The organism is Micromonospora sp. LA-10 (assembly GCF_051853095.1).
In the GTDB taxonomy this organism is placed as follows: Bacteria; Actinomycetota; Actinomycetes; order Mycobacteriales; family Micromonosporaceae; genus Micromonospora; species Micromonospora echinospora_A.
In genome coordinates this window covers 6,317,499-6,432,841 of record NZ_CP195710.1, presented here as the reverse complement: position 1 = coordinate 6,432,841, position 115,343 = coordinate 6,317,499, and the positions used below count along the sequence as shown (strand labels likewise).

The following is a 115,343-nucleotide window of genomic DNA, read 5'->3' as shown; positions in this document are numbered from 1 at the left end:
GGACGGGCGCCCACGCTCGGCCGGTCCGCCGGAGGGCGACCCTGCCAGGGCCAGCGGCCGTCCAGCTCCACTTCGAGGGAGAAGCTGAGGAACGTGCGGACCAGCACGATCAGCGCCAGCACGCCGACGCTGGTGAACGTGGGCGACACCGCGACGGTCCGGATGATGTCGCCGCCGACCAGGAACTCCAGGCCGAGCAGGATGGCCCGGCCCACCCCCTGCCGGTACGCGCGGTAATGCGCCACCACCTGCCGGGTCCGGGCGCAGCGCACCGCGAACACCGCCGTGGCGACCGCGACCCCGACCGCGATCACCAGCACCCCGGCCAGGTCCAGCAGCGCCCCGACGTGCTGGACGATCTCCTTCGTCGGCACCCGGCACCCCCGCACCAGCCTCGCGTACGGCCGGTCCCGGGGACGGCGTTTCCGCGCTCCCGCCACCCGGAGGGCGGGAGCGCGGAGGCCTGCTCAGTCCTGCGCCTGCCAGCGGTAGAAGACGGTGGCCACCGAGTCCTGCGGGCCCTGCCACAGCTCCGGCCGGTACGGCTCGATGTACGGGCCGAGGTCCTGCATCACCTTGCCGAATGCGGGCTTGTCGCCGTGCCGGTCGCGGGTGGCCTCGGCCGCCGACGTCTCCTGTTCCAGCAGGTGCACGTAGACGTCGTCGATGGAGTAGAGCCAGCGCCCGGTGACTCCGAGGTCGGTCGGGAGCGACCCGGCGTCGGACTCGCCGAAGACCCGCGCCACGTCCGGCTCGGCGCCGGGCTTGATCCGCCCGACGATGACGGTGAGCGTGGTGTCGGCGGGTGGCTCGCCCTCGGGCGCCCAGTGGTAGAACTCCTTGGCCACCGAGTCCGACGGGTTCTTCCAGTAGCGCGGGTACGGGGTGACGTACGGGCCGATCTCCTCGGCGATCTTCTGGAAGGCGGGCAGGCCACGGGTCTGCCCGGAGATCCGCGGGTCCTGCTCCCGTTCGATCACGTGCAGGTAGAGGTCGTGGTGGGACAGCAGGTACCGGCCGATGACGCCCAGGTCCTGCGGCCGGGTGGCCTGGTCGTAGTGGCCGAACACGTCGCCGACGATCTGCTCGCTGCCGGGGACCATGTGACAGACGATCACGTTGCGGAAGACCATGACTGCTCCTTGGTGGGTGGGTCCGGACGGCGTCGCCGTCAGGCGGTGAAGGTGACCGGCAGTTCCAGCAGGCCGCGGAACGGCGAGGCGGCGGGCAGCCGGCGCACCTCGGCGAGCGGCACGCCCAGGCGCAGTCCGGGCAGCCGGCGCAGGAGCGCGCCGAGCGCCAGCTCGGCCTCCATCCGGGCCAGCGAGACGCCCAGGCAGTAGTGGACGCCGTGACCGAACCCGAGGTGCGGGCCCCGGACCCGGCGCAGGTCCAGCCGGTCCGGGTCGGCGAAGTGCGCCGGGTCGTGGTTGGCCGCGTTGATCGCCACTCCGACGATCGCGCCGCGCGGGATGCGTACGCCCTGGTAGTCGACGTCCTCGGTGGCGATGCGCGGGCTGGCCACGGGCAGCGGCCCGTCGAACCGGAGCAGCTCCTCGATCGCGGCCGGCAGCAGCCGCGGCGTGGCGCGCAGCAGTTCCAGCTGCTCGGGGTGGGTGAGCAGGGCCAGCACGGCGTTGCCGAGGAAGTCGGCGGTGGTCTGGTGCCCGGCGAACAGCAGCAGGAACGTGGTGGTGACCAGCTCCGCCTCGGACAGCGTCCCGTCCTGGTCGACGGCCTTGATGAGCGCGCCGATGATGTCGTCGGCCGGGTCGTCGCGCTTGGCGCGGACCAGTCCGGCCAGGTAGTGGTGCAGCCGCAGCTGGGCCTCCTGCACCGCCGCCCGCTCCTGTTCCGGCGGGCGGCTGGTGGAGCCGGAGGTGCGGATGACCTGGGTCCAGTCCAGCACCCGCCCGTGGTCGGCCGGCGGTACGCCGAGCAGCTCGCAGATGACTGTCATCGGCAGCGGGATGGCGAAGTCGTGCATCAGGTCCGCCTCGCCGTGCGGGGCCATCTTGTCGATGAGCTGGTCGACGATGGTGGCCACCCGGGGGCGCAGCGCCTCGATCCGCCGGGGCGCGAACGCCTGCGACACCACCCGGCGCAGGCGGGTGTGCTCCGGCGGGTCGGAGTTGAGCATGTTGCGGTTCAGGCCCTCGGAGTTCGGGCCGAAAATCTTCAGGTAGTGCTGCTCCGGGCCGTACAGGTCCTTGGACAGGCGCGGGTCGGTCAGCGCGGTGCGCGCGTCGTCGAAGCGGGTGATCAGCCAGGAGTCGAAGCGCGGCGAGCCGACCGGGCAGACCGGCCGTTCGGCGCGCAGCCGCGCCAGCGCGGGGTACGGGTCGGCCGCGAACGCGTCGGTGTACAGCTCGCTCGCCGGCATCACGTCGTCGCTCATCGCCCCTCCCCCGGCCCGCCGGCCACGCTGTGCAGCACCTGGTAGGTGTGCCGGTCGGCGGACTCGCGCAGCTCCCGGATGACGCGCAGCAGCCGGTCGCGGTGCGCGCTGCGGCCGAACGCGTCCAGCCGCTCGCGGTCGGCCCAGTCGCTGATGACCAGGTAGCTGCGCGGGTCGTCGGCATCGCGGACCAGGTCCTGGTGCAGGCAGCCGTCCAGCGTGCGGATCTCCTCGGCGGCGCTGAGCCACTCGGCCTCGAAACGCTCCTCGCAGCCCTCCCGGGTCCGCATCGCCAGCACGGTCCGGACCCGGCTCACCGCGCGCTCCCGAACACCAGGTGCAGGTGCTTGCGCAGCGCGTCCGGGTCGACCGGCGCGCCCCGGAACCCGATGTGCCCGTCCGGGCGGATCAGGTACAGGCCGGTGCCGGACAGGCCGTACCCGGCGCGGAAGCGGCGCTCGGCGTCGCGCACCACGGGCGGGTCGAGCAGTCGCGGCTCGTCGGCGTCCGGGTCGAGCAGCAGGTACGCGTCGAGTTCCCCGCCGGCGAGGCGGCGCGCGTCGGCGCACAGGCCGGTGAACGCGGCCAGCTCCGCGGCGTCGGCCGTGCCGTCGGCGTAGAGCAGCAGCGTGTGCCGGGTGCCCCGGGTCAGGTCGCGCAGCCGCAGCGGGTGGCCGACGCCGCGCCGGAGCAGCCCGTCGACGTCCGGCGCGCGGTCGCCGGGGCGGGGCGCGTCACCGAGCGCGGCCGGGTCGGCGACGGTCTCCCCGACCAGTGGGCTGCTCGCGTAACTGAGCAGCATGGACATCTCCTGGAGGAACTGCCGTTCCAGGTCGGCCCGGTCGACCTCCTCGGTGCCGGCCATCCGTACCGCCCGGCCGACGATCTCCTCGCCCTCCGGCCGCCGCTCGGTCTCGTAGCTGTCCAGCAGCCCGGGCGCGGCGAGCCCGCGTACCGCCAGCGCGAGTTTCCAGGCCAGGTTCCAGGCGTCCTGGATGCCGGTGTTCATGCCCTGGCCCCCGGCGGGCGGGTGCAGGTGGGCGGCGTCCCCGGCGACGAAGATCCGGCCGTCGCGGTAGCGGTCGACGATGCCGTGGCTGATCCGGAACACCGACGACCAGCGCAGGTTGCTCGCCCGGGTGCCGGGTGGCGCGAGGCGGTCCAGCGCGGCCTGCACGTCGGAGATGGTCGGCTCGTCGAGTTCCTCGCTGAACCCGGGCGGGGCGTCGCGCCCGCCGGTCTGGGCGAAGAACCGGGGCGGGGCGAGGGTGGCGATGCGGTAGCGGTGCTCGCCGCGCAGCGGCACGCAGACGAGCATCCCGTCCATCTGCCCGTCGGTCACGTGCAGGAACCGCAGCAGGTGCCCGTCCGGCATGTCCCAGTCGACGTCGACGTCCACCAGCATGAACAGCTGCGGGAAGCGGCCCAGCCCGCCGGTGAAGGTGAGCCCGAGCCGCTCCCGGACCCGGCTGTGCGCGCCGTCGGCGCCGACGACGTACCGGGCGCGTACCGTCTCGGTGCCGCCGTCGGCGGTGCGGACGGTGGCTGTGACGCCGTCGGCGTCCTGGGTGAGGTCGACCAGTTCGGCGCCGCGCCGCGGGCGCACCCCGAGGGTGGCCAGCCGGTCGGTGAGGATGCGCTCGGTCTCGTACTGCGGCAGGCCGAGGTGGGCGTACGGCAGGCTGGGCAGCTCCCAGCTCATCCGATGGGTCTGCGCGCCGTTGACGAAGACCATGTTGCCGGTGAGCCAGATGCCGGCGTCCATGGCCTCCCGGACGACGCCCTGCTCCTCCCAGATCTCCATGGTGCGGCAGTGCACGCCGATCGCCTTGTCGGCGTGCCCGGGCGGGGTGGCCTGCTTGTCGATCACCAGGCAGTCGATGCCCCGCCGGGCCAGCTCGACGGCGGCGGTCAGCCCGGTGGGCCCCGCCCCGACGACGAGTACGTCTGTTGTCCTGTGCACGTCGGCCTCCCAGCCCGTGGTGGGGTGACGGCGGCCGTCCGCGTCGGGCACGACGTGGAACAGGCGACGCCGGATGTCGAGAAGGAACGGGGCGATCGGCCCGGCCTGCGCGGAGGCGTGAGCCGGGTCGCCGATCCAGGCGAGGAACGGAGCGGCCCCGTCCCACTCGGCGAAGATGTGGTGGATGTCCGAGCCGGGTTCGCGCAGCAGCTGCTCGCGGCGGTAGCCGGGTATCGCGCTCATCCGCCGTACCACCTCGGGGTAGCCCCTGTGGAACTCGGCGAGCCGGTCGCGCGGCACTGTGAGCTCGACGTCCACGTAGACCGGGCCCTCGCCGTCCCCGGTCTCGCGCAGCGGCGGATAGCTCGGGCCGTCCGCCGGTTCGGTGAGCGGCTGGAGCAGACCGGCCAGGCGGGCCGCCACCGGCCCGCGCCGGTACGCGCGCAGCGCCGCCTCGTCGGCCCATTCGGTGACGACGACGAAGCCGCGCGGGTCCAGGGCGTCGCGGAGCAACTCGTGCCGGAGGTTGCCGGCCAGCGCGCCGAGCTGTCCCGCCACGGTTTCGAAGGCGGGCCCGACGGCGGGCTCACACCCCGGACGCGCGCGCAGCCGGAGCATCGTCCTGATCATGCAGCCCCCTCGAACCGTGCCGTCGTCGTGCCGCGACCCTGCCGCAGCCCGCGTCACCCGGTCGTCACCGTCGCCCGGCCGCACGTCCGGTCCCGGTGACGCCGCCGCGACGCTCGGCAGTTGTTGCAAAACTATGGCAACAAGCCTCGACAGGCGCCCCGCCGGTAACTATCGTCGGCGACATGACTCCTTACGACTTGGACGTACGCGCCTGGCAGGAGAGCTGGGACCGGCAGCAGGAGGCATTCATGCCGGACCGGGAGCACCGCTTCACCACGATGCTCGACGCCGTCGAGGCGGTCGCGGACGACCGGCCGCCGCGCGTGCTCGACCTGGCCGGCGGCACCGGCTCGATCAGCCTGCGGGCGCTGGCCCGCCGGCCCGACGCCGAGGTGACGGTGCTCGACCTCGACCCGGTGCTGCTCACCCTCGCCGAGGCGGCGCTTGCCGGACGGGCCACTGTGGTGACCGCCGACCTCAACAGCTCCGGCTGGGCCGCCGCGCTGCCGCACCGGGACTACGACGCCGTGCTCACCGCCACGGCCCTGCACTGGGTGGACGGCCCGCGCCTGGCGCAGCTCTACCGCGAGATCCGTGACGTGCTGCGTCCCGGCGGCGTGTTCGTCAACGCCGACCACATGCCCGACGACGCGATGCCGACGCTCACCGCGCGGCTCGGCGCACGGACGCGGGCACGCCGGGACGCCCGGTACGGCGCCGGCGCGGCGCTGTCCTGGCCGGACTGGTGGGCGCGGGCGGCAGAGGACCCGGTGCTCGGCCCGCTGGTGGAGAAGCGGCGGCAGATCTATCCGACCGGGCACAGCCCGGAGTGGAGCCCGCCCGCGGCGTGGCACCTGGACGCGCTGCGCGCGGCCGGCTTCGCCGAGGCCGGCGTGCTCTGGCGGGGCGGCCCGGACGCCGCGGTGGCCGCGCTGCGCTGAACCGGCGGCGCGCCCGGCAGGCGCCACGCGGGCGCGACGGTCAGGCCAGCAGGCGGGCCAGTTCGGTGCGGGAGCGCACGCCCAACCGGTGGAAGACGTTGCGCAGGTGATGGTCGACGGTCCGGGTGGACAGCGACATCCGGGTGGCGATCTCCCGGTTGGTCGCCCCCTGCGCGACCAGCCGGGCGATGTGCAGCTGCTGACCGGTCAGCAGCTGCTCCGCACCGTTCGGCACCGGCCCGACCGACTCCCCCGCCGCGCGCAGCTCCTCGCCCGCCCGGTCGGCCCAGACGGTCGCGCCGAGCAGCGTGAACGTCTCCCGCGCGCGGTGCAGGTGGGCCCGGGCGTCGCGGGGGCGGCGCCGGCGGCGCAGCTCGCGGCCGAACAGCAGCTCGGTGCGGGCGCGCTCGAACCGGTCGGTGTCGGCCGGATGCAGCCACAGCGCCATGTGGAACTCCCGCTCGGCCTCCGGGCCGCCCCGGGGCGCGAGCAGCGCGCGGCACCGCGCCGCCAGGGCGCGCCGCGACGGGCTCGCCGTGCTGCTGGCCCAGTGGTCGAACACGGCGAGCGCGGCGGCCGGGCGCCCGCCGTCCTGGGCGGCGGCCTCCACCAGGTACGGCGTGGCCATCACCTGCACCAGCACCTGCCCCCGGCCGGTGCCGGTGCGGGCCAGCCCGGACAGCCGGGCGACCGCGTCGGCGTACCGGCCGTCGATGAGGTCCAGCACGCCGAGCGCCCATCTGGCGTACGCGTCCGGCCGGCTCCCGGGCGCGGCGCCGTCGCCGATCTCGGCGATCCGGGCCAGCGCGCCGGCCCGGTCGGCGCGTACCGCGGCCAGCACCGCGAGGATGCCGAGGTGCACCTGGGCGCAGGCGTGCTGGCCGGTGTCGCGGGCGGCGCGCACGCCCTCGCGGGCGGTCTCCGCCGCCGCCTCGTGCCGGCCCAGCCAGTACTCGGCGACGGCCCGCAGCTCCAGCGCCCGGGGCAGCAGGGACAGCTCGCCGCGCGAGCGGGCGACGTCGACCGCCCGGCCGGCGAGCCGGTGCGCGGGGCCGTCCACCGCCACCAGCAACGCCGCCGCGGCGGCGCAGACCAGCGCGCCCGGAGTGAGCGCGGGCCCGGCCAGCCGGCCGCCGAGGACGACGACCCGGCGCAGCGCCGGACCGCCACGCGCGTGGTCGCCGCGCAGGGTCGCCCCGACGCCCGCCGCGAAGGTGGCCAGCAGGTCCAGATCGGGCGGGTCGCCGGGCCGCCGCAGCGCCTCGGCGCGGCGCGCCACCTCGGCGTAGCGGAACTGGTCACCGGTGACGCAGATGGCCTCGCCGGCGCGGACCAGCGCGAGCAGGGCGGAGCGGCGGTCGGCCGGCGCGACCGCGTCGGCGGCGGCCAGCAGCGTGGCGACCGCGTCGGCCGGCGCGTCGCACCGCAGCTGCATGTCGCCCCGCACCAGTTCGGCCGGGCCGTGCGCGGGGCCGCCGGTCAGGCGCCGCAGCAGCCCCCGGGCCTGTTCCGGGTCGCCGGCGGTCCAGGCGCAGCGGGCCGCCGCCACGGTCAGCTCGGCCGCCCGCCCGGGGTCGGCGGTCAGCTCGGCGGCGCGGCGCAGCGCGGTGGCCGCGGCGGCGCGGTCGGACGCCCCGTCCACAGCCGCCGCCAGCTCGGCGGCGAGCACGTCGGCCGGGCAGTCGGGGGCGGTGGCATGGCGCAGCGCGCGGCCCAGCGGCCCGCCGGCGAGCGTGCCGGCGAGCAGCAGGTGCGCCGCGCGCAGGTCGGCCAGCGGCGCGACGGCGGTGATCATCGTGCGGGCGAGTGGGTGCGAGAACGTCACCCCGCCGGGCCCGGTCCGCAGCAGCCCGGCCGCCTCGGCCGGGGCGAGCGCCTCCACAGTCAGGCCGGCGGACCAGGCGGCGCGCACCAGCGTGCCCGGGTCGTCGCCGTGGTCGAGCGCGGCGAGCAGCACCATCCGCCGGGTCGGCGCGGGCAACCGGTCGAGGCGGGCCCGGTACGCGGCGGCGAGCGCGCCGTCCACCGGCGGCGTGCCGGGCAATGGCACCTCGCCGCGCCACTGGGCCGGGGTGAGCGTGGCGGCCAGGTCGGCCAGCGCCGCCGGGCTGCCGCCGCTGAGCGCGGCCAGCGCGGCGGCCACCGGCGCGGATGGACGGTGGCCGCGGTCGGCGAGCATCGCGTGACACTCGTCGGCGTCCAGCGGGCGCAGCCGGTGCGCCGGCACCCCGTCGACTGTGGCCGGGGCGGTAGCGGTCAGCAGCACCGCCACCGGCAGCCGGCGCAGCCGGCGCGCCACCACGGCGAGCGTCCAGGCGCTCTGCCGGTCGCCGATGTCGAGGTCGTCCACCGTGCACAGCAGCGGCCGGTCCCCGGCCACGGCGGCGAGCATGGAGCGGACCGCCGCGGCGAGGGCCAGCCGCTGGTCGGCCGGGCAGCCGTCGCCGCCGAGCACGCGGCGCAGCAGCCGCCGCTGCCGCACCGGCAGCGCGGTGTCCGCGTCCAGCACTGGGTCGAGCAGGCGGTGCAGCCCGGCGTAGGGCAGCGTCGACTCGTCGGCCAGGCCGGCGCCGGTGAGCACCGTGCGGCCCGTCGCCCACCGACGGGCGTACGCCAGCAGGGCGCTGCGCCCGGCGCCGGGCGGCCCGTGGAACAGCAGCGCGCCGCCGGAGTCCCGGTCGAGGAGCCGGCGGATCGCGTCGCACTCGTCGTCCCGGCCCCGGAGGTCTATATGCACTGTCGATGCAGAAAGCATGCGTGCAGTGTCACAGATGGGCAACCCGTCGGAAAAGAGGCAGACATGCTGCCGGGGTGGTCGTCGCGACGACCACCCCGGCAGCGGACGGGCTCAGGCGCTCGGGCAGGTGTTGCGGTACTCCTGGATCGCCGACCCGCTCGGGCCGGGGCAGAGGAACTGCTCGTAGCGGGTGTCGTCGTCGACGAACCGCTTCAGCCAGGCCACCATCTGCTTCGCCGTCGGCGTGTTCGTCGTCTGCGGGAAGAAGTGGCTCGCGCCGTCCAGCTCCAGGTACGCCTTCTCCGACGACGACGGGATGCTGTTGTAGAACGGGATCGAGTGGGTCGCCACCGGCGCGACGCTGTCGGTCTCGCCGCCGATGATGAGCGTCGGCACCCGCACCTCGGACCAGGTCTTGTCCAGGTTCCACGGCGCCAGCGGGACGGCGGCCTGCAACGACGGCCTCGCCGCCGCCGCCTCCAGGCTGCCGCCGCCACCCATCGAGTGACCGGCCACCGCGAGCCGCGACGAGTCGATCCGGCCCCGCACCGAGCTGCGCTGCGTGAGGTAGTCCAGCGCGGCCAGGAGCTGACGGCCCCGGCTGTCCGGCTGGTCCAGTCGCGTGTTCGTCTCGATGCCGATCACCACGAAGCCGTGCGAGGCGATCCGCGGGCCGAGCCAGCTCAGGCTCGACCAGGAGGCGGTGTAACCGGGCGAGATGGCGACCGCGCCGAAGGTGCCCTCGGCGGTGCTGGTCGGGTAGTAGATGACGCCGCCGCCGAAGCCGGTGACGCTCAGCGAGGACACGTTGATCGACGAGGTGGCGAACGGGCCGCGGCTCGCCTCCAGGATGGCGCTCGTGGGCGCCGGGCCGCGCTCGTAAGGGCTGGCGGCGCTCGCCGAGACCGGGACGGCGAGAGCGCCGCCCGTGGCGAGCAGCGCCGCCACGGCGAATCGGGCCAGGGCACGGACGGGGGTACGGGAACGGATGGTGGTGGGCACGTCGGTCACTCCTTGCGCCGGGATTACATCGACATGCGTCAGCATCGATGCCTGCGGCGAGCCGCGCATCGGCGAAATCACCGGTCCACGTGGCGGTGGTGACCCGGTCGTGACATGCACGGCGGACGATGACCTCATGCAGCTGACCCGACGGCACCTGCTCGGCGCGACCGCGGCCGCCGGTGTCACCGGCCTGGCCACCGGCTGCGAGCCGGACCGCCCGGCGGCGCGGGACGGGACGGCGGACGACCCGCCCGCCCTGGATCCGGCCAGCTGGGACAGCGTCCGCGCCCAGTTCGCGCTCGACCGGTCCCGGGCGCACCTGGCCACCTTCGTCTTCGCGCCGCACCCGGCGCCGGTACGGGCCGCCGTGGCCACCCACCGCGACGGCCTCGACCGGGACGCCTCGGGCTACCTGCTCGCAAACGAGGAACGGCTGGACCGCGCGGTGCTCGACGCGGCCGCCGGGCACCTCGCCACGTTGCCGGACCAGATCGCGCTCACCGACTCCACCACAATGGGCCTCGGCCTCGTCTACAGCGCGATCCGGCTGCGGCCGGGCGACGAGGTGCTGACCACCGAGCACGACTTCTACGCCACGCACGAGTCGCTGCGACTGCGCGCCGAACGCGACGGCGTGACGGTGCGCCGGGCCCGCCTGTACCGGGACGCCGCCACCGCCGGCGTGGACGAGATGGTGGCCGGTCTCGCCGCGGCGCTCACCGCGCGCACCCGCGTGGTGGCGCTGACCTGGGTGCACTCCAGCACCGGCGTGAAGCTGCCGGTGCGCCGCCTGGCCGAGGTGGTACGCGAGCGCAGCCCGGAGGCGCTGCTCTGCCTCGACGCGGTGCACGGCTTCGGCGCGGACGCGTCCACACCGGAGCAGCTCGGCTGCGACGTGCTCGTCTCCGGCTGCCACAAGTGGCTGCTCGGGCCGCGCGGCACCGGCCTGGTGTGGGCCACCGAGCGGGCGTGGGCCCGGATGACCCCGGTGATCCCCAGCTTCGACGGACGCGTCATCGGAAGCTGGCTCGCCGGCGGCGGGCAGCCCGCGCCACCGGGACCGGCCCACACGCCCGGCGGCTACCACAGCTTCGAGCACCGCTGGGCGCTCGCCGACGCGTTCGGGTTTCACGCCCGGATCGGCCCCGCCCGGGTCGCCGAGCGCACCTGCGAGCTGGCCGACCGGCTCAAGGAGGGGCTCGCAGGCATCCGGGGCGTACGGCTGGTCACCCCGCGCGCCGCCGACCTGTCCGCCGGCGTGGTCTGCTGCGAGGTGCCGGGCGTGCCGGTACGCGAGGCGGTGGGCCGGCTCTGGTCGGCCGGGGTGGTCGCCAGCAGCACCCCGTACCGGCCGTCCTACCTGCGCTTCGGCGCGACGATCGCCAACAGCGAGCAGGACGTGGAGGCGGTACCGCGGGCGGTCCGCACGCTGGTGTGAGCCGGCCCGGTCGTCACTCGGTGAACTCGCAGAAGGACAGCGCCCTGTCGAACCGTCCGGCGGCGAGGTCGTCGTGGCGGATCAGGAACCGCGCGTTGACGAACTCCTCGTCCGGCACGCCGAACTGGGCCAGTGGCACCCACTCGCGCATCACCCGCTGCCGTTCCTCGTACAGGGCCACCATCTGCTCCGCGCGGGGCAGGGACCGCGCCTGGCGCTCCCGTTCCGGGTCCACCATGATCACCTCGGGCGGATCCTGCGCCGAGATGGTGTAGCCGCCGATGAAGACGTCCTGCGGCAGCCACCAGTTCCGCTCTGGCCAGAGCTGCTCGAGCAGCGCGCTCATCTGCTTGAGGTGCGGCATGTCGCGCACTAGCTGGATCTGGGTCGCGCTCAGCCAGTTCTCCGACCTGTCCAGCCAGTCCGGCAGTTCCGCCTGGACGGCGGCGTACATCTCGTGCTCGGGCGCGAGGGACAGCTCCGCGTCGGTCCCGGCGGGCGCGACGCACTCACCCTCCGTCGTCTCGGCGCCGGCCGGGACGTACACGACCCGCGCGTACTCCTGCTCGGCCTCGATACCGCAGGCGTCCATCGCGCTCTCCGGGTCGAGGAAGAACAGCAGCGTGCCGTCGGCCGGCAGGGCGAGGCCGGGAACCCGGGGCAGCGCCGCGCAGTCGAGCCGGAGCAGGAACGGCAACGGACAGCCTTCCGAGCACGTGGGCCACGGCGTGCCCACCGGCAGCCGCGGCCGCCCGCCCCGCCGCCCGACGTGCACGCCCTCCTCGCGCTGCCAGGCGTGGATCTGGAACCGGATCAGCTCCGCGAAGCGGGCCGCCTCGTCCTCGGGCACGCCCTGCCCGATCGCCGCCCGCCGGAATTGATCTCTCTCATTCATGATCGTGGAGAGTAGCCGGACCGTCCGACATGGACCGTCCCGGCGCAGGTCCGGGGTCAGGGGCCGGTACGGGTTCGCGCCGCCCGTGACCAGGTCACGTCGTAGCGCTCGCCGGCCACCGCCTCGGCGAACGCGCCCGCCGCGGCGGGCGCGCCGGCGATGCGCCAGTCCTGCTCCTTGTCCACCTCGAACCAGATCAGCCCGATCAGGTCCGGGTACCGGGGCAGCGAGCCGAACGTCTCCCGGATCCACCTCGCCTTGCGTCCGGCGGTGTCGGCCGCGCCGGTCTCGGTGACCACGAGCGGCTTGCGGGTGACCTTGCGGATCTCCGCGATCGTCGGGCCGAAGATCTGGTCGAACGACCAGTACGTCTTGGTGAACGCGCCGGTGCCGTAGTAGCCGGTGACACCGACCCAGTCGACGTAGTCGTCACCCGGGTAGAGCCCGGTCAGCCCGGCTGTCGTCTTGTCCCAGCGGGCGTTCGGGCTCCACACCCAGGTGACGTTCGTGGCCCCGGCCCGGGCGAACAGGTCGTGCACGTGCCGCCAGGCCCGCACGTAGTCGCCGGGGCGGTTGCCGTTGGCCCGTTCGCACCACGGATACCAGTCGCCGTTCATCTCGTGCGCGAAGCGGATCGCGACCGGGTAGCCGAGCGAGCGGACCCCCTCGGCCCAGGACCGCAGGTAGGCGTCGAAGTCGCCGCGCGCGATCCGGTCCAGCCGGTAGTCCGGCTGGGTGGCCCGGAGCCGGTCGATCTGCCGTACCGCCAGGCCGGTGCGCCGGGCCGCCAGGTCGACACCGTGGTCCCACGGCTCCCAGCCGAGCATGGGCATCATGCCCCGGTCGGCGATTCGGTCGAACAGGCTCCGGTCGAACTCGGCCGACGCCCAGTCGGCGCCGAAGAGCATCACCTGCGGTGACCGCCCGGCCGCCTCGACGAACCGGTCGACCGGCGCGAAGTCGTGCGGTCCCTTGTCGGTCATCACCCCGAAGAACGCCTGCCCGGCCGGGGGGAAGAGGCCGCCGACCGGCGCGCCGGCGCTCGCCTGCGGCGTCCCCGGGACGCGACCGTGCGCCGAGGCGCCCGTGCCCGGGTCGCGCCACGCGCCGGGCGCCACCACGAAGGCGTACGCGAGCAGCAGCAACCCGGTCAGCGCGAGGCCCACCCGGGGCGCGGTCGGCCTCAGCACGGGACACCGCCCTCAGCCGCCGCCCGCGCCGCCGCCGGCTGCGTTCGAGCCGCCTCCGCCGAGCGGTGCCGGCGGGCCCGCAGGCTCTCCGCCCAGGAGATCAGCGGCGGGGCGAGACCGGTCAGCAGCGTCAGCGCCGGCCAGACCCGCAGCAGCGGGTAGTCGTGGCCGAGCGCGAAGCTCACCGCGAGCAGCCCGGCCGCGGCGAGCGCCCAGCACAGGTGCAGCCGGAACGTGCGCAGGGACTCGACGGTGCGCAGCGCCCCCTTGGCGGTCACCACGAAGCCGAGCCGGCGGCGCAGCAGCGCGCCCGCCGCCGCGGCCACGTAGACCGGCCCGGCGAACAGGGCGAGCGCCATGCCGGCCATGCCCACCTCCTCGCGTTCGTGCGGGGCGATGTTGAAGCGGCGCAGCCAGAGCCAGAGCAGGAACCAGGTGCCGACGGTGGCGCCCCACAGCGTCGCCCACACCTGCGGGTCGAGCCGGCCCGCGTCCACGCCGGTCAGCAGGTAGAGCGCGGTGGCGGCGTTGCCGAGCAGCAGGCTCACCGCGACGCTCGGGTAGTAGAACTGGAGCAGGCGGTACTGCCAGCGACGGCGGCCCGGCAGCGTGCGCGGCGTACGCAGCTCGCGCCGGAGCAGGATCTCGCAGATGCCGGCGGCCCAGCGCTTCTGCTGGTTGAAGTAGTCGGCCCAGGAGGTCGGCCCCTCGCCGAGCGCCACCACGTCGGGGGTGTAGACGCCCTTCCAGCGGCGGCCGGTGGCCGGGTTGACGGCGGCGTGCACCCGGATGCTGGTGAGGTGGTCCTCGATGATCGAGTCCTGGTAGCCGCCGATGGTCCGCCAGGCCGCCGGGCGGTAGAGATGCCCGGTGCCGGTGAGCAGCGGCGCGTCCAGGCCGTTGCCGCCCCGGGCGATCAGGCCGTTGTAGAGGTACTGCTGCACCGAGGCGCCGTGGGCGACGAAGTTCTGGTGCATGTTGCCGTACACCTGGGGTGTCACCACGAACGCCACGTCCGGGTCGCGGAAGTAACCGAGCGTGCGTTCCAGGAAGTTCGGCAGCGGCACGTGGTCCGGGTCCACGTTCGCGACCACGTCGTAGCGGTGCTCGTGCTCGGCCCGCCAGGCGTTGTGGTTGCCGGACTTGGTCCGGGCCCGGAACTCGCCGCCGGGCTGGTTGTACTCGGGCCGGCCCTTGCGGGTGAAGTGGCGTACGCCCAGCCGGTCCGCCATCGCCCGCACCGCCGGGTCGTCGCCCTCGTCGAGGATCCACACGTCGACGTGCCCGCAGTAGACGATCTCCCGGAGCCGGCGCAGCGTGCGCTCCGCGACGTCCAGCGGCTCCTTGCTCGGCACGATGGTGGTGAGCAGCGCGACCCGCAGGCCGACCGGCGGGTCGACCGGCACCGGGTCCCGGGCGTGGAAGGCGAAGACCCACACCACCACGTTCTGCGCCAGGCGGATCAGCTCGACGCCGACGACGACGCAGAACGCGAGCCGGGCGGCGGCGGTCTGCCAGCCGCCGAGCCCGACGACGCCGGGGCCGGGCACGTGCTGCGGCAGCAGCAGCCAGCCGACGAAGACCAGCCCGGCGGCGCTGTTGACGAGCACGAGCAGCGTCAGCATCGCCCGCGCGGCCACCGAGGCGGTGGGGCGGAACTCGACAGCCGCGTCCGGTCCGCGGGGCGGGCGCAGCGGACCGGCGACGGCGCCGCACCGGGCGTACGCCAGGCGGGCGCTGACGTTGCGCTGCCGGCGGTCCGGATCGGCGGGCGCCCCGGGCGGGACGGGTACGGTCGGGCGGTCGCCCGGCGTCCCGGCCGTCGTGGCGCGGGACGGGCGTGTATCGGCGGCGACGGCCACGTTTCCCCCATGGTCTGCATCCGGCTCAGGAGCCGACCGAATGCTAAGCCGACAAACAACCGCAAAAGGGGCGAATCAGGCAGCTGTCGCCCGTTCGTCGACCGGTCACGACGGAAGCTGGACCGCCACGGAGAGCAGCACGACGAGCGCCAGCACGGGGACGGCCACGGCGGCCCGCGCCCGGGACAGGGCAACCCCGCCGAGCACCGCCCAGGCCGGCGCCGTGAACAGCAGGTTCACCGCCGACCAGGCCGGCACCGCCTGTGCCAGCGCCAGCAGCGCGAGCGCCGGCACCAGCGCCCAGGCGGTGCAGATCGCGGCGGCGTACCGCAGCGGGAGGCTGAACAGGGCCAGCCCGGCCAGCACGCCGCCGAGCGCGGCGACGCCGAACAGCTCTCCGGGCGTGGCCGCCAGCACGGCGGCGCCGGGTCGCACGCCGGACGCCAGGTGACCGCCGTCGCGCAGACCCGCGCCGAGCAGCGCGGCGACCGGGAGCAGCCCGAGGGCCACGGCGGCCAGCCACCGGACGGCGGCGCGGCGACGGAACGCCAGCACGACCCAGCCGTGCGCGGCGAGCAGCAGCAACGCCACCGGCTGGCACAGGCCGAGCAGCAGCACCGCGCCCGCGTAGGGCACGAGCCGCGGCGGGCCCGGCCGGTCGAGCGCGGGCACCAGCAGCCAGGTGGCGAGCACGGCGGCGAACACCGCCAGGGCGTACGGCTGCGCCTCCTGGGCGTACCGGGTCGAGGTCGGCAGCACCGCGAAGATCACGCCGGCCAGCAGGCCGGCGGCGGGCGTGGCGATCCGGGCGGCGAGCGCGCCGACGAGCGCCGCGGCCCCGACCATGGCCAGCAGCGACGGTACGCGCAGCGCGAGGTCCGCCGTGCCGAACAGCTCCGCCCAGCCGCGCAGGAGCAGGTGGTACGGCCCGAGCGCGACGTCGTCGCCGGTGAGCCCGATCCCCTGCCAGGGTGACGTGGCCGCGCGCCGGGCCGCCAGTTCTCCGGCGCTCGGCTCCGACGTCGTGATCCGGGCGGCGCCGAGCGCTGCCGTCAGGGCCGCCGGCAGCAGCCACGCCGCGATCCGCCACCGTGTCACGGCGGCGGTCGCGGCGCGGGCGGCAGGGCGGCGCGGACGGTCCTCGCCCCAGGGGTCCTCGATCGCGGCGTCCGCGATCCGGGGCAGGACCATGGTGTCCGCGTCCATCATCGTGACTCACGCATCCCTGTGGGTGCCGGCGACCGGGATCCAGCCAGGGCTGGATGACATCCTGGAGCCTACTGAGCCAAAACCGACATAACGCCAATATGAGATGAAAGGGTCCGCCGCCCGCCCCGTGGACGACCGGCGGACCCGGCTCAGCGCAGGTCGGTGGTCGTCCAGCGAGGTGCGGCGGCGGTGATCTCGACGGTGTCGCCGGTCAGCGTGGTCCGCGCCTGGACGTCCCGCCGGGCGCTCGTGCCCACCCAGACGTCGACCTCCCCGGGCTCCACCACGCGGGTGAGCGCCCGGTCGGTGAAGGCCAGCCGCGTCGTCGGCACGGTCAGGTCGACGGTGACCGAGGCGCCCGGCTCCAGACTCACCCGCCGGTAGCCGAGCAGCTGCGCCACCGGCCGGGTCACCGAGGCGACCAGGTCGCGGCCGTAGAGCTGCACCACGTCGTCACCGGCGACCGCGCCGGTGTTCGTCACGCGCACCGACACCCGCAGCGCCCCGTCGGCCGGCACCTCGGCCGGCACGGTCAGGTCGGTGTACGCGAACGTGGTGTAGGACAGCCCGTGACCGAACGGCGCCACCGGCGTCGCCGGCAGGTTGGTGCCGTTCATACCCTCCCCCAGCTCCGGGTGCAGGTACGAGTACGGCTGCGCGCCGGCCGAGCCGGGCAGGCTGACCGGCAGCCGGCCGGACGGGTTGACCCGCCCGGAGAGCACACCCGCGATCGCGCCGGCGCCCTCCTCACCCGGGAAGAACGTCTGCACCACCGCGGCGCAGCGGGACAGCGCCCAGCCCAGCGCGTACGGGCGGCCGGTGAGCAGCACCAGAACGACCGGGGTGCCGGTGTCCAGCACCGCCTCGACGAGCTGGCGCTGCACGCCGGGCAGCTCCAGGTCGTCCCGGTCGCAGCCCTCCCCGACCGTGCCGCGCCCGAACAGGCTGGCGTGGTCACCGACCACGAGCACCGCCACGTCGGCGGCGGACGCGGCGGCGACCGCCTCGTCGAAGCCGGACCGGTCCGCCGAGTCCACCTCGCAGCCGGCCGCGAAGGTGACCCGGTCGGCGCCGAACTCGGCGCGCACCGCCTCCAGGACGGTCGGCACCTCGAAACCGGTCTCCACGCCCGGGTGGTGGGCCAGCACGTGGTTGAGGAAGGAGTAGCAGCCGAACAGCGCGCCCTGCCGGTCGGCGTTCGGGCCGACCACAGCCACCCGGCGGCCCGCCGGCAGCGGGAGCACGCCCTCGTTGGCGACCAGGACGATCGACTCCTCGGCGAGCCGGCGCGCGATCGACCGGTGCTCCGGCGAGTCGAGGTCGATCGCGCCCGGCGGCTCGTCGTCGAACGTGGCGTCGAGCAGCCCGAGTTCCTGCTTCTGGCGCAGCACACGCAGCACCGCCCGGTCGACAAGCGCCTCGTCGACCTGGCCGGACCGCACCGTCTCGGTCAGCGTCAGGAAGGCGTCGCCGGTGGGCAGCTCGATGTCCAGGCCCGCGGCCAGCGCCTGCGCCGCCGCGTCCGCGTTGTCGGCCGCGACGTGGTGCAGCAGGTTGAGGAAGGCGACGCCGTAGTAGTCGGCCACCACCGTCCCGTCGAAGCCCCACCGCTCCCGCAGCAGGTCGGTGAGCATTGTCGGGTCGGCGGCGACCGGCACGCCGTCGATCTCGGCGTACGAGTGCATGACGCTGCGCGCGTCGCCGTCGCGGATCGCCATCTCGAACGGCGGCAGCAGCACGTCGGCAAGTTCCCGGGGACCGGCGTGCACCGGACCGAAGTTGCGCCCGGCCCGCGAGCCGGAGTAGCCGGCGAAGTGCTTCAGCGTCGCGAGCACGCCCTGCGACTGGAGTCCCCGCACGTACGAGGTGCCGATGGTGCCGACGAGGTACGGGTCCTCGGCGATGCACTCGTCGACCCGGCCCCAGCGCGGGTCCCGGATCACGTCGAGCACCGGGGACAGTCCCTGGTGGATGCCGAGCGCGCGCATCGAGGCCCCGATCGCCGCCGCCATCTCGGTGACGAGGTCGGGGTCGAACGCGGCGCCCCAGGCCAGCGGCGTCGGGAAGGTGGCCGCCTTCCACGCCGACAGGCCGGTCAGGCACTCCTCGTGCACGATGGCCGGGATGCCCATCCGGGTGCCGGTCACCAGCTCCCGCTGGAACTTCCACAGCCAGGCCGCACGGGCCGCGGCGTCGACCGGGCGGGTGCCGTAGGGGCGGGTGAGGTGACCCAGCCCGTGGCGGGAGAAGTCGTCGAGCCGGCCGGTGTCGGTGAACTCGCCCTGCAGGGGCGCGACCGCTTCACCGTCCTCCTTCTCCCAGAACCCGACGATCTGCGCGACCTTCTCCTCGATCGTCATGCGAGCGAGCAGTTCCCGTACGCGCGCCTCGGGGTCGTGCCCGTCCCCCCGGTCGTGGTCCGGACCCGCCTGAACCGGCGCCGGCCCGTCCACCACCGCATGGACCTCTGTCATGGTGTGCCTTTCCACTGGTTGTGCTGGTACCGCTGCCGCTCAGCCCTTGACCGCGCCCTGGAGGCCCCCGACGATCTGCTTCTCCGCCAGGGTGAAGAACAGCAGCGCCGGCAACATCGCCAGCGACGTGAAGGCGAGGACGCCGGCGGTGTCGGTGGTGTACTGGCTGGAGAAGTTCTGCACGCCCAGCGGCAGGGTGTGCAGGTTGACGTCCCCGAGGACGAGCAGCGGCAGGAGGAACGCGTTCCAGCTCGCCACGAACGCGAGGATGCCGACGGTGACGACCGCGGGCCGCGACAGCGGCAGCACGATCCGCCAGAGGAAGCCCAGCCGGCCGGCGCCGTCGATGGCGGCCGCGTCCTCCAGCTCCCGCGGGATGGCCGACAGGAACGGCCGCAGGATGACGATGGTGAGCGGCAGCGAGAACGCCACCTGCGGCAGGATCACCGCGTAGTAGGAGTTGATCAGGCTCAGGTCACGCAGCAGGAGGTAGAGCGGCAGGATCGCCGCCCCGGCCGGGAAGAGCAGGCCGAGCGTGAAGAAGGTGTACAGCCCTTCGCGGCCCCGGAACGAGTAACGGGCGAGCACGAACGCGGCGGCCATGCCGAGCACCACCACGCCGAGCGTGGTGCCGAGCGCGACCACGGCGCTGTTGAACGCCTGCCGCCAGAAGTCGCTCTGCGTCAGCACCCGGTAGTAGTTGTCCCAGACCCACGGGTCGGGCAGGCCGGCGGGATCGTTCACGATCTGCGGCGTGGTCCGGAAACCACCGACGACGACGTAGACGACCGGGGCGATCGACACGGCCGCGACCGCGAGCGCGATCGCGTACGTCAGCGGCGAGCTCCACTGCACCGGGCGGCGCCCGGCCGAGGGGGCGGGTACGGGGTTCACGGCCACTGTCACTTCCCCTTCCGGGTGATGGCGCCCTCGATGTCACGACGGAGCAGGAACCGCTGGAACAGCAGCGCCGCGACGAAGGAGATGACGAACAGGATCACGGCGACCGCGTTGCCGTAGCCCCAGAGCCGGGCGAAGAAGCCGTTGTCCACCATGTACGTGGCCATGGTGGCGGAGGCGCCGAGGGAGCGCACCGCGGGCACCGAGGTCACCCAGATCATGTCGAAGACCTGCAACGAGCCGATCATCGACAGGAACATCCAGATCCTGATGGTGGGGCCGAGCAGCGGCAACGTGACGTGACGCTGGATCTGCCACCAGCTCGCGCCGTCGATCTCGGCGGCCTCGTTCAGTTCGGGCGGCACGTTAGACAGGCCGGCGAGCAGCAGGATGATGGCGAAGCCGACGTACTTCCAGGTGAGGACGAACAGCAGCGTCCAGATGACCACGTCGAGGTCGGCCAGCCACGCCTGCACGAGGCCGCCCATCCCGATCGACTGCAGCAGCGCGTCCAGCGTGCCGTTCTCGGTCAGGATCAGCTTCCACATGATGCCGACGGTGACCTCGGCGAGCACGTAGGGCACGAAGACCAGGAGGCGGAACGCGGAGCGCCCGCGGAAGCGGCGGTTGAGCAGCAGGGCGATGCCGAGCGCGACGGGGCCCTGGATGAGCAGCGACCCGAAGACGATGATGGCGTTGTTGCGCAGCGCGTCGAGGAAGATCGGGTCCTGGAACGCGAGCGTGTAGTTGCGGAAGCCGACGTACTCGGTGGGCGGCCCGACCCCGCGCCAGCGGAACAGGCTGTAGTAGAACGCGAAGCCCATCGGTACCAGCACGAACAGCACGTAGACGAGGACGGCCGGCGTGGTCAGCCCGATGATCTCGTACCACTTGCGGCGGGTCTCGGCGCGGCGTGAGGCGGCTCGTGCGCCGGGCCGGAGGCCCGCCGGCGGCGCGAGAGCGCCGTCGGCGGGCGTACGGGTCTGCGATGCGGACGTCACTTGCTTGCGGCCGCCTTCATGGCCGAGACGACCTTCTCAGGTGTCCCGTTGCCGGCGAAGATCGCGACGATCGCGTCGTTCATCGCGGTGCCGACGGTGCTGCCGAAGGCCGTGTCCAGCCAGAGCTGCACGTAGGTGGCTGAGGAGGTGGCCTCCAGGATGGACTTCAGCGCCGGGTCGGTGACGCCGTCGGCAGCGCCCTTGGCGACCGGCAGGCCGGTGCCGGTGGCGGCGTAGCCCTTCTGCACCTCGGGGCTGACGATGTACTTGAGGAACTCGACGCACTCGGCCGGGGCGTTCTTGGCGCAGGAGAAGCCGTCGCCGCCGCCGAGGGCCGCCTTCGGGTCACCGGCGGAGCCGGAGATCGCCGGCACCGGGAACCAGCCGAGGAACTTGCCCAGGGCCGCCTTGTCCGTGGCGACGGTGTCCAGCGTGCCACGGTTCCAGTCGCCCATCAGCTCCATCGCGGCCTTGCCGTTGGCGAGCAGACCGTTGGCGCTGGTCGGGTCGTTCTGGCCCGGGGTGGCGATGAAGTTGTTCTGGAACGGCTTGGTGTCGATGAAGGCCTTCAGGTCCTGACCGGCCTTGACGAAACACGGGTCGTCGAAGGTCCGGTCCTTCGTTGCCTTCTTCAGCGTGTCGACCGAGCAGGCCCGCAGCGCGAAGTTGTACCACCAGTGCGCGGCCGGCCACTTGTCACCGGCGCCCAGGGCGATCGGGACGACGTTGATGGCCTTGAGCTTGGTGACCGCGGCGTTGAGTTCCTCGAAGGTGGTCGGCGGCGCCGAGATGCCCGCCCTCGCGAACATGTCCTTGTTGTACCAGATGCCCTCGATGCCCATCCGGAACGGCAGGCCGTACTGCTTGCCGTCCACCTGCCAGATCTCGGCGGCGCTGCCGATGTCGGCCACCTCGTTCTTCACCTGGTCGGTGACGTCCTTGAGGTAGTCGGCCTCGACCTGCTCGCGCATCTCGCCGCCGCCCCACGCCTGGAAGATGTCCGGCGGGTCGTTGCTCAGCAGCGCGGCGGGGAGCCGGGTGCGCTGGAGCTGGTTCGTCTCGATCGCCTCGATCTCGATCTTGACGGTCGGGTGGGCCGCGGAGAAGTCCTTGGCGACCTTCTCCCAGTACGTCTTGCCGGGGCCGTCCTGCGAGGCGTTGTGCCACCAGGTCAGCGTCACCGGGTTCTTGTACAGCTCGCTCTCGGCGGCCTTCTCGTCGTCGCCACCGCTGGTGCACGCGGAGGCCAGCAGAGCGCTTGTCACAAACAGTGCCAGGACGGCACCAGCACGGCGCTTCATCGCCATAGATGTCTCCTCGACCACTTAGCCGGGTTACCTGCCGGGGAGTTTTACAGGGCCGTAACGTGAAGTCAATCGGTATCGATAACGTTTTCGACATCGTCTTCGATCCACCCGGAAGGGCCCTCTATCATCGTCGGCGTGGTGTTCCCGCAGCGCGTCAAGATGTCGGACGTGGCACGTACGGCCGGCGTCTCGGTGGCAACTGTATCGAAGGTTGTCAATGGTCGGTACGGCGTCGCGCAGGCCACCGTCGAGCGCGTCCAGCAGGTGATCCACGAACTCGGCTACGAGGCCAGCCTGGGGGCGCAGAGCCTGCGCAGCCACCGCACGAACGTGCTGGGCATCCTGGTCGCCGAGTTCGAGCCGTTCTCCACCGAGCTGCTCAAGGGCGCGTCCCGCGAGGTCGCCGGCAGCGGCTACCAACTGCTCGCCTACTCCAGCGGCGACGGCGAGGGCGCGGCCATCGGCTGGGAGCGGCGCTCGCTGGCGCGGCTCTCCGGCACGCTGATCGACGGCGCGGTGATCGTGACGCCGACGGTGGTCGAGACCAAGCACGGCTTCCACGTGGTCGCGGTCGACCCGCACACCGGCCCGTCCGGCCTGCCCACTGTCGACTCCGACAACTTCGCCGGCGCCGTGCTGGCCACCGACTACCTGCTGTCGCTGGGCCACCGCCGGATCGCGCACATCAGCGGCCGCCCCGACCTGGAGTCGGCCCGCCTGCGTGAGGCCGGGTTCCGCAAGGCGATGGCCGACGCGGGCGCACCCGTGGACGAGCGGCTGGTCCGGGTGGGCGGCTTCCGCACCGAGACCGCCGCCGGCACGGCCGCCGAGCTGCTCGCGCTCCCCGACCGGCCGACCGCGATCTTCGCCGGCAACGACCTGTCGGCGATCTCCACGCTGGACGTCGCCCGCGGCCTCGGCCTGCGCGTACCGGACGACCTGTCGGTCATCGGCTTCGACAACATCCCCGAGTCGGCACTCGTCGACCCTCCACTCACCACGATCCGGCAACCGCTGCAACGCATGGGCGCCGAGTCCCTGCGGCTGCTGATCGACCTGATCGCCGGCGTCGAGCGGGACACCCACATCCAGCTCCCCACCGAGCTGGTCGTCCGGGCCTCCTGCCGGCCCCTGCGCTGACGCGCTCCACGTCCGGCCCGGCCGGGCGCTCCCTCCCGAACGGTGATTGACGGGCGGCTATCGAGGTCCGTAAGGTTTCGGGCTACTTCCGGAAGATTCTCCGGAAGTTTTCGGAAGCCGCACCGCCCGCCCGGGCACCCGCCGCTCCGTTCCACGCCGCGGCGGCCCCGGCACCGCCACCGCCGGCCCTCGGGCCGAGCGCACCTCCCGGAAGGAACGAGATGAAGCTGAGACGCTGGCTCGCCGCCGGCGCGGTCGCCGTCGTGACCGCCACCGCCCTCAACGTCGTCCCCGCGACGGCGGGACGCCCGTACGACCCGGCCGCGCAGAGCCTGCGCGAGCTGGCCAAGCGCCACGGCCTGTACGTGGGCACCGCGGTGGACATGGCGGCCCTCAACGACCCCGGCGAGCCGCGGTACCGCGAGCTGGCCGCGTCCGAGTTCTCCACCGTCACCGCCGAGAACGTGATGAAGTGGGAGAGCCTGGAGCCCACCCGGGGCACCTACAACTGGGGCCCGGCCGACGAGCTGATCGAGTTCGCCCGCAAGAACAACCAGCGGGTCCGCGGCCACGTGCTGGTCTGGCACAACCAGCTGCCGGCGTGGCTGACCAGCGGCGTCGCGGACGGCTCGATCAGCAAGGCCGAGCTGCGCCAGATCCTGCGCAACCACATCACCGCCGTGGTCACCCACTTCAAGGGCAAGATCTGGCAGTGGGACGTGGTGAACGAGGCGGTCAGCGACCCCTGGGACACCCCGTCCACCCTGCACTACAAGGGGTTCTGGGCGCAGAACCTCGGGCCCGGCTACCTCGCCGACGCGTTCCGCTGGGCCCGCGCCGCCGACCCGAAGGCGCTGCTGTTCTACAACGACTACAACATCGAGGCGTTCGGCTCCGGCAACCCGGCCGACGACAAGACGCAGTTCGTCTACAACATGGTCCGTGAGCTGCGGGCCAAGGGTGTGCCGATCGACGGCGTGGGCGCGCAGGGCCACCTGGGCACCCAGTACGGCAACTTCAGCACGCTCCAGGTGGCCGCGGCCCTGCGCAAGTTCGCCGGGCTGGGGCTGGCCACGGCCCTCACCGAGGTGGACGTGCGCAGCCAGATCACCGAGGGGGTGGAAGCCGGGGACTCCGCGGAGATCAACCCGCGCCTGCAGGCGTCCGCGGCGAACTTCAGCGTGCTGATGCAGGCCTGCCTGGCCGAGCGGCACTGCCTGTCGTTCACCCTCTGGGGCTTCACCGACAAGCACTCCTGGGTGCCCGGCGCGTTCTCCGACCCGCCGGAGGGCCTGGCCACCGTGTACGACGAGAACTACCAGCCGAAGCGCGCCTACCACGAGCTCAAGGCCGACCTGATCTTCTCCGGTCCGCCCTACGTGCTCCCGCGCATCCCCCAGCACCCGCGCCGTTAGGCGACGGGCGCACCACGGCGGGGCCGGTCCGTCGACCGGCCCCGCCGCCTGTGGTGGCGCGGCCGCGTCCGCGCTCACGCCGCGCGGCGGCGGCCCAGTTCCGACTCCAGCCGAGCGATGAGCGTCTTGCGGGCCTTGCCGCGCCGTTCCCGGCGCAGCGCCGCGTCGAGCTGGCGGGTGTCGAGGCCGCGGATCAGCTTGACCGCCTCGGTCACCGGCAACTCGCCGAGCTGCTCGGCGGCGGTGGCGTCCCGGCGGGCCCGCTTGGCCGGGCCGGGGTTCGGCACGTACTGGCGGCCGGATCGCGACGCGCGGCGCTTGCGGGTGTCGGTGTCGCGCCGCTCGGACTCCGACAGCTCCTCCCACGCCTGTTTGGGCAGGTAACGACGGGTCTCGCCGCCGTTGCGGGCGCGCGTGTCACCGCTGCGGGTCTGCCACTGTTCGCCACCCCAGCGTTGCAGGGAGCGCTGCCGCGCGTCCTTCGGGCCCTCGAATCCCCCGCCGGCCTTCTTGTACTCGTTCGTCAGCAGCTGCGACTTGCGGGCCGACCACTGCCCCGGCCGTCCGCCCTTGTCGGAGGCGCGGATCTCGGCCTTCAGGCGCTCCCGCAGCTCCGGCTCGGTGTACTTCGCCATGACGCAGCGTTACCCGGCCCGGCGGCGGCCATGCCGGTCAGCCGGACGCCGGCCGGTAGACCAGATCCATCGTGTCGGTGCGGCCCGACCACTCCAGCCGCAGCCGCCAGCACCCGGCGGCCGGCAGGTCGACGATGGACGGCCCGGGCCCGCCCGCCACCTCGCGGACGACCGGGGCGTCGGTCCCGTCCCGCGTCGCGGTGATGACCAGAGGCGTACGTGGCGCCGGTTCGGACCGGCCGGCCTCGGGGCGGGCCACCCAGAGGATCTTGTTGTTCGCGCCGTCGCCGCGGGCGTGCACGAGCGGGTACGCGAACAGGATCGCCACAATGTCGCCCCGCGCGCCGAAGACGTGCCGCATCCTCGTGTCGCCGGTGAACCCGGCGTCCGCCCAGTCCGGCAGCCGGCCGGTCTGCACCCGTTCGGCGCAGGCCGCCGGCACGGACGGGCCGGTGGCCGGAACCGTGGCTGGGGCGGTTGCCGGGGCGGCGGCCGGGACCGTGGCCGGGCCGGTGCAACCGGCCAGCAGCAGGACCGGCGCCAGCAGAACTCTTCTCGGAACGGACATCCGCCCTCCCCCGTCGACGACTCTCGTCATCTGCGACACCGCCCGGCGCGCCGAGGTTCCCGCCGCGCTCACTCCAGTGAGGACGCGACGTCCAGCGCCTGCTCGCGGGTCAGGTCGCCCTCCAGCCGGTAGCTCACCCCGGCCTGCTCCCAGATCAGCGTGGCGGCGGACAACCGCGCGGTGGCCACCCGTTCCGTCCCCGACCGGTCCACGTACGCCAGCGCGTGCGGCCCGCCCACCCAGACCGCGAACTCGCCGCCGACCTGGGTGAGCGTCACGTCCGCCCCGAGGGACCGCTTGTGGAACACGATGTCGAGCGAGCCGTCGAACGCGTCCAGCCGCACCGTTCCGCCCCGGTAGAGCAGGCTGACGACCCGGTGGCCACCGGTGCCGTCCGGGTCGGCCACCAGCACCCGTTCCGGCACGCCGAGGCGAGACGGCACCCGGATCGGGAAGCGGACCTGGCGTTGCGCCTCGGCCAGGGCGACGTGACGCTGCGCGGGCAGCGGCGAGGGCGTGCCGGGCAGCGGCGGGGCGGGCGCGGAGTCGACGACGACGCCGGAGAACCGCAGCAGCCCGGTGACCGCGTCGGCGAGCGCGGCCCGGCCCGGCGGCAGCGCCGCCACGAGCAGCGCGGCGAGCGCGGCGGCCAGCACGTACCGCCGGCGGCGGCGCGGCGCGGGCGCGTCCAGCCGGGCGCGGACCCGCGCGGTGACGTCCGGCGTGCGCGCCGGCTCCAGCCGGCCGGCCAGGTCACGCAGCTCCCGCTCCAGGTCATCCACGGCGCGCCACCTCCCGGTCCAGCAGGGCACGCAGCTTCGCCAGCGCCCGGTGGGTCCGCGACTTCACGGTGCCCCGGGGCAGGCCCAGCACCGTCACCGTCTCGTCCTCGCCGAGGTCCAGCAGGTAGCGGCAGACGATCACCTCACGGTCGCGTGCGGGCAGCCGCCGCAGCGCCCCCACCAGCTCGGCCCGGCGCTCGGCCGCCAGCACCGCGTCGAGCCCGTCGGCGCCGCCGGCCACGACCGGGTCCGCCGCCGCCGCGCGCAACACCAGGCCGTCGCGCCGGCTGCGCGTACGGTGCAGGTTCCGGGTCTCGTTGGCGACGATCGCGAGCAGCCAGGACCGGAACGACGCCTCGCGCCGGTACCGGGACAACTTCCGGTACGCCTTCACGAACGCTTCCTGCACCACGTCCTCGGCGTCCGGCCCGGCGCCCAGCAGCACGGCCGTCCGGTACGCGGACGCGGTGTGCCGGGCGACCAGGACGTCGTACGCCTCCCGGTCGCCGGCGCGTACGCGGGTGACGAGCTCGTCGTCGTCCAGGGCAGCCTCCGCCGTCGGTCCGCTTCCATGACACCGCCCGGGGCGGCCGGGTTCCATCGGGCGTTTGACCGGTGACCGTGCCGGAAAGAGTGGCGGGATGAGCTGGGCGAGAAGAGCCGTACCCGCAGCCGTCGCCGCCGTCGCCGCGCTGGCGGCGCGGGACCTGCTGCAACGCGACCACGCGCTGCGCCGCAACTTCCCGGTGCTGGGCCGGGCCCGGTACCTGATCGAGTCGATCGGCCCGGAGCTGCGGCAGTACATCGTGGCCGGCAACGACGAGGAGCGGCCGTTCACCCGCGACCAGCGGCGCTGGGTGTACGCCTCGGCCAAGCAGGAGAACAACTACTTCGGTTTCGGCACCGACAACGACATCGAGCACACCTCCGGCTATCCGATCATCAAGCACCGTACGTTCGGGCGGGCGGTGCCGCCGTCGGCGCCGACCGCCGGGCACGACGTGACGTTGCCCTGCGCCAAGGTGCTCGGCGCGGCGCGCGGCCGGGCGCGCGCGTTCCGCCCCCAGTCGGTGGTCAACATCTCCGGGATGAGCTTCGGCTCGCTGTCCGGCAACGCGGTGGAGGCGCTCAACCGGGGCGCCGCGCTGGCCGGATGCCTGCACAACACCGGCGAGGGCGGGCTGTCGCCGTACCACCGCAACGGCGGTGAGCTGGTCTTCCAGCTCGGCACCGCCTACTTCGGCTGCCGCGACGAGCAGGGCCGGTTCAGCCTGGAACGGCTCAAGGAGCTGGTGGCGTCGGCGCCGGTACGCGCGCTGGAGATCAAGCTCAGCCAGGGCGCGAAACCGAGCCTGGGCGGCCTGCTGCCGGCGGCGAAGGTCTCCGCCGAGATCGCCGCCACCCGGGGCATCCCGGCCGGACGCGACTGCGTCAGCCCGTCCCGGCACGCCGAGTTCTCCGACTGCGACAGCCTGCTGGACTGGGTGGAGCTGCTCGCCGCCGAGACCGGCCTGCCGGTCGGCATCAAGTCCGCGGTCGGCGACCTCGGGTTCTGGGAGGAGCTGACCACGCTGATGCGCGACACCGGCCGGGGCGTGGACTTCGTGACCGTCGACGGCGGCGAGGGCGGCACCGGCGCCGCGCCGCTGATCTTCAGCGACTCGGTGTCGCTGCCGTTCCAGCAGGGCTTCTCCCGCGTCTATCGCACCTTCGCCGAACGCGACCTGCACGAGAAGGTGGTGTTCGTCGGCGCCGGCAAGCTCGGCCTGCCGGACAACGCCGTGGTGGCGTTCGCGCTCGGCGCCGACATGGTCAACGTCGGGCGGGAGGCGATGCTGGCGATCGGCTGCATCCAGGCGCAGAAGTGCCACACCGACACCTGCCCGACCGGCGTCGCCACGCAGAACGCCTGGCTGGCCCGGGGCCTGGACCCGGCCCGCAAGTCGGTGCGGGCCGCGAACTACATCCGCACGCTGCGCCGCGACCTGGTCAAGGTGGCCGAGGCGTGCGGCGTCGAGCACCCCGGGCTGATCGGCACCGACTCCGTCGAGATCCTCGACGGCCGGACCTCGTCGATCCCGCTGGACCGGGCATTCGGCTACCGGCCGGAGTGGGGAATGCCGTCGGCCGCCGACCGGACGGAGATCGTGCGGCTGATGACGGCCGAGGCGCCGCAGGGCGGCAGCGCGCCGCCCTCCCCCACCGCCGTCGGCTGATCCAGACCGCGGGAAATCCGGTCGGCCGCCGCGCCGTCGCGGCGTACAGTCCGCCGCATGGCTGTGGACACCAGGCCGGCGGTGCGCGCCGGTCGCTTCCGGCTGCTCCCGCTGGGTGTGGTGTTCCTGACCGTCGGTCTGTCCACCGCCGTGGTGCTGCCGTTCCTGTCGCTGTTCCTCGACCGGGAGGTCCACGCCGGTCCGGTACGGGTGACCGTGTTCCTGGTCGTCGCCCCGCTGTCCGGGGTGGTCGCCTCCGCGCTGGTCGGCCGGCTGTCGGATCGCCTGCCGATCCGGCGCGCGCTGCTGGTCGGCGCCGCGCTGGCCGGCGTGGTGGGCGCGGGGACGACCGCGTTCGTCCGCGACTACTGGATCCTGCTGGGGCTGACCGCGACCGCCATGGCACTGGCGAACTCGCTGTTCCCGCAGTCGTTCGCGTACACCCGGGCGCTGTTCGACAGGGACGATCCGGCGCGGGCAGCGTTCGGCGTCAGCCTCATGCGTACCGTGTTCTCGCTGGCCTGGGTGGCCGGGCCGGCGCTGGCCGCGGTGCTGCTCGGCGTCGGCGGCTTCCGCCTGGTCTACGGCATGGCCGCCGTCATGTACGCGCTGGCCGCGCTGGTGGCCGCGTTCCGGCTGGAGGAGCTGCCGCTGCCGGCGCGGCCGGTAGCGGCCGATCCGGACGGCGCCGCGCCCGGCCCACCCGGCGCGTCCCGGCTGCGGCTGGCGCTGACGGCGCTCACGTTCGTCCTGCTCCAGTGCCCGCTGACGGTCGGCGTGCAGGCGATGCCGCTGTTCATCGACACCGAGCTGAACGACGACCCCTCCCGCGCCGGGCTGGTGCTGGGCCTGTGCGCGGCGCTGGAGATCCCGCTGATACTCGGGCTGGGCGCGCTGACCGCGCGGGTCCGGCTGCGGCCGCTGATCCTGGTCGGCGGCGCGTGCGGGGTCGTCTACTACGCGACCGCCGCGCTGGCGCCGAGCGTGCCGGTCCTGCTGTTCGCGCAGCCGGTGAACGCGCTGTTCATCGCCGCGGTGTCCGGCGTCGGCATCGCCTACGTGCAGGATCTGCTGCCGGGCGAGCCGGGCCGGGCCACCACGCTGTTCACCAACACGTTCCCGATCGGCGCCATGCTCTCCGGGCCGCTGCTCGGGCTCTCCGCGCAGATCGGCTACCGGTGGGCGTACGGCATGAGCACCGGGCTGTGCGCGGCCGGGCTGCTGGTGCTGCTGCTGACCCGGCCCTCCGCGCGGGCCTGACCGGTCAGCGGCGCCGCACCAGCACCACGTGGTCGATCAGCTCACCGGTCTGGCCGTCCGGGCCGGTGGCGGTGCGGCGCGCCGCGCCCAGCCGCTCGGTGTCCCAGCCGTCCGGGTCGAGGTCCATCGCAGCCAGGATCTCCTCCGGGCTGGCGAACCGGTGGTGGCCGGTGTCGGGCCCGGCCCAGGGCGGCGGCGCGCCGTGCTCGACGACGAGCAGCCGGCCGCCGGGCGCGACCGCCTCGGCCGCCGGGGGCAGCACCTTCTCCCGGGGCAGGACCAGCGGCGACTGGAAGAACTGCGCGGACACCAGGTCGTACCGGCCGGGCGGGAAGCCCTCGGTGAGGTCGTGCCGGACGGTGGTGATCCGGTCGGCCACGCCGGCCCGCTCAGCCTCCACGGTGAGCCGCTCCAGCGCGACGGACGAGATGTCCACGGCGGTGACCTGCCAGCCCCGCGACGCCAGCCACACCGCGTCGCCGCCCTCGCCGCTGCCCAGGTCGAGCACGGTGCCCGGGGGCAACGCTTCGGCTACCTCGGCCAGGACCGGGTTGACCCGGCCGCTCCAGATCCGGTCCCGTTGTCCGTACCGCTCGTCCCAGAACCGGGCCGGGTCGGTGTCCGCCGCCGGGTGCTCGTGGTGATGGTGCCCCGTCATGTTCGCCTCCTCGCCGCCGGGCGTCTGGCCGCCCGGGTCCCACCATCGTGCGCCGCCGGCCGCCCGGCAGCAAGGAACCTTGCCGTTCCGGCAAACGACAGCTAGGGGGTTGGCGTGCGGCGGATCCCGCGTTACCGTCGATGACAGATACCCCCGGGGGTATAATGATCCGGAAGGAGAACGCCCATGCGCGAGGTCGACCTCACCGCGTTCGCCACCGCCCACGCCGACGGGGCGACGGTCATCGACGTCCGGGAGACCGCCGAGTACCTCGGCGGACACGTCCCGGGTGCCCGGTGTGTGCCGCTGGGTCACCTGCCCGCCCAGATGCCGCAGGTGCCCCGCACCGGCCCCGTCTACGTGATCTGCGAGGCCGGCGGGCGCAGCCGGGTCGGCGCGGAGCTGCTCGAACGTGCCGGCGTCACCGCCCTGTCGGTGGCTGGCGGCACGTCGGCCTGGGTCCGCTCCGGTCGCCCGGTGACCGCCGGCAGCCGGCCGTGACCGGCCGGCCGGAGACGGCGCCCGCTCCGCGCGCCGGCTTCCTGCGCCGCCTGCTCGGGCCCCGCGTCGCCCGGGTCACCCCGGCGGAGGCGGCGGCGCTGTCCGGCGCGGGCGCGCTGCTGCTCGACGTCCGCGAGCCCGCCGAGTGGCGCGCCGGACACGCACCGGGCGCCCGGCACATCCCGCTCGGCCAGCTCGCCGACCGGCTGTCCGAGGTGCCGGCGAACCGGCCCGTGGTGACCCTCTGCCGCTCCGGCGCGCGGTCACGGCGGGCGGCCAAGCTGCTCGCCGCGGCGGGCCACGAGGTGCACGACCTGACCGGCGGCATGCGCGCGTGGGCGAGCGCCGGGCTGGCGGTACGAGCAAAGGGCGGCAGGCCGGGCAACGTGGCCTGAGCAGACCCCGCCACCACCCAGGAGAAGGAGTGCGTCCCATGCTGTTCACCCAGTACTACCTCGACTGCCTGTCCCAGGCCTCGTACCTGATCGCCGACGACCGCACCGGCCGCGCCGTGCTCGTCGACCCGCGCCGGGACATCGACGAGTACCTCACCGACGCGAAGGCGCACGGCCTGACGATCGAGGGCGTCGTCAACACCCACTTCCACGCCGACTTCCTCGCCGGGCACCTCGAGGTGGCCGCCGCGACCGGCGCGTGGATCGGCTACGGGCACCGGGCCGAGACCGAGTACCCGAGCCGCAAGCTCACCGACGGCGAACGGATCAGCCTCGGCGACGTGACCCTGGAGATCATGGAGACCCCGGGCCACACGCCGGAGTTGATCAGCATTCTGGTCTACGAGCGCGCCGACGACGCCGTCCCGTACGGGGTGCTGACCGGCGACGCGCTGTTCATCGGCGACGTGGGCCGCCCCGACCTGCTCGCCTCGTTCGGCGTGACCGCCGAGGAACTGGGCAGCATGCTCTACGACAGCGTGCAGCGCAAGCTGATGGGCCTGCCCGACGAGGTGCGTGTCTTCCCCGCCCACGGCGCCGGCTCGGCCTGCGGCAAGAACCTGTCCACCGAACGGCAGTCCACGATCGGCGAACAGCGCCGCACCAACTACGCCTGCGCGCCGATGAGCGAGGAGCGTTTCCTCGCCCTGGTCACCGGCGGGCAGCCGGCCGCGCCCGGCTACTTCGCCTTCGACGCGGTGCTCAACCGCAAGGCGCGCGAGCTTTTCGACCACGCCCGCCCGGCCCGATCGCTCACCCCGGCCGAGTTCCTGGCCGCCCGGGCCGACGGCGCCGTCGTGGTCGACGCCCGCGACCCGCAGGAGTACGCCACCGGGCACCTGCGTGGCGCGCTCAACGTCCCGGCCGACGGCCGGTTCGCCGAGACCGCCGGCAGCGTGGTCGCGCCCGACCGGCCGGTGCTCGTGGTGGCCCCGCAGGACCGGGAGGAGGAGATCGTCGTCCGCCTCGCCCGGATCGGCTTCGACCGGGTGATCGGCTACCTCCGGGAGCCGGAGACGGCCTTCCTGGAGATGGCCGCCGAGATGACCCGGGCCAGCCGGGTCACCGCCACGGAGCTGCGCGCGGCGCTGGAGCGTCCGGACGCGCCGGTGGTGCTGGACGTCCGCAACGCCGGTGAGCGGGAGCAGGGCGCGGTGGACGGCTCCCGGCACATCCCGCTGGCCGAGCTGACCCACCGTCTCGGCGAGGTGCCCGCCGGCCGGCCCGTCGTCGTGCACTGCGCCGGCGGCTACCGCTCCTCGGTCGCCGCCAGCCTGCTGCGCGCCGCCGGTCACGACGACGTGTCCGACCTGCTCGGCGGGTACGGCGCCTGGGAGGGCCTGCACGCCGCCGCCTGAGGCACAGGTCCGGGCCGCCAGGATTAGCACTCCCCTCGCATGGGCAGACATTTGTCATCAGTCACGCGACCGAGGGAGCTGACGGCATGGCGAAGGGCGACATCGACACCTACCAGCAGGACGGGCAGTGGAAGAACCGCCCGGAGGGCAACGAGCGCGCGAGCAGCCGCCACGACACCAAGGCGGAGGCGGAGGCGGCCGGCCGGGAGATGGCGGTCGAGCGCGGCACCGAGCACGTGATCAAGAAGCAGGACGGCACCATCGGCGAGAAGAACACGTACCCCCGCGAGCGCGACCCCCGGGACATCCCGGGCTGAGCCCGCACCGCACGCACGTCACGGCGCCGGACCCGCACGGGTCCGGCGCCGTAGCGCGTACCGGCGGGTAGTGAGTGGCTGGCTAAAAAGTTTTGTTCGGTTCCTACAACGGCTCCCGCTCAGGCTTCGGCCGTTACGACATGGCGCCGCCCGCGCACAGGCGGAAGGGTGAGGCAAGCCGGGGGCATCGCCGCGCCCGGCGCGCCACCGTGGGTCTACCGAAGGGGACGGTCACGTGTTCAGCCGTGTCGCCATCGTCAACCGTGGTGAGGCCGCGATGCGGCTCATCCACGCGGTCCGGGAACTGGCCGCGGAGACCGGCACCCGGATCGAGACCGTCGCGCTCTACACCGACGTCGACCGTACCGCCACCTTCGTCCGCGAGGCGGACGTCGCCTACGACCTGGGCCCCGCGTCCGCCCGCCCGTACCTCGATCTCAAGGCGCTGGAACGCGCGCTGGTGGAGACCGGCGCGGACGCCGCCTGGGTGGGCTGGGGTTTCGTGGCCGAGGACCCGGCGTTCGCCGAGCTGTGCGAGAAGATCGGCGTGACGTTCGTCGGGCCCAGCCCGGACGCCATGCGCAAGCTCGGCGACAAGATCGGCGCGAAGCTGATCGCCGAGGAGGTCGGCGTTCCGGTCGCGCCGTGGAGCCGCGGCGCGGTGGAGAGCCTGGAGGACGCGCTGCGCGCGGCGGCCTCGATCGGCTACCCGCTGATGCTCAAGGCCACAGCGGGTGGCGGCGGGCGCGGCATCCGGGTGATCCGCAGCGACGCCGAGCTGGCCGACGCCTACGAGCGCACCAGCCAGGAGGCGGCGCGGGCGTTCGGCAGCGGCGTGGTGTTCCTGGAGCGCCTGGTCACCGGTGCCCGGCACGTCGAGGTGCAGGTGATCGCCGACGGTCAGGGCACCGCCTGGGCGCTCGGGGTACGGGACTGCTCGGTCCAGCGGCGCAACCAGAAGGTGATCGAGGAGGCCGCGTCGCCGGTGCTCGCCCCGGAGCAGGTGGCGGAGCTGAAGGCATCGGCGGAGCGCCTGGCGGTGGCGGTCGGCTACCGGGGCGCGGCCACAGTCGAGTTCCTCTACCACCCGGGCGACCGGCTGTTCGCCTTCCTGGAGGTGAACACGCGCCTGCAGGTCGAGCACCCGATCACCGAGGCGACCACCGGGTTCGACCTGGTCAAGGCGCAGCTGCACGTGGCCGGTGGCGGCCGGCTCACCGGTGAGCCGCCGGTCGAGCGCGGGCACGCGATCGAGGCGCGGCTCAACGCCGAGGACCCGGACCGCGACTTCGCGCCCTCCCCCGGGCGGATCACCCGGCTGGACCTGCCCGCCGGGCCGGGCATCCGGGTGGACACCGGGGTCAGCGAGGGCGATACCATCCCGGCGGACTTCGACTCCATGATCGCCAAGATCATCGCGTACGGCCGGGACCGGGACGAGGCGCTGGGGCGCCTGCGCCGGGCGATGGCGAACACCACTGTGGTCATCGCCGGTGGCGCCACGAACAAGAGCTTCGTGCTCGACCTGCTCGACCAGCCCGAGGTGATCGACGCCAGCGCGGACACCGGCTGGATCGACCGGGTACGCGGCGAGGGCCGCCTCGTCGCGCACCGGCACTCCGCCGTCGCGCTTGCCGCCGCCGCGATCGAGGCGTACGAGGAGGACGAGACCGCCGAGCGGCAGCGGCTGCTGTCCACCGCGGCGGGTGGACGCCCGCAGGTGCAGCACCGCAGCGGCCGGCCGCTGGATCTGAAGCTGCGCGGCGTGACCTACCGGATGCGGGTGGCCCGGGTCGGCGCGCACCGGTTCCGCGTCGGCGTCGAGGTCGGCGGCGACGTGCGCACCGCCGACGTCGAGCTGGACCGCTTCGACCGGCACACCGGCCAGATCGCCGTCAACGGCGCCCGGTTCCGCCTGCTCCTCGACACCCACGGCCCGGTGCACCTGGTCGAGGTGGACGGCGTGACGCACCGGATCAGCCGCGACGAGGGCGGCGTGGTGCGCTCCCCCATGCCGGCGCTGGTGGTCGCCACGCCGCTTCAGGTCGGCGCGGAGGTCGAGGCCGGCGCGCCGGTGCTGGTGCTGGAGGCGATGAAGATGGAGACGGTGCTGCGCGCGCCGTTCCGGGCCCGCCTCAAGGAGTCGTCGGTGGCGGTCGGCACCCAGGTCGAGGCGGGCGCGCCGCTGCTGCGCCTGGAGCCGCTCGCGGAGGACGACGCCGAGGCGGCCGACGGCCCGGCCGGTCCCGCTGTCGAGCTGGACCTGCCCGTCGCCCCGGCGGACGTGCCGGCGCGGTCCCGGGCCGAGCGCGGCCAGGAGGACCTGTGCGCGCTGCTGCTCGGCTACGACGTCGACCCGCACGACGAGCGGCGGGTGCTCGACGACTACCTGGACGCGCGGCGCGCCGCCACCGAGGCGGGACACCGGCCGCTGGCCGAGGAACTGGAGCTGGCCGGCGTCTTCGCCGACCTGGCCGAGCTGAGCCGCAACCGCCCCGGCGACGACGGGCCGGCCGGGCACGTGCACAGCGCCCGCGAGTACTTCCACACCTACCTGCAGAGCCTCGACGTCGAGCGGGCCGGCTCCCCGGAGTCGTTCCGGGCCCGGCTGGCCAAGGCGCTCGCCCACTACGGCGTCACCGAGCTGGACCGCTCCCCCGAACTGGAGGCCGCGGTCTTCCGGATCTTCCTGGCCCAGCAGCGGGCCGCCGCGGACGCCACGGTGATCGCCGCGCTGCTGCGCTCGTGGCTGCGCGAGCCGCCGCCGGACGAGGCGCTGCGCGAGCCCGCCGGCCTCACCCTGGAGCGCCTCGTCGCGGCCACCCAGGTCCGCTTCCCGGTCGTCGCCGACCTGGCCCGGGGCGTGGTGTTCGCCTGGTTCGCCCAGCCGCTGCTGCGCCGCAACCGGGCCCGGGTCTACGCGCGGGTCCGCGCGAACCTGCGGCACCTCGACGCGCACCCGGACGCGCCGGACCGCGCCGAGCGGGTCGCCGAGATGGTACGCAGCACCGAGCCGCTGGTCCGGCTGCTCGGGCAGCGCCTGGTCCGCGACGACCTGGACAACGCGACGATGCTGGAGGTGCTGACCCGCCGGTACTACGGCAACAAGGCACTCACCGAGGTCAGCACCCGTGCCGCCGGTGGCTGCACGTTCGTGGTGGCCGGGCGGGACGGGTCGAGCGTGGTGTCCGCCGCGGTGCGGTTCGACGCGCTCGGCGACGCGCTGCGCGGGCTGGCCGAGGTGGCCGCCGACCGCGACGCCGTCGACGCGGACGTCTACCTGTCCTGGGAGAACCAGCCCGCGGACTTCGACGCCACCGCCGCCGCGCTGCTCGACGTGCTGAACGCGCACCCGCTGCCGGCGTCGGTGCGCCGGATCACCACCACCGTCGCCGGGCGCGCCGGCGCGGTGATGCACCACCACTTCACGTTCCGTCCCGGCGAGTCCGGGATGGCCGAGGAGCGCCTGATCCGCGGCCTGCACCCGTACATCGCGCAGCGGATGCAGCTGGAACGGCTGCGCGAGTTCGACCTGACCCGCCTGCCGTCGCTGGACGAGGAGGTCTACCTGTTCCAGGCGGTGGCCCGGCAGAACCCGTCCGACCAGCGGCTCGTCGCGTTCGCGCAGGTACGCGACCTGACCGGGCTGCGCGAGCAGGACGGCCGCCTGGTCTCGCTGCCCACCACCGAGGACACGGTGGCGGCCTGCATCGACTCGATCCGCCGGGCGCAGTCGCGGCGGCCGTCGAAGTCGCGGTTCCCGACCAACCGGATCGTCATCTACGTGTGGCCGCCGAGCGAGCTGACCCGCGAGGAGATGGAGCTGATCGCCGGGCGGGTCCGCCCCACCACTGTGGGCGCGGAGCTGGAGGAGATCCTGTTCATCGCGCGCCAGCGCGACCGCCGTACCGGCGAGCTGACCAAGGTCGGCGTGCGGATCACCTTCGACGTCACCGGGCACGCCCGGCTCGACATGGGTGAGCCGCCGAGCGAGCCGGTCGAGCCGCTGGACGAGTACCGGCTGAAGGTGCTGCGGGCGGCCAGCCGCAACACCGTCTACCCGTACGAGCTGACCGGGCTGCTGGGCGACTTCGTCGAGCACGACCTGGACGCCGACCACCAGCTGGTGCCGGTGGACCGGCCCAAGGGCCGCAACAGCGCGGCGATCGTGGCCGGCGTGGTCACCACCCCGACGCCCCGGCACCCGCAGGGCGTGACCCGGGTGGCGCTGCTCGGCGATCCCACCAAGTCGCTCGGCGCGCTGTCGGAGCCGGAGTGCCGGCGGGTGATCGCCGCGCTGGACCTGGCGCAGCGGATGGGCGTGCCGCTGGAGTGGTACGCGCTGAGCGCCGGCGCCCGCATCTCGATGACCTCCGGCACCGAGAACATGGACTGGGTGGCCGCGGCGCTCAAACGCATCGTCGAGTTCACCCAGGACGGCGGCGAGATCAACATCGTGGTCGCGGGCATCAACGTCGGCGCCCAGCCGTACTGGAACGCCGAGGCGACGATGCTCATGCACACCAAGGGCGTGCTGGTCATGACGCCCGACTCGGCCATGGTGCTCACCGGCAAGCAGTCGCTCGACTTCTCCGGCGGCGTGTCCGCCGAGGACAACTTCGGCATCGGCGGCTACGACCGGGTGATGGGCCCGAACGGGCAGGCGCAGTACTGGGCGCCGGACCTGCCGGGCGCGCGGGACGTGCTGATGGCGCACTACGACCACACGTACGTCGCGCCGGGCGAGCACGCGCCGCGGCGGGCCGTCACCATGGACCCGGTGGACCGGGACGTCTGCGGCTACCCTCACGCGGTGGCCGGCAGCGACTTCGCCACGGTCGGCGAGATCTTCTCCGCCACCGCGAACCCGGACCGCAAGAAGCCGTTCGACATCCGTACCGTGATGCGGGCCCTCGCGGACCAGGACCACCCGGTGCTGGAGCGGTGGGCCGGCATGGCCGACGCGGAGACCGCTGTGGTGCAGGACGTGCACCTCGGCGGCATCCCGGTGTGCCTGCTCGGCATCGAGTCCCGGTCGGTGCCCCGGCACGGTTTCCCGCCCACCGACGGCCCGGACACCTACACCGCGGGCACGCTGTTCCCGCGCTCGTCGAAGAAGGCCGCGCGGGCGATCAACGCGGCCAGCGGCAACCGGCCGCTGGTCGTGCTCGCGAACCTGTCCGGCTTCGACGGCTCACCCGAGTCGATGCGCAAGCTGCAACTGGAGTACGGCGCGGAGATCGGCCGGGCGATCGTCAACTTCCGCGGCCCGATCGTGTTCTGCGTGATCTCGCGCTATCACGGCGGCGCGTTCGTGGTCTTCTCCAAGGCGCTCAACCCGGACATGACCGTCCTGGCGATCGAGGGGTCGTTCGCCTCGGTGCTGGGCGGCGCGCCGGCCGCCGCCGTGGTGTTCGCCGGTGAGGTCGCCGCCCGCACCGCGGCCGATCCCCGGGTACGCGAGCTGGAGGGCCGGGTGGCGTCCGCCACCGGTACGGAGCGGGCCACGCTCAGCGCGGAGCTGGACGAGCTGCGCGGGTCGGTGCGGGCGGAGAAGCTGGGCGAGGTGGCCGCCGAGTTCGACCGGGTGCACAGCATCCAGCGGGCGGTCGAGGTCGGGTCGGTCGACGCGGTGATCCGCGCGGCCGAGCTACGGCCCCGGGTCATCGAGGCGATCGAGGCGCACCTGCGCTGACAGGTCGGGCGCTCGGACGGCGGGCGGGCCTTCGGGTCCGTCCGCCGTTTCGCGTGCGCCGGATGTCGACGGGGCCTACTCGGTAATGGAAACCGTGTTCGCTCGGCGCGGGGTCAGGCGGCGCAGCGGTCGCAGGTGCCGAAGATCTCCAGCGTGTGCCCGACGTCGGTGAAGCCGTGCTGGGCGGCGACCTGGTCTGCCCACCGCTCCACGGCCGGCCCGGCGACCTCCACCGCCCGGCCGCAGCCACGGCAGACCAGGTGGTGGTGATGGCGGCTCTGGCTGCACCGCCGGTACAGGTGCTCGCCGCCGGGCAGCCGCGCCGAGTCGATCTCGCCGTTCTCCACCAGCAGCTGCAACGTCCGGTAGACAGTCGTCAGGCCCACCTTCGCCTGCCGCTGCACGAGCATCTGGTGCAGCTGCTGCGCGCTGTGGAAGCCGTCCAGCTCCCGGAGCAGCGCCAGCACCTCGGCCCGCTGGCGGGTGTTGCGGGTCGCCCCGGTCGTCGCCTGGGTCACCGTCCGCCTCCCTCGTCCGGGCGCCCTCTCCGGCCACGGCCGCGTGCCCGGCGCGCCACGTGACACCCGGAACCATTATGCCTTCCGCGCGCTCCCCGGTCCCCGGCCGCCGGAAGCCCGGACGCATGTGACACGACCGACTCCCCCGGCCGGAACTATCCGCGGCGCCGCCCCGACCAACGGTACGAACACCGGATCTTCGAGGGGACGACCTCATGCCCAGCACCACCAGCCGCCGCTTGCCGCGCGTGGCGGCCCTGATCGGCGCCGCCCTGCTGGCCGCGTCCGTGGCGGCCTGCGGCTCCGCCGACGCCACGTCCACCGCCACACCGCCGGCGCCGGCGCCCTCCTCGGCCCCGGCCAGCGCGGCGGCGGACGTGCTCACGGTCCGCGACCCGTGGGTGAAGGCCGCCGACAAGGGCATGACCGCCGCGTTCGCCACGCTCGTCAACGACGGCGACGCCGACGTCACCATCACCGGGGTGAGCACCGACGTGTCCCGCGCCGAGATCCACGAGATGGCCATGACCGACGGAAAGATGGCGATGCGGCAGAAGCAGGGCGGCGTCGTGGTCGCCGCCCGGTCCCAGACCGCTCTGGAGCCCGGCGGCGACCACCTCATGCTGATGGACCTGACCCGCCCGGTGCGCCCCGGCGACCAGCTCGACGTCACGCTCACCTTCGCCGACGGCCGCACCCAGACGTTCACCGCCGTGGCGAAGCCGTTCACCGGCGCCCAGGAGACGTACGCGCCCGGACACGGCGCGAGCCCCGCCTCATGACCGGCGCCGGCGCACCCCTGCGCCGGGTCAGCCGGCGGGGCCTGCTCACCGGCGGCGCGGCGGCCGCCGGGGGCGCGCTGGCCGGCGCCGGCGCGCTCGCCGCCGCCCGGTCCGGCGATTCCGGGGTACGCGCGACCGACACCGTCGCGGTGGCCCGGATCGGCAACGCCGTCGAGCCCTTCCACGGCGCGCGCCAGTCCGGTGTCACCACCGAGCCGCAGGCGCACGCCGCGTTCGTCGCGTACACGCTGCGGCCGGGCACCGACCGGGCCGCGCTCGGGCGGATGCTGCGGCTGCTCTCCGACGACGCCGCCCGGCTCACCCAGGGTCGCCCGGCGCTCGCCGACACCGAGCCGGAACTGGGCCTGCTGCCGGCCCGGCTGACAGTCACGTTCGGCTTCGGCCCCGGGCTCTACACCGCCGCCGGGCTCGACGACCGCCGGCCCACGTCGGTGGCCGACCTGCCGGCGTTCCGGATCGACCGGTTGCAGCCGCGCTGGTCCGGCGGCGACCTGCTGCTGCAGATCTGCGCCGACGACCCGCTCACCGTCGCGCACGCCCAACGGGTCCTGACCAAGGACAGCCGCCCGTTCGCCACGGTCCGCTGGGTGCAGCAGGGCTTCCGCCGGGCCGCCGGCGCCGAGCCCGGGCGCACCCAGCGCAACCTGTTCGGCCAGCTCGACGGCACCGCGAACCCGATGCCCGGCGTACCGGCGGACACCGCCGTCTGGGTGACCGACGGGCCGGACTGGCTGCGCGACTCCACCACCCTGGTGGTACGCCGCATCAGCATGAACCTGGAGACGTGGGACCTGCTCGGCCGCGCCGACCGGGAACTGGCGGTGGGGCGGCGCCTCGACACCGGCGCGCCGCTGACCGGCGAGGCGGAGCACGACGAGCCCGACTTCGCCGTGCTCGGGCCGGACGGCCTCACCGTGATCCCCGACTTCTCGCACCTGACCCGGGCCCGTGTCACCGACGACCGGCAGAAGATCCTGCGCCGGCCCTACAACTACGACGGCGCGCCGACCGCCGACGGACACGCGGACAGCGGGCTCGTCTTCGCCACGTACCAGGCCGACATCGCCCGTCAGTTCCTGCCCATCCAGCGGCGGCTGGCCGAACGGGACCTGCTCAACGAGTGGACCACCCCGATCGGCTCCGCCGTGTTCGCCGTACCGCCCGGCTGCCCCGAGGGCGGCTGGATCGGCCAGCAGCTGCTCGGCTGATCACGACCAGGAAGGCGCGTCATGCGTACCCGTACCGTCTCCGCACTCCTCGCCGCGCTGTTCACCGCGGCGCTGCTGCTGGTCCCGGCCACGCCCGCGGCGGCGCACAACTCGCTGCAGGAGGCCACGCCGGCGCGCGACGCCCGGCTCACCACCGCGCCGACGCAGGTGACGCTGCGGTTCATGCAACGGCTCAACCCGGCCTTCACCACCATCACGCTGCGCGACGCCGCCGATCGTCAGGTGCCCGCAAGCGCGCCCGCCGTGGACGGCGCCACCGGCACGGTGACGATCGAGGAGCCGCTGGGCAACGGCACCTACACCGTCGCCTACCGGGTGGTCTCCCGCGACGGCCACCCGGTCCAGGGCTCGTACCGCTTCACCGTCGCCGACCCGGCCGCTCCCCCGGCGGCCGCCGCCCCGTCACCGGCCGCTCCCTCGCCGGCCGCCTCCGCAGACGTCTCGGCTGGTGCTTCGGCTTCGGCGGGCGCTTCGGCGGGTGCGGACGCTTCCCCGGCGAGCGCCGACGCTGCGGCGGGCGCCGACGACGACGGTCCGCCGGTGGGCCTCCTGGTAGGTGCGGCGGTCGCCGCGGTGGCGGTGGCCGGCGTGGCGGCGCTGCTGCTCCGCCGTCGCCGCGCCTCCTGACCCGTCACCGCCGACGCGGGTCCGCCCGGAGATCTTGGTACGAAACGGCCCCCATAGGGGCGCTTCCGCACCAAGATCGCCGGGCTTCCCGATAGGCGGAAGCCCAGGCCCGCTGTGTGAACGGTGCCTGCGGGCCGGGCACAGGCGCGCCGGCGAGCCTTCGCGTCTGTGAGACGGGGCGGCGGCGCGGTGCCGCGAGGCAGAACACGGGTCGTGGCGGGGGCGGGTCGTGGCGGGGTTAGGCTGCCGGCAGCGCTGGTTCACCCGGTCGGCGACGGCCGGGTGTCGTAAGAGGGAACCCGGTGAAAGTCCGGGACTGCCCCGCAGCGGTGAGTGGGAACGACCGCCGTCAACAGCACTGGGCCACCGGCCTGGGAAGCGACGGCCAGTAGGCGACCTCGTGTCGTGCCCGCGAGTCCGAAGACCTGCCCGCGTCGCGCGTACCACCGGTGCGCGCTGCCGTCGACCTCGCGGGTGGGTCCGGCGGGTGACACGCCGGGTGGGAGCCGTCGGCGTGCCTCGGCGTGCACACCCCGTCCGGTCGGCGGTCCGCTTCTGCGAGGACGGAACCGCACCGTGACCGATGCCATCACCCTCACCGGCCGACCACCGTCGGCGTCGCACCTGACCCTGTCGCAGATCATGGACCAGCACCACACCAATCTGATGGGTACGGTGCACGGCGGCCGGATCCTCAACCTGATCGACTCGGTCGCCGGGGTGGTCGCCGCCCGCCACTCCGACGGACCGGCCGTCACCGCCGCCATCGACGAGACGGCCTTCCTGCGCGCGGTCCGCGTCGGTGACGTCGTCCACGTGGACGCCCGGATCACCTGGGCCGGCCGTAGCTCGATGGAGGTGGCGGTGAAGGTCAGCGCGGACCGCTGGGACCGTGCGGTGCCGCCGGTGGACGTGGCGACCGCGCACCTGGTGATGGTGGCCGTGGACGACGACGGCCAGCCCCGGCCGGTGCCGCCGCTGCTGCCCGGCACCGACGGTGACCGGCGGCGCTACCGGGAGGCGCAGATCCGGCGCGAACACCGGCTGGCGCTGCGCCGCGCGCTGCTCGACGGCGCCGAGGAGGGCTGAGGCGTGCTCGGACTGTCGGCGGCCACGCTCGCGGGTTACCTGGCCGCGATCGTGGTGCTCATGCTCACCCCCGGGCCGGACATGATGTTCGTGCTCGCCAACGCCACCCGGTACGGCGCGCGGGCCGGGGCGGTGGCGGCGCTCGGGGTCGCCGCCGGGGAGGCGGTGCACGTCGCCGCCGTGGTGGCCGGGCTCGCCACCGTGATCGCCGCGTCGCCGGTGCTGTTCACCGCGATCCGGTGGGCCGGGGCGGCGTACCTGATCGTGCTCGGGGTGCGGGCGCTGCGCGGCGCGGGCCGGCCCGGCGCGACGGCAGGCGGGGCGGACGGCGGCGCCGGGCGGGCGTTCCGGCGCGGGCTGCTCACGAACCTGCTCAACCCGAAGATGATCCTGTTCAGCGTGGCGTTCCTGCCCCAGTTCGTCCGGCCCGACGCGGGCCCGGTGGCGGCGCAGCTGGTGCTGCTCGGCGCGCTGTTCGTCGCGGTGCAGCTCGCCGTGGACCTGGCTCTCGGCGTGGGCGCGGGGCGCTTCGCCCGCCGCTGGAGCGACAGCCGCTGGTCGCGGCGGGTCGACCGGCTCTGCGCTGTCGCCTTCGTCGCGCTCGGCGTCCGGCTGGCCGCCGGCTGAGGCACGCCGGGACCACCGACATCGACCCGTTCCCGGCTGAGGCACGCCGGGGCCACCGACATCGGCCCGTTCCCGGCCGAGCTGACGGTGGCGGAGCGCGGTGCGGGCGGTGGCGGAGCACGGTGCGGGCGTCGGCTGGTCGGGGTCGACAGCGCCGGGCGGTTGACGTGCCCGGCGCTTGATCATCACCAGTTCGCCGAAGTGGCGGCATCAGAAGCGCTTCGACCCCGCCACCTCGGCGAGCTGGTGAGGATCATGGGGCCGTGTCCCAGAGTGGGGAACGCCGGTCCCACATGGAGGGAAGGCTGGCGCTCTCCACCGACGCGTCGCTTGGCGGACCCGGGCGGTTGGTGTGGGTTGGGGTGAGTCTGGCGGGCGAACGCGGTCGACACGCCCCCACGCGGCCGGGCGCCGCACGGGTCACGCGACAGTGACCTGGGCAGGCGGGCGGGTCAGCGGGAGCGTGTGGCCGGCTCCAGCGGCGGCTCCGCCGGCGTGCCGGGCAGGGCGGGCCGCTCGCGGTCCAGGTGCAGGCGCAGCAGCACCCAGCCCAGCGACACGCCGCCGATGAACACGTAGGCGGGCTGCGTGCCGAACGTGTCCCAGCAGGTGTGCAGCGTGACGGCGGCGGCGAAGGTGAGCAGGAACGCCGCCAGCTTCCGGCCGCCGGGCGCGGCGGCGAACGCGAACAACGCGGCGGCGGTCAGCCCGGTCCAGGCCAGGTGCGCGGCGGGCGCGGTGAGCCCGCGTACCAGCAGGGTCCGCTCGACCGCCCCGAGGCTGCCCTGGGACCCGACGAACGCGGCGAACGCGTACCCCATGGTCTCCAGCGCGGCGAACCCGGCGCCGGAGGCCACCCCGATCACCAGGCCCTGCGCCGGTGACCGGTGCCGCCGCCAGAGCAGCAGGATGCCGGCCGGCACGATCAGCTTCGCGGTCTCCTCGGCCAGGCCGACGAACGCCATCGGCAGGACGCCGAGCCGGTGCAGCGTGCCGTACTCCAGCCAGCCTGCGGCGACGACGCCGATCACTCCACCGAGGAACGCGGCGACGCCGACGACCGGGCCGGGTACCCGGCGGTGGCCGGGGCGCCCCTGGGCGAAGGCCAGGAACGTGGCCGGGGCGACGGCCGCGCCGAGCACGATGAGCGTCGGTACGAACGTGACGGTCCCGGTGCCGGCCAGTGTCTCCAGCACCAGCAGGTGAAGCCCGACGCCGACGAGCAGGACCGCCACCCACGCCCAGCGGCGTCCGGTATTCCCCATACCGCCGAGTATCGCGCCCGCCGGGTCGCGCCGGAATCGGGGGTGGGCACTGTGGCCGGTGAGATCATTCCGACACGCCCGACACGACATCTGGTGTTGCACGGAAGCCCTCACCGCCATATATGGTGGTGCCGCAGCTGGTTCGGCCGGGCCTTCACGGGCGCGGCCGAGGCAAGAGGGAACCCGGTGGGAATCCGGGACTGCCCCGCAGCGGTGAGTGGGAACGACAGCCGTCAACAGCACTGGGCCACCGGCCTGGGAAGCGACGGCCAGTAGGCGACCGGCGACCCCGGTCGGGCCCGCGAGTCCGAAGACCTGCCAGCGCGCCGTGCGCCTCCGCGTACGGCGGTCGGAGGTCGCGCGGGACGACCGACGCCAGCAGCCGGGCCGGCCGTGCGCCGTGCCCGTTGGCGTCTCCCGCCGTCTCCAGACGGTGACAGCGAGGAGAGGTCATGACGGTCGTGCAGGAAAGTCCCCCGTCCACCGCCGGCGGGTCCGAGCCCCGCCGGCTGGCGATGCGGGTACGCAAGCGGGACGGCGACACCGAGCCGGTGGACGTCAACAAGATCGTCCGGGCGGTCGAGCGCTGGGTCGCGGACCTGGACGAGGTGGACCCGCTGCGGGTGGCCACGAAGACGATCAGCGGGCTCTACGACGGCGCGAGCACCGCGGAGCTGGACCGGCTGTCGATTCAGACCGCGGCGGAGCTGATCGGCGAGGAGCCGCAGTACTCGAAGCTCGCGGCGCGGCTGCTGGCCGCGTACGTGGACAAGGAGGTACGCGGGCAGCAGGTGGCGAGCTTCAGCCAGTCGATCGCGTACGCGCACGGGCTGGGGCTGATCGGCGACGAGACGGCCGCGTTCGTCTCGCGCCACGCCCGCAAGCTCGACGACGCCGTGGACCCGGCCGGTGACCTGCGGTTCGAGTACTTCGGGCTGCGGACGGTGGCGGACCGCTACCTGCTGCGGCATCCGGAGTCGCGGCTGGTGGTGGAGACGCCGCAGTACTGGCTGCTGCGGGTGGCGTGCGGGCTGTCCCGCACCCCGGGCGAGGCGGTCGGCTTCTACCGGCTGATGTCCGGTCTGGCCTATCTGCCCAGCTCCCCCACACTGTTCAACTCCGGTACCCGGCACACCCAGATGTCGTCCTGCTTCCTGGTCGACTCGCCGCGCGACGAGCTGGACTCGATCTACGAGCGGTACCACCAGGTGGCGAAGCTGTCGAAGTTCTCCGGCGGCATCGGCATCTCCTGGTCGCGGGTGCGCGGCCGGGGCGCGCTGATCCGGGGCACCAACGGGCGGTCAAACGGCATCGTGCCGTTCCTCAAGACGCTCGACGCCGGGGTGGCGGCTGTCAACCAGGGTGGACGGCGAAAGGGCGCGGCCTGCGTCTACCTGGAGCCGTGGCACCCGGACGTGGAGGAGTTCCTGGAGCTGCGGGACAACACCGGCGAGGAGTCCCGGCGTACGCACAACCTCAACCTGGCCAACTGGATCCCGGACGAGTTCATGCGCCGGGTCGAGGCCGACGGCGAGTGGTCGCTGATCGACCCGTCGGACGCCCCGGAGCTGCCCGACCTGTACGGGGAGGCGTTCGACGCCGCGTACCGGGCGGCCGAGAAGAACGCGGTCCGCACGGTGCGGGCCCGGGACCTGTACGGGCGGATGATGCGCACGCTCGCGCAGACCGGCAACGGCTGGATGACGTTCAAGGACGCCGCGAACCGCCTGTCCAACCAGACCGGCGAGCCGGGCAACGTCATCCACCTGTCCAACCTGTGCACGGAGATCCTGGAGGTCAACGACGACGCCGAGACCGCCGTGTGCAACCTCGGCTCGGTGAACCTCGGCGCGCACGTCACCGCCGACGGCGTGGACTGGGAGCGGCTACGCGCCACGGTCCGCACGGCAGTGGTGTTCCTCGACCGGGTGATCGACATCAACTACTACCCGGCCGAGCAGGCGGCGGCGTCGAACCCGCGCTGGCGGCCGGTCGGGCTGGGGCTGATGGGCCTGCAGGACGCGTTCTTCACGCTGCGCCTGCCGTTCGACTCCCCGGAGGCGAAGGAGCTGTCCACCCGGGTGCAGGAGGAGATCCTGCTGACCGCGCTGGAGACCTCCGCCGGGCTGGCCGAGCGGTTCGGCCCGCATCCGGCGTACCCGCAGACCCGGGCCGCCAAGGGTGACCTGCACCCGGACCTGTGGGGCGCGGAGCCGGCGCAGACCGGGCGGTGGGCGGCGCTGCGCGAGCGGATCGCCGCGCACGGGCTGCGCAACTCGCTGCTGGTGGCGATCGCGCCGACCGCCACCATCGCCTCCATCGCCGGCTGCTACGAGTGCGTCGAGCCGCAGGTGTCCAACCTGTTCAAACGCGAGACCATGTCCGGGGAGTTCCTCCAGGTCAACACGTACCTGGTGCGGGAGCTGAAGGCGCGCGGGCTGTGGACGCCGCAGGTCCGCGACCGGATCAAGCGGGCCGAGGGCTCGGTGCAGGACATCACCGAGCTGCCCGCGCCGGTGCGGGAGCTGTTCCGCACCGCCTGGGAGCTGCCGCAGCGGGCGTTGATCGACCTGGCCGCGGCGCGGGCGCCGTTCGTCGACCAGTCCCAGTCGCTGAACCTGTTCCTGAGCGCGCCGACCATCGGCAAGCTCTCCTCGATGTACCTGTACGCCTGGAAGGCCGGGCTGAAGACCACGTACTACCTGCGATCGCGTCCCGCCACCCGCATCCAGCAGGCCACCGTCGCGCCGGTGCTCGCCCCGGTCTCCGGCGTGGTCTCCGCCGTGCGTGACGACGAGGCGCCGGCCTGTTCCCTGGAGAACCCCGAGAGCTGCGAGGCATGCCAGTGACCACCACCGCGCCGACCCGGCACATGCTGCTCGACCCCGGCATGGATCTGACCCTGCGGCCGATGCGCTACCCGCGCTTCTTCGACCGGTTCAAGGACGCCATCAAGAACACCTGGACGGTGGAGGAGGTGGACCTGCACTCGGACCTCGCCGACCTGGCGAAGCTGTCGGCGGCCGAACGGCACCTGGTGTCGCGGCTGGTGGCGTTCTTCGCCACCGGCGACACGATCGTCGCGAACAACCTGGTGCTCAACCTCTACCAGCACGTCAACTCCCCGGAGGGCCGGCTCTACCTGTCCCGGCAGCTGTTCGAGGAGGCGGTGCACGTCCAGTTCTACCTGAACCTGCTGGACACGTACGTGCCGGACGAGAAGGAGCGGTTCGCCGCGTTCGCGGCGGTGGAGAACATCCCGTCGATCGCCCGCAAGGCCGAGTTCTGCTTCCGGTGGATCGACTCGATCTTCGAGCTGCGGGAGCTTCGGACCCGGGCGGACCGCCGGGCGTTCCTGCTCAACCTGATCTGCTTCGCCGCGTGCATCGAGGGCCTGTTCTTCTACGGCGCGTTCGCCTACGTCTACTTCCTGCGCTCCCGGGGCGTGCTCAACGGGCTGGCCTCCGGCACCAACTGGGTGTTCCGGGACGAGTCGATGCACATGGCGTTCGCGTTCGACGTGGTGGAGACCGTACGCGCCGAGGAGCCGGACCTCTTCGACGACGAGATGGAGCGGCAGGTCAAGGAGATGCTGGCCGAGGCGGTGGAGTGCGAGGTGAGCTTCGCCGCGGACCTGCTGGGCCAGGGCGTGCCGGGGATGTCGCTGGCCGACATGCGCGCGTACCTCCAGCACGTGGCCGACCGGCGCCTGGCAGTGCTCGGCATCGCCCCGATGTACGGCAGCGCCAACCCGTTCGCGTTCATGGAGTTGCAGGACGTGCAGGAGCTGTCGAACTTCTTCGAGCGGCGGGTGTCGGCGTACCAGGTCGGGGTGACCGGCAGCGTCACGTTCGACGACGACTTCTGAGCCGGGCGTGACATGACGGAGCCGGCCGGCCGGGTATCACCCCGGCCGGCCGGCTCCGTAGCGCAGGCGGCGTCGGTTACCGCAGGAAGCGGTCCAGCGCGGCCTCGATGGTGCCGCTGTCCGGCGACGCGTACGACTTCATCGTCACCTTGTTGTAGGAGATGAAGCTCGGGCAGCGGGCGGCCGGGGCCGGCACCGTGCCGCCGTCACCGACCTTCTCGCCGGTCTTGGCGGCGTGGAACGTCAGCGTGTACCGCGACGAGATGTAGTCGACGGTGACGGCCTTGTCCTCGCTGTTCTTGTACTGGCACTTCTTCGGCGTGCCCTCGCTGCCCTCGACCATCTTCAGGCAGCCGATGACGGAGACCGTGGCGAAGTCCGCCGACTTGGCGTAGTACGGCTTGGCCGAGCTGACCGTCTTCTGCGACCAGAACGTCGGCCGGTCCGGGGAGTTGGAGAAGACGTACGCCTTCGAGCCCGCCGGCGCGGTGTACGGGGCGGCGTTGAGGATCGCTCCCCCGTCGCAGACCGCGGACATCTCGCTGGCGTACCGCGCGGTGATCGAATCGTTGTTGGTGGGCCCGTCCGGCCCGGTCGACTCCGGCCCGCCCGCGCTGGGGGTGGCGGACGGACTGCTGTCCGGGCCGGGGCTCGCGCTGCCCGAGGCCGCCGGCTTCGGGTCCTCCTCGTCGCCGTTGAAGGCGACGTAGGCGAGCCCGCCGCCGCAGCAGAGCAGCGTCAGCGTGACCGCGCCGGCGGCGAGGCCGACGATCAGCCCTTTGCTCTTGCCGCCGCCGCCCTGGGGCGTGCCGGGCGCGTAGGGCGCGGCAGGCGGCGGGAAGCCGGCCTGCCCCGGGTACGACACCGCGGGCTGCGGCGCCCCGTACGGCGCGCCGGAAGCGGGCTGGGCGCCGTACGGGGCGCCGGAGGCCGGCTGCGTTCCGTAGGGCGCGCCGGAGGCCGGCGGCGAGCCGTAGGGCGCACCTGACGCCGGTTGCGAACCGTAGGGCGCGCCGGAGGCCGGCTGGGCGCCGTACGGGGCGTTCGGGTCGGGCTGGTTGCCCCACGCTCCGGCGTTCGGGTCCGGATAGCCTCCGTAGGGAGGGTGATTGTCACTCATCTGAGGTTCTTCCACCTGTCGTCCGTGGTTCCGGCGATCAACCACTTCGCAGCGTAATGACGGCTGCAAATCCAGGATCGCCGACATTCGATCGGTCGTTCACCAGCCGTGCCGGGGTGGCTCCGGTGCGTGCCTTCGCGATTCCGGCTCCGGGCCGCCCACCAGCGGCGACGGGGCCGGGGAGCGTTGCGCCGCAACGAATCGACCCATCGGCAGGCTTCCGGCACCCGGCCCCGGAGCCGCCGAAAAGTGTGACGTACGCAACATCGCAAGCCGCCCGATCGACCCCTCGCCGGGCGGGGCCGGACCACATCCCGGGACACGTTTTAGTGAGCCCTGTCTATATTGACGTGCGTCACAGGCGTGGACAGAATCCCAGCACCACCACCAGGACCCCTCCGGGAGGGCCCCATGAACCGTCCCCGCCTGCCGCTGATGCGGACCGCCACGAGACTCGCCGCCGTCGCCACGGCCACCGCCGGCGTGCTGCTCGCGGTCACCGCACCCGCCGTCGCCGCCGCGCCCACCGGCCGGTACGTGGCGCTCGGCGACTCCTACACCTCCGCCCCGCTCGTGCCCACCCAGGTCGACCTGAACTGCCTTCGTTCCAACCGCAACTACCCGTCCCTGGTCGCGGCGTCCGCCGGTTCGTCGTCGTTCGCCGACGTGAGCTGCTCCGGGGCCACCACCGAGGACATCCTGTACGGCGGCGACGGCGCGCTGGGCATCGCGCTGCCGCCGCAGGTCAACGCGGTCACCTCCAGCACGGCGCTGGTGACCGTGCAGATCGGCGGCAACGACATCGGCTTCTCCGGCATCATCGGCGACTGCGCCGAGGCGAGCGTGAGCAGCCCGCTCGGCTCGCCCTGCAAGGACCGGTTCACCGCGGGCGGCACCGACCAGTTGCGGGCCCGGGTCGCCGCCACCGCGCCGAAGGTGACAGCGGTGCTGCGGGCGGTCCGCCAGGCCGCGCCGAACGCGCGCGTGGTGGTGCTCGGCTACCCGGCGATCCTGCCCGACAGCGGGTACGGCTGCTGGCCGGTCGTGCCGATCGCCTACCAGGACGTGCCGTACCTGCGCGGCGTCCAGAAGGCGCTCAACACGATGCTCGCCGACACCGCGGCGGCGGGCGGGGCGAGCTACGCCGACGTCTACACCCCGTCGATCGGCCGGGACGCGTGCAAGAGCAGCGGGACCCGCTGGGTGGAGGGGCTGGTGCCGCAGAACTCCGCCGCGCCGTTCCACCCGAACGCCCGGGGCGAGCAGGGCATGGCCACGGCCCTGCTGGCGCACCTGAGCTGAGCCCGGGTGAGCCGGTCCCGCCGAGGGCGGGACCGGCTCACGTCCGGCGGCTCACACCCGGGTGATGCGGACCGCGTCGGCGACCACGTACCCGGTGCCGGCGCTCCAGCGGCTCACCCCGACCTTGTCGCCGGTCCCGGCGGCGAGCGTGAACACGCCGAGCGAGACCCAGCGTCCGCCGCCGGCGCGCTGGTCGACAGCCACCGTCCGGTTACCGGTCGTGGTGGCCACCAGGTACGGGGTGCGGTCGTTGTAGCCGGGGTCGGCCGGGTACCACACCGAGACCTCGTAGCTGCCCGTCGCCGGCAGGGTCGCCCGATACCAGGCGACGTCGCTCGCCGGCGTCGGCGTGGCGAAGCGGTAGTCGGCGCCGTACCGCTGCCCGGAGTACGCCGAGGTCCCCCACGCCGCGCCGGCGGTGAACCCGCCCGCCGTGCCGTTGTCCACTGTCACGCTCCACGGCGTGGGCGTGGGCGTGGTCGCGCCGGCCCGGAGATCGAGGTAGTTGCGGTCGATCTTCATGGTCACGCCGCCCCACGTCTCGGTGACGTCCCCGGCGTACTGGTGCAGGCGCTGCTGGTCGGCGTAGCGGTCGGCGGCGCAGTAGGTGCCCCCGCCGGTGTCCGCGACGCCGTTCCACCAGGCGATCCAGACCTGGTCCAAGCGCAGGTACCGGGTGTCGTGGTAGGCGTCGCAGACGTCCTTGATGCCGGACGAGCCGCTGGAGTACATGCCGGCGAGGTAGCCGCGCGTGTGCAGCCGCTCGACCCAGCCGGAGAGGAAGGAGAGCACCGCGGCCCGGCAGGCGGCGGTCGACGGGTACTGCTCGATGTCGTTGTAGAGCGTGCTGCCGGCGCCGATGCCGAGCGCCGCCGCGGCGGCGACCGCGCTGTCCGCCGCGGTCCTGCCCTGCCCGCGGGCGGTGGCCGGGTCGGCGGACATCTGCGGCGTACGGGTGCCGCACGGCGCCTGGTAGCCCAGCTCGATGGGGATCAGGCGCCAGCCCTTGCGGGTCTGGTCGGCCACCCAGGTCGCGGTCAGGTTGGGTTGGGCGCACGTGCGGCTGGCGCCGCTGATGTAGACGCCGACCGCGCGGTACGGCGACGCGGTCAGCCAGGCGTCCATCGCGGACTGGGACGGCGCGGTGCAGGTGTCGAAGCCCTTGCCGGTGAACGTGCCGGGCTGCGGTGCGACAGCGGCGACGGCGGCGTCCGCCTCGACCGGGGCCGCCGCGGTGGCCGGTGCCGCGGTCGCGACCACGGCGAGAAGTGTCAGGGCCGTGGCGATCGCTCTCATCGGCGCCCCTCCTGTGAAGGATTCCTCGCCCGACGGCGAGACATGGGCAGGATTTCTACCACGCATCGACGGATGACGACAGATGGTCGTGGCGAAAGTTTTCACAATGGAAACGATCATTGAAGGGTATCGACAACCGCCCGGCGCCGGGATAGCGTGCCTCCACTCACATGCGTCGATCTGTGAAGCGCCGTCACCCGAGGAGCGCCATGCCCACGTCACGTTCCCCCCGTCTGCGACGCCGAGGTCTGCTCGGCGTCCCCGCCCTGCTGGCCGCCGCGCTGACAGTGGCCGCCCGCCCGGGCGCGGCGCTCGCGGCGCCGAAGGCCGAGTGCCTCGCCGACCTCCTCCGGGAGCAGTGATGGCCACCATTCCCTGGCTCGTGGACGTGCTGCGGGCCGCCGGCGTGCAGGTCGTGGTCGAGGGCGACTGGCTCAACCGGATGCGCTCCGGCTCGTTCGACCCGATCGGCGTGCTCTGGCACCACACCGCGGCCACCTCCAGCGCCACCAACCCGCACCCGGCGCTGAACATCTGCATCAACGGCCGGTCCGACCTGCCCGGCCCGCTCTGCCAGGCGCTCGTGGACTACCACGGCGTGTTCCACGTGATCTCGGCCGGCCGGTGCAACCACGCCGGCACCAGCGGCGGCAGCGGCCCCATCCCGGCCGGCGACGGCAACACCCTGATGATCGGCTGGGAGATCGACTACAACGGCGTCGACCAGCGGATGACCACCGCCCAGTACAACGCCAGCATCGCGGCCACCGCCGCCGTGCTCAAGCGGCTCGGCCGGGACTCCAGCTACGCGCGAGGGCACCGGGAGACCAGCACCACCGGCAAGATCGACCCGTCCTTCATCGACCTGAACACGATGCGCGCCGACGTGGCCGCCAAGATGGCCGGCGGCGGCACCGGCTGGACGTCGACAGTGGACAACGCCACCGCGGGCCGGTTCACCGCCAGCGCCAACTGGGGCACCTCGACGTACTCCGGGCAGCGCTACGGCGCCGACTACCGGTACGCGGACCCGGTCGCCGCCAGCGACGCCGCCTGGTACAAGTTCAACGTCCCGCGCACCGGCAACTACCGGGTCGACGCGTGGTGGCCGGCGAACGCGGGCTACAACGCGGCCACGCCGTACATCGTCGCCACCACCACGGGCAACAGGACGGTCACCGTCGACCAGCGGGCGACCGGCGGGCAGTGGCGCTCGCTCGGCACGTTCACGCTGCCGGCCGGGGACGCCAACCGGGTGGCGGTCAGCCGGTGGAGCTCTGCCGCCGGCCTGGTCATCGCCGACGCGATCCGGCTGACCGAGGTCTGAGCCTCGGCCCACCGCCCGTCGCCCCGGCGGCGACGGGCGGTGGGTCCACCCGCGTCACCCGTCGGCGCGACGGAATCGGGTCAGCACGATCAGCGCGGCTCCGGCCAGCAGTACCAGCCCGCCGACGATCGAGAGCGGGACCAGGTAGGAGCTACCGGTGACGGGCAGTTTGCCGTGCTGGCCTCCTTGGCTCGGACCGGGCGTCGGCCCGTGCTCGATCGCCACCCGGACGCAGAACGTCGCCTCCGGCGACACGACCGCGGGGCCCGACGGGGGCGTGCCGGTCGCGGTGGCGGTGTCGGTGAGGCACTTCCGCCCGGCGTCGGCCTCCGCGACGGTGTAGGTCGCGGTGCAGGTGATGCTCTGCCCCGGCTGGAGCGTCAGGTCGCCGTTGGGAGTGGCGTCCGGCCCGCAGGTGACGGGTCCGAGGTTCGCCGGGTCGGCCGGCGGCACCTGCGTGTCCGTCACGGTGACAGCGGTGAGAGGCACCGAGCCGGTGTTGGTGACCCGGAAGAGGTACCGCACCTGCTGGCCGACCCGGTGCACCTCCGCCGGCTCGGCCGACTTCTCCAGGGCGATCGCCGCGCCCCCGCTGACGGTCACCGCGGCGGAGGCGGGTTCGGAGCGTACCGGCCCCGGCGCCGGCTGCCCGGGAACGGTGGGCGGGGTGCCGACCGCGACAGCCGTGTTGGTGATCCCTCCGGCCGCGATGTCGGCCTCGGTCACCGCGTAGGTGGCGGTGCAGGTGGCGCTCTCCCCCGGCGCGAGCGCGGTGGCGTCGCAGGTGACCGCCGACGGCCGCCCGCTGCCGGAGAACGCGGTCTCCTCGACGGCGACGCCGGTCAGCGTGGTGTTGCCGGTGTCGGTGACGGTGAACCGGTACGTGACGACCTCACCGGCGGCGGACACGGTCGTCGGCGTCACGGCCTTCGTGATCGCGACCGCCGGGTGCAGGATCGGAACCTCCTGCGCGGACGGGCCGGAGACCACCACCGGCCCGCTCGGCGGGGTGCCGGTGGCGGTCGCGACGTCGAGCAGCACCGCCTCGGCGAAGTCCGCCGCGGACACGGTGTAGGTGGCCCGGCACTCGACCGACTCCCCCGGCGCCAGGGTGACCCTGCCGTTCGGCACGTCGCCCGGTCCACAGGTGATGGCGGTGAGGTTGCTCCGGCTGGCCGGCGGCAGGAGCATGTCGTTGATCGTGACTCCGGTGAGTGTGACGCCGCCGGTGTTGACCGCCTCGTAGCGGTAGGAGACCTCCTGGCCGGCCCGCGTGATCGCGACGGTGGTCGAGGACTTGACCACGGTGATTCCGGCCTCCGGCTCGTCGGCGGGAATCGTCAGCGAATCCGGATCGGACAGGATCGGTGTCTGGCTGCCGGCCGGGACGCCCCGGGCGGTGGCGGTGTCCGACACGCCGCCGTTGTCGAGGTCGGCCTGCGTGACGGTGTACGTCGCGGTGCAGGTGATGGACGCGCCCGGGTCCAGCACCGTGGCCGGACAGGTGATCGGGCCGAGGCCGGTGTTCGACGACGGGGGCGTCTGCACGTCGATGACGCTGACGTCGGTCAGGCGGACGCCGCCGGTGTTCACCACCTCGAAGGAGTACGGCACCTGCTGCCCGACGGTGCTGATCAGCCCGGTCGGCGACGACTTGACCACGGCGATGCCCGCGTCGCCGCCGCCGTTGCAGGTCAGCGAGGCGCTGAACGGGAAGTAGTGGATCTCGCCGCCCCGGTGGTCGAGCGTCCGGGTGATCACGCTTCCTTCGGTGTTGGCGGCGGACCGGTCCGAGAACTCGGCGTTGGGGGCGTAGATGCTGCCCTCCACGGTGCGCGCTGCGGCGGTGAGCGTGAGCCGGGTCGCGGTCGGGAAGTTGAGCAGGATGTACCGGGCCTCCTCACCGCCGATGCCGGAGAAGTTCGGCGCGTTCCAGTCCAGCGCGTCGCCGACGCCGAGGTGTCCACGTTGATCAGCAACGGCGTGGTCGACGTCGGCCGGTCGGCGAAGGTGAGCGTGTCGATGTTGTTCAGGTCGGTGGCGCTGATGCTCAGCACGTTCGTGACGCCGCTGGTCAGGGACACCACCGCGTTGCTGCCGGGCGGGACCGGGCGGGGCAGGACGGTCCCCTCGGGGGTGCGGAGCACCACAGTGTTCGCGCAACCGGCCAGTGCCGACGCGGTGGACCGGAACTCCTCGAACGCGGCGGCGAAGTTGATCGGCGCGGTGGGGCCGACGCTCGCCGGTGGCTGCCGGACGGTCAGCTCGACCCGCGGGAAGGCGTCGTAGTCGTCGCTGGGCAGGAGCCGGGTGTTGACAGCGGCGCCGTTGTCGTCGGTGTCGCGGACGAAGGTGCCGGCGAGGTTGCCGACCTTGGCGTACCCCTGGGAGAGCACCTGGAGCCGGCTGCCCGGAACGCTGCCGGCGAAGTCGATCCGGCCGCCCACCACGAGTGCCGTCGGCCGGCTGTCCCCGGGGGCGACGAACGAGCCGACGGTGTTGTTGGCGAGTTGGTAGTTGCCGAACGAGATGTTCCCGCCGACCGCCATGGTGCCGTCGTTCTCGTCGTTGACGACGCGGGCGTCGCCCTGGGTCATGACGCCGAAGCTCAGCGCCGGAGCGACCGGGTTGACCGGTCCGACGGCCACGCGCTCCTGCGCCGGCGACGGCCGGCCGGCGGGGGCGGCCGACACGGCCGCCGCCGGGAGCGCGGTCGCGACGACGACAGCGACGACGGCTGCCAGGCCGCGGCCCGGCCTGAGCGTTGAGCTGACCACATTCACCCCTTTTGTCCGGTTGAGGGTGAATGGTAGTGACTGGAGTGAATCCGGGGGTCCGATCGGCGAGACCGGTGCCCGGACACGCGGACGCGGCCCGGTGGCGCCCACCCGGCCGCGTCCGGTCGCCGGTCAGCGCAGCGAGCGGAAGGCCGCCCGCATCTCCTGCGCGAACAGCTCCGGCTGCTCCCAGGCGGCGAAGTGCCCGCCCCGGTCCAGCTTGTTGTAGTGGATCAGGTTCGGGTACGCCCGCTCCGCCCAGCTGCGCGGCGCGAGCAGGATCTCGTCCGGGAACTGGCTCACCGCGGCCGGCACCTGGACGCCCTTCGCCGCGAAGAACGACAGCGCGTTCTGCGCGTACAGCCGGGCCGAGGACACGCCGGTGTTGGTCAGCCAGTAGAGCGTGACGTTGTCCAGGATGTCGTCGCGGCTCAGGCCGCCGGGGCGGCCGGCGAAGGCGGCGCAGATCAGGTCCAGGCTGGCCGCGTCGTGGTCCAGCATGAACGTCGCCAGCCCGGCCGGCGAGTCGGCGAGCGCCGTCAGCGTCTCCGGGCGGGTGGTCATGATCAGCGCGTACGCGGAGTGCTTCCAGAAGAAGTCGATCCGCTCGCAGGCGGCCCGTTCCTCGTCCGAGAGCCCGGCCGGCAGCTCCGCGAGGGGATTGTTCGCGCCGGTGATGCCGCGCTGCAACAGCGCGTCGATGTCCGGCGGCACCACGCAGGGCATGTTGGTGTGGATGCCGACCAGTTCCGGCGGCGCCTGCACGCCGAGCATGTCGGTGATCAGCGCGCCCCAGTCGCCGCCCTGGGCCACGAACCGGGTGTAGCCCAGCCGCCGCATCAGCTCGGTCCAGGCGCGGGCGATGTGCTGCGGGTCCCAGCCGGGCCCCTCCGGCTTGCCGGAGAAGCCGTAGCCGGGCATCGACGGGATGACCAGGTGGAACGCGTCCGAGGCCCGGCCGCCGTGCGCGGTCGGGTCGGTGAGCGGTCCGATGATCTTCAGCTGTTCGATCACCGAACCCGGCCACCCGTGGGTGACGATCAGCGGCAGCGCGTCGTCGTGCCGGGACCGGACGTGGATGAAGTGGATGTCCAGGCCGTCGATCTCGGTGACGAAGTTCGGCAGGTCGTTGAGCCGCGCCTCGACCTTGCGCCAGTCGTACTCGGTCGCCCAGTACCGGGCCAGCGCCTGGCTGGTCTCCAGCGGCACGCCCTGGGACTGGTCGTCCACTGTCTGCCGCTCCGGCCACCGGGTCGCTGCGAGCCGGGTCCGCAGGTCCTGCAGGTCCGTCTCCGGCACGTCGACGCGGAACTCGCGGATGTCGGCGCCGGTACGCGTCGGCGTCAGGGTCTTGACGGCCACGGGCTGTCCTCCTCGGGTCAGGGACCGAACGTGAAGACGTACGCGCGGAGACCGGGCCGCTCAGCGCGCAGGGTGAGCCGGTGCTCCCCCGGCGGCGCGCCCTCGACCAGCCGGAACATGGCCGCCCGGTCGACGACGACCCGGCTGTCCGGGTCCACGTCGGCGCCGCGCGCGTCAGCGGCCGGTTTCCCGTCCAGCAGCACCCGAACCGCCGCCGGTCCGCCCGGTCCCGGGTCGGCCACCAGGTTCACCTCACCGGCGGTGAACGGCAGGACCAGTTCGGCGTCGCCGCCCGCGACCTCGACGTACTCGCCCTCGACCCGCCAGTCGCCGGTGAGCGCGTACGTGCCGGGCACACCCCGGTCCGCGCCGAGATACGTCTCCGGGGTGATCCCCGCGTACGTGGGCTGCGGGTTCGTCACGAACGCGGTCACCTCCGGGGTGACCGGCGGCAGCGCGGCGCCGGGCGCGGCGGCCTCGATCAGCCGCCGGATCTCCGCCTCCGTCCGGTCGTATCCGCCCTCGCCGACCCAGCGGTCGGCCAGCCGCCCGTCGGCGTCGAAGAGGTATCTGGCCGGCCAGGCGTCGTTGCGCAGTGCGCGCCAGAACGTGTAGTCGTCGTCGATTGCGACCGGGTAGGTGAGCCCGTGGTCGCGGACCGCCCGGTCGATGTTCTCCGGCAGCCGGCCGAACGCGAACTCCGGCGCGTGCGCGCCGATCACGGTGAGCCCCAGGTCGCGGTAGTCGCGGTGCCACGCCCGCACGTACCCGGCGGTGCGGATCCAGTTCACGCAGGTGTACTCCCAGACGTCGACCAGGACCACCCGTCCGCGCAGGTCCTCCGGTGTCAGCGGCGGGGAGTTCAGCCACCGGTGGACGTCGATCGGCGGCAGCCGGGTCGCCACGGCCAGGCCGTCACGCGATGCGCCGGTCATGCGCGGCTCCCCTCCTCGGCGGTCCGCCGGCGGTTACCCGGACGGCACGGCTTCGAACGGGCCGCCCGCCGGACCCGCACGGCGTTTGCCTGCGGCCCGGCGGGGTAGGACGGTGCGCCGCTCGAGGGCGGGCCGTGCAGGCGGCGAAGGGGCGGCGGCGGAGGGTCGATGACGGCTGGACCAGGGGAAGCGCAGGCCCCGTCGGGCGAGGTGGTGGAGCTGCGGGTGCACGGCGTCTCTTCGGCCGGCGCCGCCGAGGTGCTGGACCGGCCGCTGGTACGGCAGGTGGCGGGCGACCGCAGCGCCGGCTTCTACCGTCCCCGTCCCGGCCTCGTCGACGAGCGCGGCGAGGCCGGCGTGACGCTGGAGGCGTACCGGTGGAGCGACCTGCCCTCCGGCACCGCGCTGCGGACCCTGTCGCTGCTGTTCCTGTTCCCCTTCATGCTGATCAACGTGGCCGTGTGGATGCGGCCGGGGGACGCGCTCGGCGGCGCGGTGGTACGAGCGCTGTGCCGGATGCTGGGGCTGAGCCTGACCGCGCTGTACGTGCTCGCCGGCGCCGGTGTCGCGCTGGACCTGGTGGCCTGGCAGTGCCTGTCCGCCCCGGCCTGCCTCTCCGACCGCGAATGGCTGTCCTGGCTGGGCGGCCGGCCGGTGGGCCTGCGGCTCGTGGTGCTGGCGCTGGTCCCGGCCGCCGCGGTGAGCCTGCTCTGGTGGGGGGCCCGGCGGCCGGGCCGCTCGTTCACCGCGTTCCGGGCCCCGGAGCGGGCGTCCGCCGGGCCGCCGCTGAGCACGATCGGGCAGTGGGACACCGAGCCGTTGATGGGCCGGCTGCGGTCGATCCACATCGCGGCGGCCTTCGCCACCCTCGACGGGAGCCTCCTCGCCGCCCGGGCCGCGCAGGGCGTCCCGCCCGCCGTGGCGGCGCTGCTGGCGGTGACCGGCGTGCTCCTGCTCGCCTGCGTTGTCCTGGTGTGCGTGCCGCCGCTCGTCGACCGGGCGCCCGCCGACCCGCGACGCGACCGGATCGCGGTGGCGTTGCGCGCCACCGCGATCGTCCTCAGCGTCGCGGTGGCCGGCCACCTGCTGTTCGCCCCCGCCCGCTGGCGTGCCGACGGTGGCCTGCCCGGCTACGGCTCCATCCTGACCTGGCTGCTGGTGACGCACGCCGTGCTGCTGGGCGCGCTGGGCGCCGTGCTGCTCTGGCACCGCCTGCGGGCACGCGGCCACCAGCCGCCGAACGGGCTCGGCGCGCTCGTGGTCGCCGCGGCGGCGGGCGGGCTCGCGGTCGCGTACTCCGCCGAACTGGTCCAGCGCGTCGCCGACCTGCTGGACCGGGGCAGGTCCCCGGCGGACGCCCTGCCCGGGCCGGCGCGCGCGTACGACTGGGCGATCTACGGCTTCTTCCGGGCGTTGCTGGTCACGCTGGTGGCCGCCGCCGTGGTGGCGCTGGTGTCCCGGCGCGGCCGGATACGGGCCGCCCAGGCGGTGGTGGAGCGCGACTTCCCGGCGCCGCCGGCCGAGGCGGCGCCCCGGCTGCGGCAGGTTCGGGCGACGATCGTCCGGGCCCGGTTCACCGACCTGCTGGTGCCGTTGGCGGTCCTGTTCGCGATCATGGCCGGGGCGGGCGCGGCGACCACCGCGATGGCGTTGCTCCGTCCCGACCCGGGTGAGGCCCTGCAACGCCGCACGCACGTACCGGCCGAACTGGTCATGTTCGGCATCGAGGTGGGCGGGGTGGCGCTGTCGGCGGCGGTGCTCGCCCTGGTGCTCGCCGCTGTCTTCGCCTACCGCAGCCCCGGGTTCCGGCGCCACGTCGGCGTGCTCTTCGACCTCGCCACGTTCTGGCCCCGGTCCGCGCACCCGTTCGCGCCGCCCTGCTACGCCGAGCGGGCCGTGCCGGAGCTGGCCCGGCGCATCACGTTCCTGGTACGCAGCGGCAACGGCGTGCTGCTCGCCGGGTACAGCCACGGCTCGGTGCTGGTCGCCGCCACCGTCCTGCAACTGCCCGCCGAGATCAGCGCGCGGGTCGCGCTGCTCACCTACAGCTCCCCGCTGCGCCGCCTCTACGCCCGGCTGTTCCCCGCCTACGTCGGCGACGAGATGCTGTGCGGCATCGGCGGCCGGGTCGGCTGGCGCTGGCTCAACCTGTGGCGGGACACCGACGCGGTGGGCGGATGGATCTTCTCCCCGCACCGCGCCGGCGAACCGGCGGGCGTCACCGGCCCGGCGGCCAAAGTGGACCGCCGGCTGCGGGATCCCGACGGCCTGGTCGCCCCGCCCGGGGACAGCGTCCCCCCGCCGATCAAGGGGCACTGGCCGGCCGAGTCCGACCAGGCGTACGGCGCGGCGGTGCGGGAGCTGGCCGCCCGCCTGCGCGCCGCCGCGCCGTGACCGGCGCGCCGTTCAGGCCGCCGGGTGGTCCGCCTCGAACCGTTCCCGGGTCAGGAACGCCAGCCGGGCCCGCTTGTCCGGCATGTCGATCTCGTCGCCGAGCGTGAAGCCCTCGATCCGCAGCCGGCGCAGCATGGCGTCGTTGCGCACGTCCGGCTCGACCACGATCCGCCGCGCGGCCGGGTCGCGCAGCAGGAACCGCATCAGGGCCGGGAAGACGGCGCTGGTCACGCCGCGCGGATACCGCCGGGGCGGGTCGAGCAGCAGGTGCGTGCCCACGTCGCCGGGGCGCACCGGGTAGCGCTCGCCGACCGGGTCCGCCTCCGGCTGGTAGGTCTGGAACAGCCCGATCGGCTCGCCGTCGAGCCGGATCAGGTACGCGTGGTGGGTGTCCAGCCCGTCGACGAACGCGTAGATCTCGCGTACCTGGTCGACGGTGTGCGAGCCCATGCCCCAGAACCGGTTGCGGGGCCGGATCACCCAACCGTGCAGCAGGTCGGCGTCCCGGTCGGGGCGCACCGGCGCCAGCGCCAGCTCGCCGAGACCGGGAATCGACTCCAGGTGGATCACGTCGTCTCGTCTCCCGTCAGTGGGCCGGCGGGCACCGGGATCAGCGTCCCGGCGGCCCAGTGGGTGAGCTGGTCGGCGAAGTGCGGGTCTCCGGGGCGCCCGGACGCGCCGAACGGGACGATCCAGCGGCTGGCCGCCCGGTCGGTCAGATCCCACACGTAGCGGGCCACCGGGCCGCGCCAGCAGGCGTCGGAGACGCCCGGCACGCTGGAGGTCGCCAGCACGCAGTCGGTGTCGCCGGACAGCGCCACCCGTTCCCGCATCGCGGCCACCGCGTCGGTGACCGCCGGGGCGACGCCCAGGTGCACCGGGTGCAGCAGGTGCCGATCGCCCCACGCGCCGGGCGCCGGGCCGGCGGCCACCTCGGCCAGCGCCTCGGCGGCCGGTTCCGCGAGGTCGAGCGCGGCCGCGAGGTGGTCCAGCGCCAGGCCGATCCGGGCCGCCGGGTCGGTCCACGGGGCGAACAGCTCGTCGAATCCGCACGGCTCGTCCAGGGCACGCAACCTCGGGTGTACGCGCAACCGCCGGGCGAGCGCGGCGCGCCAGGCCGCGTACGCGCCGGCCTCGGCCGACCCGGCCGCCATCGAGCGGTCCCAGTCGCGCAGCCGTCGCAGTAGCGCGCGGGCGGGCGGGTCGAGGCGCCCGGGGTCGAGCCGGTCGAGCAGCCGCAGCAGCGCCGTCGCCGGGAGCCGGTTGTCGGTGTGCACCGTGGACGGCTCGGCGTCCTCGGCGAGCAGCGCCCGTATCCGGCGCGCCCGGTGCGGCGGGGCGAAGTCGGCGCCGTGCGCGGCCACGTCGTCGCGCCGGTCGTTGGCGCACACCGTCACGCCGTCGACCGGCTCGTCCACCGGCGGCAGGTAGTCGCCCCGCCACCGGTAGGCCGGCTCCCAGGCCGGCACCGGCTCCCGGCGGCACCGCTCGTCGCGTACCGGGACCAGGCCGGCGACCAGGCGGCGGACGCCGCCTCCGGTGTCGGCGACGAGCACGCTGTTGACCGGCTCGACCCAGTGGCGCAGCGCGTCGGCGACATCGGCGGCGCGCCGGGCGCGCAGCAGCGGCAGCAGCGCCTCGAAGCCGAGCCGGGCCTCCACCCGGCTCGGGGCGCGCAGCGCGATCGCCTCGCCGGTGACCCGGTCGTGGTCGATCACCGGGCCACGGGGCGTCTCGATCACCTCGACGGTCTCCGGGTCGCCGCCGCGGACCTCGATCTGCTCGACGTGGCACGAGACCGGGGTCCAGCCGTCGGCGTCGCGCGCCAGCACCCGGTCCCCGTCGCGGCGCAACCGCTCGCGGTAGAGGTCCTGGTAGTCGGCCATCGCGTTGGTGACGGCCCAGGCGACGTGGCCGGTGTGGCCGAAGTGCGGCAGGCCCGGTACGCCGGGAAAGGCGAGACCGACGACGTCGAACTCCGGGCAGGCCAGCCGGACCTGCTGGTAGACGCCGGGCAGTTCGAGCAGGCGGTGCGGGTCACCGGCGATCAGCGGGCCGCGCCCGGTGGCCGGGTCGGCGGGCAGCGCCCAGGCGTTGCTGCCCGAGGACGCCGGTCCCTCCACGGCGAACAGTCCGGCCGCCTCGGGGCCGAGCGTACGGGCCACGTGCGCGCGCCAGAGCTTGTTCGGGAAGGTGGAGAAGAGCACGTGCTGGACGAGGAACACGCCGAGCGGCGACCAGGGGCGCCAGGGTTCGGGCGCGCTGCCGACGGCGGCGAACTCGGGCGCGACGGCGGCGCCCTCGGCGAGTCCGGCGTTGACCCCGTCGACGTACGCCTCGACCCACCGCCGGGTGTCCGGGTCCAGCCGCTCGTAGCAGCGCCGGGCGGTGTCGTCCAGCCGTACGCGGCGGGCGAACCGGTCCCATGCCAGCTCGGACGGGCCGATGTGAACGGCCAGGCGGCCCTCGGCGCGCCATCGTTCGACGCTGATCTGCCATGCCCGGTCCGTCGCGGCGACCCGGCCCTGGAGGCGGGCCAGCGCGTCGGCGTCGGCGGCCCACAGTTGCGGCACGCCCCGCGGATCGCGATCGACGCGCGTCATCGTCTCGACCCGTCCTGGCGCGCCGGGCGGCGGTTCCGTTCCACAGTCAACTTAGGATAACCTCCCCTAACCGACGGCGACCTTACCGCGACAGGCGGGAAGCGCCAACCGGCGGTACATCCGGGACAAAGCGTCCCGAGTCGCGCTTGCTTGTTAGGTCAGCCTAACCTAACCTGATCGCCGCGGCTCCGGCCGCACGCCCTGTCCGTACGACCGCTGGGAAGTCGCATGAGTTCGATCGGGAGCCCGACCGGCGCCGCGCCCACCGAGACCGGCCGCGCCGCCGCCACGGCCCGCGACCACCTGTTCAACGCCGGCTCGCTCGGGCGGTACCGGGACGTGCTGGCGCGCGGCGTCGACCGGGTCGCCCGGCGGGTGGGTGAGGTGGACACGCCGTTCACCGGCGTCACGCCCGACGAGCTGGCGCCGCTCATCGGCGGCATCGACCTCGACCGGCCGCTGGGCGACACCGACGCCGCCCTGGACGAGCTGCACGACGTGTGGCTGCGCGACGCGGTCTGGTTCCACCACCCCCGCTACCTCGCCCACCTCAACTGCCCGGTGGTCATCCCGGCGCTGCTCGGCGAGGCGGTGCTCAGCGCCGTGAACTCCTCACTGGACACCTGGGACCAGAGCGCCGGGGCCACGCTGATGGAGCGGCGGCTGATCGAGTGGACGGCCGGGCGGATCGGGCTGGGTCCGACCGCCGACGGCGTGTTCACCAGCGGCGGTACCCAGTCGAACCTCCAGGCCATGCTGCTGGCCCGGGAGGAGGCGTACCGCCGGGCGGTGGGCGGCGCGGCCACCCGGCCGGACCGGCCGCAGGTGCTGTCCCGGCTGCGCGTCATCACCTCCGCGGCCGGGCACTTCAGCGTGCAGAAGGCCGCCAAGCTGCTCGGCCTGGCCGCCGACGCGGTGCTCACAGTGCCCACCGACGCGACCCGCCGGATGCGCGCCGACGAGCTGGCCCGCACGATCGACAGCTGCCACCGCGACGGTCAGGTGGTGATGGCCGTCGTCGCCACCGCCGGCACCACCGACTTCGGCAGCATCGACCCGCTGCCGGAGATCGCCGACATCTGCGCCGACGCGAGCGTCTGGATGCACGTCGACGCCGCGTACGGCTGCGGGCTGCTCGTCTCCCCCACCCGCCGGCACCTGCTCGACGGCATCGATCGGGCCACCTCGGTCACAGTCGACTACCACAAGTCGTTCTTCCAGCCGGTCAGCTCCAGCGCGCTGCTGGTGCGCGACGGCCGGGCGCTGCGCCACGCCACCTGGCACGCCGACTACCTCAACCCGGCCCGCGCGGTCGAGCAGGGCATCCCGAACCAGGTCGACAAGAGCATCCAGACGACCCGGCGCTTCGACGCCTGCAAGCTCTGGCTGACCCTGCGGATCATGGGGCCGGACGCGGTCGGCGCGCTGTTCGACCAGGTCGTCGACCTCGCCGCGCAGGCGTGGCGGCGCCTGGACGCCGATTCCCGGTTCGAGGTGGCCGCGCCGTCGCAGCTGAGCACAGTGGTCTTCCGCTACCGGCCACCCGGGCTCGCCCCCGACCTGGCCGACGAGGCCAACCTGCACGCCCGCGACGCGCTGGCCGCCTCCGGCGCCGCCCTGGTCGCCGGCACCAAGGTCGACGGCGCGCACCACCTGAAACTGACACTGCTCAACCCCGAGACCACAGTGGACGACATCGCCCACGTGCTGGACCTCATCGCCGACCACGCCGCCTGGTACGCCCGGACCGCGACCGCCGCCGAGCTGTCCTGCCCGGTCGGCTGACCCCGTCGAGGAGAACGAGAACCCCATGTCGACCCACGACTTCATCGCCGTCGGGCTGGGCCCCTACAACCTCGGCCTGGCCTGCCTCACCGCGCCGATCGACGACCTCGACGGGCTGTTCCTGGAGGCCCGCGACAGCTTCGACTGGCATCCCGGCATGCTGCTGGAATCCACCCGGCTCCAGACGCCGTTCATCGCCGACCTGGTGACGCTCGCGGACCCCACCTCGCCGTACTCGTTCCTGAGCTACCTCAAGGAGACCGGCCGGCTCTACCCGTTCTACATCCGGGAGAGCTTCTTCCCGCTGCGCGCCGAGTACAACGACTACTGCCGCTGGGCCGCCGCCAAGCTGCCGAACCTGCGCTTCCGGCACGCCGTCACCGCCGTCGAGTACGACGCGACCGACGACCGCTACGTGGTGCGCGCCGACACGCCGGACGGGCCGGTCACCCACCGGGCCCGGCACCTCGTGCTCGGCACCGGCACCCCGCCGTACCTGCCGACGGCCTGCGCCGGACTGGGCGGCGACCTGATCCACAACTCGCGCTACCTGGAGCACCGGGAGGCGCTGCGCGCCAAGGACAGCATCACGATCGTCGGCAGCGGCCAGAGCGCCGCCGAGATCTACCACGACCTGCTCGGCGACATCGACAGGTACGGCTACCAGCTCACCTGGGTGACCCGCTCGCCCCGGTTCTTCCCGCTGGAGTACACCAAGCTCACGCTGGAGATGACCTCGCCGGACTACGTGGACTACTTCCACGCGCTGCCCGAGCCGACCCGCTACGCGCTGGAGGCCGCGCAGAAGCCGCTGTTCAAGGGCATCAACGCCGACCTGATCAACGACATCTACGACCTGCTGTACGCCAAGAGCCTGCACGGCCCGGCGCCGACCCGCCTGCTCACGAACACGGAGCTGGTCGAGGCGGCGTACACCGACGGCCGCTACCGGCTCGGACTGCGCCACACCGAGCAGGACCGCGCGTTCACGCTGGAGACCGAAGGGCTGGTGCTGGCCACCGGCTACCGCTACCGGGTGCCGGAGTTCCTCGCGCCGGTACGCGACCGGCTGCGCTTCGACACACACGGCCGCTTCGACGTGGCCCGCAACTACAGCGTCGACCACACCGGCCGGGGTGTGTTCCTGCAGAACGGCGGCACCCACACGCACAGCATCACCTCGCCCGACCTGGGCATGGGCCCGTACCGCAACTCGTGGCTGATCCGGGAGATGACCGGCCGGGAGCACTACCCGGTGGAGAAGACCATCGCGTTCCAGGAGTTCGGCGCGCCCGCCGGAGTGCCGGCATGAGCGAGCGCACCGAGCGAAGTGAGGGCCGCGAGAGCATGCCTGAATGGCCCGGCATGAGCGAGCGCACCGAGCGGAGCGAGGGCCGCGAGCGCGTGCCCGAACGGCCCGGCATGAGCGAGCGCACCGAGCGGAGCGAGGGCCACGAGCGCATGCCCAGCCAGGCCCGCATGAGCGTGTTCACCCGCGTCGACGACGCGCTGGGCGAGTTCACGCTGCGCCCGCTGGACCCGGACGCCGACGCCGCGCTGCTGCACCGCTGGGTCACCCATCCCAAGTCCGCGTTCTGGCTGATGCAGGACGCCGACGTCGCCGCCGTCGCCGACGAGTACCGGCGCATCGCCGCCCACCCGCACCACGACGCGTACCTGGGGTCGTGGCGCGGCGCCCCGGCGTTCCTGGCCGAACGGTACGACCCGGCGCACGTCGAGCTGGCCGGCCTGTACGACGCCGAGCCCGGCGACGTCGGCATGCACTTCCTCTGCGCGCCCGCCGACACGCCGGTGCACGGCTTCACCCGAGCCGTCATCACCACCGTGATGGCCTGGCTGTTCGCCGACCCGGCGACCCGCCGGGTGGTGGTGGAGCCGGACGTGCGCAACACCGCGGTGCACACGCTCAACGCCGCAGTCGGCTTCACAGTCGTCGGACCGATCCGCAAGCCCGAGAAGGAGGCGCTGCTCAGCGTCTGCACCCGGGACCAGTTCCGGGCCGCCACCGGCGCGCCCGCCACCCAGGAAGGGGCACCGGCGTGAACGCCAGCGCATCCGTCGACCACCTGACCCCCGAGGCGTGGGCGACGGCCAACCGGCTGCTGGTGCGCAAGGCGCTCGCCGAGTTCGCCCACGAGCGCCTGATCACCCCCGAGCCCGACGGGCCCGGGCAGTGGCTCGTCCGCAGCGACGACGGCGCCGTGGAGTACCGCTTCGCCGCGCAGCGGCTGGCGCTGGACCACTGGCAGATCGACCCGGACAGCATCGTGCGCCGCCGCGACGGCGCGCAGCTGCCGCCCGACGCCGTCGACCTGTGCGTGGAGCTGCGCGGCGCGCTCGGCCTCACCGACGCGATCCTGCCGGTCTACCTGGAGGAGATCACCTCCACGCTCGCCGGCACCGCGTACAAGCTGGCGAAGCCCGCGGTGAGCGCCGCCGAGCTGGCCGCCGCCGACTTCCAGGCGATCGAGACCGGCATGACCGAGGGGCACCCCTGCTTCGTGGCCAACAACGGCCGCATCGGCTTCGGCGTGCACGAATACCACGCGTACGCCCCGGAGGCCGCCGCGCCGGTACGGCTGCTCTGGCTCGCCGCGCACCGCGACCACACCACGTTCACCTGCGCCGACGACCTGGACTACGACACGCTGGTGCGGGCCGAGCTGGGCGAGGAGACACTGGCCGGGTTCACCGCCACGCTCACCGGGCTGGGCCTGGACCCGGCCGACTACCTGCTCGTGCCGGTGCACCCGTGGCAGTGGTGGAACAAGCTCGCCGTCACGTTCGCCGGTGAGGTGGCCGCGCGCCGGCTGGTCTGCCTCGGTGAAGGCCCGGACGAATACCTGGCGCAGCAGTCCATCCGCACCTTCTTCAACGTCAGCGACCCGGCGAAGCACTACGTGAAGACCGCGCTGTCGGTGCTGAACATGGGCTTCATGCGCGGCCTGTCCGCCGCGTACATGGAGGCGACGCCCGCGATCAACGACTGGCTGGCCGGGCTGATCGACAGCGACCCGGTGCTCAAGCGCACCGGACTGTCGATCATCCGGGAGCGGGCCGCGATCGGCTACCGGCACCGGCAGTACGAGGCGGCGACCGATCGCTACTCCCCGTACCGGAAGATGCTGGCGGCGCTGTGGCGAGAGAGCCCGGTCCCCGCCCTGGAGCCCGGGCGGCGGCTGGCCACCATGGCGTCGCTGCTGCACCTGGACCGCGACGGGCGGTCCCTCGCGGCCGCGCTGATCGACGAGTCCGGGCTGGCCCCGGCCGACTGGCTGCGCCGCTACCTGGACGCCTACCTGGTGCCGCTGCTGCACAGCCTGTACGCCTACGACCTGGCGTTCATGCCGCACGGCGAGAACGTCATCCTGGTGCTGCGCGGCGGCGTTGTCGAACGGGTCGTCTTCAAGGACATCGCCGAGGAGATCGTGGTGATGGACCCGGACGCGGACCTGCCGGAGCAGGTCCGGCGGATCCGGGCCGCCATCCCCGAAGACGAGAAGATCCTCTCCATCTTCACCGACGTGTTCGACTGCTTCCTGCGGCACCTCAGCGCCGCCCTGCACACCCGGGGCGTGCTCGACCAGGACGAGTTCTGGCGTACGGTCGCCGCGTGCGCCACCGGCTACGCCGAGACCGTGCCGCACCTGGCCGACCGGATGCGCAGGCACGACCTGTTCGCGCCGGAGTTCACGCTGTCCTGCCTCAATCGGCTCCAGTTGCGCAACAACCAGCAGATGGTGGACCTGTCCGACCCGTCGGCCGCGTTGCAGTTCGCCGGCACGCTGGTCAACCCGCTCGCTCCACACGCATGACGAAGCGGGCCGGCGCATCGCGCCGGCCCGCCCATCGGTGGAGCTGACGATCAGTTCTCCGCGCGACCGGCCCGCCAGTAGCCCATGAACGCCACGGCGCGCCGGTCCATGCCCCGCTCGGTGACCAGGTGGCGGCGCAGCCCGCGGATCACCGCCGCCTCCCCGGCGAGCCAGGCGTAGAGCGCCGCGCCGTCGGGCCGCTCCGGCACCTCCCAGAGGATGTCCCGGTCCACGTCCACCTCGGCCAGCGGAGCCGCGACCGGCCCGGCCGGTACGGGCACCAGCCGGCCGGCGAGGCTCGTCACGGCCGCGGTGAGCCGGCTGCCGTGCGGGGAGCCGGCCCGGGGCAGCCAGGTCACCGTGACACCGGCCGGGGCCCGGCAGGGCAGTTCGTCGCCGGTCTCCGGCACCTCCACGAGCGCGTGCCCGCGCGCGTCGGCGGGCAGCCGCTCCAGGATCGCGCAGATCGCCGGCGCAGCGGTCTCGTCGCCGGCCAGCAGCACCGTCGCGCCGGCCGGCGGCTGGAACTCGACGCCGCCGTGCGGCCCGTCCCACCCGGCATCCGGGCCGACCACGGCGATCCGGTCGCCGAGGCGGGCCCGGCGTGCCCACCGGGTGGCCGGGCCGCCGTCGCCGTGCAGCGCCATGTCCACGTCCACCTCGTACGCCTCCGGGCGGACCGCGCGGACCGTGTAGGTGCGGATCGGGCTGCGCAGCCCGTCCGGCAGCTCACGCCACCGCGCGAACCAGTCCGGCCCGTCGGGCAGTTCCCCGGGCGCGCCGTCGGCCGGCGGCAGGGCCAGCTTGATCCGCTGGTCGTACCCGTTGTCGGCGAACCGGTCCAGGTCCGGGCCGGTGAGCGTCACGCGCAGGAACGACGGGCCGAGGCGGCGCAGCGCGCGGACCTCGACGGCGAAGACGCGCCAGGGCGCGACGGCCAGGGTGCTGGTCATGCGTTATTCCTCTCACGGCCGGCGGGCGGCGCGTCGGTGAACGGGCTAACGGGCGGCTGCGGCGGCGCGGGAACGCCACAGCAGCCAGACGAAGTACGGGGTGCCGATCAGCGCGGTGACCAGTCCGGCGGGGATCTGGGCGGGCGCGATCACGGTGCGGCCGAGCGTGTCGGCGAGGCTGACCAGGGTGGCGCCGAGCAGCACCGCGACCGGCAGGACGCGGGTGTGCCGCCCGCCGACGAGCGCGCGGGCCGCGTGCGGCGCGACCAGGCCGACGAAGCCGATCACGCCGACGGCCGACACGGCGGTGGCGGTGAGCAGCGCCGCCAGACCGAGCGCGACCAGCCGGGCCGGTTCCAGGCGCACGCCGAGCACCCGGGGGGTGTCGTCGTCGAGCGCCAGCAGATCCAGCTCGCGGCGCACGGCGGCCACCACCGGCAGCGCCAGCAGCAGCGCGATCGCCACCGGCAGCACCTGCGGGGCGGTCCGCCCGTAGGTGGAGCCGGACAGCCAGGTCAGCGCCTTGCCGGTGTTCCACGGGTCGGAGGACACCACGATGAACGTGATGATCGCCGTACCGCCCTGCCAGACCGCGAACCCGATCAGCACGAGCCGGTCGGAGTTGAGGCCGCGCCGCCGGGCCAGGCCGTAGACCAGCGCGAACGCGGCGACCGCGCCGAGACCGGCGGCGCCGGACAGCGCGAGCACGCCGGCCATCGGCGCGAACGTCAGCAGCGACACCGCGCCGATGCCGGCGCCGCCGGTGATGCCGAGGATGCCCGGCTCGGCGAGCGGGTTGCGGCAGACCGCCTGCACTGTGGTGCCGGCCAGGGCCAGCGCGGCGCCGGCCAGCAGCGCCGCGGCGACCCGCGGCCAGCGGGCGTCCAGCACGAAGGTGTACGCCGGTCCGGTGCGGCCCTGCACCCAGTTGACGATGTCGCCGAGCAGCACCCAGGTGTCCCCGGCGAGCATGCCGAGCACCAGCGCGGCGGTGACGACTACTGCGCAGACCGCGACAACGGTGGCGACGAAGCCGCGGGAGCGGACGGCCGCGTGACCGCCCGGCGCCTGCCGGGTGGGTCCGGCGTCGCGGTGGCGGCGGGCCAGCCAGATCAGCAGCACCGCACCGAAGAGCGTGGTCACCACGCCGGTCGGCACGTCGACCCCGGCCTGCCCGCCGAGCACGGCGCGCAGCAGCACGTCGGAGCCGAGCACGATGACCACGCCGACGATGCCGGACAGCGGCATCAGGATGCGGTGCCGGTGCACCTCGGGCACCCACCGGCCGAGCAGCCGGACGATCACCGGCGCGCCGAGGCCGACGAAGCCGATCGGCCCGGCCATGGTGACGGCGGCGGCGGAGAGCAGCACGGCGAGCAGCACCACTGTCACCCGGGTACGTCGCACGTTGAGCCCGAGCACGGTGGCGGTGTCGTCGCCGAGGGCGAGCAGGTCCAGCCGGTGCCCGAGCGCCACGAGCAGCAGCGCGACGACGCCGATCACGGGGGCGAGCTGGGTGAACGCGACCAGGTCGCCCTGCACGAGCGAGCCGTTGCCCCAGGCGAACAGGCCGATGGTGGACTGTTCGAAGAGCAGCAGGAGCAGCATGGTCAGCGACGCCAGCGCCATCGCGGTGGCCGAGCCGGCCAGGATCAGCCGGGTGGTGGCGGCCTGCCCGCCGGCCGAGAGCAGCATGACCAGGGACGCGGCGGCGAGGCCGCCGCAGAACGCCAGCCCGCCCGAGGGCAGCGCGGGCAGCGCGATCCCGAACGCGGCGGTGGAGACGATCGCCAGGTGCGCGCCCGCGTTGACGGCGAGCGTGTCCGGCGAGGCGAGCGGGTTGCGGGTGGTCGACTGCAGCGCCGCGCCGGCGAAGCCGAGCGCGATGCCGACGGCCAGGCCGGTGAGCAGCCGGGGCAGGCGGGAGGCCACGAGCACCCGGGCGGTCTCGTCGTCGCCGCCGGTGAGCAGCCGGAGCAGGTCCAGCGCGCCCACCGACGACGTGCCCTGGGTGACGTGCACCGCGGTGATCGCGACGAGCAGCGCCGCGGCGAGGGCGAAGGCGCCGGCGACCCGGCGGCGCCGGGCGGGCGGCGGCCCGACCGGGGCCGGCCGGGTGGCCGGCCCCGGCGGGGCGGGGGCGGTCATCGCGCTCAAGCCGTGTAGACCGCGACGAGCTGGTCGATGTACTGCTTGGCGGAGAGCGTGCCGCCGAAGGTCCAGATGCCGTTGGGCATCTTGTGCAGCTTGTTCTGCTGGACGAACGGCAGGGAGCGCCAGATCGCGTTGCCGGAGAGGCCGTCGGCGAACACGTCGGTGCCGTCCGAGGCGTTGTAGAAGAAGTGCAGGTCCTGGCTCTTCAGGACGTTCAGGCCCTCGACGTCGGTCTGGCCCAGGCCCCACATCTCGTCGGTCTTGCCGGTCCAGGCGTTCTTGAGGCCGAGCTGGATGCCGAGCTGGGAGACGAGCGCGCCCTGGCCGAACATCCGGATCGAGACGGTGCTGCCCTCCTTCCAGCCGTCGGCGATGGCGAACTGCTTGCCGGCCGCCCCGGCGTCGGCGATCTTCTTCTTGCCGTCGGCGAGCGCGGCGTCGAAGTCGGCGAGCAGCTTGTCCGCCTGCGCGGTGCGCCCGGTGGCAGTGGCGATCATCTTCAGGTCCGTGCGCATCCGGCCGATGTTGTCGGAGGCGTCGCTGCCCTTGGTGACCAGCACCGGGACGTACTTCTCCAGCTGGGTGACGACGGCGGAGCCGCGCTCGGCCTCCATCACCACGAGGTCCGGCTGGAGGGCGACGATGGAGTCGACGCTCGGCTCGCCCCGGGTGCCGACGTCCTTGACGCCCGGGTCGAGCGGGGCGGCGGTCACCCAGGTGGCGTACCCCTTGGGGTCGGCGACGCCGACCGGCATGACGCCGAGGCCGACGAGCATCTCGACCTCGCCCCACTCCAGGCCGACGACCTTGGTGGCGGGGCTCTTGAGGGTGATGGTCTTGCCCCGGCTGTCGGTGACGGTGACCGGGCCGGTGGGCGCGGCGTCGGAGGGGGACGGTGCGGCGGCGGGCTCCTCGGTGGTGCCGCAGCCGGCGATCAGCAGCGCGCTCGCCGCGGCGGCGGCGAGCAGGGTCAGGCGGGTACGCAACATCGGTTTCTCTTCTGTGTGCAGGGATCGGTCAGGCGGGGATACGGGTCGTGTGCCGGCCGACGGGACGTGTGGAGAGCAGGTTGGTGACCGGGTCGACGATCACCTCGACGCGGATGCCGTACGCCTCGGTGAGCGCCGCCTCGGTGAACACCTCGTGCGGCGTGCCGGTGCCGCGGACCCGGCCTTCGTGCAGGAGCACGACCTGGTCGGCGACGGCGGCGGCCTGGTTGAGGTCGTGCAGCACCACGCCGACGGCGACGCCGGCGGTGTCCGCGAGTTCGCGCATCAGGTCGAGGATCTCCACCTGGTAGCGCAGGTCCAGGAACGTGGTGGGCTCGTCGAGCAGCAGGATCGCGGTGTCCTGGGCCAGGCAGGTGGCCAGCCAGACACGTTGCAGCTCGCCGCCGGACAGCTCGTCGACCGGCCGGCCGGCCATGCCGTCGACACCGGTCACGCTCATGGCCCGGTCGATCGCGGCGGGCCCGTCGGGGTCGTTGGCGCGCCACCGCTGCCGGTACGGGTGCCGGCCGTAGCCGACCACGTCGCGCACCGTGACCCCGCTCGGGGTGGGGCGGCTCTGCGCCAGCAGTGTGATCCGGCGGGCGAAGTCCCGGGCGGACAGGGCCCGGGCCGGGGTGCCGTCGGCGAGCACGACCTCGCCGTGTTCCAGCGGGTGCAGGCGGGCCAGCCCGCGCAGCAGCGTCGACTTGCCGCTGCCGTTCGGGCCGACCAGCGCGGTCACCGCCGCGGGCCGCAGCGTGATGGCGGCGTCGTGCACCACCGTCTTGCCGTGGTAGCCCAGCCGCAGCTCACTGCCCGTCAGGCCGTCGGCCCGCACCGCTCCGTTCGTCACGCAGGTTAGGCTAACCTAAGACTCGATCATCCTGTCAAGCCGGTCCTTCGGTCCAATCCCCCTCCCCCGCACTCCGCCCTTGCCCTGGTGATCATGAGGTTGACGGCGTTGTCGATCTCCGATCCGGCCGCCAACCTCATGATCAACGCAGTGGGGCGCGGGCGGTCAGAGGGAGACGGCGCGGCCGCCGAGGGTCACCGTGAGGCGGCCGTCGGAGGCGAAGGACCAGGCCAGAGCGCCGGAGTACGTGGCGCACCGGGAGCCGTTGGAGCCGGACCAGAACTGGTTCGAGCTGTCCGCGTTGCCGACGGTCTTGTCGTTCGATCCGCTGCCGGCGAAGCGGCAGGAGGTGTTGTTCCGGTAGACCGAGGTGCCGGCGTCGAACGAGAAGTTCCGTTCGGTGTTGTCGATGCTCAGGTTGTTCGAGATCGTCATGGTGCCCGGGTTCCGGTTGTACGTGAAGCCGTGCTTGCCGTTGCGGTACGCGATGGTGCGCCGCACGGTGTGGTTGACGGCGATGTCCTCACCGCCGAGCTTGAAGCCGTTGCGGTCGCCGTTGCCGTTCTGGGTGCCGTTGCTGAGCGTGCCGTTGCTGAACGCGAGGGAGTCCTCGATGGTCACCGGCCCGATCGCGCCGGTGTCGGTCTTGGTGTAGAGGTCCCACCCGTCGTCGATGTTGTGGTGCGACACCGCGTACCGGAAGACGTTGCCACTGCCCACTGTGAGCTTGGCGGCGAAACCGTCGGCGTCCTCGCCGTCGGAGTCGGCGTTGTCGTGCGACTCCACACTGACCATGAGGTTGTTGGCGGGCCACTGGTCGCGGGGCGTGCTGGAGGCGATCCGGGACAGTTGCAGCCCGGTGTCGCGGTTGAAGCGGGTCACCGTCCGCTCGATGACGTTGTTGCTGCCGCCGACGAAGATGCCGTTGTCACCGGCGCGCTCGACCACGAGCCCGCGCACGTGCCAGTACGAGGCGTTGAGCGCCAGTCCCCGGTTGGCCGGGTCCTCGCTCATCGCCGAGAAGTTCAGGATCGGCGTCTCGCCCGGGTAGGCGTACAGGTTCTTGCGGGCGCTCGCGGTGCCGTCGTTGCCGGCCGCGACGGTGACCGTCTGGGACAGGTTGTAGGTGCCGCCGCGCAGGTAGATCGTGCCGCCCGCGCCGACGCGGGTGATCGCCGCGGCGATCGTGGTGGGGCTGGCCTGGGTGCCCGCCGCCCCGGCGGTCCCGTTCGGCGCGGCGTAGATCGCCCCGCCGGTCGGCGGCGGCGTGCTGGGCGGCGGGGTGCTCGGGGGCGGGGTGCTGGGCGGCGGCGTGCTCGGCGGCGGCGCGCTGGTCGGCGGCGTGCCGGTGGTGGGGGTGACGCCGCCGGTGCAGGCGACGCCGTTGACCGCGAACGCGGACGGGACCGGGTTGCTGCTGTTGTTCCAGGTGCCGTTGAAGCCGAACGAGGTGGTCGCGTTGGTGCCGAGGCTGCCGTTGTAGCTGACGTTGGCGGCGCGCACCGACGCGCCGCTGGCGGTGATCTCGGCGCCCCAGGCCTGGGCGACGGTCTGCCCGGCGGCGAAGGTCCAGGTGACGGCCCAGCCGGTGAGCGGGTCGCCGAGGTTGGTCAGGTTGACGTTGGCGGTGAAGCCGCCGCCCCACTGCGCCGTGACGGCGTAGTCGACGCGGCAGCCGGCGGCGGCCTGCGCGGCGGTCGCGCCGACGGCCAGGCCGGACGCGGCGAGGGCCGCCGTCGCCGCGGCCGAGGTCCACAACACCGTACGGCGGTGTCGGTTGATCATGGTGCTCTCCTCCGGGTGGTGGTGCAGTGCCCGCGCCGGAACCGGCACCGATGCCCGGTCGGTGTCAGGGGCGGGCCTTTCGCCCGGACATCCGTGTCACCACGGACGAACGCTCACGTCTCCCGCTCAGTAAGCGCTTTCAGCGCAGCCTAACGACGGACGTCGATGCGGTCAAACATCGGTGGCGCACTGAACGATCTCGGACCGCCGTCCGTATCCACTGCCGACGGGAACATCGGCCGGAACCGCGATGCCGGAGCGGGCACGAGCACGATTCCTCCAGTCGTCACTTCGCACCGCGGAGGCGGCGCGGCAGTTGCCGCACCGGCCCTCCCGGTCAACCAGAGGAGAGGTGCATGGCCAGGGGTACGCGCAAGACCGCGGTCCTGAAACTTGGCGGGGTGGGCGCCCTCGCGGCGCTGTTGTTCGCCGGTGGGCTGCAACTGGCGTCGGCGGGCGAGAACAACCGCCCGGCCACCACTGCCGCCGCGCAGACCGTGAACTGCCCGACGGTACGCGACAAGCTGCCCGCCGTCCCGGCGGCGGCGTCGGCCCAGGTGGAGCGGGAACTGGCCAACCTGGACCAGGAGATCGCCCGGCAGAACGAGCGCCTGGCCCGGCAGGCGGCACGCCCTGAGGGCGGACCGGCGTTCATCGACAACGCCATCCTCGGCCCCCTGCGCAGCAAGCGCGTCGCCGTGCTCGACCGCATCGAGATCGCGTTCAACCGGATCGGCGCGCAGCGGCCGAACCTGGACGCGCTGGCGGCCTGCTCGCTCAACGCCCCGGGCGTGCCGAGCGCCGTCAACGGCGGCGCCGGCCAGAACGCCGGGGGCCAGAACGGCAACGCCGGCGGCCAGAACGGCAACGCGGGCGGTCAGGCCCGGACGGTCGACTGCCCGCGCGTCGCGCTGCCCGCCGTCCCGGCGGCGGCCGCCGGTCAGGTGCAGACCGAACTGGCCACGCTGGACAAGCAGATCGCCGAGGCCAACGCCCGCCTCGCCCAGCTCGCGGTACGCCCGGAGGGCGGACCGGCCTTCATCGACAACGCGATCCTCGGGCCGCTGCGCAGCAAGCGCGTCGCGGCGCTCGACCGCATCGAGATCGCGTTCAACCGGGTCGGCGCGCAGCGCCCGAACCTGGACGCGCTGGCCACCTGCGGCCTGAACTGAGCGCCCGGTCGCGGCCCGGCGGTGCGCATCCCGCCGGGCCGCGACCCGGGGTCACAGCGGTCCGAAGACGTCGGCCGGGTCGGCGCCCAGCGCCAGCGTCTCCAGCACCGTCAGAAGCTGCCGCTCCTCGTACCGGAAGTGCGACTCCATGATCGCCGACACGCCCTCCAGGTGCCGGGCCAGCTCCCCCGGTGGGGCGTCGTGGGCCACCGCCGCACTCAGCCCGGCCAGCAGGTACCCGATCATCGAGTGGTCCTGCCGCAGCCGGTCCAGCGTCTCGCGCAGCTCGGGGTGCCGCGCCGCGATCGCCGGGAAGAGACTGTGGTCCTCACCCTCGTGATGCGCGGTCAGCGCAGCGCAGAACCCGTGGCAGAACAGCAGCAGGTCCCGCGTCGCGGGCCGCGCCGGCTCACCGGCGGCGAGCGCCTGCCGGGTCACCTCCAACGCCTCGCGCAGCCGCTCGTGGACGGCGCGCATCTCTCGGCTCCAGGCCACCAGCCTGGTCTGTTCGCCCTCAGCCATGGGGAGAGGGCGAAGGGACGACGAGTGTCATCGTCGTGCTCCCTCCGGTCCGGCGCCTCCATGCCTGACACGGTCTGCCACCGGCACGCGACGCTGCGCGGAGCCTAACGGGCGGCCACGGCGTCATCAAGTAGTGCCTGCGCTACCCGTGATCCGGCAGCAGGCGGGATGGAGCGGGCGGCCCGGATCTTCGAGGCTTGAGGCCGTACCCGTTCCCCCCGTCGAGGAGTTCCCATGACCCGCCGTACCTTCCCGGTCGCAGTCGGCGCCACGGCCCTGCTGACCGTCGCCGCGCTCGGCGTGCCCGCCGCGTCCGCCGCGACCACCGACAACCGGCGTCCCGCCGCCGACGCCGTCCAGAAGCGACTGGACGGCCTCGTCGCCGAGCACGGCTTCCCGGGGGCGCTGGCCTCCGTGCGCCGCGACGGCCGGGTGCGCGACTACACCGCCGGGGTCGGCGACCTGCGCACCGGCGCCGGGATCCCCCGCGACGCCCGGGTGCGCGTGGGCAGCAACACCAAGACGTTCACCGCCGTGGTCGTCCTCCAGCTCGTCGGCGAGGGGCGGGTCGACCTGGACGGGCCCGTCGAGCGCTACCTGCCGGGAATGGTGCGCGCCAACGGCAACGACGGGCGGCGGATCACCGTACGCCAGCTGTTGCAGCAGACCAGCGGCCTGCCCGACTACGACGAGGTCGTGTTCGGCAAGCCGCAGGATCTGGTGGACCGCCGCAGCGACTACTTCGACCCGCGCCGGCTGGTGGACGAGGCGCTCACCCAGTCCCGGCGCTTCCCGCCGGGTCAGAAGTGGGAGTACAGCAACACCAACTTCGTCCTGGCCGGGCTGATCGTCGAGCGGGTCACGAAGCGCCCGGTCGGTGAGGAGATCACCCGGCGGATCATCGAGCCGTTGCGGCTGCGCGACACGTACTGGCCGCAGACCGGCGAGCAGGACCTGCCGGGCCGGCTGCCGCGCGGATACGTGGCGGTGGAGCCCGGCGCGCCGTGGATCGACGTGACCCGGATGGACCCGTCGCTGGGCTGGGCCGCCGGTCAGCTCGTCTCGACGCCGTCGGACCTGCGGACGTTCTTCGAGGCGCTGCTGGCGGGCAAGCTGCTCAAGCCCGCCCAGCAGGCGGCCCTGACGCGTACCGTGCCGGCGCCCGACTTCGAGCCCACCGGCGTGTGGGAGTACGGCCTGGGCGTCGCCCGGCACGAGCTGCCCTGCGGCGGTCACGCCTGGGGCCACGGCGGCGACATCCAGGGCTTCCAGACCCGCAACCTGTCCACCACCGACGGGCGCAGCGCGGTGGTCGCGGTGACCGGGCTGCCGACCAGCCTGGAGATGCTGGAGGCGGTCACCAGCACCGTCGACGCGGCCCTGTGCGGCACCCGCCGCTGACCCGGGCCACCCCGCACGCGCGCCGCCTCATCGGTGAGGCGGCGCGCGTGCGTGCGAGGTCTACCGCCGGCCGTCGAGGTAGCGCAGCACGGCGGTGACCCGGCGGTCGGCGCTGTCGTCCGGCGGCAGGCCCAGCTTCGCGAAGATGCTGCGGATGTGCTTGTGCACCGCGCCGTCGGTGACGAACAACCGCTCGGCGATCGCGCCGTTGCCGAGCCCTTCGGCCATCAGCGCCAGCACCTCGTGCTCGCGCGGCGACAGCTCGGCCAGCGCGGTGTCCGGCCGCCGGTTGCGGGCCAGCAGCTGCCCGACCACCTCCGGGTCGATGACGCTGCCGCCGCCCGCGACGCGGTGCAGCGCGGCGAGGAACTCCTCGACCCGTCCGACCCGTTCCTTGAGCAGATAGCCGAGCCCGGACGCGCCGACCGAGAACAGCTCGGTGGCGAACGCCTGCTCGACGTACGCCGACAGGACCAGCACCGCGAGACCCGGCCGGCGGCGGCGGGCCTCGACCGCGGCGACGATGCCCTCGTCGGTGTGGGTGGGCGGCATCCGCACGTCGACGATCGCCACGTCCGGCCGGTGGTCGTCCACGGCGGTCAGGAACTCCTCCGGCGTGCCGGCGGTGGCGACGACGTCCAGGTCCTCGGCGCGCAGCAGCAGCGCCAGCCCTTCGCGCAGCAGCGCGTCGTCCTCGGCGATCACGATCCGCATGGCAGCTCCACGTGCATCCTCGTCGGTCCTCCCGGTGGACTGGTGAGCGTCATCCGCCCGTCGTACGCCTCGACCCGCCGGCGGATGCCGGTCAGCCCTGAGCCGCGCGTCTCGTCGGCGTCGCCGCGCCCGTCGTCGGTGATCGTCACCAGCAGCCGGTCCCCCTCCCGGCGCACGGCGACGTCCACGGCGCTCGCGCCGCTGTGCCGGACCACGTTGGTCAGCGCCTCGGCCACCACGAAGTACGCGGTCGCCTCGACCGCCGCCGCGCAGCGCACGTCGACGTCCACGGACAGGCGGCACGGGACCGCGCACTCCGCCGCCAGCCCGGTCAGCGCCCCGGCCAGGCCCCGGTCGCCGAGCACCGGTGGCAGGATGCCGCGCACCACCGTACGCAGCTCGCCGAGCGCCTGCTCCGCCGCGTTCTGCGCGCGTTCCAGGATCTCGTCGGCACGGTCCGGGTCGCGGCGTACCGCCCGCCGCGCGGCGCCCAGCAGCACGTTCACCGCGACCAGCCGGTTCTGGGTGCCGTCGTGCAGCGAGCGCTCGATGCGGCGCAGCTCCACCGCGTGGGCGTCGAGCGCGGCAGCCCGCGTGGCGGTGAGTTCGGCGACCCGCATGGACAGGTCCACCCCGGGTGGCGGGGGCAGCAGCCGGCGGCCCGACCGGGCCTGCAGCCGCGCCAGCGCCGGACCGCTCGCGACCGCGAGGACCAGCCATCCCAGCCCGAGCAGCCCGACCGCGAGCGCGTCGCCGAGCCCGTCGACGCGCCACCACCAGATCCCGGGCGCGCCGGCCTCCGGCGGAAGCAGCCGGTACCAGAGCGGGAACGTGAGGTCCTGCACGGCGTAGATCGGCAGCGCGAGCGCGATCAGCCCGGCGCCGAATCCCAGGGTGCCGTGGGCGGCCACCCACCTCAGCTCGCGCCGCACGACCGGGTCGCGCAGCGCCGTGCGCAGCCCGGCCGGCACCGGCCCGGGCTCCGGCATCGGCGTCCCCCACCGGGACAGCCGGGCGCGCTCGCGGTCGGCCACCGACCGCACGGCCTGGAGCAGCCCGGGTACGAGCAGCAGCCCGACCCCGCCGACGCAGGCCGCCGCGACGACGACCGCGCCGAGCAGCACGCCCAGGGCCAGCACCGCGGTGCCCAGCCCGCCGACGAGATGCTCCAGCGCGTCCACCGAGGCGCGAACGCGTCCGCGCACGTATCCCATCGCTGCCCCACCCCCGGCCGACACGATAGGTCACCGTGGCCGCGGCCCGGCAGCCCCGGGCGCGGAAGGTACAGCCTGCTGTACCACGACTGTCGTGCTGACGGGATCGTTACCCGCCGCTCCCCTGCCTAGTGTCGGTCGTAGAAGAAATCACCGAGGAGGCAGCCGTGAACGACCTGGACCGTACCGCCGAGACCGCCGCAGCCCCGACCACCGTCACCCGGATGCGCCCGCTGCTCTGGCTGGTGCTCATCGTGAGCGTCGCCGCGAACGTGGTGCTGTCGAGCGTCGTCGGCAACCCGTGGGCCGGCTCCGCCTTCGGCGCGCTGGCGTTGCTGAGCGGGGGGACGCTCGCCGTCGGCCACTACCGCAACCGGTGATCCGCCGCCGGCCGGGCGCCGGACAGCCGGGCAGGGCGGGCCGCGACGACAAGCGGCCCGCCCTGCGGCGTTCGCGTCGCAGGTGAGCGCGAGACGGTCACGTTAACGCTGCGAACCGATTGACAGCCAGCTATATGAACGCCAGGCTAGGGGACGTTGTTAGCGTTAACGCGGCCGTCATCTCCACCGCAGAGAAAGGCCCCCGTCGTGCCCCTGACCCGACGCGCGTTCACAGTCGGCGCCCTGTCCGCGGCCGCGGCCGCCTCCGGCGCGCTCAGCCTCCCCCGCGGCGCGCTCGCCGCGGCGAACACCGCCTACGCGATGGCATACTTCACCGAGACGCCGAACGGCCTCGGCGCCGACTACGGCCTGCACCTGGCCGTCAGCCGCGACGGGCTGAACTGGACGCCGCTGAACCAGAACAACCCGGTGGTCACCCCGACCGCCGGGCAGCTCGGCCTGCGCGACCCGTTCGTGCTGCGCCGGACCGACGGCACGTTCGTGGTGCTGGCCACCGACCTCAAGGGCACCAACTGGGGCCTGACCAGCCAGTACCTGCACGTGTGGGACTCGGCCGACCTGACCGCGTTCACCGGCTACCGGCGCATCCGCATGCACACGCTCGACACCCACACCTGGGCGCCGACCGCGTTCTGGGACGCCGCCCGCGGCCAGTACGCCATCGTCTACTCCGCCAACAACGGCCGCGACGTGTTCCTGGTCAACTACACCAGCGACTTCCGCACCGTCAGCGCCCCGCAGGTCTACTTCAGCCCCGCCTTCGGCGTGCTCGACGGCGACGTGGTGGTCGACGGCGGCACCACGTACCTCTACTACAAGAACCTCAACGACGGATACCTGTACGGCGCCCGCTCCACCACCGCCGCGCCGAACAGCTTCACCACGTACACCGGCGGGCTGCGGCAGGGCAACGCGATCGAGGCGCCGCTGCTGCTGCGCACCAACGAGGGCGGCTGGCGGCTGTGGGGCGACTCGTTCAGCCCGGTCAACAACGACTACTACGCCTGGTCCACGACGAACATCTCCGGCAACTCGTGGACGCCGCTCAACCAGCGGGACTACACCCCGCCGCTGAACTCCAAGCACGGCTCGATGATCGGCATCACCGACGCCGAGTACGCCGCGATGGTCAACCGCTGGGGCACGCCGAACTGGGTCCGGCTCAAGTCGTCGAACCTCCCCGACCGCTACGTCCGGCACGCCGACCGGATCGCCCGCGTCGACGCGTACCCGTTCGACCCGTACCAGGACCAGATGTGGCGGATGGTCCCCGGCCTGGCCGACTCCGCCGGCGTCTCATTCGAGTCGGTCAACTACCCCGGCAACTACCTGCGCCACTACGACTACGCCGTCCGGCTGGACCCGAACGACGGCACCGCCACGTTCCGTGCCGACGCCACCTTCCACCGCACCGCCGGCCTGGCCGACGCCACCTGGTCGTCGTTCCGCTCGCACAACTACCCCACCCGCTACCTGCGGCACTACGACTACCGGCTGCGCATCGACCCGCTCGGCGCCGGCTCCCCCGCGATCGACCGGCAGGACGCCACCTTCCGGGTCACCGCGTAACCGTCCCCCACCACCACCGTCCCCGCCACGGAGGCCGTCCATGCCCGCTCCCCTGGTGAACCGCCGATTCCTGCTCCGCGCCACCGGCGCCACCGCCGTCGCGGCCACCGCCGGCGCCGCCGCCGGGTCCGTCACCGCAGGCGGTACGGCGCACGCCGCCCTGCCACCGGCCCGCCCCGACATCGGCGTCTCCGCATACGCCTTCGACCCAGGACAGGTCCGGCTGACCGCGAGTCGCTGGCAGGACAACCAGAACCGCACTGTCGCCTACCTGCGCTTCGTGGACGTCAACCGGCTGCTCTACAACTTCCGGGCCAACCACCGTCTCTCCACCGGCGGCGCCGCCTCCAACGGCGGCTGGGACGCGCCGAACTTCCCGTTCCGCACCCACATGCAGGGCCACTTCCTGACCGCCTGGGCGCAGGCGTGGGCGGTGCTCGGCGACACGACCTGCCGGGACAAGGCGCTCACCATGGTCGCCGAGCTGGCCCGCTGCCAGGCCAACAACGGCGCGGCCGGGTTCAGCGCCGGCTACCTGTCCGGCTTCCCGGAGTCCGACTTCGCCGCGCTGGAGGCCCGGACGCTCAGCAACGGCAACGTCCCCTACTACTGCATCCACAAGACGCTGGCCGGGTTGCTGGACGTGTGGCGGCTGATCGGCAGCACCCAGGCCCGGGACGTGCTGCTCGCGCTGGCCGGCTGGGTCGACCAGCGCACCGGCCGGCTCACCTCGGCGCAGATGCAGGCCATGCTGGGCACCGAGTTCGGCGGCATGAACGCGGTGCTGACTGACCTCTACCAGCAGACCGGCGACGGGCGGTGGCTCACCGTCGCGCAGCGCTTCGACCACGCCGCCGTGTTCAACCCGCTCGCCGCCAACTCCGACCAGCTCAACGGCCTGCACGCCAACACCCAGGTGCCCAAGTGGATCGGCGCGGCCCGGGAGTACAAGGCCACCGGCGTCACCCGCTACCGGGACATCGCCGCGAACGCGTGGGCCATCACCGTCGGAGCGCACACGTACGCCATCGGCGGCAACAGCCAGGCGGAGCACTTCCGCGCTCCGAACGCGATCGCGGGCTACCTGCGCAACGACACGTGCGAGGCGTGCAACACGTACAACATGCTCAAGCTGACCCGGGAGCTGTGGCAGCTCGACCCGGACCGGGTCGCGTACGCCGACTTCTACGAGCGCGCGCTGCTCAACCACATGATCGGCCAGCAGAACCCGGCCGACGCGCACGGCCACGTCACGTACTTCACCCCGCTCAACCCGGGCGGGCGGCGCGGCGTCGGCCCGGCGTGGGGCGGCGGCACCTGGAGCACCGACTACAACTCCTTCTGGTGCTGCCAGGGCACCGGGCTGGAGACCAACACCACGCTCGCGGACGGCATCTACTTCCACAACGGCACCACGCTGACCGTCAACCTGTTCATGCCCTCGGTGCTGACCTGGAGCCAGCGCGGCATCACCGTCACGCAGGCCACCTCGTACCCGGTCGGCGACACCACGACGCTCACAGTGACCGGCTCGGTGAGCGGGTCGTGGACGATGCGGATCCGGATCCCGGCGTGGACCAGCGGGGCGAGCGTCAGCGTCAACGGCGTCGCGGCGGGCATCGCCACCACGCCCGGCAGCTACGCCGTCCTGACCCGCGACTGGACCTCCGGCGACACGGTCACCGTCCGGCTGCCGATGCGCGTGGCGACGGTGGCCGCGAACGACGACGCCGCGGTCGCCGCCGTCACGTACGGGCCGGTGGTGCTCTCCGGCAACTACGGCAACACCACGCTGAGCGCCCTGCCGACGCTGGACCCCGCCTCGGTCACCCGCACCGGCACGGGCAGCCTCGCGTTCACCGCCCGGGCCGACGGCGCGACAGTCAACCTCGGGCCGTTCTACGACGCCCACGGCCACAACTACACGGTCTACTGGCGGGTCGGCACGGGCGGCGGCGGTGGTGGCGAGGCGAGTTTCCGCCTGGCGAACGCGGCGAGCGGCCTGGTGCTCGGCATCCAGAACATGTCCACCGCCGACGGCGGCCTCGCCCTGCAGTGGGGCGACACCGGCACCGCCGACCACAACTGGCAGCTCGTCGTCGACGGGTCGGCGCTGCGGTTGCGCAACGTCAACAGCGGCAAGGTGCTGGGCGTGGAGAACATGTCCACCGCCGACGGCGCGCGGATCCTGCAATGGGCGGACAACGGCACCGCCGACCATCTCTGGACCGTGGTCGACGTCGGCGACGGCAGCCACAAGCTGCGCAACGTGCACACCGGCAAGCTGCTCGGCATCTCCGGCGGCTCCACCGCGCAGGGCGCGTTCGCCGTCCAGGACCCGGACAACGGCAGCCTGGACAACCAGTGGCGGTTCCTGCCGAACGGGGCACGGCGGATCCAGAACCTCGGCAGCGGGCTGGTGCTCGGCGTGCAGGACATGTCCACCGCCGACGGCGGGCTCGTCATCCAGTGGGGTGACACCGGCACCGCCGACCACCTCTGGACCGCGCTCGTGGACACCGGCGGCTACCTGCGGCTGCGCAACGGCAACAGCGGCAAGGTGCTGGGCGTCGAGGGCGGCTCGGCAGCGGCCGGCGCCCGGATCGTGCAGTGGGCCGACAACGGCACCGCCGACCACAGGTGGCGGCTGCGTCACGGTGGCAACGGCTGGTTCCGGATCCAGTGCGCGAACGGGGGTCGCGTCCTGGGCCTCAGCGGCGGCTCGGGCGCTCAGGGCGCGCAGGCGGTCCTCGCCGACGACACCGGCGCGTCCCACCAGCGCTGGCGCTTCCTCTGACCCACCCCCACCCCCGCCCGCCCCCGCCCGCCCGCCCGCCCCCGCCGATCTTGCACTCTCGGCCCCCGCGAAGTTCGCCTATCGGACATCCTGCGGGCCCGAAGTGCAAGATCGGCGAGGAGGGTGGGGTGAGGGTGGGGTGGGGAGCGCGGCGGGGTGGGCGTCAGCGGGTGGGGGGTGGGCCTACGCTTCGGCGTGGGACCAGGGTGGGGGCGATGGTCTGGCGCAGTGGGCCGGCCGACTCCGACTCGATCTGGGCCAGCAGCAGGTCCAGGCTCGCCGCGGCCACCGCCGTGAAGTCGGGCCGCACCGTGGTCAGCGGCGGGATGAAGTACGCCGCCTCGGGCACGTCGTCGAACCCGACGACGCTGATGTCGTCCGGTACGCGGCGGCCGTGCTCGTGCAGCGCGCGCAGCACGCCCAGCGCCAGGTGGTCGTTCGCCGTGAAGACCGCGGTGACCTCCGGCATCCGGGCCAGCATCTGCCCGCACCGGTAGCCCGCGGCAGCGGACCAGTCCGCCGGGACCAGCGGGGGGACCTCGGCTCCCGCCTGCCGCAGCGCCTCGCGCCACCCCTCGATCCGGCCGGCGCTGTCGAACCAGTCCGACGGGCCGGACACGTGCCAGACGGTGCGGTGCCCGGCAGCGAGGAGGTGCTCGGTCGCGGCCCGGGCACCGGCGACCTGGTCGACTGTGACCAGCGGGATGGGCCGCCGCGGATCGCCGTCGACCGTCACCAGCGGCACGTCCTTCGGCAGCCGTTCGAGCGCCTCCCCGGCGGACTCGACCGGCGCGATAACCACTATGCCGGCCACCCGGTGCGCCAGGTGCCGCTCCACCGCCGCCGAGATGGAGCGGTGGTCGAGGTCGCGGACACTGCCGACGCTCACCGCGAACCCGGCCTCGGCGGCGGTCTGCTCCAGCGCGGCCAGCAGCGACGCCGGGCCGTACAGGGTGGTGTTCTGGGCGACCACGCCGATCACCTGAGAACGGCCGGTCACCAGCGCGCGGGCCGCGCGGTTGGGCCGGTAGCCGAGCTCGGTGATGGCGGCCTGGACCCGCAGCCGGGTCTGTTCACGCACGTTGGGATGCCCGTTGAGGACCCGGGAGACCGTCTGGTGCGAAACCCCGGCGAGGCGAGCCACGTCCGTCATCGCAGGACCGCGCACGGCCACCTCACTTTCGCCACTGCCCGCGGCGGCCGCACCCGGTCGATCTCGACCGGACCGTCCCGGGTGGCGACAGTCTACGCCAGCGGTCCCATCGGTATCGGCACCGCCGATCGACCGTTCCCATCGTGGCGCGCCGATATCGCGGAATCGACCGGCGGCTCATTCCCTTCCGTTGGGCAGTGGCACGAACAGGCAGCTCGCAGCGGGTGGAATTGGGCCCGGGGTGCGGCATTTCCGGCGATTGCCGGAGCCGCACCCCGGGCTATTGAAGATGTGTCAACGGCCGCGAATGGTGACCGTTGTCACGGTGTCGTGAGCGAGAACTGCCGCACCGTCACCGCGCCGCCAAGGGATTGGGTGGCGTAGTTGAAGAAGCCGAACCGGTAGCCCATGAAGAACTGCCACGCGTTGTTGAGCGTCAGCGCGTTGCCCAGCGACACGAAGTTGACCCCGTCGGTGCTGTAGGAGAACCGCGCCTGCCGCCCGGAGCCGGGCCGGATGTCGGCGTTCGCGCGCAGCCAGATCCGCCCGCCGGACACCGCCGCGCTGGCGATCTCCGTCCCGGTGCTCGTGGTGTTCCAGTTCGAGCCCATGGTCAGGCCGTTCGTCATCACCACCCGGGTCGCGCCGTTGTCCCGCCGTACGCCGATCCAGGCCGAGCTGTCCCGCAGCATCGCCAGGCCGGCCCGGTCACCGTCGCGCATGGTCGAGTAGTCCAGCTCGATGGTGCCGGTCGAGGTCGGACCCTGGATGCGGTGGGTGAGCGTGTTGCGGGCCCGGTACAGGTCGTTCGTGACGGTGGCGGTCTGCAGGCGCAGGCCGTTGTTCACCGACCACCTGCTGTTGTCCGGGTTGTGGTTCCACTCGTACTGCGGGCCGAGCGTGGTGCCGGAGAACGTGTCGGTGCCGGTGAGCGGCTTGACCGCACGGGTCGGCAGCGGGTTGGGGTAGCTGGCGCCCCAGGCCCCGTTGACGGTCTGCACCTGCGGCCAGCCGTCGGAGGTCCAGGTGATCGGCGCCAGGGTCGGCATCCGGCCACCGGGGTACGCGTCGGTGAAGGCCATGTAGTACCACGCGCCGGTCTGCGTCTGCACCAGCCCGCCCTGGTGCGGCACGCCGCCACCGGAGATCGGGCCGGGCATGTTCAGCAGCACCTGCCGCTGCTCGTACGGGCCGAACGGGCCGTTCGTGGACTTCAGCACGTACTGGCCGTTGGCCGGCCGGGTCAGCCAGATGTAGTACGCGCCGTTGCGCTTGTAGAAGCGCGCGCCCTCCAGCGTGCCGATGCTCGACGGCGTCTGGTAGACCTGCTGGGCCCGGACCTGGCTGCGCCCGTCGGCGGACAGCTGGGCCACGCTGATCGTGCCGTTGCCGTACGCGACGTACATGGTGTCGTTGTCGTCGATCAGCATGCCGGCGTCGTAGTAGCAGTTGGGGATGGTGGTCAGCCGGCTCCACGCGCCGTCGACAGCGGCGGCGGTGTAGATGTGGGTCTGCGCGAAGTCGATGCACCCGGCCCAGTAGAACGTGCGGTTGCTCGGCCGGTAGTTGAGCGTCGACGCCCAGATGCCGTCCACGTACGCCTGCTCGCTGCCGCTCAGGTCGTACTTGGTGCCGAACTCCAGCCGCGGCACCGAGTGCCCGGCGAACTCCCAGTTCACCAGGTCCCAGGAGCGCAGCACCGGCGCGCCCGGCGAGTAGTGCATGGTGGAGGCGGACATGTAGTAGACGTCGCCGACCCGGATGATGTCGACGTCGGCGAAGTCCTGCCAGACGGCCGGGTTGGTGAAGTTGCCGCTCGGCGTGCCAGGGTCACCCGGGTTGCCGCCGACCCGGACCAACTGCCACTGCTGGTTCGCGCCGTTCCAGTCGTCGTACTGGACGATGTTGCCGCCGTCGGCGGTGGAGGCGTTCTGCACCTCCATCACCTTGTTCGAGTTCCGGTTGATCAGCCGGACGTACCCGCTGTCGGAGTCGGCCAGCCGGAACTGCTGGTTGTTGCCGCCGTGGTCGGTCCACTGGACCACCGCGGCGCCGTTGGCGGTGGACGCGCCGGTCACGTCCAGCACCTTGCCGGAGTGCCGGGAGCGCAGCCGGTAGTAGCCGCCGCCGGAGTCCACGAACTGCCACTGCTGCCAGGCGCCGTCGTTGCGCGTCCACTGGGTGATCCGCGCCCCGTCGTTCGTCGCCTGGTTGTACAGGTCCAGCGCCTTGCCGCTGTTGCGGTTCACCAGCACGTAGTACGCGCTGGTGTCCACTGTGGCCGCCGACACCGGCGCGGGCACGGCGCCCACCACCACGCCACCGACCAGAAGCGCCACCACACCGGCCAGCAGCCGGGACAGGCGCCCACGTCCACGGGACAGTCGAGCCGTCACCATGATCCTCCTTCGTCGACCGGAGCCCGGGCACGACGACACGCGCCGACGACGACGCGTTATCGCTAACAGCGATGCCCACCCAGGCGGGAGTCGGATCCCTGGCAACTGCGGCGCAGATCGCGCCCGGAACGGCCCGCGAGCGGTGCCGGCGACCCTATCCATCGACTGTGAGCGATAACATGCCGTTCGTCAAGCCGTAACACGCCGCCCGCCACGCGGGTCGGCGTGGCGGGCGGCGAGGGCTCAGAATCCCCGGGCGAGCCGGTAGTACGCCTGGTTCCAGCGCAGTTCGTCGGCGAAGCGGTGCGGCCGCGTGTCGGCGTCGATGACCACCAGCTCGGTCCGGGCCATCGCGGCCAGGTCACGCAGCTCCTCCACGCCGACGGCCTGGGAGAGCACGGTGTGGTGCGGCGCGCCCGCGGTGATCCACGCCTCCGCCGAGCCGGCCAGGTCGGGCTGCGGACGCCAGACCGCGCGGGCCACCGGCAGCCGGCGCAGCGGGTGCGGCGGCGGCACCACGTCCACCGTGTTGGCGACCAGCCGGAACCGCTCCCCCATGTCCGCCATGCCCAGCACGACGGCCGGGCCGGGCGCGGCGTCGAAGACCAGGCGCACCGGGTCCTCCCGCCCGCCGATGCTCAGCGGGTGCACCTCCGCGCTCGGCACGTCGGCGGCGATGCTCGGGCACACCTCCAGCATGTGCGCGCCGAGGATCAGCTCCTGGCCGAACGTCAGGTCGTAGGTGTAGTCCTCCATGAACGAGGTGCCGCCCGGCACGCCGACGGCCATCGCCTTGAGCGTGTGCACCAGCACCGAGGTCTTCCAGTCGCCCTCGCCGCCGAAGCCGTAGCCGTCGGCCATCAGGCGCTGCACCGCGATGCCGGGGAGCTGGCGCAGTCCGCCGAGGTCCTCGAAGTTCGTGGTGAACGCCCGGAACCCGCCCGCCTCCAGGAACGCGCGCAGGCCCAGCTCCTGACGCGCCGCGTACCGCAGCGAGTCGTGCCGGTCCCCGCCGGGCCGCAGCTCCGGCGCCACCCGGAAGGTGTCGTCGTACTCCTTGACCAGGTCGTCCACCTGCGCGTCCGCCACCTGGTCGACGGCCGCGACGAGGTCGTTGACGCCGTAGGTGTTCACCGAGACGCCGAAGCGCAGCTCCGCCTCGACCTTGTCCCCCTCGGTGACCGCGACGTCGCGCATGTTGTCGCCGAAGCGCGCCAGCCGCAGCGTGCGCAGCGCCGACCAGCCGACGGCGGCCCGGGCCCAGGCCGCGACCCGGCCGACGACGCGTGGGTCGGTGACGTGCCCGGCGACGGTCTTGCGGGCCACCCCGAGCCGGGTCTGGACGAACCCGAACTCCCGGTCGCCGTGCGCGGCCTGGTTGAGGTTCATGAAGTCCATGTCGATCTCGTCCCACGGCAGCGCCACGTTCGCCTGCGTGTGCAGGTGCAGCAGCGGCGTCCGCAGCGCGTCCAGCCCGGAGATCCACATCTTGGCCGGGGAGAACGTGTGCATCCAGGCGATCACCCCGACCGCGCCCTGCACCGCGGCGTCCCGGCACACGGCCAGGATGTCCGCGCTGGAGGTGAGGACCGGCTTCCAGACCACGCGTACGGGGATGTCCGGCGACTCGTCCAGGCGCGCGGCGATCTGCCGGGACTGCTCGGCGACCTGCCGCAGGGTGTCCTCGCCGTAGAGGCCCTGGCTGCCGGTGAGGAACCAGACCTCGGGCTGGGGGTGAGTTGCCATGTTGTTGCCTTCCGCGCTAGGAACCGTCACTTGAACCGGATGCCGATGAGCCGCTGGAGGAGGATGAACGCGAAGAGCAGCCCGCCGATCACGATCTTGGTCCACCAGGAGTTGAGGCTGCCGTCGAACGTGATCAGGGTCTGGATCACGCCGAGCACCAGCACGCCGAGCACGGTGCCGAAGACGTACCCGGAACCGCCGGTGAGCACGGTGCCGCCGATCACGACGGCGGCGATCACGTCCAGCTCCATGCCGACGGCGATCAGCGGCGCGCCGGAGAGCGTGTAGAACGACAGCAGGATGCCGCCGATCGCCGAGCAGAGCCCGCTGATCGTGTAGACGGCGATCCGGGTCCGCGCCACCGGCAGGCCCATCAGCAGCGCCGACTGCGCGTTGCCGCCGACCGCGTACACGTTGCGGCCGAACCGGGTGTACGCCAGCACGTACGCCGCGATCAGCACCACCGCGAACGCGATCAGCACGCTTATCGACACGAAGTTGCCGGCCGGATCGCCGATGCGCTGCTGCGACATCGACGTCCAGAAGCCGTCGGTGATGGAGATCGAGGAGTCGCTGATGAACGTGCACATGCCGCGGGCGAAGAACATCCCGGCGAGTGTGACGATGAACGGCTGGATCTCGAAGAAATGGATCGCGCAGCCCATCAGGAAGCCCAGCGTCGGGCCGATCAGCAGCGCGATCACCAGCACCAGGCCCGCGGGCAGGCCGTCGCGCAGCAGCGACGCCGACACCATCGCGGTCATCGCGACCACCGAGCCGACGGACAGGTCGATGCCGCCGGTGAGGATCACGAACGTCATGCCGACCGCGACGACGAGCACGAAGCCGTTGTCGATGAAGACGTTGAAGACGACCTGGATGTTGGAGAACGCGCGGTACTGGGACACGCCGATGCCGTACATGACGAGCAGCAGGGCGAGCGTGGCCAGCACCGGGACGTGCCGCCGGGGCAGGCTGGGCCGCCAGGAGCGGCCGGTGGTCAACGACGTGCTGCTCATGCCGGCACCTGCTCCTTCTCCCGCTGCGGCGCCGCCGGCCCGGGCTCGGTCCCGCGCCGCCGCCGGCGCAGCCGGGCGCGGAACGCCGGGGCCTGCACGAGGCAGACGGCGATGACGACGACCGCCTTGAACAGCAGCGACGTCTGCGGCGAGATGTTCATGGCGTACACCGTGGTGGTCAGGGTCTGGATGATCAGCGCGCCGAGGACGGTGCCGGCGAGGGAGAACCGGCCACCGGCGAGCGACGTGCCGCCGATCACGACCGCGAGGATCGCGTCGAGCTCGATCCAGAGGCCGGCGGCGTTGCCGTCGGCGCTGGACACGTTCGCGGTGACCATGAAACCGGCGAGCGCCGCACACGCGGCGCTGATCACGTAGACGAGGAAGACGATGCGCCGCGACCGGATGCCGGCCAGCCGGCTGGCCTCGGCGTTGCCGCCGACCGACTCGACGATCAGGCCGAGCGCGGTGCGCCGGGTGAACACGGCCACGAGCAGCGCGGCGGCGAGCGCGATCAGGATGGCCAGCGGCAGCGTCAGGAAGTGCCCGAGCCCGATGGCCCGGTAGGGACCGGAGTTGATCGTGATGATCTGCCCCTCGGTGACCAGCTGGGCGATGCCCCGGCCGGCCACCATGAGGATCAGCGTGGCGATGATCGGCTGGATGCCGATGACCGCCACGAGTATCCCGTTCCACGCGCCGAGCAGGAGCGCGGCGCCGAAGGCCAGGGCCAGCGCGGTGGCCACGGTGGCCGGGCTGTTCTGGTCGGCCGCCCCGCTGATGTGCAGGCAGGCGATCGCGCCGCTGATGGCGCAGAGCGACCCGACGGACAGGTCGATGCCGCCGGTGGCGATGACGAGCGTCATCCCGAGCGCGACCAGGATCAGCGGCGCGCTCAGCCGCAGGATGTCGATCGGCGTGCCGTACAGGTGGCCGTTCTTGACCTCGACGGCGAGGAAGCCGGGACGGTAGACGGTGTTCGCGGCGAGCATCACCACGAGCACCAGCGCCGGCCAGAACAGGCGGTGGCCGGTAAGCGGGCGGAGGCGGTCGGCGACGGCGGTCATCGGGTCACCTCCTTCCGCGTGGTTCCACTGGCGATGGTGCGCATGACGCGGTCGGCGTCGAGCGTGTCGTCGTTGTCGAGCTGGGCGACCATCTCGCGGTCGCGCATGACCGCGACCCGATGGCTCAGGCGCAGCACCTCCTCCAGCTCGGCGGAGATGAACAGCACCGCCATGCCGCCGTCGGAGAGCTGCACCACCAGCTTCTGGATCTCGGCCTTCGCGCCGACGTCGATGCCGCGGGTCGGCTCGTCCAGGATGAGCAGGCGCGGCTCGGTGATGAGCCAGCGGGCCAGCAGCACCTTCTGCTGGTTGCCGCCGGACAGGTTGCGCACCGGCAGTTCCGGGTTGGCCGGGCGGATACTCAGCGCCTCCACGTACCTGCGGACCAGCTCGTCCTGGCGGCGGCGCGGGATCGGACGCAGCCAGCCGCGCGCGGCCTGCATCGCCAGGATCATGTTCTCCCGGACCGTCAGCTCCGGGACGATGCCCTCGGCCCGGCGGTTCTCCGAGCAGAACCCGACGCCCTGACCGATGGCCTGGATCGGGTTGCGCACCGGCGCCCGGCCGCCGTCGAGCCGGACCTGGCCGTGGTCGGACCGGTCCGCGCCGAAGATCAGCCGAGCCACCTCGGTACGGCCGGAGCCGAGCAGGCCGGCCAGGCCGACCACCTCACCGGCGTGGATGCGCAGGCTGAACGGGGCGACCGCGCCGCGCCGGCCCAGCTCGGCGGCGTCCACGAGCGGGGCCTTGTCCGCGGTGTCGACGGTGGCGCGCTTCTGCTGCTCGTCGAGCCGCTCCAGCACGTCCAGCTCCTGCCCGATCATCTTCTCGACCAGGCTGAACTGCGGCAGCTCCTCGGTGCGGTACTCCCCCACCAGCGTGCCGTTGCGCAGCACCGTGATCCGATCGGCGATGCCGTAGACCTGGTCGAGGAAGTGCGTCACGAACAGGATCGCGATGCCCTCGTCGCGCAGCTGGCGCATGATCCGGAACAGCTGCGCGACCTCGCCGGCGTCCAGGCTGGACGTCGGCTCGTCGAGGATCAGCACCCGCGCCTGCACGTCGATCGCCCGGGCGATGGCGACCATCTGCTGCACCGCGAGCGAGTACGTGCCGAGCGGCGCGGCGACGTCGAGGTCGAGGTCGAGACGGGACAGCAGGTCACGCGCCCGCCGGCGCATCTCGCCCCAGCGCACCGCGCCGAACCGGCGCGGCTCGCGGCCGATGAAGACGTTCTCCGCCACCGACAGGTTGGTGCAGAGGTTGACCTCCTGGTAGACGGTGCTGACGCCGGCCGCGGCGGCCTGCATCGGCCCGCTGAACGAGACCTGCTCGCCGTCGAGGGTGATGACGCCCGCATCGGTCCCGTAGACGCCGGTCAGCACCTTGATCAGGGTGGACTTGCCGGCGCCGTTCTCACCCATCAGGGCGTGGACCTCGCCCGGGAACAGCCGGAAGTCGACGTCGTGCAGCGCGCGGACCCCGGGGAAGGTCTTGCTGATGCCGGTCATGGTCAGGACCGGACGGTTACCCGTCATCCCATCGGACCTCTTCTAGACGGTGGTGGCACGGGGGCCGCCGTCTCGCGACGGCGACCCCCGGGGTGGGTCAGTACTTGCGGTTGGGCAGTGCCTCCTTGGCCTGCTCCTGGGTGAAGGTGGTCTCCTCGGTCTCGATCCGGGCGGGGACCTCCTCGCCGGCCTTGACCTTCTTGGCCAGATCCATCAGCTGCGGGCCGAGCAGCGGGCTGCACTCGGCGATGAAGTTGAACTTGCCGTCCGCGAGGGCCTGCATGCCGTCCTTCACCGCGTCGACGGTGATGATGGTGATGTCCTTGCCGGGCGTCTTGCCCGCCGCGCTGATCGCCTCGAGCGCGCCCAGGCCCATGTCGTCGTTGTGCGCGAAGAGCACGTCGATCTTCGGGTTGGCCTTGAGGAACTGCTCCATCACCTGCTTGCCGCCGGCGCGGGTGAAGTCACCCGACTGCGAGGCGACGATCTTCAGGTTGGGGTTGGCGGCGATCGCCTCGGCGAAGCCCTTCTTCCGGTCGTTGGCCGGGGCCGAGCCGGTGGTGCCCTGCAGCTCGACGATGTTGACCGGGCCGGACGCCGCCTTCTTCTGCTCCACCAGCCACTCGCCGGCGAGGCGGCCCTCCTTGACGAAGTCCGAGCCGAGGAAGGTCTTGTAGAGCGACTTGTCGGCCGAGTCGACAGCGCGGTCGGTCAGGATGACCGGGATCTTCGCGTCCTTGGCCTCCTTGAGCACGGTGTCCCAGCCCGACTCCACCACCGGCGAGAAGGCGATCACGTCGACCTTCTGCTGGATGAAGTTGCGGATCGCCTTGATCTGGTTCTCCTGCTTCTGCTGCGCGTCGTCGAACTTCAGCTCGATGCCGGCCGCGGCGGCCGCTTCCTTGATCGAGGTGGTGTTCGCGGTGCGCCAGCCGCTCTCGGCGCCCACCTGGGAGAAGCCCAGGACGATCTTGTCGTTGCCGTCACCGGACTCGCCGCCGGTGTCGCTGTTGCCGCAGGCCGCCATGCTGCCGGCGAGCAGCACGCCGGCGAACGCGGCGATGACCCTGCGGGCCGTGCTCCTGGTTCTCATCGGTTCTCCTCCGGGGTTGGATGTTCCGGCCGCACGGCGGGGAGCCGGTGCGGCCGGGTGTGGTGGTGGGGTGGATGCGCGGCGCCCGGTCCGGGGTCAGGGCGCCGGCGGGCGTTGGCCGTAGACGTTCTGGTAGCGGTCGTAGAGCGAGTCGATGTCGGCCGGCGCGATCGGCAGCGGCTGCCCGAGCGCGCGGGCCAGGTGCGCGGTGCGGGCGACGTCCTCGCACATCACGGCGGCCTTGACCGCCGCCCGGGCGTCGGAGCCGATGGTGAACACGCCGTGGTTGCGCATGAGCACCGCGGGCGAGCGGTGCCCGGACAGCGTGCTGACGATCCCCTTGCCGATGTCGTCGCCGCCGATCAGCGCGAACGGCCCGATCGGGATCTCGCCGCCGAACTCGTCGGCCTGCGCGGTCAGCCAGCACGGGATCGACTCGCCCCGGGCCGCCCAGGCGGTGGCGTAGCCGCTGTGCGTGTGCACCACGCCGCCGACCTCGGGCATCGCCCGGTAGACGTAGGCGTGCGCGGCGGTGTCGCTGGACGGCGAGCCGCCCTCGACGACCACGCCGTTGAGGTCGCAGACCACCATGGTCTCGGCGGTCAGGTCGTCGTAGTCGATCCCGCTGGGCTTGATGACCATCAGGTCCTGACCGGGTACGCGGGCCGAGACGTTGCCGGAGGTCCAGGCCACCAGGCCGTTGCGGGTCAGCTCGCGGTGCAGGCGGGCCACTGTCTCGCGCAACGCGGCGACCTGGCCGACCACGTCGGTGCTCATCCGACCACCTCCAGGCTCGCGGGGGTACGCGCCGGGGCGGCGTCGGCCGCCGCGTTGCGGATCGCCCGCAGGCGCAGCATGACGTCGTTCGCGCCACGGCCGAAGTGGTCGTGCAGCGCGCGGTACTCGGCGTAGAGGGCGTCATAGGCCCGGACGTTCTCCGGTACGGGCCGGTAGACGGCTTCCTCGATCCGTCCCATGGCGGCGGACGCCTCGTGGATCGTCGGGTACTCGCCGGCCGCGACCGCCGCGTGGATGGCCGAGCCGAGCGCCGGCCCCTGGGCGGAGCCGATGATGCTCAGCGGCCGGTTCGTGACGTCGGCGTAGATCTGCATCAGCAGCCGGTTGGAGGTGAGCCCGCCGGCTACCACCAGGTCGTCGACCGGCACTCCGGCCTGGGCGAACGCCTCGACGATCATCCGGGTGCCGTACGCGGTGGCCTCCAGCAGCGCCCGGTAGACGTCCGGCGGCCGGGTGGCCAGCGTCAGCCCGACGACCATCCCGCTGAGGTCGTGGTTGACCAGCAGGGACCGGTTGCCGTTCCACCAGTCCAGCGCCACCAGGCCGTGCGCGCCGACCGGCTGGGCCGCGGCGGCCTCGGTGAGCCGCTCGTGCGAGTCGAACCCGGCCGGGGCGCCGTGGCGCACGAACCAGCCGAAGATGTCCCCCACACCGCTCTGCCCGGCCTCGAAGCCCCAGGCGCCGGGGCTGATGCCGCCGTCGACCACGCCGCACATGCCCGGCACCTCGGCCGGGTGGGTGCCATTGAGCACGTGGCAGGTGGAGGTGCCCATGATGGCCACCAGCCGGCCGGGCCGCAGCGCCTGGGCCGCGGCGGCGGTGACGTGCGCGTCGACGTTGCCGACCGCGACCGCGATGCCCTCGGGCAGGCCGGTCCAGGCGGCGGCGCGGGCGTCGAGCGCGCCGGCCCGCGCGCCCAGCGGCAGCAGCGGACCGTCCAGCTTGGTCACGAAGTCGGTGAAGTCCGGGTCGAGCGCGGCCAGGTAGTCGGGTGAGGGGTACCGGCCGTCCTGCCGGATGCCCTTGTAGCCGGCGGTGCAGACGTTGCGCGTCTCGACCCCGCACAGCTGCCAGACGATCCAGTCGGCCGCCTCGATGAAGCGCTCGGCGCGCCGGTAGACCTCCGGGTCCTCCTCCAGGATCTGAAGGCCCTTGGCGAACTGCCACTCCGCCGAGATCTTGCCGCCGTAGCGGCCGATCCACGGTTCGGCCCGCTCGTGCGCCAGCGTGTTGATCCGGTCGGCGTGCGGCTGCGCGGCGTGGTGCTTCCAGAGCTTGACCCAGGCGTGCGGCCGGTGGCGCAGTTCCGGGATCTCGCACAGCGGCGTGCCGTCGGCGAGCGTCGGCAGGACGGTGCAGGCGGTGAAGTCGATGCCGATCCCGACCACCCGGGCCGGGTCCACACCGGCCGCGGCGAGCGCGGCCGGCACGGCGTGGCGCAGCACGTCGCGGTAGTCGTCGGGATCCTGCAGCGCCCAGTCCGGCGGCAACGCCGGGCCGTCGTCGGGCAGCGTGGTCTCGATGACCCCGTGCCGGTACTCGTGCACCGCTGTGCCGAGTTCGGCGCCGTCGCGGACCCGGACCACCAGCGCCCGGCCGGACAACGTGCCGAAGTCGACCCCGATCACGTACCGGTCGGACGCGTCCACTTCGCTCATTTGCACCTCCGCCGTGTCACGGAGTTAGTGTTAGCGCTCACATACACATCCGTCAAGACACGTCCGGGCAACAGCTACGTAACGAGGAGCGCCGCCCGGAACCGGCGCCCGACGGCCCGCGTGGACCGGCACGACCGCCCGCCGGGGAGATCCACGCCGAAGGGTGCCGGCGAACCCCGGCGCGCCCTCTGTTAACGACAACAATCAATGGAACTTCCGGAAATTCTCTCGGCGGCTCTCGCGCCCCCGGCCGAAACGCCGGGACCCCGCCGTACGGCCGCTCAGAGGGCCTTTCAGCGGCCTTTTCTCCCGCCGCGACACACTAGGCCGTCGGTCGGCGCGGGTGGCGCGAGGCCCGCTCTCCTATTTACAGCTCTTGATGTCAGCGATAACATTTTCGCCATCCCACACGCTGTGGCGCCGCCGTCCGGGAAACCCCGGCGCCGCAGCGGGGCGGCGACGGACGGCGACCCCGTCGACCGCCGGAACCCCCACCACCCACGAGCGCCCGCCGGCACCGTCCGGCCCTCTGGAACTGCCGTGCCGCGTCCGTCCCCGTGAATCACGGGCGACGCCGTGCGACCGGCGGGCCGCTCCCTTCCGGGCACCGGCACGGACGGCGCCCGGCCACCGAGGAGGACCCAGTGCGCAGATGGACCCGACGGACGCTCGCCGTCCTGGGTGTCGCGGCGGTGGCGCTCGCAGCCACCGTCACCGACGGGGCAGTCGCCCCACGCCCGGCCCGGGCGCTGGACAACGGCGTCGCCCGTACGCCGCCGATGGGCTGGAACACCTGGAACACGTTCGGCTGCAACATCAACGAGACCCTCATCCAGCAGACCGCCGACGCGATCGTCTCCAACGGACTGCGCGATCTCGGGTACAAGTACGTCGTCGTGGACGACTGCTGGTTCAACCCGAACCGGGACGCGCAGGGCAACCTCCAGGCGCACCCGCAGCGGTTCCCCAGCGGGATGAAGGCGCTCGGTGACTACCTGCACGCCCGGGGCCTGCTGTTCGGCATCTACCAGGTGCCGCTGGACAAGACCTGCGCCCAGGTCGGCGGCGCGTTCCCCGGCGCCACCGGCAGCCTCAACCACGAGTACCAGGACGCGCGGCAGTTCGCCGCGTGGGGCGTGGACTACCTCAAGTACGACTGGTGCTCCGGCACCGGGACGATCAACGACCAGGTCGCGCGGTTCGGCATCATGCGCGACGCGCTGGCGTCCACCGGCCGGCCGATCGTCTACAGCATCAACCCCAACAGCTACCACGCGAAGACCGGGCCGCAGCGCAACTGGAGCGACGTGGCGAACCTCTGGCGGACCACCGAGGACATCACCAACGCGTGGAACACCGGCCAGACCAACGGCTACCCGATGGGCATCCAGAACATCGTCGACGTCACGGTGCCGCTGGCCGGGTACGCCGCCCCCGGCGGGTTCAACGACCCGGACATGCTCGAGGTCGGTCGCGGGGGCATGAACGACACCGAGATGCGCAGCCACTTCGCGCTCTGGTCGATGCTGGCGGCGCCCCTGATGATGGGCCACGACGTCCGCTCGACGAACGCGGCCACGCTGGCGATCCTGCGCAACGCCAACCTGGTCGCGATCAACCAGGACACGCTCGGCCGCCAGGCGGTCCAGGTCTCCTTCGACGGCACCCGGCGGGTGCTGGCCAAGCCGCTGGCCAACGGCGACGTGGCGGTCGCCCTGTTCAACCAGGGCAGCTCGACCACCACCGTCTCCACCACGGCGGCGGCGATCGGCAAGAGCGGCAGCTCGTTCACGCTGCGCGACGCCTGGACCGACGCCACCTCCGGCACCAGCGGCGCGATCTCCGCCAGCGTCCCGGCCCACGGCACCGTGGTCTACCGGGTCAGCGGCGGCGGCACCACGACCCCGCCACCGGTCCCGACCACGTTCCGGCTGCGCAGCGAGTCGTCCGGCCGGTGCCTCGACGTCGACAACGCCGGCACCGCCAACGGCACCGGCACGCTGATCTGGGACTGTCACAACAACGCCAATCAGCAGTTCACGGCCAACGGGCAGGCGTTGCAGGTGCTCGGCAAGTGCCTGGACGTGCCGACGAACGCGACCGCCGGCACCCGGGTGCAGATCTGGGACTGCAACGGCGGCACCAACCAGCAGTGGACGATCAACGGCAACGGCACGGTGAGCAACGTGCGCTTCCCGTCCCTGTGCCTGGACGTGGACAACGCGGGCACCGCCAACGGCACCCGGGTGATCGTCTGGACCTGCCACGGCAACACCAACCAGCGGTGGAGCCGCGCGTGAGCGGCTGCGGCCGGTGAACGGCGGTCGGCCGGACGAAGGGGCGAGCGTCCGGCCGGCCGTCACCGGGCGCCGGCCGCCCGGCGCTTGTTCCAGATGTCGAACGCCACCGCCACGAGCAGGACGAGACCCTTCACCACCGACTGGACGGACTGGTCGACGCCCATGAGCTGCATTCCGTTGCTCATCACCGCCATGATCAGGCCACCCACCATGGCGCCGACAACGGTGCCGACCCCGCCGGTGACCGCCGCGCCGCCGATGAAGGCCGCCGCGATCGCGTCCAGCTCGAACATGTTGCCGGCGGCCGGTTGGGCGCCGTTGGACCGGGACGAGTAGATCACGCCCGCCACGGCGGACAGGAAGCCCATGTTGACGAAGATCCAGAAGTTGACCCGCTTCACCCGGACGCCGGACAGCATCGCCGCGGGCAGGTTGCCGCCGATCGCGTACACCTGCCGGCCGAACACGGTACGGCGGGTGAGCAGGCCGTAGATCAGCACCAGCACGGCCAGCACGATGAGCACGATCGGCAGGCCGCGGGCGTTGGCGAGCTGCCAGGCGAACCACATGACCACGGCGCCGACCACCACGATCCGCAGGACGAACAGCGGGAACGACTCCACCGGCTGCTCGTGCCGCACCCGGGCGACCCGGGTCCGGAACACGGCCACCGCGTACCCGACGACGGCGAACGCGCCGATGAACAGCGTGAAGGCGTCGTAGCCCTCGCCGCCGAGCAGTCCGTTGAGGAAGCCGGCGGCGACCCGCTGGTACTCCTCGGGGAACGGCGACAGCGAGATGTTGTCCAGCACCCGCAGCGTGAGGCCGCGGAACAGGAGCATGCCGGCCAGGGTGACGATGAAGGCCGGGATCCCGGCGTACGCGACCCAGAGCCCGTGCCACGCGCCGACCGCGACGCCCACCGCGAGCGCGGCCAGCACGCCGGCCCACCAGGGCATGCCTTCCCGGATGACGAGCACCGCGGAGACCGCTCCGGTGAGCGCCACCACCGATCCCACGGACAGGTCGATGTGGCCACCGATGATCACGATGACCATGCCGATCGCGAGCACCAGGATGTAGGAGTACTGGAGCACGATGTTGGTGAGGTTGCCGGGGCTGAGCGAGACGCCGTCGGTGAGGACCGCGAACAGCGCGACGATCACCACCAGGGCGATGTAGATGCCGCTCTGCCGCAGGTTGCCGAGGATCAGCGTGCGCGGGTCGCTGGTGCCGGTGTGCAGGCTGGCGGCCGCGCCGGTGTCGGGCGTGGCGACCTTCTGGGGCGTGGGCTTCGTGCTGGTCATCGGACGAGATCCCTGTCCTTGGTCATGAGTTCCATCAGGTTCTCCTGGGTGGCCTCGCTCACCGGCACCTCCCCGGTGATCCGGCCGGCCGCGAGGGTGTAGACGCGGTCGCACATGCCGAGCAGCTCGGGCAGTTCGGAGGAGATGAGGACCACCGCCTTGCCCTCGGCCACCAGCCGGTTGACGATCGTGTAGATCTCGAACTTCGCGCCGACGTCGATGCCCCGGGTCGGCTCGTCGAGGATCAGCACGTCCGGGTCGGTGAACAGCCACTTCGCCAGCACGACCTTCTGCTGGTTGCCGCCGGAGAGCTTGCCCACCACCGACATCACGGTCGGCGCCTTGATGTTCATGTCGCGCCGGCCCCGCTCGGCGACCTGGATCTCGCGGTTGCCGTCGATCCAGCCGTTGCGGGCGAGCTTGCCGAGCGCGGCGGCCGAGACGTTACCCCGGACGTCGTCGATGAGGTTGAGGCCGTAGTGCTTGCGGTCCTCGGTCGCGTACGCGATGCCGTTGGCGATGGCCTCGGCCACCGTGCGCGCCCGCGCCTCGCGGCCCTTGAGGAAGAGCCGGCCGCTGATGTCCCGGCCGTAGGCCCGGCCGAACACGCTCATCGCCAGCTCGGTTCGCCCGGCCCCCATCAGGCCAGCGATGCCGACGACCTCACCGGCACGCACGTGCAGCGAGGCCCGGTCGACCACCAGGCGGTCCTGGGTCGGGTGCCGCACCGTCCAGTCCTCGATCCGCAGCACCTCCTCGCCGGGGGTCACGTCGCGGGTCGGGTAGAAGGTGGCCAGGTCGCGTCCGACCATGCCGCGGATGATGCGGTCCTGGGTCGCGGCGCCGTCGGTCATGTCCAGCGTCTCGACGGTACGGCCGTCGCGGATCACGGTGGTCGAGTCGGCGATCGCCGTGATCTCGCCGAGCTTGTGCGAGATCATGATGCAGGTGATGCCCTGGTCACGGAGGCTGCGCATAAGGTCCAGCAGGTGCGCCGAGTCGACGTCGTTGAGCGCCGCGGTCGGCTCGTCGAGGATCAGCAGCCGCACCTTCTTGGACAGCGCCTTGGCGATCTCCACCAGTTGCTGCTTGCCGACGCCCAGCTGGATGACCGGGGTGACCGGGTTCTCGTGCAGCCCGACCGAGCGCAGCAGCGCCGCGGCCTCAGCGTTGGTGCGGTGCCAGTCGATGAGCCCGCCGCGACCCCGGCGCTCGTTGCCGAGGAAGATGTTCTCGGCGATCGACAGGTACGGCACCAGCGCGAGCTCCTGGTGGATGATGACGATGCCGCGTGCTTCGCTGTCCTGGATGCCCCGGAAGCCGACCGGCTCGCCGTCGAAGACGATCTGTCCGTCGTAGCTGCCGGCCGGGTAGACCCCGGACAGCACCTTCATCAGCGTGGACTTGCCGGCGCCGTTCTCGCCGCAGATCGCGTGGATCTCGCCGCGCCGTACGGCGAGCGAGACGTCCTGCAGCGCGGTGACCCCGGGGAAGGTCTTCGTGATGCCACGCATCTCGAGGATGTGGTCGCTCATGGGTGTCCGTCCTGCTCGTGGTCGTGATGTCCGGAGCGGGGCGGGCCCGGTGGCACGAACACGCCACCGGGCCCGGCGGTCGGATCAGCCGGCTCGGCCGGCGGCGACCTCCTGCTCGGTCAGGTAACCGGAGTCGATCAGGACGGACTTGATGTCCTCCTTGTAGACGGTCTGGACCGGCAGCAGGAACGCGGGCACGACCTTGACGCCGTTGTTGTACGCCTTGGTCTCGTTGGCCTTCGGCTCCTCCTTGCGCAGGAACGCCTCGGCGGCGATCACCGCCTGCTCGGCCAGCAGCCGGGTGTCCTTGAACACCGTGGAGCTCTGCACGCCGTCGTTGATGAGCTTGACCGACGCGACCTCGGCGTCCTGGCCGGTGACCACCGGCATCTTCTTGGCGCCGCCGCGGTAGCCGGCGTTCTGCAGGGCGGTGATGATGCCCCGGGACAGGCCGTCGAAGGGCGACAGCACGCCGTCGACCTTGCTGCCGTCGTTGTAGCTGGAGGTGAGCAGGTCTTCCATCCGCTTCTGCGCGGTCTCCTGCTGCCAGCGCAGGATGGCGGCCTGCTCGATCTTGGTCTGCCCCGACTTGACCTTCAGCGTCCCCGCGTCGAAGTACGGCTTGAGCGTTTCCATTGCGCCGTTGAAGAAGAAGCCGGCGTTGTTGTCGTCGAGCGAGCCGGCGAACAGCTCCACGTTGAACGGGCCGGTCGCGGTGCCCTTGGACCCGTCCTTGTTCAGCAGGCCGAGGCCGACCAGCAGCGCGTTGGCCTGCGCCACGCCCACCTTGTAGTTGTCGAAGCTGACGTAGAAGCTGACGTTCGGGCTGTTGCGGATGAGCCGGTCGTAGGAGATGACCGGGATCTTCGCGTCCGCCGCGGCCTGGAGCTGGCCGCTGAGCGCGGTGCCGTCGATCGGGGCGATGACCAGCACGTCCGCGCCCTGGGTGATCATCTGGTCGATCTGCTGCGACTGGGTGGGGATGTCGTCCCCGGCGTACTGCAGGTCGACCTTGTAGCCCTTCGCCTGCAACTTCTCCTTCACCGAGTTGCCGTCGGCGATCCACCGTTCCGAGGTCTGGGTCGGCATCGAGACGCCGATCGTCAGGTCGCCGGGCTTGGCGGAGCTGGTGTCCGAGCCGCCTCCGGCGCCCTCGCCGCTGCACGCGGCCAGGCTGATCGCGAGCGCGGCGCCGCTGACTGCGGCCAGGAATCGTCTGCGCACGAGCGTCCTCTCCCCTCCGTGGGCCCCTGTGACACAGGTAACCGTCACGGCGAGTGTTAACGCTCACAAGTTGCCCCGTCAACCAATCGCGCGAAATGTGCATGTCTCTTTCTTGTAACAGAGACGGCGCTCCAGGTAGGACGCGACAACCGGGACACGCGGGGGCGGCGCGTCGCGCCGCCCCCGCGCCGGTTCAGGAGGCGGAGCAGGTGGGCGTCATGCCCGATCCGCTTCCGTTGCCCTGGAACCCGAACTCGGTGCTCTGGCCGGCGCCGAGCTGGCCGTTGTACTCGACGTTCGCGAACCGCACCGTTCCGCTGTTACCGCTCGCGGTGGCGCTCCAGGTGTTGGTGATGCTCGCGCCGCCCGGCAGCGTCATGGTGACCGTCCAGCCCCGGGTGCCCGACGAGCCGGCTGTCACCTTCACGTTGGCGACGAAGCCACCGGTCCAGGAGTTCAGCGTCACCGAGGCCGTACACCCGCCCTGACCCGGCGGTGGCGTGGTCGGGTTGTTCGGCGGCGGGGTCGTGGTCGGCGGCGGGTTGTTCCCGCCCGCGTTGAGCGCGTCGAGCACGGCGTTGTACGCCGCCTTCTTGTTGCCCGAGCAGTCGAACAGCAGCGCGTTGTCCGAGCCGCGCCACGAGTCGCAGTCCCGCACGCCCCACACCGTGATGCCGGTGCAGCGCGACACCGCCAGGCAGGCCCGCGTGACGGCGGCGTAGATGTTCGCCTGGTTGCCGCCGGTCATCACGTCCAGCTCGGTGATCTGCACCTCCACGCCCAGGTCCGCGAAGCGCTGGAGGTTGGCCTGGTAGTCACCGGGGATCGTGGTGCCCAGGTGCGACTGGAAGCCGACGCAGTCGATCGGCACGCCACGCGACTTGAAGTCGCGCACCATGTTGTAGATGCCGGTCGACTTCGCGTTGATGCCGTCGGTGTTGTAGTCGTTGTAGCAGAGCTTCGCGCCCGGGTCCGCGGCGCGGGCCGCCCGGAACGCCGCCTCGATCCAGTCGTTGCCGGTGCGCTGCAGGTTCGAGTCGCGGCGACCGCCGCTGCCGCCGTCGGCGAACGCCTCGTTCACCACGTCCCAGGCGTAGATCTGCCCGCGGAAGTGGGTGGCGACCTGGGTGACGTGGTTGATCGCGGCGTTGCGCAGCGCGCTGCCGGACAGGCTCTGCGCCCAGCCCGGCTGCTGCTGGTGCCAGAGCAGGGCGTGCCCGCGCACGCTCATCCCGTTGGCCTTGGCGTGGCTGACCAGCCGGTCGCCGCCGGTGTAGGTGAACCGCCCCTGCTGCGGCTCGGTGGCGTCCCACTTCATCTCGTTCTCGGCCACCACGGAGTTGAACTCGCGGTTCAGCACCGTGGCGTACGTGTTGTCGGACAGCTTGCCGGTGGCGACAGCGGCGCCGAAGTAACGGCCCTTCTCGGCCGCCGCGGCGCGCAGCGTGGTGCCGGCGCTCGCGGCCGGTGCCAGGGCCACCGCCATGCCGGCGGCGAGCGCGCCGGCCAGGATGCCGGTGGTCAGCAAGGCTCTCTTTCGTCTCATGCGGATTCCTCTTCCGGGGTTACGCGATGGTGGTGGTGCGAGTCCCGACTCCGCGTCCGGTGACGGTGCCGGGGTACGACCAGCGCGGCTCGCCCGGTGAGCCTTGCGGCGCTCATGCCCTGCAATCGACTGTGAGCGATAACATCCCCCGACGTCAACCCCTCAGGGCACCCGGACCCTAGGGGTACACGTCCTCGTGCGCCTTGCGGTAGTCGACGATGTCGCCCGTCCGGCCGGCGGCGGCGTGCGTCACCCAGGCCGGGTTGCCGAGCAGCGCGCGACCCAGCGCGACCAGGTCGAACTCCCCGCTCGCCAGCCGCGCGACCAGGCCCGCCACCGACTCCGGGCCGCCCTCGCGCAGGAAGTCCCGCCGCAGCCCGACCGAGCCGACGGTGATCGACGGCAGGCCGGTGAGGCGCTTGGCCCAGCCGGCCAGGTTCAGCGCCGAGCCGGGGAACGCCGGCTGCCAGAAGCGGCGCTGGGAGGCGTGCAGGACGTCCGCGCCGGCCTCGGCGAACGCGCTGAGGATCTGCGCCAGCTCGGCCGGGGTCTCGGCGATCCGGGCGTCGAACGCCCGCTCCTTGAACTGCGAGAACCGCACGATCACTGGCCGGCCCGCCGGGACCTGCGCGCGTACCGCGCGCACCACTGCCGCCGGGAACGCCGCCCGCCGCGCCGGGGAGCCACCGAACGCGTCGGTCCGGCGGTTCGTGTACGGCCACAGGAACTCGTCCAGCAGGTAGCCGTGGGCGGCGTGGATCTCGATCGCGTCGAAACCGGCCCGGACCGCCACCGCTGCCGCGTCCGCGTACGCCGCCAGCAACTCGTCCGCGTCGGCGGTGGTCATCGCGTGCGGCGCGGGCCGGCCGGGCTCGCGTACCCCCGAGGGGGTCCACGCCGGACGGCCGTCGACCGGCTCGCGGAGGCTGCCCAGGTGCCACAGCTGTGCGGCGATCCGGCCGCCGGCGGCGTGCACGGCCTCGACCACGCCCCGCCAGCCCGCCTCGGCCGCGCCCGCCGTCATCCGGGGAACGGTGTCCTCGTGCCCGGCGCTCGGGTGGTCCACCAGCACGCCCTCGGTGACGATCAGGCCGATGCCCGCCGCGGCGCGGCGCCGGTAGTACTCGGCCATCTCCGGCGTCGGCACGCCGCCCGGCGCGCGGTTGCGGGTCATCGGCGCCATCACGAAGCGGGACGGCAACGACAGCCCGGCGACGGTGACCGGTTCCAGCAGCGGCGTCACCGGCGATCCGGTGTCAAGAGTCGCGTTCATGACCCGACGCTAGGAGTTGACACCGGTGTCAAGGGCAAGCGCTCAGGCCGCCGGGCTCCGGGTGTCGTCGGCCACAGCCACCGTCATGTCGGACACCACGTCGTCGAGCACCTCGACGGAGTGGGAGAGCCGCGCCATCTCGGCGAGCATCCGGGCCCGCTCCTCGCGCAGCCGGTCGGTGAGCCACGGGGTACGGATCTCCGGATCGGTCACGCACGGCAGCAGCTCGGCCATCCGGCGGCTGCTCAGCCCGGCCTCGAACAGCCGCTGGATCAGCCGGACCCGGTCCACCGCCGATTCGGCGAAGACCCGCTGGCCGCTCGCGGTGCGCATCGCGGCGAGCAGGCCCTGCTGCTCGTAGTACCGGATGGACCGGGCACTCACCCCGGTACGCGCCGACAGCTCCCCGATCCGCATCGCGCCCTCCCCGCTCGCCGGACCCCCATCATCGAGCATGCCGCGCCGGTCAGGACAGCAGCTCGACGTACCCGTCGGTGCCGTGCACGCGGATCCGCCCGCCGTCGGGGATCAGCCGGGTCGCGTCCGGCACGGCCACCACGGCGGGCAGCCCGTACTCGCGGGCGATCACCGCGCCGTGCGTCATCTGGCCGCCCACCTCGGTCACCAGGCCCGCGACGGCCACGAACAGCGGCGTCCAGCTGGGGTCGGTGTGCGCGGTGACGAGGATGTCGCCCGGTTCCAGATCGGCCCGGGCCAGGTCCGTCACGACCCGGGCCCGCCCCTCGACCACGCCGGCCGAGACCGGCAGCCCGGGCAGGGCGCCCGGGGGCACGTCCTCGCGCCGGTACGACCCGTTGAGCGCCTCGCCGTCGGAGGTGAGCACGCGGGGCGGGGTGAGCGCCTGGTGTGCCCGGAACTCCTCCCGGCGCCGGCGGATCAGCTCGGCGTCGGCCCGGCCGGTGGCCGCGACCTCGCGGAACTCGTCGAACGTGAGGTGGAATGCGTCCTCCGGGTCGGCGAGCACACCGGCGCGCGCCAGCCGGTCGGCCTCCCCGAGCAGCGCGCGCTTGTAGACGGCGTAGCGGCTCACGATGTCGTACTTCGGGTACTCGCGGTAGCCGATGAACGTGCGTACCCGGTTGATCATGCGCTGCGTCTCGGCGGCCTTGCGCTCGCCGTCGGGCAGCGCGCGCAGCCGGTCGAGCACCTCCCGGGCCTTCGCCTCGGCCCGTTCCCGGCCCTGCGCGAAGCGGCGCGCGGCCGCGCCCGGGGTGAAGGAGCGGACGTTGTCCAGGATCAGCGGCACGAGCGTGGCGGGGCGTTCGCTCCACCGTGGCCGGGTGATGTCGATCTCGCCGACGCAGCGCATGCCGTACCGGTCGAGGTAGCCCTCGACGGCCGCCCGCGCCCGCGCACCGCCGGGCAGTTTCGGCAGCTCGTCCAGGAACCCGTCGTCGGCGTGGTCGCGCAGGAACGCCACCACCTCGGGGTACGGGCGGATCACGTCGGCCACGTCGAGCAGCGCCAGTCCCATCTCGGAGGTGACGTTGCCGGGCGCGGAGAGCGTGAGCGTGTCGGCGGCGTCGCGCTCGCCCAGCCACTCCCCCAGCTTGTCGTTGAGCCACCAGGTGGCCTGGATCCCCGCCATGATCACCTGGATGCTCAGCGGGTCGGTGAGCACCCGCTTGTGCTCGGTGAACGCCTCGGTGAGGAAGTCGAACAGCTCGGGTCCGGAGCGGGCGCGGATGTCGCGCGCCAGTGCGGCGGCGGACTCCCGGCTGCGCGCGACGAGGCCGGTGACGATCGCCGGGTCGGTCTCGACCGGCGGCGGGCCGCCCGCCGGCGGCCCGGCCGGAACCGGGTCCGGTGCCGCCGGGGCCGAGTTCGGGGCCATCGGCACGACGTCACGCGCCAGCACGGTCTCCAGCGCGTCCCGGGTGAGCGGGTCGGCCCGGCCGACCAGGTCCAGGAACGCGGTCCGGCCCGCCGGGGTGGCCAGGTGCGGCGTGGCGTCGACGAACAGCCGGCCGCCCGCCTCGTACATCGTCGCCATGGCGGTGAGCCGCCACATCGACAGGCCCAGCGGCTTCATCGCGTCGGTCATCATCTGCTGGTGGCCGACCGACAGGTAGACGTGGAAGCTCCCGTCCGCGCCGGCCGCCGGCACCGGGAACAGCGTGGTGATCGGCCGGCTCTGCAGGATGTGCACGTCGTCGCCGGTGAGCGCCCACTCGACGTCCTGCGGGCGGCCGAAGCGCGCCTCGATCCGCCGGCCCAGCGCGGCGAGGCGTACCGCCTGCGCGTCGGTCAGCGCCGGCTGTTCCCGCCGCGCCGGGTCGACCGCCCCTTCCCGGGTGCCGCCGCCGGGCGCCGCGTACACGGCCCGCGCCTTGACGCCGATCGTCCTGGCGACCACCGCGCCGTCGCGCACCGTGAACACGTCCGGGTTCACCAGACCGGAGACCAGGGCCTCACCCAGGCCGAAGCCCGCCTCCACCGAGATCACCGTCCGGTCGCCGGTGACCGGGTCGGCGGTGAAGAGAACCCCGGCCGCGTCCGGGAAGACCATCCGCTGCACCACCACCGCCATGTCCACGGCGCGGTCGTCGACGCCGTGCCGCCGCCGGTAGGTCACCGCCCGCTCGGTGAACAGCGACGCCCAGCACCGGCTGACGTGCCGCAGCACCTCGGCCTCGCCCACCACGTTGAGGTAGGTGTCCTGCTGGCCCGCGAACGAGGCGGTCGGCAGGTCCTCCGCCGTGGCGCTGGAGCGCACGGCGTACGCGGCGTCCGCGCCGAGCGCCGACAGCGCGCCGGTGACCGCGGCCGCGACGTCGCCGGGCAGGGCGGTCCGCTCGATCGCGCGACGGACCTCGGCGGCGGCCGTCCGGAGCGCCGCCGGGTCGTCCGCGTCCACCCGGTCGAGCCGGTCCAGCAGGCCGGCCAGCGACGGCGTCCCCGCCAGGGCGAGCCGGAAGGCGTCGGTGGTGACGCAGAAACCGGCGGGCACGCGGACACCGTCGATCCGCGACAGCGCCCCCAGGTGCGCGCCCTTGCCGCCGACGGCCGCGATGTGCGTCTCGTCGATCGCGTGGAATTCCCGCACGTACTGTCCGGTCATCGCCGTGCCCCCGTTTTCGCAGCTCAACCGCATCCGGCCGATGATTCTGCGGGATGACCGGGGTCTTGCGGCAAGACCCGGGGTGCGATATATGTTGGCAGTGGCGAGGAGAGCTGTCTCCTCGCCTTCGTCTTGTGGTCCGCACGAACCCCTGCCCTCACCCCGGCGTCACGTGAGTCAGATCTCCCCACCCCGGATGGAGTGCCGGGGGCGCGACGGGGCAAGAAGCGACCACGAGGACGCGCCGTGGCGTGGCGTGGCGCGGACCGGACGAGCGGGATCGGTTGGGGTGGGGGAGACTCGGGCGATGAGCGGCGCAGACACCGACCCGCGTACGCGTGGCGACGTCTTCGCCGTCGACCGTGAGATCGGGCCCGACCTGGCGCGGGTCGACTGGTCCGCGCACCCGCTCGGGCCGCCGGACACCTGGCCGCAGAGCCTGCGGACCTCGGTGCGGATCCTGCTGTCCTCCCGGTTCCCGATGTGGATGGCGTGGGGACCGCAGCTGACGTTCTTCTGCAACGCCGCCTACCGGCGGGACACGCTCGGCCGCAAGTACCCGTGGGCGCTGGGCCGCCCGGCGAACGAGGTGTGGACCGAGATCTGGGACGACATCGGTCCCCGCGTCGACACCGTGCTGCGCACCGGCGAGGCGACCTGGGACGAGGGCCTGCTGCTGTTCCTGGAGCGTGACGGCTACCGGGAGGAGACCTACCACACGTTCTCCTACAGCCCGCTGCGCGACGACGACGGCAGCCTGGTCGGGATGCTCTGCGTGGTCAGCGAGGACACCGAGCGGGTCATCGGCGAGCGGCGGATGGCCACGCTGCGCGACCTCGGCTCTGACCCGAGCGTCGTCCGCACCGAGCAGGAGACGCTCACGTTCGTCAGCCGCCAGCTGGCCCGCAACCCGCAGGACCTGCCGTTCACGCTCACCTACCTGTACGACGACGGCGACGCCCGGCTGGTGGAGGCGACCGGGCTGGCGGCCGGCCACCCTGCGGCCCCGGCCACGCTGTCCCTCACCGACCCCGCCGCCCCGTGGCCGGCCGGCGCCGTCACCGAGGGCGAGTCGGTACGGGTGGCGCTCGACGGCCCGGTCTTCGCCGACCTGCCCGCGGGCGTCTGGCCCGCCCCGCCGGCCGAGGCCCTGGTGGTGCCGCTGCGGCAGCAGGGCGGCGCGCCGTACGGATTCCTGGTGGCGGGGCTGAACCGCTACCGGGCGCTGGACGACGGCTACCGCGGCTTCGTGGACCTGACCGCCGGGCACCTGGCGACCGGCATCGCCAGCGCCCGCAGCTACCAGGCGCAGCAGCGGCGGGCCGAGGAGCTCGCCGAGCTGGACCGCGCCAAGACCGCCTTCTTCTCCAACATCAGTCACGAGTTCCGCACCCCGCTGACGTTGATCATGGGACCGGTGGACGAACTGCGCGGCCGGCTGCGCGACGCCGACGAGCGGGTACGCGCGGAGCTCGACGTCATCCGCCGCAACGGGCTTCGCCTGGGCAAGCTGGTCAACAGCCTGCTCGACTTCTCCCGGATCGAGGCGGGCCGGATGCAGGCCCGCTACGAGCCGGTGGACCTGGCCGCGGTGACCGCCGACCTGGCGAGCATCTTCCGGTCGGCGATCGAGCGCGCCGGACTCTCCTTCGAGGTCGACTGCCCGCCCCTGCCCGAGCCGGTGCACGTGGACCGGGGGATGTGGGAGAAGGTGGTGCTCAACCTGCTCAGCAACGCGCTGAAGTTCACCTTCGAGGGGACCGTACGGGTGCTGATGCGCACCGAGGACGGGATGGCCGTGCTGCGCATCGCCGACACCGGCATCGGCGTCCCGGCCGAGGAGATGCCGCGCCTGTTCGAGCGGTTCCACCGCATCGAGAACGCCCGCTCCCGCTCCGACGAGGGCAGCGGGATCGGCCTCGCCCTGGTCAAGGAGCTGATCTCGCTGCACGGCGGCGACATCGACGCCCACAGCACCGTGGGCGGCGGCACCACCTTCACCATCCGGGTGCCGTTCGGCACCGCCCACCTGCCCGCCGACGCGCTCGCCCCGGCCGGCGCCGGTCGCGCGCCGGTGTCCGCCGAGCCGTTCGTGCAGGAGGCGCTGCGCTGGCTGCCCGCCGACCCGGGCGCCTTGGCCGGTGGCGAAGACCCGGCCGCGGCGGACGGGCCGGTCCAGCCGCTGCCCGGTGGCGCGCCGGCCCGCGTCCTGGTGGCCGACGACAACGCCGACATGCGGGAGTACCTCACCCGGCTGCTCCGCTCGGCCGGGCACGAGGTGCACACGGTCGCCGACGGGCGGGCCGCGTTGGACGCCGCCCGCGCACAGCGGCACGACCTCGTGGTCAGCGACGTGATGATGCCCCGGCTCGACGGCCTGCAACTGGTGGCCGCGCTGCGCGCCGACCCCCGCACGGCCGGCACCCCGGTGCTGCTGCTGTCCGCCCGCGCCGGCCAGGAGGCCTCGATCGAAGGGCTGGAGGCCGGCGCCGACGACTACCTGGTCAAGCCGTTCCCGGCCGCCGAGCTGCTGGCCCGCGTACGCGCGAACGTGGAGCTGGCGCGGCTGCGCAACCACCACGCCCGCTGGCGCACCGCGCTCGTCGACTCGTTGCAGGAGGCGTTCTTCGTCTGCGACGAGGACGGCGCGGTCGTCGAGGTCAACGCGGCGTTCACCGACATCCTCGGCTACGGGACCGAGGGCCTGCCCTATCCGGCGGTGCAGCCGTGGTGGCCGGACCGGGAGGCCGAGCCCGAGGCGCACCGCCAGGTGGCCGACGCGTTCTCCGTGCTGGTCGGCCAGTCCCGGGGCACCTACACCGTGCCGGTGACCCACCGCGACGGGCACCGCATCTGGATCTCGGCCGCGTTCAACCAGGTCGACGACCCCGACAGCGGCCGGCGGATGATCGTGGGCACGTTCCGTGACGTCACCGCCGAGCACTACGCCGTCCAGCGGGAGACCGCCCTGGCCGGGCTCAGCATGCGGCTGTCGCACGCCGACGACCTCACCGACGCGCTGCTCGGCGTGCTGGACGAGCTGCGCAAGCTGTGGCGGGCCGCGGGCGTGCTCACCGCCGTCTTCGGCGACGAGCCCGCCCCCGAGGTGACCGCCACCGACCCGGCGGCCCGGTGGGAGACGCTGCCCGGCAAGCGCCGGCAGGCGCTGCTCGCGCTGCGGGACACCCCGCTGTTGACGCCGGTGGCGACACGCACGCACGGCGCCGGTATCGCCGTCGAGCACCCGCACGGCACCATGGCGCTCTGGATCGACCTGGGCGAGAAGCGGCCCTTCACCGAGCAGGACCAGACCCTGCTGGCGCTGCTGGCCGGCCACATCGGTCAGGGGCTGCACCGGGTGCACCAGATCGATCAGCAGCGGGAGACGGCGCTGGCCCTGCAACGGGCGATCCTCGGTCCGGCGCAACTGCCCGCCGGCTTCGCCGTGCGGTACTCCCCCGCGGCGGTGCCGCTGAAGGTCGGCGGCGACTGGTACGACACGGTGGAGTTGCCGGACGGGCGCATCGGCATCGTGGTCGGCGACTGCGTGGGACACGGCCTGCGGGCCGCCACCGTGATGGGGCAGTTGCGCAGCGCCTGCCGTGCCGTGCTGTTGCAGGACCCCAGCCCGGCCCGGACGCTGGCGGCGCTGGACCGGTTCGCCGCGCTGCTCCCCGGCGCGTCCTGCGCCACCGTCTTCTGCGGCGTCCTCGACCCGGCCACCGGCCTGATGCGCTACTCCAGCGCCGGTCACCCACCGGCCATCGTGGTCGGCGCCGACGGCACGCCCCAGCTCCTGCAGCACGGCCGGTCCCGGCCGCTGGCCGTACGTCCGGGTGAGGAACGCCCGGAGGCGGAGGCGACGGTGCCGCCACGCGCCACCCTGATGCTCTACACCGACGGCCTGGTGGAACGCCGCCGCCAGCCGATCACCGTCGGCATCGCCCGCGCCACCGACGCCATCCAGCAGGGACACCACGCGCCGGTGGAGGTGCTCGCCACGGAGATCATGGAGCGGCTCACCCCCGACGGCGGCTACCACGACGACGTGGCGCTGCTGCTCTACCGCCACCCCGGGCCGCTGGAGCTGGACTTCCCGGCCGAGTCGACGCGGCTGGCCGAGGTGCGCAGCGCGCTGCGGGGCTGGCTGGACCGCTGCGGGCTGGCCCCGGCCCACGCCTACAACATCCTGGTGGCAGCCGGGGAGGCGTGCGCCAACGCCATCGAGCACGGGCACCGCGACAACCCGGGCGGGCGGATCCGGCTGCGCGCCGCCGCCACCGCCGACAACCTGCGCCTGAGCGTCACCGACAGCGGTCACTGGCGGGAACGGGAGCAGGCTCCCGACCCGCACCGCGGCCGGGGGCTCGTGCTCATGCGCGCGCTGATGGACAA

Annotated in this window: 86 protein-coding genes, 1 pseudogene and 2 riboswitches (2 of these 89 cut by a window edge); of the genes and pseudogenes, 33 read left to right on the top strand and 54 right to left on the bottom strand. The window is 73.2% G+C overall.

Features of this window, described 5'->3' with window-relative positions; all coding sequences use genetic code 11:
* The 5 genes from ACSDG8_RS29750 to ACSDG8_RS29730 form a co-directional block, all read right to left on the bottom strand.
* Nucleotides 1–374: the 5' portion of a DUF1622 domain-containing protein gene (locus ACSDG8_RS29750; RefSeq protein ID WP_013286772.1), read on the bottom strand. It extends 10 nt beyond the left edge of the window; 374 of the gene's 384 nt are visible here — the first part of the coding sequence; its start codon is at nt 372–374; the stop codon falls past the left edge of the window.
* 93 nt (nt 375–467) lie between these two features.
* Nucleotides 468–1,133 (bottom strand): TcmI family type II polyketide cyclase, encoded by a 666-nt coding sequence (locus ACSDG8_RS29745; RefSeq protein WP_439427465.1) that lies wholly within the window; start codon nt 1,131–1,133, stop codon nt 468–470.
* Between the two features lie 38 nt (nt 1,134–1,171).
* The gene (locus ACSDG8_RS29740) at nt 1,172–2,398 is read right to left on the bottom strand and encodes a cytochrome P450 family protein (RefSeq protein WP_439427464.1); all 1,227 of its coding nucleotides are present in this window, start codon (nt 2,396–2,398) and stop codon (nt 1,172–1,174) included.
* Nucleotides 2,395–2,715 carry a putative quinol monooxygenase gene (locus tag ACSDG8_RS29735; protein ID WP_210895259.1) on the bottom strand — a complete coding sequence of 107 codons (321 nt, stop codon included), beginning with the start codon at nt 2,713–2,715 and terminating at the stop codon, nt 2,395–2,397. The genes ACSDG8_RS29740 and ACSDG8_RS29735 overlap by 4 nt, the downstream gene beginning before the upstream one ends.
* A complete protein-coding gene (locus ACSDG8_RS29730) occupies nt 2,712–4,991 on the bottom strand; it encodes an FAD-dependent oxidoreductase (RefSeq protein ID WP_210895260.1) in 2,280 nt (759 codons plus the stop codon). The genes ACSDG8_RS29735 and ACSDG8_RS29730 overlap by 4 nt, the downstream gene beginning before the upstream one ends.
* Before the next feature lie 182 nt (nt 4,992–5,173).
* On the opposite strand from ACSDG8_RS29730, the gene ACSDG8_RS29725 reads away from it, so the two are divergent.
* Nucleotides 5,174–5,932 carry a class I SAM-dependent methyltransferase gene (locus ACSDG8_RS29725; protein ID WP_439427463.1) on the top strand — a complete coding sequence of 253 codons (759 nt, stop codon included), beginning with the start codon at nt 5,174–5,176 and terminating at the stop codon, nt 5,930–5,932.
* A 40-nt stretch (nt 5,933–5,972) separates the two neighbouring features.
* On the opposite strand, the gene ACSDG8_RS29720 is transcribed toward ACSDG8_RS29725, so the two are convergent.
* Together ACSDG8_RS29720 and ACSDG8_RS29715 are read right to left on the bottom strand one after the other, a co-directional pair.
* Complete coding sequence (locus tag ACSDG8_RS29720) at nt 5,973–8,669, bottom strand: LuxR C-terminal-related transcriptional regulator (RefSeq protein ID WP_439427462.1); 2,697 nt, start codon at nt 8,667–8,669, stop codon at nt 5,973–5,975.
* 111 nt (nt 8,670–8,780) lie between these two features.
* Nucleotides 8,781–9,671 (bottom strand): alpha/beta hydrolase family protein, encoded by an 891-nt coding sequence (locus ACSDG8_RS29715; protein WP_210895263.1) that lies wholly within the window; start codon nt 9,669–9,671, stop codon nt 8,781–8,783.
* Nucleotides 9,672–9,807: 136 nt separating this feature from the next.
* On the opposite strand from ACSDG8_RS29715, the gene ACSDG8_RS29710 reads away from it, so the two are divergent.
* Nucleotides 9,808–11,112, top strand: a complete 1,305-nt coding sequence (locus ACSDG8_RS29710; protein ID WP_439427461.1) for an aminotransferase class V-fold PLP-dependent enzyme — start codon at nt 9,808–9,810, stop codon at nt 11,110–11,112.
* A 13-nt stretch (nt 11,113–11,125) separates the two neighbouring features.
* On the opposite strand, the gene ACSDG8_RS29705 is transcribed toward ACSDG8_RS29710, so the two are convergent.
* From ACSDG8_RS29705 to ACSDG8_RS29670, 8 genes are all read right to left on the bottom strand, one after another.
* Nucleotides 11,126–12,007 carry a DUF1963 domain-containing protein gene (locus tag ACSDG8_RS29705; RefSeq protein WP_439427460.1) on the bottom strand — a complete coding sequence of 294 codons (882 nt, stop codon included), beginning with the start codon at nt 12,005–12,007 and terminating at the stop codon, nt 11,126–11,128.
* Between the two features lie 56 nt (nt 12,008–12,063).
* Nucleotides 12,064–13,197 (bottom strand): glycoside hydrolase family 26 protein, encoded by a 1,134-nt coding sequence (locus ACSDG8_RS29700; RefSeq protein WP_210895266.1) that lies wholly within the window; start codon nt 13,195–13,197, stop codon nt 12,064–12,066.
* The gene (locus tag ACSDG8_RS29695; protein ID WP_210895267.1) at nt 13,191–15,059 is read right to left on the bottom strand and encodes a glycosyltransferase family 2 protein; all 1,869 of its coding nucleotides are present in this window, start codon (nt 15,057–15,059) and stop codon (nt 13,191–13,193) included. Before ACSDG8_RS29695 ends, ACSDG8_RS29700 begins: the two co-directional genes overlap by 7 nt.
* 105 nt (nt 15,060–15,164) lie before the next feature.
* Nucleotides 15,165–16,268 carry a glycosyltransferase family 39 protein gene (locus ACSDG8_RS29690; protein WP_210895268.1) on the bottom strand — a complete coding sequence of 368 codons (1,104 nt, stop codon included), beginning with the start codon at nt 16,266–16,268 and terminating at the stop codon, nt 15,165–15,167.
* A gap of 149 nt (nt 16,269–16,417) precedes the next feature.
* Entirely contained in the window at nt 16,418–18,742 is a 2,325-nt protein-coding gene (locus ACSDG8_RS29685) for a glycoside hydrolase family 3 N-terminal domain-containing protein (RefSeq protein WP_210895269.1), read from the bottom strand.
* Between the two features lie 39 nt (nt 18,743–18,781).
* Nucleotides 18,782–19,648: a carbohydrate ABC transporter permease gene (locus ACSDG8_RS29680; RefSeq protein ID WP_439427459.1), complete on the bottom strand. Its 867-nt coding sequence runs from the start codon at nt 19,646–19,648 to the stop codon at nt 18,782–18,784.
* Nucleotides 19,645–20,643 carry a carbohydrate ABC transporter permease gene (locus tag ACSDG8_RS29675; RefSeq protein WP_210895271.1) on the bottom strand — a complete coding sequence of 333 codons (999 nt, stop codon included), beginning with the start codon at nt 20,641–20,643 and terminating at the stop codon, nt 19,645–19,647. The genes ACSDG8_RS29680 and ACSDG8_RS29675 overlap by 4 nt, the downstream gene beginning before the upstream one ends.
* The gene (locus ACSDG8_RS29670; RefSeq protein WP_439427458.1) at nt 20,640–21,950 is read right to left on the bottom strand and encodes an ABC transporter substrate-binding protein; all 1,311 of its coding nucleotides are present in this window, start codon (nt 21,948–21,950) and stop codon (nt 20,640–20,642) included. Before ACSDG8_RS29670 ends, ACSDG8_RS29675 begins: the two co-directional genes overlap by 4 nt.
* Nucleotides 21,951–22,085: 135 nt before the next feature.
* Between ACSDG8_RS29670 and ACSDG8_RS29665 the strand changes: the two genes are divergently transcribed.
* Nucleotides 22,086–23,090 carry a LacI family DNA-binding transcriptional regulator gene (locus ACSDG8_RS29665; protein ID WP_210895273.1) on the top strand — a complete coding sequence of 335 codons (1,005 nt, stop codon included), beginning with the start codon at nt 22,086–22,088 and terminating at the stop codon, nt 23,088–23,090.
* Between the two features lie 221 nt (nt 23,091–23,311).
* A complete protein-coding gene (locus tag ACSDG8_RS29660; RefSeq protein ID WP_439427457.1) occupies nt 23,312–24,505 on the top strand; it encodes an endo-1,4-beta-xylanase in 1,194 nt (397 codons plus the stop codon).
* A 74-nt stretch (nt 24,506–24,579) separates the two neighbouring features.
* Here ACSDG8_RS29660 and ACSDG8_RS29655 read toward each other — a convergent pair whose 3' ends face one another.
* From ACSDG8_RS29655 to ACSDG8_RS29640, 4 genes are all read right to left on the bottom strand, one after another.
* Nucleotides 24,580–25,140: a DUF5872 domain-containing protein gene (locus ACSDG8_RS29655; protein WP_210895275.1), complete on the bottom strand. Its 561-nt coding sequence runs from the start codon at nt 25,138–25,140 to the stop codon at nt 24,580–24,582.
* 37 nt (nt 25,141–25,177) lie between these two features.
* Entirely contained in the window at nt 25,178–25,708 is a 531-nt protein-coding gene (locus tag ACSDG8_RS29650; protein ID WP_210895276.1) for a hypothetical protein, read from the bottom strand.
* A gap of 68 nt (nt 25,709–25,776) precedes the next feature.
* Nucleotides 25,777–26,490 carry a hypothetical protein gene (locus tag ACSDG8_RS29645; RefSeq protein ID WP_210895277.1) on the bottom strand — a complete coding sequence of 238 codons (714 nt, stop codon included), beginning with the start codon at nt 26,488–26,490 and terminating at the stop codon, nt 25,777–25,779.
* On the bottom strand, nt 26,483–27,091 hold the full coding sequence (locus ACSDG8_RS29640) for an RNA polymerase sigma factor (protein WP_210895278.1): 609 nt from the start codon (nt 27,089–27,091) through the stop codon (nt 26,483–26,485). The genes ACSDG8_RS29645 and ACSDG8_RS29640 overlap by 8 nt, the downstream gene beginning before the upstream one ends.
* A gap of 40 nt (nt 27,092–27,131) precedes the next feature.
* On the opposite strand from ACSDG8_RS29640, the gene ACSDG8_RS29635 reads away from it, so the two are divergent.
* Both ACSDG8_RS29635 and ACSDG8_RS29630 read left to right on the top strand, forming a co-directional pair.
* Nucleotides 27,132–28,706 carry an FMN-binding glutamate synthase family protein gene (locus ACSDG8_RS29635; protein WP_210895279.1) on the top strand — a complete coding sequence of 525 codons (1,575 nt, stop codon included), beginning with the start codon at nt 27,132–27,134 and terminating at the stop codon, nt 28,704–28,706.
* A gap of 57 nt (nt 28,707–28,763) precedes the next feature.
* Nucleotides 28,764–29,966 carry a sugar efflux transporter gene (locus tag ACSDG8_RS29630; RefSeq protein WP_247678700.1) on the top strand — a complete coding sequence of 401 codons (1,203 nt, stop codon included), beginning with the start codon at nt 28,764–28,766 and terminating at the stop codon, nt 29,964–29,966.
* 4 nt (nt 29,967–29,970) lie between these two features.
* Here ACSDG8_RS29630 and ACSDG8_RS29625 read toward each other — a convergent pair whose 3' ends face one another.
* Nucleotides 29,971–30,624, bottom strand: a complete 654-nt coding sequence (locus ACSDG8_RS29625) for a class I SAM-dependent methyltransferase (RefSeq protein ID WP_210895280.1) — start codon at nt 30,622–30,624, stop codon at nt 29,971–29,973.
* Nucleotides 30,625–30,810: 186 nt separating this feature from the next.
* Between ACSDG8_RS29625 and ACSDG8_RS29620 the strand changes: the two genes are divergently transcribed.
* The 5 genes from ACSDG8_RS29620 to ACSDG8_RS29600 all read left to right on the top strand — a co-directional run bounded on the left by ACSDG8_RS29620 (nt 30,811) and on the right by ACSDG8_RS29600 (nt 38,950).
* Nucleotides 30,811–31,125 carry a rhodanese-like domain-containing protein gene (locus tag ACSDG8_RS29620; protein WP_210895281.1) on the top strand — a complete coding sequence of 105 codons (315 nt, stop codon included), beginning with the start codon at nt 30,811–30,813 and terminating at the stop codon, nt 31,123–31,125.
* Nucleotides 31,126–31,175: 50 nt separating this feature from the next.
* Nucleotides 31,176–31,520 carry a rhodanese-like domain-containing protein gene (locus ACSDG8_RS29615; RefSeq protein ID WP_210895325.1) on the top strand — a complete coding sequence of 115 codons (345 nt, stop codon included), beginning with the start codon at nt 31,176–31,178 and terminating at the stop codon, nt 31,518–31,520.
* A gap of 38 nt (nt 31,521–31,558) precedes the next feature.
* The gene (locus ACSDG8_RS29610) at nt 31,559–32,938 is read left to right on the top strand and encodes an MBL fold metallo-hydrolase (protein WP_210895282.1); all 1,380 of its coding nucleotides are present in this window, start codon (nt 31,559–31,561) and stop codon (nt 32,936–32,938) included.
* Nucleotides 32,939–33,024: 86 nt separating this feature from the next.
* Nucleotides 33,025–33,255, top strand: coding sequence for a DUF2188 domain-containing protein (locus ACSDG8_RS29605; protein WP_043323386.1), 231 nt, complete (start codon nt 33,025–33,027; stop codon nt 33,253–33,255).
* A 235-nt stretch (nt 33,256–33,490) separates the two neighbouring features.
* Entirely contained in the window at nt 33,491–38,950 is a 5,460-nt protein-coding gene (locus ACSDG8_RS29600) for a carboxyl transferase domain-containing protein (protein ID WP_439427456.1), read from the top strand.
* 113 nt (nt 38,951–39,063) lie between these two features.
* Here the strand turns inward: ACSDG8_RS29600 and ACSDG8_RS29595 are convergent, their stop codons facing one another.
* Nucleotides 39,064–39,468 carry a Fur family transcriptional regulator gene (locus ACSDG8_RS29595; protein ID WP_210895284.1) on the bottom strand — a complete coding sequence of 135 codons (405 nt, stop codon included), beginning with the start codon at nt 39,466–39,468 and terminating at the stop codon, nt 39,064–39,066.
* A gap of 215 nt (nt 39,469–39,683) precedes the next feature.
* On the opposite strand from ACSDG8_RS29595, the gene ACSDG8_RS29590 reads away from it, so the two are divergent.
* The 5 genes from ACSDG8_RS29590 to ACSDG8_RS29570 all read left to right on the top strand — a co-directional run bounded on the left by ACSDG8_RS29590 (nt 39,684) and on the right by ACSDG8_RS29570 (nt 43,843).
* Complete coding sequence (locus ACSDG8_RS29590; RefSeq protein ID WP_210895285.1) at nt 39,684–40,250, top strand: copper chaperone PCu(A)C; 567 nt, start codon at nt 39,684–39,686, stop codon at nt 40,248–40,250.
* A complete protein-coding gene (locus tag ACSDG8_RS29585) occupies nt 40,247–41,479 on the top strand; it encodes a Dyp-type peroxidase (RefSeq protein ID WP_210895286.1) in 1,233 nt (410 codons plus the stop codon). Before ACSDG8_RS29590 ends, ACSDG8_RS29585 begins: the two co-directional genes overlap by 4 nt.
* Nucleotides 41,480–41,500: 21 nt before the next feature.
* Entirely contained in the window at nt 41,501–42,127 is a 627-nt protein-coding gene (locus ACSDG8_RS29580) for a copper resistance CopC family protein (RefSeq protein ID WP_210895287.1), read from the top strand.
* A gap of 239 nt (nt 42,128–42,366) precedes the next feature.
* Nucleotides 42,367–42,574, top strand: a riboswitch (cobalamin riboswitch).
* Between the two features lie 129 nt (nt 42,575–42,703).
* Nucleotides 42,704–43,216, top strand: coding sequence for an acyl-CoA thioesterase (locus ACSDG8_RS29575; protein ID WP_210895288.1), 513 nt, complete (start codon nt 42,704–42,706; stop codon nt 43,214–43,216).
* A gap of 3 nt (nt 43,217–43,219) precedes the next feature.
* Nucleotides 43,220–43,843: a LysE family translocator gene (locus tag ACSDG8_RS29570; RefSeq protein ID WP_210895289.1), complete on the top strand. Its 624-nt coding sequence runs from the start codon at nt 43,220–43,222 to the stop codon at nt 43,841–43,843.
* A 452-nt stretch (nt 43,844–44,295) separates the two neighbouring features.
* Here the strand turns inward: ACSDG8_RS29570 and ACSDG8_RS29565 are convergent, their stop codons facing one another.
* Entirely contained in the window at nt 44,296–45,108 is an 813-nt protein-coding gene (locus tag ACSDG8_RS29565; RefSeq protein ID WP_210895290.1) for a PrsW family intramembrane metalloprotease, read from the bottom strand.
* Nucleotides 45,109–45,228: 120 nt separating this feature from the next.
* Nucleotides 45,229–45,445: riboswitch (cobalamin riboswitch) on the top strand.
* Nucleotides 45,446–45,560: 115 nt separating this feature from the next.
* Between ACSDG8_RS29565 and ACSDG8_RS29560 the strand changes: the two genes are divergently transcribed.
* Together ACSDG8_RS29560 and ACSDG8_RS29555 are read left to right on the top strand one after the other, a co-directional pair.
* On the top strand, nt 45,561–47,957 hold the full coding sequence (locus ACSDG8_RS29560) for a ribonucleoside-diphosphate reductase subunit alpha (RefSeq protein WP_210895291.1): 2,397 nt from the start codon (nt 45,561–45,563) through the stop codon (nt 47,955–47,957).
* Complete coding sequence (locus ACSDG8_RS29555; RefSeq protein WP_210895292.1) at nt 47,948–48,976, top strand: ribonucleotide-diphosphate reductase subunit beta; 1,029 nt, start codon at nt 47,948–47,950, stop codon at nt 48,974–48,976. Before ACSDG8_RS29560 ends, ACSDG8_RS29555 begins: the two co-directional genes overlap by 10 nt.
* 76 nt (nt 48,977–49,052) lie before the next feature.
* Here the strand turns inward: ACSDG8_RS29555 and ACSDG8_RS29550 are convergent, their stop codons facing one another.
* On the bottom strand, nt 49,053–50,096 hold the full coding sequence (locus ACSDG8_RS29550) for a hypothetical protein (RefSeq protein ID WP_210895293.1): 1,044 nt from the start codon (nt 50,094–50,096) through the stop codon (nt 49,053–49,055).
* Nucleotides 50,097–50,507: 411 nt separating this feature from the next.
* On the opposite strand from ACSDG8_RS29550, the gene ACSDG8_RS29545 reads away from it, so the two are divergent.
* Nucleotides 50,508–51,398, top strand: a complete 891-nt coding sequence (locus tag ACSDG8_RS29545; protein WP_210895294.1) for an SGNH/GDSL hydrolase family protein — start codon at nt 50,508–50,510, stop codon at nt 51,396–51,398.
* A 51-nt stretch (nt 51,399–51,449) separates the two neighbouring features.
* Here ACSDG8_RS29545 and ACSDG8_RS29540 read toward each other — a convergent pair whose 3' ends face one another.
* Nucleotides 51,450–52,694, bottom strand: coding sequence for a glycoside hydrolase domain-containing protein (locus ACSDG8_RS29540; RefSeq protein ID WP_210895295.1), 1,245 nt, complete (start codon nt 52,692–52,694; stop codon nt 51,450–51,452).
* 209 nt (nt 52,695–52,903) lie between these two features.
* Here ACSDG8_RS29540 and ACSDG8_RS29535 point away from each other — a divergent pair, with 209 nt between their 5' ends.
* Together ACSDG8_RS29535 and ACSDG8_RS29530 are read left to right on the top strand one after the other, a co-directional pair.
* Complete coding sequence (locus ACSDG8_RS29535; RefSeq protein WP_210895296.1) at nt 52,904–53,056, top strand: hypothetical protein; 153 nt, start codon at nt 52,904–52,906, stop codon at nt 53,054–53,056.
* Nucleotides 53,056–54,021, top strand: a complete 966-nt coding sequence (locus ACSDG8_RS29530) for a golvesin C-terminal-like domain-containing protein (RefSeq protein WP_210895297.1) — start codon at nt 53,056–53,058, stop codon at nt 54,019–54,021. Before ACSDG8_RS29535 ends, ACSDG8_RS29530 begins: the two co-directional genes overlap by 1 nt.
* A gap of 54 nt (nt 54,022–54,075) precedes the next feature.
* Here the strand turns inward: ACSDG8_RS29530 and ACSDG8_RS29525 are convergent, their stop codons facing one another.
* From ACSDG8_RS29525 to ACSDG8_RS29510, 4 genes and pseudogenes are all read right to left on the bottom strand, one after another.
* A complete protein-coding gene (locus ACSDG8_RS29525; RefSeq protein ID WP_439428080.1) occupies nt 54,076–55,932 on the bottom strand; it encodes a DUF7507 domain-containing protein in 1,857 nt (618 codons plus the stop codon).
* Between the two features lie 104 nt (nt 55,933–56,036).
* Nucleotides 56,037–56,618 (bottom strand): annotated as a pseudogene (locus ACSDG8_RS29520) (choice-of-anchor A family protein); the annotation flags it as partial.
* Nucleotides 56,619–56,930: 312 nt separating this feature from the next.
* Nucleotides 56,931–58,160, bottom strand: coding sequence for an epoxide hydrolase family protein (locus ACSDG8_RS29515; RefSeq protein WP_210895299.1), 1,230 nt, complete (start codon nt 58,158–58,160; stop codon nt 56,931–56,933).
* A 17-nt stretch (nt 58,161–58,177) separates the two neighbouring features.
* Complete coding sequence (locus tag ACSDG8_RS29510) at nt 58,178–59,095, bottom strand: redoxin (protein ID WP_210895300.1); 918 nt, start codon at nt 59,093–59,095, stop codon at nt 58,178–58,180.
* Nucleotides 59,096–59,263: 168 nt separating this feature from the next.
* On the opposite strand from ACSDG8_RS29510, the gene ACSDG8_RS29505 reads away from it, so the two are divergent.
* Nucleotides 59,264–61,489, top strand: a complete 2,226-nt coding sequence (locus ACSDG8_RS29505) for a hypothetical protein (RefSeq protein ID WP_210895301.1) — start codon at nt 59,264–59,266, stop codon at nt 61,487–61,489.
* Nucleotides 61,490–61,501: 12 nt separating this feature from the next.
* Here the strand turns inward: ACSDG8_RS29505 and ACSDG8_RS29500 are convergent, their stop codons facing one another.
* Both ACSDG8_RS29500 and ACSDG8_RS29495 read right to left on the bottom strand, forming a co-directional pair.
* A complete protein-coding gene (locus ACSDG8_RS29500) occupies nt 61,502–62,059 on the bottom strand; it encodes a GNAT family N-acetyltransferase (protein ID WP_210895302.1) in 558 nt (185 codons plus the stop codon).
* Nucleotides 62,056–64,092, bottom strand: a complete 2,037-nt coding sequence (locus ACSDG8_RS29495; RefSeq protein ID WP_439427455.1) for a penicillin acylase family protein — start codon at nt 64,090–64,092, stop codon at nt 62,056–62,058. The genes ACSDG8_RS29500 and ACSDG8_RS29495 overlap by 4 nt, the downstream gene beginning before the upstream one ends.
* 228 nt (nt 64,093–64,320) lie before the next feature.
* Between ACSDG8_RS29495 and ACSDG8_RS29490 the strand changes: the two genes are divergently transcribed.
* From ACSDG8_RS29490 to ACSDG8_RS29475, 4 genes are all read left to right on the top strand, one after another.
* Nucleotides 64,321–65,877, top strand: a complete 1,557-nt coding sequence (locus ACSDG8_RS29490) for a pyridoxal phosphate-dependent decarboxylase family protein (RefSeq protein ID WP_439427454.1) — start codon at nt 64,321–64,323, stop codon at nt 65,875–65,877.
* Nucleotides 65,878–65,902: 25 nt separating this feature from the next.
* Complete coding sequence (locus ACSDG8_RS29485) at nt 65,903–67,189, top strand: lysine N(6)-hydroxylase/L-ornithine N(5)-oxygenase family protein (RefSeq protein WP_210895304.1); 1,287 nt, start codon at nt 65,903–65,905, stop codon at nt 67,187–67,189.
* Between the two features lie 167 nt (nt 67,190–67,356).
* Complete coding sequence (locus ACSDG8_RS29480; protein WP_210895305.1) at nt 67,357–67,941, top strand: GNAT family N-acetyltransferase; 585 nt, start codon at nt 67,357–67,359, stop codon at nt 67,939–67,941.
* Nucleotides 67,938–69,713 (top strand): IucA/IucC family protein, encoded by a 1,776-nt coding sequence (locus ACSDG8_RS29475; protein ID WP_210895306.1) that lies wholly within the window; start codon nt 67,938–67,940, stop codon nt 69,711–69,713. The genes ACSDG8_RS29480 and ACSDG8_RS29475 overlap by 4 nt, the downstream gene beginning before the upstream one ends.
* Nucleotides 69,714–69,763: 50 nt before the next feature.
* Here ACSDG8_RS29475 and ACSDG8_RS29470 read toward each other — a convergent pair whose 3' ends face one another.
* The 5 genes from ACSDG8_RS29470 to ACSDG8_RS29450 form a co-directional block, all read right to left on the bottom strand.
* Nucleotides 69,764–70,666 carry a siderophore-interacting protein gene (locus ACSDG8_RS29470; protein WP_210895307.1) on the bottom strand — a complete coding sequence of 301 codons (903 nt, stop codon included), beginning with the start codon at nt 70,664–70,666 and terminating at the stop codon, nt 69,764–69,766.
* A gap of 45 nt (nt 70,667–70,711) precedes the next feature.
* Nucleotides 70,712–72,814 (bottom strand): iron ABC transporter permease, encoded by a 2,103-nt coding sequence (locus tag ACSDG8_RS29465; protein ID WP_210895308.1) that lies wholly within the window; start codon nt 72,812–72,814, stop codon nt 70,712–70,714.
* A gap of 5 nt (nt 72,815–72,819) precedes the next feature.
* Entirely contained in the window at nt 72,820–73,809 is a 990-nt protein-coding gene (locus ACSDG8_RS29460; RefSeq protein ID WP_210895309.1) for an ABC transporter substrate-binding protein, read from the bottom strand.
* A gap of 28 nt (nt 73,810–73,837) precedes the next feature.
* Nucleotides 73,838–74,647: an ABC transporter ATP-binding protein gene (locus ACSDG8_RS29455; protein WP_184689786.1), complete on the bottom strand. Its 810-nt coding sequence runs from the start codon at nt 74,645–74,647 to the stop codon at nt 73,838–73,840.
* A 180-nt stretch (nt 74,648–74,827) separates the two neighbouring features.
* The gene (locus ACSDG8_RS29450; protein WP_210895310.1) at nt 74,828–76,447 is read right to left on the bottom strand and encodes a cellulose-binding domain-containing protein; all 1,620 of its coding nucleotides are present in this window, start codon (nt 76,445–76,447) and stop codon (nt 74,828–74,830) included.
* Nucleotides 76,448–76,803: 356 nt separating this feature from the next.
* On the opposite strand from ACSDG8_RS29450, the gene ACSDG8_RS29445 reads away from it, so the two are divergent.
* Nucleotides 76,804–77,619 (top strand): hypothetical protein, encoded by an 816-nt coding sequence (locus tag ACSDG8_RS29445; protein WP_210895311.1) that lies wholly within the window; start codon nt 76,804–76,806, stop codon nt 77,617–77,619.
* A 51-nt stretch (nt 77,620–77,670) separates the two neighbouring features.
* On the opposite strand, the gene ACSDG8_RS29440 is transcribed toward ACSDG8_RS29445, so the two are convergent.
* On the bottom strand, nt 77,671–78,141 hold the full coding sequence (locus ACSDG8_RS29440) for a hemerythrin domain-containing protein (protein ID WP_210895312.1): 471 nt from the start codon (nt 78,139–78,141) through the stop codon (nt 77,671–77,673).
* Nucleotides 78,142–78,375: 234 nt separating this feature from the next.
* On the opposite strand from ACSDG8_RS29440, the gene ACSDG8_RS29435 reads away from it, so the two are divergent.
* Nucleotides 78,376–79,542: a serine hydrolase domain-containing protein gene (locus ACSDG8_RS29435; protein WP_210895313.1), complete on the top strand. Its 1,167-nt coding sequence runs from the start codon at nt 78,376–78,378 to the stop codon at nt 79,540–79,542.
* A gap of 60 nt (nt 79,543–79,602) precedes the next feature.
* Here the strand turns inward: ACSDG8_RS29435 and ACSDG8_RS29430 are convergent, their stop codons facing one another.
* Complete coding sequence (locus ACSDG8_RS29430; RefSeq protein WP_210895314.1) at nt 79,603–80,256, bottom strand: response regulator transcription factor; 654 nt, start codon at nt 80,254–80,256, stop codon at nt 79,603–79,605.
* The gene (locus ACSDG8_RS29425) at nt 80,244–81,470 is read right to left on the bottom strand and encodes a sensor histidine kinase (RefSeq protein WP_210895315.1); all 1,227 of its coding nucleotides are present in this window, start codon (nt 81,468–81,470) and stop codon (nt 80,244–80,246) included. Before ACSDG8_RS29425 ends, ACSDG8_RS29430 begins: the two co-directional genes overlap by 13 nt.
* 167 nt (nt 81,471–81,637) lie before the next feature.
* Here ACSDG8_RS29425 and ACSDG8_RS29420 point away from each other — a divergent pair, with 167 nt between their 5' ends.
* The 3 genes from ACSDG8_RS29420 (at nt 81,638) to ACSDG8_RS29410 (ending at nt 86,237) form a co-directional block, all read left to right on the top strand.
* Nucleotides 81,638–81,850, top strand: coding sequence for a hypothetical protein (locus ACSDG8_RS29420; RefSeq protein ID WP_210895316.1), 213 nt, complete (start codon nt 81,638–81,640; stop codon nt 81,848–81,850).
* A gap of 207 nt (nt 81,851–82,057) precedes the next feature.
* Nucleotides 82,058–83,440, top strand: a complete 1,383-nt coding sequence (locus tag ACSDG8_RS29415; RefSeq protein WP_210895317.1) for a glycoside hydrolase family 43 protein — start codon at nt 82,058–82,060, stop codon at nt 83,438–83,440.
* 40 nt (nt 83,441–83,480) lie between these two features.
* Nucleotides 83,481–86,237, top strand: a complete 2,757-nt coding sequence (locus tag ACSDG8_RS29410) for a beta-L-arabinofuranosidase domain-containing protein (protein WP_210895318.1) — start codon at nt 83,481–83,483, stop codon at nt 86,235–86,237.
* Between the two features lie 163 nt (nt 86,238–86,400).
* Here ACSDG8_RS29410 and ACSDG8_RS29405 read toward each other — a convergent pair whose 3' ends face one another.
* The 9 genes from ACSDG8_RS29405 to araB form a co-directional block, all read right to left on the bottom strand.
* Nucleotides 86,401–87,390, bottom strand: a complete 990-nt coding sequence (locus tag ACSDG8_RS29405; protein WP_210892346.1) for a LacI family DNA-binding transcriptional regulator — start codon at nt 87,388–87,390, stop codon at nt 86,401–86,403.
* Between the two features lie 320 nt (nt 87,391–87,710).
* Nucleotides 87,711–89,789 carry an RICIN domain-containing protein gene (locus ACSDG8_RS29400; protein ID WP_247678083.1) on the bottom strand — a complete coding sequence of 693 codons (2,079 nt, stop codon included), beginning with the start codon at nt 89,787–89,789 and terminating at the stop codon, nt 87,711–87,713.
* Between the two features lie 243 nt (nt 89,790–90,032).
* Nucleotides 90,033–91,535, bottom strand: coding sequence for an L-arabinose isomerase (gene araA / locus ACSDG8_RS29395; protein ID WP_210892344.1), 1,503 nt, complete (start codon nt 91,533–91,535; stop codon nt 90,033–90,035).
* Nucleotides 91,536–91,561: 26 nt separating this feature from the next.
* Nucleotides 91,562–92,554 (bottom strand): galactofuranose ABC transporter, permease protein YjfF, encoded by a 993-nt coding sequence (gene yjfF / locus ACSDG8_RS29390; protein ID WP_210892342.1) that lies wholly within the window; start codon nt 92,552–92,554, stop codon nt 91,562–91,564.
* The gene (locus tag ACSDG8_RS29385; protein ID WP_210892340.1) at nt 92,551–93,621 is read right to left on the bottom strand and encodes an ABC transporter permease; all 1,071 of its coding nucleotides are present in this window, start codon (nt 93,619–93,621) and stop codon (nt 92,551–92,553) included. The genes yjfF and ACSDG8_RS29385 overlap by 4 nt, the downstream gene beginning before the upstream one ends.
* Nucleotides 93,618–95,159 carry a sugar ABC transporter ATP-binding protein gene (locus ACSDG8_RS29380; protein ID WP_210892338.1) on the bottom strand — a complete coding sequence of 514 codons (1,542 nt, stop codon included), beginning with the start codon at nt 95,157–95,159 and terminating at the stop codon, nt 93,618–93,620. The genes ACSDG8_RS29385 and ACSDG8_RS29380 overlap by 4 nt, the downstream gene beginning before the upstream one ends.
* 70 nt (nt 95,160–95,229) lie before the next feature.
* Nucleotides 95,230–96,225 (bottom strand): ABC transporter substrate-binding protein, encoded by a 996-nt coding sequence (locus ACSDG8_RS29375; protein WP_210892336.1) that lies wholly within the window; start codon nt 96,223–96,225, stop codon nt 95,230–95,232.
* Nucleotides 96,226–96,321: 96 nt separating this feature from the next.
* Nucleotides 96,322–97,002, bottom strand: coding sequence for an L-ribulose-5-phosphate 4-epimerase (locus tag ACSDG8_RS29370; RefSeq protein ID WP_210892334.1), 681 nt, complete (start codon nt 97,000–97,002; stop codon nt 96,322–96,324).
* On the bottom strand, nt 96,999–98,681 hold the full coding sequence (araB, locus tag ACSDG8_RS29365; protein ID WP_210892332.1) for a ribulokinase: 1,683 nt from the start codon (nt 98,679–98,681) through the stop codon (nt 96,999–97,001). Before araB ends, ACSDG8_RS29370 begins: the two co-directional genes overlap by 4 nt.
* 644 nt (nt 98,682–99,325) lie before the next feature.
* Between araB and ACSDG8_RS29360 the strand changes: the two genes are divergently transcribed.
* The gene (locus tag ACSDG8_RS29360) at nt 99,326–100,981 is read left to right on the top strand and encodes a glycoside hydrolase family 27 protein (RefSeq protein WP_210892330.1); all 1,656 of its coding nucleotides are present in this window, start codon (nt 99,326–99,328) and stop codon (nt 100,979–100,981) included.
* A gap of 59 nt (nt 100,982–101,040) precedes the next feature.
* On the opposite strand, the gene mmsB is transcribed toward ACSDG8_RS29360, so the two are convergent.
* From mmsB to rph, 7 genes are all read right to left on the bottom strand, one after another.
* Nucleotides 101,041–102,288: a multiple monosaccharide ABC transporter permease gene (mmsB, locus tag ACSDG8_RS29355; RefSeq protein ID WP_174533638.1), complete on the bottom strand. Its 1,248-nt coding sequence runs from the start codon at nt 102,286–102,288 to the stop codon at nt 101,041–101,043.
* Nucleotides 102,285–103,823, bottom strand: coding sequence for a multiple monosaccharide ABC transporter ATP-binding protein (mmsA, locus tag ACSDG8_RS29350; RefSeq protein WP_210892328.1), 1,539 nt, complete (start codon nt 103,821–103,823; stop codon nt 102,285–102,287). The genes mmsB and mmsA overlap by 4 nt, the downstream gene beginning before the upstream one ends.
* 84 nt (nt 103,824–103,907) lie before the next feature.
* On the bottom strand, nt 103,908–105,047 hold the full coding sequence (gene chvE / locus ACSDG8_RS29345; protein ID WP_210892326.1) for a multiple monosaccharide ABC transporter substrate-binding protein: 1,140 nt from the start codon (nt 105,045–105,047) through the stop codon (nt 103,908–103,910).
* 193 nt (nt 105,048–105,240) lie between these two features.
* Nucleotides 105,241–106,593, bottom strand: a complete 1,353-nt coding sequence (locus tag ACSDG8_RS29340) for an endo-1,4-beta-xylanase (protein WP_210892324.1) — start codon at nt 106,591–106,593, stop codon at nt 105,241–105,243.
* Nucleotides 106,594–106,771: 178 nt separating this feature from the next.
* Nucleotides 106,772–107,866, bottom strand: a complete 1,095-nt coding sequence (locus ACSDG8_RS29335) for an oxidoreductase (protein WP_210892322.1) — start codon at nt 107,864–107,866, stop codon at nt 106,772–106,774.
* Between the two features lie 42 nt (nt 107,867–107,908).
* The gene (locus ACSDG8_RS29330) at nt 107,909–108,283 is read right to left on the bottom strand and encodes a MerR family transcriptional regulator (protein ID WP_439427453.1); all 375 of its coding nucleotides are present in this window, start codon (nt 108,281–108,283) and stop codon (nt 107,909–107,911) included.
* 49 nt (nt 108,284–108,332) lie between these two features.
* A complete protein-coding gene (rph, locus tag ACSDG8_RS29325; RefSeq protein WP_439427452.1) occupies nt 108,333–110,948 on the bottom strand; it encodes a rifamycin-inactivating phosphotransferase in 2,616 nt (871 codons plus the stop codon).
* A gap of 307 nt (nt 110,949–111,255) precedes the next feature.
* Here rph and ACSDG8_RS29320 point away from each other — a divergent pair, with 307 nt between their 5' ends.
* On the top strand, nt 111,256–115,343 hold the 5' portion of the coding sequence (locus tag ACSDG8_RS29320; RefSeq protein ID WP_439427451.1) for a SpoIIE family protein phosphatase. Its footprint extends 64 nt past the window's final position; the window shows 4,088 of its 4,152 coding nt (coding positions 1–4,088); it begins with the start codon at nt 111,256–111,258; its stop codon lies beyond the right edge, outside the window.

What these genes read in the sequence shown, in the direction of transcription:
- ACSDG8_RS29745 (WP_439427465.1), bottom strand. Translation starts at nt 1,133, where the DNA reads ATGGTCTTCCGCAACGTGATCGTCTGTCACATGGTCCCCGGCAGCGAG.
- ACSDG8_RS29740 (WP_439427464.1), bottom strand. Translation starts at nt 2,398, where the DNA reads ATGAGCGACGACGTGATGCCGGCGAGCGAGCTGTACACCGACGCGTTC.
- ACSDG8_RS29730 (WP_210895260.1), bottom strand. Translation starts at nt 4,991, where the DNA reads ATGATCAGGACGATGCTCCGGCTGCGCGCGCGTCCGGGGTGTGAGCCC.
- ACSDG8_RS29725 (WP_439427463.1), top strand. Translation starts at nt 5,174, where the DNA reads ATGACTCCTTACGACTTGGACGTACGCGCCTGGCAGGAGAGCTGGGAC.
- ACSDG8_RS29710 (WP_439427461.1), top strand. Translation starts at nt 9,808, where the DNA reads ATGCAGCTGACCCGACGGCACCTGCTCGGCGCGACCGCGGCCGCCGGT.
- ACSDG8_RS29705 (WP_439427460.1), bottom strand. Translation starts at nt 12,007, where the DNA reads ATGAATGAGAGAGATCAATTCCGGCGGGCGGCGATCGGGCAGGGCGTG.
- ACSDG8_RS29690 (WP_210895268.1), bottom strand. Translation starts at nt 16,268, where the DNA reads ATGATGGACGCGGACACCATGGTCCTGCCCCGGATCGCGGACGCCGCG.
- ACSDG8_RS29685 (WP_210895269.1), bottom strand. Translation starts at nt 18,742, where the DNA reads ATGACAGAGGTCCATGCGGTGGTGGACGGGCCGGCGCCGGTTCAGGCG.
- ACSDG8_RS29670 (WP_439427458.1), bottom strand. Translation starts at nt 21,950, where the DNA reads ATGGCGATGAAGCGCCGTGCTGGTGCCGTCCTGGCACTGTTTGTGACA.
- ACSDG8_RS29660 (WP_439427457.1), top strand. Translation starts at nt 23,312, where the DNA reads ATGAAGCTGAGACGCTGGCTCGCCGCCGGCGCGGTCGCCGTCGTGACC.
- ACSDG8_RS29655 (WP_210895275.1), bottom strand. Translation starts at nt 25,140, where the DNA reads ATGGCGAAGTACACCGAGCCGGAGCTGCGGGAGCGCCTGAAGGCCGAG.
- ACSDG8_RS29650 (WP_210895276.1), bottom strand. Translation starts at nt 25,708, where the DNA reads ATGTCCGTTCCGAGAAGAGTTCTGCTGGCGCCGGTCCTGCTGCTGGCC.
- ACSDG8_RS29640 (WP_210895278.1), bottom strand. Translation starts at nt 27,091, where the DNA reads ATGGAACCCGGCCGCCCCGGGCGGTGTCATGGAAGCGGACCGACGGCG.
- ACSDG8_RS29635 (WP_210895279.1), top strand. Translation starts at nt 27,132, where the DNA reads ATGAGCTGGGCGAGAAGAGCCGTACCCGCAGCCGTCGCCGCCGTCGCC.
- ACSDG8_RS29630 (WP_247678700.1), top strand. Translation starts at nt 28,764, where the DNA reads ATGGCTGTGGACACCAGGCCGGCGGTGCGCGCCGGTCGCTTCCGGCTG.
- ACSDG8_RS29625 (WP_210895280.1), bottom strand. Translation starts at nt 30,624, where the DNA reads ATGACGGGGCACCATCACCACGAGCACCCGGCGGCGGACACCGACCCG.
- ACSDG8_RS29620 (WP_210895281.1), top strand. Translation starts at nt 30,811, where the DNA reads ATGCGCGAGGTCGACCTCACCGCGTTCGCCACCGCCCACGCCGACGGG.
- ACSDG8_RS29610 (WP_210895282.1), top strand. Translation starts at nt 31,559, where the DNA reads ATGCTGTTCACCCAGTACTACCTCGACTGCCTGTCCCAGGCCTCGTAC.
- ACSDG8_RS29605 (WP_043323386.1), top strand. Translation starts at nt 33,025, where the DNA reads ATGGCGAAGGGCGACATCGACACCTACCAGCAGGACGGGCAGTGGAAG.
- ACSDG8_RS29590 (WP_210895285.1), top strand. Translation starts at nt 39,684, where the DNA reads ATGCCCAGCACCACCAGCCGCCGCTTGCCGCGCGTGGCGGCCCTGATC.
- ACSDG8_RS29585 (WP_210895286.1), top strand. Translation starts at nt 40,247, where the DNA reads ATGACCGGCGCCGGCGCACCCCTGCGCCGGGTCAGCCGGCGGGGCCTG.
- ACSDG8_RS29580 (WP_210895287.1), top strand. Translation starts at nt 41,501, where the DNA reads ATGCGTACCCGTACCGTCTCCGCACTCCTCGCCGCGCTGTTCACCGCG.
- ACSDG8_RS29565 (WP_210895290.1), bottom strand. Translation starts at nt 45,108, where the DNA reads ATGGGGAATACCGGACGCCGCTGGGCGTGGGTGGCGGTCCTGCTCGTC.
- ACSDG8_RS29560 (WP_210895291.1), top strand. Translation starts at nt 45,561, where the DNA reads ATGACGGTCGTGCAGGAAAGTCCCCCGTCCACCGCCGGCGGGTCCGAG.
- ACSDG8_RS29555 (WP_210895292.1), top strand. Translation starts at nt 47,948, where the DNA reads ATGCCAGTGACCACCACCGCGCCGACCCGGCACATGCTGCTCGACCCC.
- ACSDG8_RS29550 (WP_210895293.1), bottom strand. Translation starts at nt 50,096, where the DNA reads ATGAGTGACAATCACCCTCCCTACGGAGGCTATCCGGACCCGAACGCC.
- ACSDG8_RS29545 (WP_210895294.1), top strand. Translation starts at nt 50,508, where the DNA reads ATGAACCGTCCCCGCCTGCCGCTGATGCGGACCGCCACGAGACTCGCC.
- ACSDG8_RS29540 (WP_210895295.1), bottom strand. Translation starts at nt 52,694, where the DNA reads ATGAGAGCGATCGCCACGGCCCTGACACTTCTCGCCGTGGTCGCGACC.
- ACSDG8_RS29535 (WP_210895296.1), top strand. Translation starts at nt 52,904, where the DNA reads ATGCCCACGTCACGTTCCCCCCGTCTGCGACGCCGAGGTCTGCTCGGC.
- ACSDG8_RS29530 (WP_210895297.1), top strand. Translation starts at nt 53,056, where the DNA reads ATGGCCACCATTCCCTGGCTCGTGGACGTGCTGCGGGCCGCCGGCGTG.
- ACSDG8_RS29510 (WP_210895300.1), bottom strand. Translation starts at nt 59,095, where the DNA reads ATGACCGGCGCATCGCGTGACGGCCTGGCCGTGGCGACCCGGCTGCCG.
- ACSDG8_RS29505 (WP_210895301.1), top strand. Translation starts at nt 59,264, where the DNA reads ATGACGGCTGGACCAGGGGAAGCGCAGGCCCCGTCGGGCGAGGTGGTG.
- ACSDG8_RS29495 (WP_439427455.1), bottom strand. Translation starts at nt 64,092, where the DNA reads ATGACGCGCGTCGATCGCGATCCGCGGGGCGTGCCGCAACTGTGGGCC.
- ACSDG8_RS29490 (WP_439427454.1), top strand. Translation starts at nt 64,321, where the DNA reads ATGAGTTCGATCGGGAGCCCGACCGGCGCCGCGCCCACCGAGACCGGC.
- ACSDG8_RS29485 (WP_210895304.1), top strand. Translation starts at nt 65,903, where the DNA reads ATGTCGACCCACGACTTCATCGCCGTCGGGCTGGGCCCCTACAACCTC.
- ACSDG8_RS29480 (WP_210895305.1), top strand. Translation starts at nt 67,357, where the DNA reads ATGAGCGTGTTCACCCGCGTCGACGACGCGCTGGGCGAGTTCACGCTG.
- ACSDG8_RS29470 (WP_210895307.1), bottom strand. Translation starts at nt 70,666, where the DNA reads ATGACCAGCACCCTGGCCGTCGCGCCCTGGCGCGTCTTCGCCGTCGAG.
- ACSDG8_RS29465 (WP_210895308.1), bottom strand. Translation starts at nt 72,814, where the DNA reads ATGACCGCCCCCGCCCCGCCGGGGCCGGCCACCCGGCCGGCCCCGGTC.
- ACSDG8_RS29460 (WP_210895309.1), bottom strand. Translation starts at nt 73,809, where the DNA reads ATGTTGCGTACCCGCCTGACCCTGCTCGCCGCCGCCGCGGCGAGCGCG.
- ACSDG8_RS29450 (WP_210895310.1), bottom strand. Translation starts at nt 76,447, where the DNA reads ATGATCAACCGACACCGCCGTACGGTGTTGTGGACCTCGGCCGCGGCG.
- ACSDG8_RS29445 (WP_210895311.1), top strand. Translation starts at nt 76,804, where the DNA reads ATGGCCAGGGGTACGCGCAAGACCGCGGTCCTGAAACTTGGCGGGGTG.
- ACSDG8_RS29440 (WP_210895312.1), bottom strand. Translation starts at nt 78,141, where the DNA reads ATGGCTGAGGGCGAACAGACCAGGCTGGTGGCCTGGAGCCGAGAGATG.
- ACSDG8_RS29435 (WP_210895313.1), top strand. Translation starts at nt 78,376, where the DNA reads ATGACCCGCCGTACCTTCCCGGTCGCAGTCGGCGCCACGGCCCTGCTG.
- ACSDG8_RS29430 (WP_210895314.1), bottom strand. Translation starts at nt 80,256, where the DNA reads ATGCGGATCGTGATCGCCGAGGACGACGCGCTGCTGCGCGAAGGGCTG.
- ACSDG8_RS29425 (WP_210895315.1), bottom strand. Translation starts at nt 81,470, where the DNA reads ATGGGATACGTGCGCGGACGCGTTCGCGCCTCGGTGGACGCGCTGGAG.
- ACSDG8_RS29410 (WP_210895318.1), top strand. Translation starts at nt 83,481, where the DNA reads ATGCCCGCTCCCCTGGTGAACCGCCGATTCCTGCTCCGCGCCACCGGC.
- ACSDG8_RS29405 (WP_210892346.1), bottom strand. Translation starts at nt 87,390, where the DNA reads ATGACGGACGTGGCTCGCCTCGCCGGGGTTTCGCACCAGACGGTCTCC.
- ACSDG8_RS29400 (WP_247678083.1), bottom strand. Translation starts at nt 89,789, where the DNA reads ATGGTGACGGCTCGACTGTCCCGTGGACGTGGGCGCCTGTCCCGGCTG.
- araA (WP_210892344.1), bottom strand. Translation starts at nt 91,535, where the DNA reads ATGGCAACTCACCCCCAGCCCGAGGTCTGGTTCCTCACCGGCAGCCAG.
- yjfF (WP_210892342.1), bottom strand. Translation starts at nt 92,554, where the DNA reads ATGAGCAGCACGTCGTTGACCACCGGCCGCTCCTGGCGGCCCAGCCTG.
- ACSDG8_RS29385 (WP_210892340.1), bottom strand. Translation starts at nt 93,621, where the DNA reads ATGACCGCCGTCGCCGACCGCCTCCGCCCGCTTACCGGCCACCGCCTG.
- ACSDG8_RS29380 (WP_210892338.1), bottom strand. Translation starts at nt 95,159, where the DNA reads ATGACGGGTAACCGTCCGGTCCTGACCATGACCGGCATCAGCAAGACC.
- ACSDG8_RS29375 (WP_210892336.1), bottom strand. Translation starts at nt 96,225, where the DNA reads ATGAGAACCAGGAGCACGGCCCGCAGGGTCATCGCCGCGTTCGCCGGC.
- ACSDG8_RS29370 (WP_210892334.1), bottom strand. Translation starts at nt 97,002, where the DNA reads ATGAGCACCGACGTGGTCGGCCAGGTCGCCGCGTTGCGCGAGACAGTG.
- araB (WP_210892332.1), bottom strand. Translation starts at nt 98,681, where the DNA reads ATGAGCGAAGTGGACGCGTCCGACCGGTACGTGATCGGGGTCGACTTC.
- mmsB (WP_174533638.1), bottom strand. Translation starts at nt 102,288, where the DNA reads ATGACCAGCACGAAGCCCACGCCCCAGAAGGTCGCCACGCCCGACACC.
- mmsA (WP_210892328.1), bottom strand. Translation starts at nt 103,823, where the DNA reads ATGAGCGACCACATCCTCGAGATGCGTGGCATCACGAAGACCTTCCCC.
- ACSDG8_RS29340 (WP_210892324.1), bottom strand. Translation starts at nt 106,593, where the DNA reads ATGAGACGAAAGAGAGCCTTGCTGACCACCGGCATCCTGGCCGGCGCG.
- ACSDG8_RS29335 (WP_210892322.1), bottom strand. Translation starts at nt 107,866, where the DNA reads ATGAACGCGACTCTTGACACCGGATCGCCGGTGACGCCGCTGCTGGAA.
- ACSDG8_RS29330 (WP_439427453.1), bottom strand. Translation starts at nt 108,283, where the DNA reads ATGCGGATCGGGGAGCTGTCGGCGCGTACCGGGGTGAGTGCCCGGTCC.
- rph (WP_439427452.1), bottom strand. Translation starts at nt 110,948, where the DNA reads ATGACCGGACAGTACGTGCGGGAATTCCACGCGATCGACGAGACGCAC.